The sequence below is a fragment of the Sphingomonas azotifigens NBRC 15497 genome (genome assembly GCF_002091475.1).
Classification (GTDB): Bacteria; Pseudomonadota; Alphaproteobacteria; order Sphingomonadales; family Sphingomonadaceae; genus Sphingomonas; species Sphingomonas azotifigens.
This window is the reverse complement of sequence record NZ_BCTR01000039.1, coordinates 1-91318: the sequence shown is the minus strand read 5'-3', so window position 1 is coordinate 91318 and position 91318 is coordinate 1. Positions and strand designations below refer to the sequence as shown.

72 protein-coding genes and 1 pseudogene are annotated in these 91318 nt (G+C 66.5%); 22 read left to right on the top strand and 51 right to left on the bottom strand.

Annotation, left to right across the window (positions count from 1 at the left end; translation table 11 throughout):
* Positions 1 to 304 precede the first annotated feature (304 nt).
* On the top strand, positions 305 to 655 hold the full coding sequence (locus SAZ01S_RS14470) for a VOC family protein (RefSeq protein ID WP_084582977.1): 351 nt from the start codon (positions 305 to 307) through the stop codon (positions 653 to 655).
* Positions 656 to 832: 177 nt separating this feature from the next.
* Here SAZ01S_RS14470 and SAZ01S_RS14465 read toward each other — a convergent pair whose 3' ends face one another.
* From SAZ01S_RS14465 to SAZ01S_RS14455, 3 genes are all read right to left on the bottom strand, one after another.
* Positions 833 to 2014 carry a GGDEF domain-containing protein gene (locus SAZ01S_RS14465; protein WP_139810088.1) on the bottom strand — a complete coding sequence of 394 codons (1182 nt, stop codon included), beginning with the start codon at positions 2012 to 2014 and terminating at the stop codon, positions 833 to 835.
* A gap of 354 nt (positions 2015 to 2368) precedes the next feature.
* Positions 2369 to 2578: a helix-turn-helix transcriptional regulator gene (locus SAZ01S_RS14460; RefSeq protein ID WP_084582975.1), complete on the bottom strand. Its 210-nt coding sequence runs from the start codon at positions 2576 to 2578 to the stop codon at positions 2369 to 2371.
* Positions 2579 to 3074: 496 nt separating this feature from the next.
* On the bottom strand, positions 3075 to 5171 hold the full coding sequence (locus SAZ01S_RS14455) for a TonB-dependent siderophore receptor (protein ID WP_084582974.1): 2097 nt from the start codon (positions 5169 to 5171) through the stop codon (positions 3075 to 3077).
* Between the two features lie 609 nt (positions 5172 to 5780).
* Between SAZ01S_RS14455 and SAZ01S_RS14450 the strand changes: the two genes are divergently transcribed.
* The 4 genes from SAZ01S_RS14450 (at position 5781) to SAZ01S_RS14435 (ending at position 8476) form a co-directional block, all read left to right on the top strand.
* Positions 5781 to 6668, top strand: coding sequence for an ArdC family protein (locus tag SAZ01S_RS14450; protein ID WP_084582973.1), 888 nt, complete (start codon positions 5781 to 5783; stop codon positions 6666 to 6668).
* Positions 6665 to 6910, top strand: a complete 246-nt coding sequence (locus tag SAZ01S_RS14445) for a hypothetical protein (protein WP_084582972.1) — start codon at positions 6665 to 6667, stop codon at positions 6908 to 6910. The genes SAZ01S_RS14450 and SAZ01S_RS14445 overlap by 4 nt, the downstream gene beginning before the upstream one ends.
* A gap of 77 nt (positions 6911 to 6987) precedes the next feature.
* Complete coding sequence (locus SAZ01S_RS14440; protein WP_084582971.1) at positions 6988 to 7917, top strand: HEPN domain-containing protein; 930 nt, start codon at positions 6988 to 6990, stop codon at positions 7915 to 7917.
* Between the two features lie 4 nt (positions 7918 to 7921).
* Positions 7922 to 8476, top strand: a complete 555-nt coding sequence (locus SAZ01S_RS14435) for an AAA family ATPase (protein WP_084582970.1) — start codon at positions 7922 to 7924, stop codon at positions 8474 to 8476.
* A gap of 13 nt (positions 8477 to 8489) precedes the next feature.
* Here SAZ01S_RS14435 and SAZ01S_RS14430 read toward each other — a convergent pair whose 3' ends face one another.
* Both SAZ01S_RS14430 and SAZ01S_RS24720 read right to left on the bottom strand, forming a co-directional pair.
* Positions 8490 to 8774, bottom strand: coding sequence for a conjugal transfer protein TraD (locus SAZ01S_RS14430; RefSeq protein ID WP_084582969.1), 285 nt, complete (start codon positions 8772 to 8774; stop codon positions 8490 to 8492).
* Positions 8771 to 9226, bottom strand: coding sequence for a conjugal transfer protein TraD (locus SAZ01S_RS24720; RefSeq protein WP_439951229.1), 456 nt, complete (start codon positions 9224 to 9226; stop codon positions 8771 to 8773). Before SAZ01S_RS24720 ends, SAZ01S_RS14430 begins: the two co-directional genes overlap by 4 nt.
* Between SAZ01S_RS24720 and traA the strand changes: the two genes are divergently transcribed.
* Entirely contained in the window at positions 9225 to 12059 is a 2835-nt protein-coding gene (gene traA, locus SAZ01S_RS14420) for a Ti-type conjugative transfer relaxase TraA (RefSeq protein ID WP_084582968.1), read from the top strand. The two genes, SAZ01S_RS24720 and traA, sit on opposite strands and share 2 nt — an antisense overlap.
* Positions 12060 to 12069: 10 nt before the next feature.
* Positions 12070 to 12648, top strand: a complete 579-nt coding sequence (locus SAZ01S_RS14415; RefSeq protein ID WP_084582967.1) for a DUF6118 family protein — start codon at positions 12070 to 12072, stop codon at positions 12646 to 12648.
* Between the two features lie 220 nt (positions 12649 to 12868).
* Here the strand turns inward: SAZ01S_RS14415 and SAZ01S_RS14410 are convergent, their stop codons facing one another.
* The 9 genes from SAZ01S_RS14410 to SAZ01S_RS14370 form a co-directional block, all read right to left on the bottom strand.
* A complete protein-coding gene (locus SAZ01S_RS14410) occupies positions 12869 to 14188 on the bottom strand; it encodes a glycoside hydrolase family 1 protein (RefSeq protein WP_084582966.1) in 1320 nt (439 codons plus the stop codon).
* Between the two features lie 17 nt (positions 14189 to 14205).
* A complete protein-coding gene (locus SAZ01S_RS14405) occupies positions 14206 to 15108 on the bottom strand; it encodes an alpha/beta hydrolase (RefSeq protein WP_084582965.1) in 903 nt (300 codons plus the stop codon).
* Between the two features lie 52 nt (positions 15109 to 15160).
* Positions 15161 to 17536 carry a TonB-dependent receptor gene (locus SAZ01S_RS14400; RefSeq protein ID WP_245824889.1) on the bottom strand — a complete coding sequence of 792 codons (2376 nt, stop codon included), beginning with the start codon at positions 17534 to 17536 and terminating at the stop codon, positions 15161 to 15163.
* Between the two features lie 137 nt (positions 17537 to 17673).
* Positions 17674 to 18453 (bottom strand): cyclase family protein, encoded by a 780-nt coding sequence (locus SAZ01S_RS14395; RefSeq protein WP_084582964.1) that lies wholly within the window; start codon positions 18451 to 18453, stop codon positions 17674 to 17676.
* 17 nt (positions 18454 to 18470) lie between these two features.
* On the bottom strand, positions 18471 to 19628 hold the full coding sequence (locus SAZ01S_RS14390) for an alpha/beta hydrolase family protein (RefSeq protein WP_084582963.1): 1158 nt from the start codon (positions 19626 to 19628) through the stop codon (positions 18471 to 18473).
* Positions 19629 to 19631: 3 nt separating this feature from the next.
* On the bottom strand, positions 19632 to 20534 hold the full coding sequence (locus SAZ01S_RS14385; protein WP_084582962.1) for a VOC family protein: 903 nt from the start codon (positions 20532 to 20534) through the stop codon (positions 19632 to 19634).
* A gap of 10 nt (positions 20535 to 20544) precedes the next feature.
* Entirely contained in the window at positions 20545 to 21660 is a 1116-nt protein-coding gene (locus tag SAZ01S_RS14380; RefSeq protein ID WP_084582961.1) for an FAD-dependent oxidoreductase, read from the bottom strand.
* Entirely contained in the window at positions 21647 to 22060 is a 414-nt protein-coding gene (locus SAZ01S_RS14375; RefSeq protein ID WP_245824887.1) for a C-glycoside deglycosidase beta subunit domain-containing protein, read from the bottom strand. Before SAZ01S_RS14375 ends, SAZ01S_RS14380 begins: the two co-directional genes overlap by 14 nt.
* A complete protein-coding gene (locus SAZ01S_RS14370) occupies positions 22060 to 23076 on the bottom strand; it encodes a sugar phosphate isomerase/epimerase family protein (RefSeq protein WP_084582960.1) in 1017 nt (338 codons plus the stop codon). Before SAZ01S_RS14370 ends, SAZ01S_RS14375 begins: the two co-directional genes overlap by 1 nt.
* 45 nt (positions 23077 to 23121) lie before the next feature.
* On the opposite strand from SAZ01S_RS14370, the gene SAZ01S_RS23715 reads away from it, so the two are divergent.
* The 5 genes from SAZ01S_RS23715 to SAZ01S_RS14350 all read left to right on the top strand — a co-directional run bounded on the left by SAZ01S_RS23715 (position 23122) and on the right by SAZ01S_RS14350 (position 28517).
* Entirely contained in the window at positions 23122 to 23421 is a 300-nt protein-coding gene (locus tag SAZ01S_RS23715; protein WP_139810087.1) for a hypothetical protein, read from the top strand.
* Positions 23422 to 23557: 136 nt separating this feature from the next.
* Complete coding sequence (locus SAZ01S_RS14365) at positions 23558 to 24697, top strand: Gfo/Idh/MocA family protein (protein WP_245824885.1); 1140 nt, start codon at positions 23558 to 23560, stop codon at positions 24695 to 24697.
* On the top strand, positions 24694 to 25884 hold the full coding sequence (locus tag SAZ01S_RS14360) for an MFS transporter (protein ID WP_084582959.1): 1191 nt from the start codon (positions 24694 to 24696) through the stop codon (positions 25882 to 25884). Before SAZ01S_RS14365 ends, SAZ01S_RS14360 begins: the two co-directional genes overlap by 4 nt.
* Positions 25885 to 25897: 13 nt before the next feature.
* Entirely contained in the window at positions 25898 to 27532 is a 1635-nt protein-coding gene (locus SAZ01S_RS14355; protein ID WP_084582958.1) for a GMC family oxidoreductase, read from the top strand.
* 79 nt (positions 27533 to 27611) lie between these two features.
* Entirely contained in the window at positions 27612 to 28517 is a 906-nt protein-coding gene (locus SAZ01S_RS14350; protein WP_084582957.1) for a LysR family transcriptional regulator, read from the top strand.
* Positions 28518 to 28526: 9 nt separating this feature from the next.
* Here the strand turns inward: SAZ01S_RS14350 and SAZ01S_RS24655 are convergent, their stop codons facing one another.
* The 5 genes and pseudogenes from SAZ01S_RS24655 to SAZ01S_RS14330 form a co-directional block, all read right to left on the bottom strand.
* Complete coding sequence (locus tag SAZ01S_RS24655; RefSeq protein ID WP_369688878.1) at positions 28527 to 29165, bottom strand: glycosylhydrolase-like jelly roll fold domain-containing protein; 639 nt, start codon at positions 29163 to 29165, stop codon at positions 28527 to 28529.
* Positions 29148 to 31546 (bottom strand): annotated as a pseudogene (locus SAZ01S_RS14345) (glycosyl hydrolase); the annotation flags it as partial. The pseudogene SAZ01S_RS14345 and the gene SAZ01S_RS24655, both read right to left, overlap by 18 nt.
* A 290-nt stretch (positions 31547 to 31836) precedes the next feature.
* Positions 31837 to 32238 carry a C-glycoside deglycosidase beta subunit domain-containing protein gene (locus tag SAZ01S_RS14340; RefSeq protein ID WP_084582956.1) on the bottom strand — a complete coding sequence of 134 codons (402 nt, stop codon included), beginning with the start codon at positions 32236 to 32238 and terminating at the stop codon, positions 31837 to 31839.
* Positions 32231 to 33148: a sugar phosphate isomerase/epimerase family protein gene (locus tag SAZ01S_RS14335; protein WP_084582955.1), complete on the bottom strand. Its 918-nt coding sequence runs from the start codon at positions 33146 to 33148 to the stop codon at positions 32231 to 32233. The genes SAZ01S_RS14340 and SAZ01S_RS14335 overlap by 8 nt, the downstream gene beginning before the upstream one ends.
* The gene (locus SAZ01S_RS14330) at positions 33145 to 34371 is read right to left on the bottom strand and encodes an FAD-dependent oxidoreductase (RefSeq protein WP_084582954.1); all 1227 of its coding nucleotides are present in this window, start codon (positions 34369 to 34371) and stop codon (positions 33145 to 33147) included. The genes SAZ01S_RS14335 and SAZ01S_RS14330 overlap by 4 nt, the downstream gene beginning before the upstream one ends.
* Positions 34372 to 34511: 140 nt before the next feature.
* On the opposite strand from SAZ01S_RS14330, the gene SAZ01S_RS14325 reads away from it, so the two are divergent.
* Entirely contained in the window at positions 34512 to 35150 is a 639-nt protein-coding gene (locus SAZ01S_RS14325; protein ID WP_084582953.1) for a TetR/AcrR family transcriptional regulator, read from the top strand.
* Positions 35151 to 35224: 74 nt separating this feature from the next.
* On the opposite strand, the gene SAZ01S_RS14320 is transcribed toward SAZ01S_RS14325, so the two are convergent.
* The 3 genes from SAZ01S_RS14320 to SAZ01S_RS24070 all read right to left on the bottom strand — a co-directional run bounded on the left by SAZ01S_RS14320 (position 35225) and on the right by SAZ01S_RS24070 (position 37343).
* Positions 35225 to 35548, bottom strand: coding sequence for a hypothetical protein (locus SAZ01S_RS14320; protein ID WP_139810086.1), 324 nt, complete (start codon positions 35546 to 35548; stop codon positions 35225 to 35227).
* Positions 35549 to 35815: 267 nt separating this feature from the next.
* On the bottom strand, positions 35816 to 36988 hold the full coding sequence (locus SAZ01S_RS14315) for a tyrosine-type recombinase/integrase (RefSeq protein ID WP_084582979.1): 1173 nt from the start codon (positions 36986 to 36988) through the stop codon (positions 35816 to 35818).
* 163 nt (positions 36989 to 37151) lie between these two features.
* The gene (locus SAZ01S_RS24070; protein WP_167693170.1) at positions 37152 to 37343 is read right to left on the bottom strand and encodes a hypothetical protein; all 192 of its coding nucleotides are present in this window, start codon (positions 37341 to 37343) and stop codon (positions 37152 to 37154) included.
* A 484-nt stretch (positions 37344 to 37827) separates the two neighbouring features.
* Here SAZ01S_RS24070 and SAZ01S_RS14305 point away from each other — a divergent pair, with 484 nt between their 5' ends.
* Positions 37828 to 40527 (top strand): M16 family metallopeptidase, encoded by a 2700-nt coding sequence (locus tag SAZ01S_RS14305; RefSeq protein ID WP_167693169.1) that lies wholly within the window; start codon positions 37828 to 37830, stop codon positions 40525 to 40527.
* 87 nt (positions 40528 to 40614) lie between these two features.
* On the opposite strand, the gene SAZ01S_RS14300 is transcribed toward SAZ01S_RS14305, so the two are convergent.
* The 10 genes from SAZ01S_RS14300 to SAZ01S_RS14255 form a co-directional block, all read right to left on the bottom strand.
* Complete coding sequence (locus tag SAZ01S_RS14300; protein ID WP_084582950.1) at positions 40615 to 41688, bottom strand: PLP-dependent cysteine synthase family protein; 1074 nt, start codon at positions 41686 to 41688, stop codon at positions 40615 to 40617.
* Positions 41685 to 42518, bottom strand: coding sequence for a tryptophan 2,3-dioxygenase (gene kynA, locus SAZ01S_RS14295; protein ID WP_084582949.1), 834 nt, complete (start codon positions 42516 to 42518; stop codon positions 41685 to 41687). Before kynA ends, SAZ01S_RS14300 begins: the two co-directional genes overlap by 4 nt.
* Positions 42515 to 44542: a M3 family metallopeptidase gene (locus SAZ01S_RS14290; RefSeq protein ID WP_084582948.1), complete on the bottom strand. Its 2028-nt coding sequence runs from the start codon at positions 44540 to 44542 to the stop codon at positions 42515 to 42517. The genes kynA and SAZ01S_RS14290 overlap by 4 nt, the downstream gene beginning before the upstream one ends.
* Positions 44539 to 45129: a hypothetical protein gene (locus tag SAZ01S_RS14285; RefSeq protein WP_084582947.1), complete on the bottom strand. Its 591-nt coding sequence runs from the start codon at positions 45127 to 45129 to the stop codon at positions 44539 to 44541. Before SAZ01S_RS14285 ends, SAZ01S_RS14290 begins: the two co-directional genes overlap by 4 nt.
* The gene (locus tag SAZ01S_RS14280) at positions 45126 to 45473 is read right to left on the bottom strand and encodes a thioredoxin family protein (protein ID WP_167693168.1); all 348 of its coding nucleotides are present in this window, start codon (positions 45471 to 45473) and stop codon (positions 45126 to 45128) included. The genes SAZ01S_RS14285 and SAZ01S_RS14280 overlap by 4 nt, the downstream gene beginning before the upstream one ends.
* 32 nt (positions 45474 to 45505) lie before the next feature.
* Positions 45506 to 46954: a metallopeptidase TldD-related protein gene (locus tag SAZ01S_RS14275; RefSeq protein WP_084582945.1), complete on the bottom strand. Its 1449-nt coding sequence runs from the start codon at positions 46952 to 46954 to the stop codon at positions 45506 to 45508.
* A complete protein-coding gene (locus SAZ01S_RS14270; RefSeq protein ID WP_084582944.1) occupies positions 46951 to 48303 on the bottom strand; it encodes a TldD/PmbA family protein in 1353 nt (450 codons plus the stop codon). The genes SAZ01S_RS14275 and SAZ01S_RS14270 overlap by 4 nt, the downstream gene beginning before the upstream one ends.
* Positions 48300 to 50087: an ABC transporter ATP-binding protein/permease gene (locus tag SAZ01S_RS14265; RefSeq protein WP_084582943.1), complete on the bottom strand. Its 1788-nt coding sequence runs from the start codon at positions 50085 to 50087 to the stop codon at positions 48300 to 48302. Before SAZ01S_RS14265 ends, SAZ01S_RS14270 begins: the two co-directional genes overlap by 4 nt.
* A 16-nt stretch (positions 50088 to 50103) precedes the next feature.
* On the bottom strand, positions 50104 to 52386 hold the full coding sequence (locus SAZ01S_RS14260) for a TonB-dependent siderophore receptor (RefSeq protein ID WP_167693167.1): 2283 nt from the start codon (positions 52384 to 52386) through the stop codon (positions 50104 to 50106).
* A 312-nt stretch (positions 52387 to 52698) separates the two neighbouring features.
* Entirely contained in the window at positions 52699 to 53676 is a 978-nt protein-coding gene (locus SAZ01S_RS14255) for a LysR family transcriptional regulator (protein WP_084582941.1), read from the bottom strand.
* Here SAZ01S_RS14255 and SAZ01S_RS23710 point away from each other — a divergent pair.
* The gene (locus SAZ01S_RS23710; protein WP_139810085.1) at positions 53676 to 54026 is read left to right on the top strand and encodes a hypothetical protein; all 351 of its coding nucleotides are present in this window, start codon (positions 53676 to 53678) and stop codon (positions 54024 to 54026) included. The genes SAZ01S_RS14255 and SAZ01S_RS23710 overlap by 1 nt on opposite strands.
* Positions 54027 to 54290: 264 nt before the next feature.
* Here SAZ01S_RS23710 and SAZ01S_RS14250 read toward each other — a convergent pair whose 3' ends face one another.
* Entirely contained in the window at positions 54291 to 56774 is a 2484-nt protein-coding gene (locus tag SAZ01S_RS14250; protein WP_245824882.1) for a TonB-dependent receptor, read from the bottom strand.
* Positions 56775 to 57140: 366 nt separating this feature from the next.
* Here SAZ01S_RS14250 and SAZ01S_RS14245 point away from each other — a divergent pair, with 366 nt between their 5' ends.
* Positions 57141 to 57506 carry a PepSY domain-containing protein gene (locus tag SAZ01S_RS14245; RefSeq protein ID WP_084582939.1) on the top strand — a complete coding sequence of 122 codons (366 nt, stop codon included), beginning with the start codon at positions 57141 to 57143 and terminating at the stop codon, positions 57504 to 57506.
* Here SAZ01S_RS14245 and SAZ01S_RS14240 read toward each other — a convergent pair.
* From SAZ01S_RS14240 to SAZ01S_RS14225, 4 genes are all read right to left on the bottom strand, one after another.
* Entirely contained in the window at positions 57469 to 58860 is a 1392-nt protein-coding gene (locus tag SAZ01S_RS14240) for a sensor histidine kinase (RefSeq protein WP_084582938.1), read from the bottom strand. The genes SAZ01S_RS14245 and SAZ01S_RS14240 overlap by 38 nt on opposite strands.
* Positions 58851 to 59531, bottom strand: coding sequence for a response regulator transcription factor (locus SAZ01S_RS14235; protein ID WP_139810084.1), 681 nt, complete (start codon positions 59529 to 59531; stop codon positions 58851 to 58853). Before SAZ01S_RS14235 ends, SAZ01S_RS14240 begins: the two co-directional genes overlap by 10 nt.
* A 79-nt stretch (positions 59532 to 59610) precedes the next feature.
* Positions 59611 to 62007, bottom strand: a complete 2397-nt coding sequence (locus tag SAZ01S_RS14230) for an ABC transporter permease (protein WP_084582936.1) — start codon at positions 62005 to 62007, stop codon at positions 59611 to 59613.
* 30 nt (positions 62008 to 62037) lie between these two features.
* A complete protein-coding gene (locus SAZ01S_RS14225; protein ID WP_084582935.1) occupies positions 62038 to 62271 on the bottom strand; it encodes a hypothetical protein in 234 nt (77 codons plus the stop codon).
* Positions 62272 to 62373: 102 nt separating this feature from the next.
* Here SAZ01S_RS14225 and SAZ01S_RS14220 point away from each other — a divergent pair, with 102 nt between their 5' ends.
* Both SAZ01S_RS14220 and SAZ01S_RS14215 read left to right on the top strand, forming a co-directional pair.
* Complete coding sequence (locus SAZ01S_RS14220) at positions 62374 to 63591, top strand: sigma-54-dependent transcriptional regulator (RefSeq protein WP_281252162.1); 1218 nt, start codon at positions 62374 to 62376, stop codon at positions 63589 to 63591.
* Complete coding sequence (locus SAZ01S_RS14215; protein WP_084582933.1) at positions 63581 to 64720, top strand: sensor histidine kinase; 1140 nt, start codon at positions 63581 to 63583, stop codon at positions 64718 to 64720. The genes SAZ01S_RS14220 and SAZ01S_RS14215 overlap by 11 nt, the downstream gene beginning before the upstream one ends.
* A 144-nt stretch (positions 64721 to 64864) precedes the next feature.
* Here the strand turns inward: SAZ01S_RS14215 and SAZ01S_RS14210 are convergent, their stop codons facing one another.
* From SAZ01S_RS14210 to SAZ01S_RS14170, 9 genes are all read right to left on the bottom strand, one after another.
* The gene (locus tag SAZ01S_RS14210) at positions 64865 to 66346 is read right to left on the bottom strand and encodes a tryptophan halogenase family protein (RefSeq protein ID WP_084582932.1); all 1482 of its coding nucleotides are present in this window, start codon (positions 66344 to 66346) and stop codon (positions 64865 to 64867) included.
* 38 nt (positions 66347 to 66384) lie between these two features.
* Entirely contained in the window at positions 66385 to 68433 is a 2049-nt protein-coding gene (locus SAZ01S_RS14205) for a glucosidase family protein (protein ID WP_084582931.1), read from the bottom strand.
* The gene (locus SAZ01S_RS14200; protein ID WP_084582930.1) at positions 68430 to 71291 is read right to left on the bottom strand and encodes a TonB-dependent receptor; all 2862 of its coding nucleotides are present in this window, start codon (positions 71289 to 71291) and stop codon (positions 68430 to 68432) included. Before SAZ01S_RS14200 ends, SAZ01S_RS14205 begins: the two co-directional genes overlap by 4 nt.
* A gap of 93 nt (positions 71292 to 71384) precedes the next feature.
* Entirely contained in the window at positions 71385 to 72320 is a 936-nt protein-coding gene (locus SAZ01S_RS14195) for a FecR family protein (RefSeq protein ID WP_084582929.1), read from the bottom strand.
* Positions 72317 to 72910 (bottom strand): RNA polymerase sigma factor, encoded by a 594-nt coding sequence (locus tag SAZ01S_RS14190; protein ID WP_245824878.1) that lies wholly within the window; start codon positions 72908 to 72910, stop codon positions 72317 to 72319. The genes SAZ01S_RS14195 and SAZ01S_RS14190 overlap by 4 nt, the downstream gene beginning before the upstream one ends.
* A 121-nt stretch (positions 72911 to 73031) precedes the next feature.
* Entirely contained in the window at positions 73032 to 74603 is a 1572-nt protein-coding gene (gene treF, locus SAZ01S_RS14185) for an alpha,alpha-trehalase TreF (protein ID WP_084582927.1), read from the bottom strand.
* A gap of 73 nt (positions 74604 to 74676) precedes the next feature.
* Positions 74677 to 77358 carry a TonB-dependent receptor gene (locus SAZ01S_RS14180; protein WP_084582926.1) on the bottom strand — a complete coding sequence of 894 codons (2682 nt, stop codon included), beginning with the start codon at positions 77356 to 77358 and terminating at the stop codon, positions 74677 to 74679.
* A 104-nt stretch (positions 77359 to 77462) separates the two neighbouring features.
* Positions 77463 to 78455 carry a FecR family protein gene (locus tag SAZ01S_RS14175; RefSeq protein ID WP_084582925.1) on the bottom strand — a complete coding sequence of 331 codons (993 nt, stop codon included), beginning with the start codon at positions 78453 to 78455 and terminating at the stop codon, positions 77463 to 77465.
* Positions 78445 to 78963: an RNA polymerase sigma factor gene (locus SAZ01S_RS14170; RefSeq protein ID WP_245824876.1), complete on the bottom strand. Its 519-nt coding sequence runs from the start codon at positions 78961 to 78963 to the stop codon at positions 78445 to 78447. The genes SAZ01S_RS14175 and SAZ01S_RS14170 overlap by 11 nt, the downstream gene beginning before the upstream one ends.
* Before the next feature lie 747 nt (positions 78964 to 79710).
* On the opposite strand from SAZ01S_RS14170, the gene SAZ01S_RS14165 reads away from it, so the two are divergent.
* The 3 genes from SAZ01S_RS14165 to SAZ01S_RS14155 are packed head-to-tail and all read left to right on the top strand — an operon-like array spanning position 79711 to position 83139.
* A complete protein-coding gene (locus SAZ01S_RS14165) occupies positions 79711 to 80724 on the top strand; it encodes an NAD-dependent epimerase/dehydratase family protein (RefSeq protein WP_084582924.1) in 1014 nt (337 codons plus the stop codon).
* A 4-nt stretch (positions 80725 to 80728) separates the two neighbouring features.
* A complete protein-coding gene (locus tag SAZ01S_RS14160; protein WP_084582923.1) occupies positions 80729 to 81841 on the top strand; it encodes a glycosyltransferase family 4 protein in 1113 nt (370 codons plus the stop codon).
* A gap of 44 nt (positions 81842 to 81885) precedes the next feature.
* Complete coding sequence (locus tag SAZ01S_RS14155) at positions 81886 to 83139, top strand: glycosyltransferase family 4 protein (RefSeq protein WP_084582922.1); 1254 nt, start codon at positions 81886 to 81888, stop codon at positions 83137 to 83139.
* Between the two features lie 153 nt (positions 83140 to 83292).
* Here the strand turns inward: SAZ01S_RS14155 and SAZ01S_RS14150 are convergent, their stop codons facing one another.
* The 3 genes from SAZ01S_RS14150 to SAZ01S_RS14140 all read right to left on the bottom strand — a co-directional run bounded on the left by SAZ01S_RS14150 (position 83293) and on the right by SAZ01S_RS14140 (position 88913).
* Positions 83293 to 85491 carry a GumC family protein gene (locus SAZ01S_RS14150; RefSeq protein WP_167693165.1) on the bottom strand — a complete coding sequence of 733 codons (2199 nt, stop codon included), beginning with the start codon at positions 85489 to 85491 and terminating at the stop codon, positions 83293 to 83295.
* A gap of 94 nt (positions 85492 to 85585) precedes the next feature.
* Positions 85586 to 86293 carry a polysaccharide biosynthesis/export family protein gene (locus tag SAZ01S_RS14145; protein ID WP_167693164.1) on the bottom strand — a complete coding sequence of 236 codons (708 nt, stop codon included), beginning with the start codon at positions 86291 to 86293 and terminating at the stop codon, positions 85586 to 85588.
* A gap of 55 nt (positions 86294 to 86348) precedes the next feature.
* Positions 86349 to 88913 (bottom strand): O-antigen ligase family protein, encoded by a 2565-nt coding sequence (locus SAZ01S_RS14140; RefSeq protein WP_084582919.1) that lies wholly within the window; start codon positions 88911 to 88913, stop codon positions 86349 to 86351.
* 116 nt (positions 88914 to 89029) lie between these two features.
* On the opposite strand from SAZ01S_RS14140, the gene SAZ01S_RS14135 reads away from it, so the two are divergent.
* Positions 89030 to 90103 carry a M48 family metalloprotease gene (locus SAZ01S_RS14135; protein ID WP_218018088.1) on the top strand — a complete coding sequence of 358 codons (1074 nt, stop codon included), beginning with the start codon at positions 89030 to 89032 and terminating at the stop codon, positions 90101 to 90103.
* A gap of 178 nt (positions 90104 to 90281) precedes the next feature.
* Here SAZ01S_RS14135 and SAZ01S_RS14130 read toward each other — a convergent pair whose 3' ends face one another.
* Complete coding sequence (locus tag SAZ01S_RS14130; RefSeq protein ID WP_218018087.1) at positions 90282 to 90584, bottom strand: hypothetical protein; 303 nt, start codon at positions 90582 to 90584, stop codon at positions 90282 to 90284.
* 163 nt (positions 90585 to 90747) lie between these two features.
* Positions 90748 to 91318 (bottom strand): UDP binding domain-containing protein (locus SAZ01S_RS14125; RefSeq protein ID WP_139810083.1); only part of this gene is annotated, 571 nt, incomplete at its 5' end.

Sequence of the window (91318 nt, the reverse complement as noted above, 5' to 3'; positions counted from 1 at the left end):
GGATTTTCCCATGCCGGCATGGCTGATGATGTCGACCACGCGAATCGCACCGTACCGCTTTCCGAGCGCCAAGGCGTGGAATGCATCCGTGATCGCTGTCTCGGTGCTGGATAGCCGACGGGTGCTCTAGGAGTGATGTTCCGACATGCCCCGATGTACCATTCGCGCATCGACGTATAAACATCGGCGCGCCGGACTATCGAGGGCGAAAGTCCGCATCGGCTCTCCAGCGGCAATTTAACACTCGCCAACGGCTGTCCCGGCCCTCACATCAAACTGAAGATCAATCACGGAGCGTAAAGGCATGGATCATCGTGCGGTTGCAATCATACCTAGCAGCAATCTTGATGCGAGCGAGGCGTTTTACCGACGTCTGATGTTCTCAGTCGTCAGCGACTATGGTCATTACCGCATTCTTGAAGATGGCCGAGGCTGGCATCTCCATCTGACTCATGCAATTGGTTGGCCTAAGAATATCGAGGACAACCCTTTTGGGCTGTACCTGTATGTCGATGACGTGGATGCAATGGCGGATGCCGTGCGGGAGCTAATTATTGAAGAAGGTGCCCCGCACGCGAAGCCATGGGGTACGTATGAGTTCGCCGTCAGCGATCCGAGCGGCCTTCTCGTTCGCATCGGCCGGGTCATAGAATAGCGTGCGATACGCTCGAGATCAGCTTTCAAGAGCAAGCTCAGGGCCTTTGAACGGTGGCAAATGGAATCGATTGGATCAGCCCGATCGGCAGCTTCAGTCACGACCGGACGTTCGCTGGCGCGGCGCTGAACGACCGGGTCTGGTCCCTTCCTGCTACTCGCAGAGGCGCCGGCTTGGCTAGCAGCTTGAAGCATCGTAGGCCATCGACGCCTCGGCCTCAGCAAGTACGGCACGGTCGCGCCCGCTTTCTTTTGCTTCGTAGAGAGCACGATCTGCGTAGCGTTGCGCTCTCCCCAAGTCGTCCACAGATCCTATCGGGGCCATACCAAAGCTAGCTGTCAACCGAAGATTTGGTACCGCATCAACCGTAACCTGTTTCAGAGCAGATCTAAGCTGCTCAACAACAAGCATTGAAAATTCGATCGTGGCCCCGATGAGGAGAATGGCGAATTCCTCGCCGCCCGTTCTCCCGAACAGGTCGAGTGGCCGTAGTTGGCTCTCGATTGCACGTGCGAATGCGATCAACACTTGGTCTCCCGCCTCGTGGCCATATTGATCATTGATTCTTTTAAATCGATCGATATCCGTCAGGATGAACATGGCTACGATCTCTCGACGTCCGACCGTAGGAATCAACTGTTCGGACATCTGATCGAAGCCGCGGCGGTTGAGAATGCCGGTGAGCGGGTCGGTAGTTGCCAGCCGGCGGAGGTTTGCGGCCAGATCATTCGCTATCAGCGTCAACGCCGCGATACCGATCCCGGTGAAAACCGGCGGCAATGCCAGCAGCAGCAGCCAGCGATCCAGATCGCCCAGTGCCGTAGCCGTTTGGAACTGACGGGCAAGCGCCATAACCCCAACAATCAGACTTATCGCCGCCAGCAAGGCTAGCAAAAGTCTCATCATCTGCTCGTCGACACGAGCTTGACGGTTCGGCATCGCAACGTGTCGCAGCGCCATGACGAGCACAACCGCTCGAAAGAGTTGAGAGAGTGCCGCCCACAGTCCGTCAGCATGCTTTAGCGCCGCGCAAAGGATGATGCTGTCGACCAACACCACGGCGACCATCCAGCCTCGCGTTGGGGGCGGCTGGCCGGCACGTTCGGTCAGCCCCTTCCAAAGCAGCACCGGAACGATCATCGCCAAAGCACTTACTGCGGCGATACTGAATGCTCCGCCAAAGCCCGTGAGCCCGTGCAAAATGTTAAGAGTCCAGGCCGCACTTGAGAGTGCGAAAGCCAGGCTCCAGGATGTCGCGAGGGGCGCCGGCTCCATCGAACGCGCCGACAAGGCAATAGCAATCGAAAGCACCATCGCCAGCAGCGCAAGCGTCGTCAAAACTGCAACACCTTCGTTCACCGTCTGGCCTGCTATTCGTCCGCGTCAACTGGCCGCGGCCTTGAATTGCTTTTTGAATTAATTCAAGTTCCTGCATGCGTTAGCAAGGAATTCGGCCGGTAGCTCTGGTCGAGGGTGAGAGCATGTGGACGAGTTGCGTTTCATCGTGCCCCTGTCACACCAATGTTCCCCAAAGCGCGACGGCGCCGTCTGTCGCGAGTTGCCGGGTAGGGAAGCGTGCGGGCTGCAGAATCGACCGAGTTCAGGAGGCGTTTCTGCTGGGCGGCTTTGCCCCCGCAAGTGGTAGGTTTCAGAAGGAGCTGCCGTTTATGGCCCCGCTGGTGAGCGAACGGGTCTGGTCGCAAGCAGTCGCGATCAGCGTACATCGTCCACATGATAGAAAATAGGATTGTGCATCCACTCGTTGATAGCGGATTCCCGCCAGCCGGCGCAGCGGGTAGCGATGCGCACCTGCTTGGGGAAGGTCCCTTTCTGGATCTTACGATAGAGCGTCGCACGCGAAAGGCTGGTGCGGCGGAGTACCTCCTTGAGGCGAAGGAAGCGGTCGGGTTGCGGCTGGTTCATGGGTCAGTCTCCTGTGTTTTGTGCGGTCCTTTTGTGCTTGTAGGAGACAGAGTTGGGGCGGCAATCACAGTCGTCAACAGCATGAGATTTGGCGATTTTACGCCAGCTTGTCCGTAGACGTTCCCGTTTGTCCGCTACCGTTCCAAATATGCGCGAAAATAATTTGTGTGGGCGGACGACATGGCGTCTCAGGCTGTTCCAGCCTGACCGCACTCGACTTCCGCGTGCCGCTCCAGCCAAGTCGCCTTGGGGCGTCTCGGCGGCTCCGCCGTGACGATCGCATGCCGCTGGCGCGCCCGCTTTGCGACCCGGTCGGCAGGTGCCGATGCTTCTGGCCGCCGCGCCTCGCCACGGGTGCGCCCATGCGGTGGCACGCGCTTCCCGTGCACCATGCCGACGGCCGCAATATCGAACGGGACCGACCTCCGGCATCTTGGGGGCTTCCACTGCCAAAGGTTGCCAGCGAACCGTCGGCAACCCAGGCGGCGCGTCGCCATCACAGGTCCAGCGACAAACTCATCCGCACCGTTCGCGGCAGCCCCTGCGCGAGCAGGCTCGATCCGGTCGACGCCCAGTAGCGCCGGTCCGTGAGGTTATCGCCATAGGCGCGGAGCGTAGCGCGCTTGCCCAGCAGGTCGAAGCGATAGGCAAGCCCCAGACCATAGGTCTCATAACCCGGCGCATAGCCTTGGTTCAGCGCATTCACCGCGCGCCGCCCGACCCAGAACATGCCCGCCGACAGGCTCAGCCCCGGTACCGCGCGCAGGCGGTATTCGGCAAAAACCGAACCGGAGAAGCGTGCGGCATTCTCGATCCGCTTGCCGACGACACTGGCCGCGCCCGTCTGCTGGCGAGCGGAGAGCGTCATCGCGCTCGCCGTGATCGACAAGTCCTTGCCCAGTTCGCCGCTCGCGCTGAACTCCGCGCCCTCATAAACCGCCTCGCCGTCCTGCACGAAGACGTTGGCGCTGTTCAGATATGCTGAGGGCCGCGTGATGTGGAAGTAGGTGCCGGTGAGTAGCAGCCCGGCAAACGGCTCGATCTTCACCCCCGCCTCCTTCTGACGGCTGACGGCAGCGGGCAGGATCTCGCCGGCATTGTTGGCGATCTGCTGCGCGATCGGCCCCGGCTCCAGCCCTTCGATGTAATTGGCATAGACGCTGACCCAGCGGACCGGCTTGACCATCACGCCATAGGACAGGGTGTCGGGCTTCACCTCATAGGAGCTCGTGCGGCTAACATCCGTGTAGCGGGTCTTGCGCCAGCCGATGGTTGCCTGCAGCCAGTCGCCCAGCGATGCGCGGTCGAAGACATAGAAGCCCAGATCCTCGGTGCGCGTGGGATTGGGAATGATCCGGGGTGGCGAAGCCTGATAGGGGATCACGACCGGGTTGTAGAGGTTCTGGACGACGTTCTGGCGGACAGCGGTCGGCACATTGCCGTCGCGGGTCTGAAAGGCCATACCGACCAGCACACTATGCTCGATCGGCCCGGTGGCGATGGTGCCGGACAGATCGCCGCGATAGACGATGTTGGTGTAATCATTACCCGTCGTCTGCGCGACCGTGACCGTGCCGTTGCCAGTCACCGGATCATAGCGGCCGAACGAGGAATAGGCCCGATCGCGCGTGAGATATGACCGCCCTACCGCACCGGCGAGGCGCCAGCCGGGCGCAAAGTCGTAGTTCACGCGGGCGAGTAGGTTGGTCTCCCGCCCCCTCGCCTGCATCCAGTCCGCACCGAGGTTTTGGCGCGGCGACAGAAGCGGCGGCAGCGTGATCGTGCCGTTGACGGCGGTCAGGCTGAATTCCGTCGGCTCGGTGATCGTTTTGTAGATATATTCGGCGTCGAGCAGAATCTGGACACTATCCGCCGGTTTCCAGTCGAACGCCCCGGTGACGAAGCTTCGCGTCCCGTCCGTCCGGCGGACGCCCGTCTCCAGGATGCTGGTGCCCGCATTGATGCGCACGCCCGCCGTCCCGAAGTGGCGGCTGACATCGGCATGAACACCGACCGAGCCGTTGATGTCGCCTTGCAGCTCCACACGGGTCAGCGGCGTCAGCTCCGGTCGCTCGGTGACCAGATTGACGATGCCCGAAGGCGTGGCGAAGCCGTAATAGAGCCCGGCTGCTCCCTTCAGCACCTCAATGCGGTTCTTGCTCTCGATCGGCTGCTCGATGAGGTTGACGACCGGCAGCACACCGTTCCAGCGCACATTGGTAAAGTTGTTGAGCGTGATCCCGCGCACCGCGAGATTGCTGTAGATGCTGGTGTTGATCTGCGCCTGGCTAACCCCGGCGGTATTGCGGACGGCATCGTTGATCGAGCGCGCCTGTTGCGCGTCGAGCAGCGACCGCGTCATGATCGCGACGGTCAGCGGCGTATCGATCAGCCGGGCGTCGCGGAACGTTCCAGCTTGCACATAATCCGCGCCGAAGCTGTTGCGACGATCGGCGGTGACGACGATCTCGTCGCTCGCGGCCTCGACCACATCCTGCGCCTTGGCCGATGTCGCGAACACCGATCCGGCAGAGACGAGCGACATCGACAGCAAAAGCACCCGCGCCGAGCGGGCCTGCGACACAGCAACCATGAGCGATTCCCCTTTTATGGGAGCGCCGATGTCATTTATGCGAGTGATATGCAATAGCGTTCACAGCATGTCCGCACGTCGGGGCGTGCCATTTGGCTCGTGCTCGGAAAGGCGATCGTCCCTTTTTGTGCGCCTGAGGGGTAGCGATGCTCCCAACCGTTCGAGACGGTCCAAAAAGCCGCGCCAACCAATCACTGCGCGTGAGGGGCATGGCGTCTCAGGCTGTTCCAGCCTGACCGCGCTCTACTTTCGCGTGGCCGCTCCAGCCGAGTCGCCTTGGGGCGTCTCGTCGGCTCCGCCGTGACGATCGCATGACGTAAGGCCGGTCCGCGTCGCGGCCCGGTCGGCATTGGGACCATGCCTCTGGCGGTCGCCGCGCCGGTGGCGCGGCGGCGTGGTGCCTTCAGCGTCATGGTGGCGGGGGGCGTCACGGCCCTGTAGCCCCGCCTCGGCGCGGCGCAACCCGGCAGCCTTGCTGCCGGGTCATCCACGTTCGTTCCTGCCCTTCGGGTGCGCCCCGCCTGTGTCCGGCTGGGCTGTTGGTCCGCTCCTGCCGCCCCCCGCCACCCCGGCGCCGGTCGATGGCGGTTTTAGGAAGGAGCAGAGGAGATGCAGAGCAACGAGCGTCAGAGCCTCTATGGCGAGGTGACCGCCCGAATCATCGCGGAGCTGGAGCAAGGCCGGTTGCCGTGGGTGCAACCCTGGAATGCGGCGCGGTGCCCCTGTACGATGCCGAGGAACGCCGTATCGGCCCGAGCCTATTCGGGGATTAATGTGCTGATCCTGTGGGCGGCGGCTATCGAAGGCGGGTACGGCGCCCAGCGCTGGCTGACCTATCGGCAGGCCGAGGCGGCAGGCGGGCACGTTCGGCGCGGCGAAAAGGGTACGGTGGTCTGCTATGCGGATCGCTTCACCCCCAAGGACGAAGCCGAGAAGGCGCAGGGCGAAGACCGCGAGGCGCGGACGATTGCGTTTCTGAAGCGGTTCACCGTCTTCAATGTCGACCAGTGCGACGGACTGCCCGAGGCGATGACCAGCAATCCGGTTCTGCCCGATCCCGTGCTGGCGATTGCCGAGGCGGATCGGGTGATTGCAGCCAGCGGCGCGGATTTCCGGATCGGCGGCAGCCAGGCCTATTATTCGCCGTTGCAGGATGTCGTGCAGGTGCCGCCACAGGCCGCCTTTCATGATCCGGTGAACTGGTACCGGACGGCGCTGCACGAGCTCGGCCATTTCACTGGCCATCGCAGCCGGTTGGACCGCGACCAGTCCGGCGCCTTCGGATCGGCGTCGTACGCAAAAGAGGAGCTCGTCGCGGAAATGGCGGCGGCGTTCACCTGCGCATCGCTGGGCATCGTGCCCACCGTTCGCCACAGCGATTATATTGGCTCCTGGCTCGCCGTACTGCGCGGCGACGAGAAGGCCATCTTCCGGGCTGCCAGTGCGGCGAGCAAGGCGGCGGACTTCCTCCTTTCCGCTGGGGAGGCGCGGTCATGACCGAGCGGCTTCCACCCCATGTCTTTCGGCGCCGGGGCTTTCGTGCCCTGCGTCGGATGACCGAACGGCAGCGCGCGATCTTCTGGGCGATGCGGTTCGAGGAGATCGACTATCCGACGCTCGGGCGACGCCATGGCATCAGCGCCGAGGAGGTGGAGGCGGAATTTGCTGCCGCCCTCACCCTCTTCATGCGGTTCATCGACACACCGGAACCGTGGTGGCGGCGCTTCTGGCCTTGGTGATCGCCGGCCTTCGAACCAACCGCTTGCCGCCGGGTGGCTTGCCATCGGGCGGCAAGCCCGACAGGGTAGCGTCCGCCATGCGCAGCAATCTCGATCATCTTCCGCCTGCCAAGCAGCGCGAACTGGAGCGCGTGGTGCAGATCGTCTTCGAGGAGTTCGACGACGCTTTCGCGCTCGCCAGCCACGAATGGAAGAAGAAGGGTCGCATCCTCAAGGTTATCCTGTATGGCAGCTATGCGCGCGGCAACTGGATCGACGAGCCGCATACCGCCAAGGGCTACAAGTCCGACTATGACCTGCTGATCATCGTCAACGACAAGCGCCTGACCGACCGCGTCAAATATTGGGCGAATGTCGATGACCGGCTGATGCGCGAATTTGGCATCACCGGCAGCATCAAGACCCCGGTCAATTTCATCGTTCACAGCCTGCAGGAGGTGAACGACGGCCTCGCCCATGGCCGCTATTTCTTCATGGACGTCGCCCGCGATGGCATCGCGCTCTACCAGAGCGACGACAGCGAATTGCACCAGCCCAAGCCGAAGTCGCCGCATGCGGCGCTCACCATGGCCAAGGAATATTTCGAGGAGTGGTATCCGAGCGGCGGCGAGTTTTTCGACAATTTTCGTTTCAACCTCGCGCAGCAGCGATTTAACAACGCGGCGTTCCAGCTGCATCAAGCAACAGAACGATTGTATCATACGGCCTTGCTCGTTGTGACGTTCTACACGCCGCACGTTCACAATCTCGCGTTCCTGCGCACGCAGGCGGAGAGGCTTGATCGCCGTCTGGCCTACGTCTGGCCCAACGACAATCGCAAGCAGCGCGGCATGTTCGAGAAGCTGAAGGAAGCCTATGTGAAGGCGCGCTATTCAAAGCACTACCGGATCAACGAGGATGAGCTGGTCTGGCTCGGCGAGCGCGTCGAGGAACTGGGCCGCGTCGTGCATGAGATTTGTTCGGAGCGCATTACCCAGTTGGAGGCGACGGCACGGCAGGCCGGATAAGCCGATGGATACCGATCCCGCCGCGCGGTTCGTCGTCATTTCCGGATGCTCGGGCGGCGGCAAATCAACGCTGATCGATGAATTGGCAAAGCGCGGATACGCTGTCGTGGAAGAGCCCGGACGCCGCATCATCGCCGACGAAATCGCGCGCGGCGGCGCGGCGCTTCCGTGGGTTGACCTCGCCGCATTCGCCCAGCACGCCATCGAGGTGACCCTTCAGGATCGCGAGGACGCCGCGCGACATTCCGGCTGGGTGTTCTTCGACCGTAGTCTGGTCGATGCCGCCGTGGCGCTGGACCATGCAAGCGGCGAACGACATGCGGAGGCGCTGTGTCACGCGCACCGCTATCACCACCGCGTATTTCTGACCCCGCCCTGGCCGGAGATATTCGATAATGACGCCGATCGTCGCCACGACATCGGCGCGGCGATCGAGGAATATGACCGCCTGCGCGACGCCTATCCGCGCCTCGGCTATGAGGTCATGCCTCTGCCGAAAATACCCGTCTCGGCTCGCGCCGATTTCGTCCTCGATTTTCTGGGCGCACGCGCCAGCTGAACAGCGCCGTCGTCTATTCGCGATCCTGCGCTTCGGCCTGCGCAAACGCTCGTCGACCGCGCCGTCGCCAGAGCGTCAGCATCTGCTCGCGATCCCCATCGCGCAACCGGGCTGCCGCCTCCGTCAACAGGCCCAAGATCACAGCGCGATCATCCTGTGTCAGCTCGACCAGGCCAGACTTCGCGACGAGCCCGCCCAGCTCGATCAGCTGCCGCGTGCGTTCGCGCCGTTTCACCTGCCAGTCACGGCGATCATGCCGCGCCTGCTTCGCCTGGAGCCGGTTCCGCGCCTCGCTCACCCGCCGCAGTGCTGCCCGGCTCGCGACCAGTACGGCGGCCAGCGCCGTGCCGTTCGCGCTGAAAGAAGGCGGTGCCCCGTTTGCGGCCACGCCTCCCGCGTCGCTGCATCGGTGCCTGCTGCATCGAGCAATGCGCCGACCAGTTCCTCTACACTGAGCGCATCTGCGCCGGTCGCCATCACCAGTTCGCCTAGCTGGTTCTGTTTGCGCATTTTCAGTTGGCGCGCTTTGTCGGCGAGCGCTTTCAGGTCCGCATCAAAGTCTCGGGGATTTCGCATCGTCCGGTCCTCACCTTGTATCGGTCGGACAGACCAGATATCCTTGCCGACAATCCGCGCCAATAGCCTGAAACTTGGTGAGATTTCGCGGTCCCGAGAGCGATGAAATCGTTCGAGGGCGCGCTTATACGTCGTGCCGACGTGTGCTTTTAGGCGTATCTGGTGCGTCGCCATGGCGATCTACCACTTCTCGGCCAAAGTCATTTCCCGCGCGGCTGGGTCAACCGCGGTGGCGGCTGCCGCCTATCGCTCGGCGTCGCGACTGCACGATCAGCGGCTCGGCCGGGACCATGACTTTTCCAACAAGGCCGGCGTCGTGCACAGCGAAGTGCTGCTGCCTGAAAACGCGCCCGAGACATGGCGCGACCGCGAGCGGCTGTGGAATGACGTGGAGGCCGCCGAGCTGCGCAAGGACGCGCAGCTTGCCCGCGAAATCGAATTCGCGATCCCGCGCGAGATGCAGCAGGCCGACGGCATCGAACTGGCGCGGTCATTCGTCCAGCGCGAATTCGTCGATCGCGGCATGGTTGCCGATCTCAATGTCCATTGGGATATGGGCACCGATGGGCTGGCAAAGCCCCATGCGCATGTGATGCTCGGGCTTCGTTCGGTCGACGAAGACGGGTTCGGCGCGAAGATGCGCGACTGGAACCGCACCGAGCTACTGACCCACTGGCGTGAGGCCTGGGCAGACCACGTCAACCAGCGCCTCGCCGAACTCGATATCGACGCGCGTGTCGATCACCGCAGCCTGGAAGCGCAGGGCATCGATCTGGAGCCGCAGCACAAGGTGGGCCCCGCGGCGTCGCGCATGGTGACGCAGGGGCGTGACAGCGAACGGCTCGAAGAACACCACGCCATCGCGCGCGCCAATGGCGAGAAGATCCTCGCCAACCCCAGCCTCGCGCTCGACGCGATCACCCACAGCCAGGCAACCTTCACCACCCGCGATCTGGCGATGTTCGTGCACCGACACAGCGAGGGAAAGGACCAGTTCGACCAGGTAATGGCGGCAGTGCGCGCCTCGCCCGAACTGGTGAAGCTGGGGAAGGATGAGCGCGGCGACGATCGCTTCACGTCGCGCGCGATGCTGAAGACCGAACAGCGGCTCGAACATTCCACTGCGACGCTCGACGCGCGCCGCCATCACGCGGTTGCCGAGCGGCATCTGGAACGGGCTGTCGGCCTCGCCGAACAGCGCAGCCTTCGGCTTTCGCCCGAACAGCGTGGCGCGCTGGAGCACGTGACCGCCGCGCGCGACATCAGCAGCGTCATCGGCTATGCCGGCACGGGCAAGAGTGCGATGCTCGGCGTCGCGCGTGAGGCGTGGGAAGCGGAGGGCTATACCGTCCACGGCGCGGCGCTGTCCGGCATCGCCGCGGAGAATCTGGAAAGTGGCTCAGGCATCGCGTCGCGCACGATCGCCAGTCTGGAGCATCAATGGGGCCAGGATCGCGAGCTGCTGACCGACAAATCCATCCTCGTCATCGACGAGGCCGGGATGATCGGCACACGGCAGATGGAGCGCGTCATCCGCGAGGCGGAGAAGCGCGGTGCCAAGGTCGTGCTCGTAGGTGACCCGCAGCAGCTCCAGGCGATCGAAGCGGGCGCGGCCTTCCGCTCGATCGCCGAGCGACATGGCGCTGTGGAAATCACCACCATCCGCCGTCAGTCCGAAGACTGGCAGCGCGACGCGACGCGGCAGCTCGCCACCAGCCGCACCGGCGAAGCACTGGCCGCCTATACGGAGGCTGGCCATGTCCATGCCGCCGAGACGCGCGAAGCCGCGCGCGAGGCGCTGATCGACCGCTGGGACAAGGATCGGCAGGCCGCCCCGCAGGCGAGCCGCATCATCCTCTCCCACACCAATGACGAAGTGCGCGAACTGAACACGGCGGCGCGCGACCGGATGCGGGCGGCGCAGATGCTGGGCGACGACGTTGCCCTCGTCGTCGAAAGGGGAAGCCGCTCGTTTGCGGCAGGCGACCGCGTCATGTTCCTCAAGAATGAGCGCAGCCTGGAGGTGAAGAACGGCACCCTCGGCACGATCGAGCACGTCAGCGGTATCGCGATGCGCGTGCGCATCGATGACGGGCGAAGCGTCGCGTTCGACCTCAAGAACTACGCCCATGTCGATCACGGCTATGCCGCCACCATCCACAAGGCGCAGGGGATGACCGTCGACCGCGTCCATGTGCTGGCAACGCCGGGGCTGGACCGGCATGCTGCCTATATCGCGCTGTCGCGCCATCGGAAACGCGTCGATCTGCATTATGGCCAGGATGATTTCGCCGACGCCGGGCGGCTGGCCCGCACGCTGGCACGCGAGCGCGGCAAGGACATGGCCTCGGATTACACCCGCGCGCTCGACGTGCAGCCGACGCTATCGCCAGCGCCGACGCCGCCCCGTCGCGGCATGTTCGACGGGCTGAAGCTCAGCAGCGCGCCGATCCACATGCCGACCCAGCCCAGCCCGCTCGAACAGGCGGTGCAGCGATTTGGCCGCGCGGCGCAGGACATTGTTGGTATGAAGCAGCAGGGCTTCGAGCCCCTGCCCCACCAGCGCGAGGCCTTTGGTAACGCCCGTAAGGAGATCGATGCACTTCGCCCCGTCGGCGGCGAAGACATGCGCGTCTCGATGAACAAGGACCCCACCCTTATCAGTGAAGCCGCGAATGGTCGCACCAGCCGCGCCATCCAGGCGATGGTCGCCGAGGGCGAAATCCGCATCGATGCCGCCAACCGCGCCGACCGCTTCGTCGCCGATTGGCAGAACAAGGCGCGGCAGCTGAAAACCCTGGAGCGGAGCGGCGATTACGATGCCGCGCGGTCCACCAGGGATGCCATGACCACGATGGCTAAAGCGCTCCTCCGCGATCCCCAGCTCGAGTCGCTGCTGCGCAATCGCGCGCTGGAGCTAGGTTTGAAGTCTCAGGGAGGCACGTCGATGTCTCACGACCTCCAGGAATGGCTCGGCCGCTCGCGCGGCCTCAATATTGGGATGTAGGCTCGCGCCCATGACCGACATTCCCCGCCAATATGGCATCGCCGACGATCCCACCCAGGCCTTCGAAAGCCTGCGGCAGGAGATATCCCTCCTCCATACGGCCATTCAGGGCCTGACCGCCGCGCGCGAGAAAATGCCCGATTATAGTCCGACGCTCGCCGCCATCAGCCGGCAGCTTGCCGCGATCACCGAGGGGATCACCAGCATCGAACAGGCGCCGGCCGTGAAACTGACCCCATCCTTGATGGTCCAGCAGCTGGCGAAGGCGGCGGCAGATGCGAGGGCGGATGACAAGCGGCAGATGGATGAAGCGCGTGCCGACCTGCATAAAATAATCGGAAGGATCGATGGGATCGTCGTTCGGGCGCGATCGACGGATCACCAACGCAGGCGCGAGCTATGGATGATGCTCGGCGCATTCCTCTCCGGGATTCTGCTTTGGTCGATCCTGCCGGGATTTGTCGCCCGATCCCTTCCGCAGAGCTGGCACGTGCCGCAATGGATGGCGGCGCGGACGTTGGGAACCGAACAGATCACTCCCGACGACCAGGTCATCGATAATATCCAAACACCTGAGAAAGAAAACTGAGTCTGGGACGATTCCGACGTTTCGGCTGAAGCGCGCAGTCTCGCCTTTCGGCGAAAGCACTTGTTAGCGAAAGAGATGCGATAAACATGCGGAAGCGGGCGAGTTGTCGACCCCTCTGACAATTTCGTCTTGCACCGGCCCCTGGGGCCGGCCCGATAGAAGATCGCGGCAGCTGTTCATGCGTGGCTCCGGACAAGATACGTGCTGGAGTGTCGGCCGCTCAAACCGCATTTCGCTGGGCAATCTTACCCAACACGAACGCGCTCGGTTTTGGCGTCCGCCGGAAGCTGGTGCGATCGACCGCCACCAGCCCGAAACGAGCCCGCTCGTCCCCGCCCCATTCATAATTGTCGAGCAGCGACCAGTGGATATAGCCGAGCACCGGCACGCCCTCCGCGATGGCCGCCCGCAGATGCCCGAGCGCGGCGGGAATCAGGCTGGCGCGCTGGCGATCGTCGGTGGTCGACACGCCATGTTCGCTCACCAGGATGGGCACCTTGGTCTCGGTATGGACATAGCGCACGGCGTTGGCGAGCGAGGCGGGATAGATCTCGCTGCCGGCCACGTTCGTTGGCACACCCTTCGGCGTCGGCAGCCTGCCCTTGGCGTCCCACACGGAGCGTTCGTAGTTCTGGACGCCGACATAATCGTCCTCGCGCGCACTGCGCAGCCAGGCGCCATAGACGCGCTCGCGGTGCGCGTCGCGCATGCTGTCCGGCCCCGCCGCCTGGTCGTCGACAAGCGCGAGTGTCACCCCCACCGGCAGGCTCGGGCGAAGCGCCTTGATCGCCTGCCGTGCCAACCGGTGCGCGGCCAGCATGTTTCGCGTGGTCGCCTCCACGTCCTCGGGCAACACCGTGTTGCCCACCGCGAATTTGGCGGACCCGCTCGCGTTGGCACAGGCGGCAAGGCTGGCGCGCAGCGCGCCGAAGAAGGGCGGCGGTAGCACCGTCTGGAGCAGCGGGCCGCCATTCGGCTCATTGAACGTGGTGCAATAGCGGATGCCGTCGCCGAGATGGCGGATCGCCCGCTCGCAATAGCGGGCGAACAGCGCGGGCGCACCGTCGTCGGTCCAGCCCCCGCGCGCGGCGAACCAGCGCGGCGTGGTGAAGTGGCAAAGCGTCACCACCGGCACGAGACCACGCGCATGGCAGCCTTCGATCATCGCCTTGTAATGATCGAGCATCGCGAGCGAGAATTCACCGGGAACGGGCTCGATGCGCGGCCATTCGATCGAGAAGCGATAGGTGTTCAGGCCCAGCCGCCGCACCAGGTCCAGGTCCTCCCGCCACAGTTCGAAGCTGTTGCACGCGTCGCCCGAAGGCGTTGCGGGCAGGCGCGGCGCGGTGGTTTCGAGCAGCCACTGGTCGGCGTTGACATTATTGCCCTCCACCTGATGACCGGCTGTCGCCGCGCCCCAGAGGAACCCTTTGGGGAAGCGCCTGCCCGATGCTTCCGCGGCCGCCGCTGCGAGCGGCTGTGCCGCAGCGATGCTTGCGGCGGAGGCAGCCAGCAATTCCCGGCGGTTCAAGCGCGACATTACACCTTCTCCCCGTATCACTTCGCTGGCTTCGTCAGGCCCATGACGTCCAGCCACAGGAGGAACTGGTCCAGCCAGTGCGCCGTCGTGGTGCCGGGCTTGCCCGCACCGAAGCCGTGTCCGCCGTCGCCGAACAGATGGAATTCCACCGGGCGCTTGGCCGCGCGATAGGCATCCACCAATGGCAACCCCTTTTCGCGATTGAGCAGGAAGTCGTCCGCGGCGACGGCGACGAACATCGGTGGCGCGTCGGCGGGTACCTGCATCGGCCCCATATTCGGGTAGATCGGCGCGACGAAATCGGGGCGTTCGGCGCCGCCCTTCTCCACCAGGGTGCGGGCGAGGAAGCCACCGGCCGAGAAGCCCATAAAACCAACGCGGTGCGGATCAATACTATAGGTGCCGGCGTGCTGGCGTACGTAGCGCAGTGCCGCCATGCCGTCCGCAAGCGCGTCGGGCGGCGTGTCCCCGGGCGGCGCGAAGGCCGCCGGCTGTCCTTGGATCATCTTGGTCAGTTCAGCCAGAAACACCTTCTGGTCGGCAGGCGTGGGCAGCGTGCGATACTTGAGCACGAAGGCTGTTATGCCGTGGCTGGCGAGGCGCTTGGCGATGTTCCAGCCTTCCTTGTCCATCTCAAGCCCGAGAAAGGCGCCGCCGGGTGCCACGATCACCGCCGCACCATTGGTCTTGCCGCTCGCGCGGAAAACGCTGAGCGTCGGGTGCGTCACGTTGCGGACCGCCAGCACACCGGCGCTGCGATGCCACACCTCCCGATCGGGCTGATCCGGCACTGGAAGCGCTATCGCATTGGGCTGCGTGGGAGCGGCTTCGGCGACGGGAGAAATTTCCGATTGCGCATGGGCCGCCGGCACGAGCGTGACGGTTGCAAGCAGTGTCGTCAGTAGCGTGGAAAGACGCATCGCGATCCTCTTGGTATGGAGAGGGAGCGGCACCGCCGCCCCCACCTTTGGCTCAGAAGTCGAAGCCGAGCCGCAGCCCGATCGTACGCACCGAGTCATAGCTGAAGCGCTGGTTCAACGTCAGCACCGGCGGCCCCTGCACCGGGTTGGCGTCGCCGCCGTCTGAACCGATCGAGATCGGCCGGACCTCGTTCGTGCAGTTCTTGCAGAACAGGCCGGCGGACCAGTGCTTGCTCTTCAGGCCGAGGCGCAGGTCGAACGTATCCCAGGTCGGGATGAAGAACGGCGTGCCCAGTGCCGAGGATTGCGGCGAGCGATGGTAATAGCCGATGCCGAACTGCGCATCGAGCTTCTCGGTTAGCGGTTGGCTATAGTCAGCGCCGAGCGTGGCGGTAAACTTCGCCGAGAGCGGGAGCTGATAGCCCGCGGCGTTGAACGTGCCGACATAGCCCGAGGCGTCCGAACGCAGATCCGCGCGGCAGCCGTTGCTGGTCTGCCCGGTATAGCATTGCGCGCCGGGAAAGTTGTCGAACTTGGCATCGACATAGGATGCCGAGCCTGACAGGGTCAGCCGTGTGGTCGGCCGCGCCTGAAAGGAGAAGTCGACGCCCTCCGTGGTCGCGGTCGCCGCGTTGCTGAGCACGAAGGTGCGCAGGGACGTGATCCACGACTGGACCTGCAGGTCGGTGAACCGCGTGTGGAACGCCGAGACCGAATAGGTGATCTTGCCGTCGGCGAGGCGTCCCTTGATGCCGATCTCGCCGCCGCGCGAGATTTCCGGCCGCACCGCCAGCTTGGCGCCCGGCGCCGGCGAGGTGTTGGAGAAGCCCGGCCCCTTATAGCCTTGGCCATAGAAACCGTAGAGCATCGTCGACGGTGTCACCTGCCAATCGGCACCTAACTTGAAGCTGAAGTTCGTAGCGTCCGTCGACTCGACGGACCGATTGTTCGGCACGCCCAGCGTTACGAAATACTTGCCCACATTCTCGAGCAGGTCGATCGTGCCCTTGTCGTAGGTGACACGGCCGCCGGCGTTGAGCTTCAGCGTGTCGGTGACATGGTAGCTGAGCTGCCCGAAGCCGGCATAGCTGTTCTGCTTCAGGTTGTACTTGTAGTCCTGGCCCAGGAAGCTGGCGTTGCTCACCGGGCAGGCAGCGGGGGGCGCGCCGAGCTGGGTGGCGCCGACGCAGAAGGGGAAGGTGGGCAGAAGGAAGCCGGGGAAACCGTTATTGCCGCCGCGGGCGCCGACCACCGAACCTACCGATCGATAATAATATAGACCAAATTGCCCGGAGACCTTGTTGCCTTCGGGCAGCGCCAGCCGCAGCTCCTGCGACAGCTGGTTGTAGACCTGCCGGCTATAGTTCGTATTGAAGAAGTTTACCGGCGTGTTGTCTGAATCGAACTGGTAGGAGGTGACAGCATTCTTCCAGGCGGTGATGCTGGAGATCTCCATCCCGTTCGACAGCGAATAATTGATGTTGGCCTGCAGCCCGCCGGTATCCGCATCGCGATAATTAGGCGCATCGCTGTTGTAGCGAAGGTTGTCGGCGCCGGACGGATAGCCCAGCCCGGTATAGGCACTGCCCGCGCCGATCTGCCGGAAGGTGATGTCATACCGGCCCGAGATGCCGCGCTGACGATTATACTCGCCGATCACATAGATGGAGAGCGCATCGGTGGGCTCGTACAGATATTTACCCCGCAAGCCCAAGTTGCGCAGGCCGAAATCGTTACGCACGGCGCTGTTGACCGTCGGATAAGTGACCGAATCCTGGCCACTGTAGATGGCGTTGAGGCGCAGCGCGCTGTTGGTGCCGATCGGCAGGTTGACGGTCGAGCGGACCTGAATGCCCTGCCCGTTCTTCACCGGGCGGTCGCGCTGCACCGCTTCGACGTCGCCGGAGACGCTGGTCTGCCCCAGCACCGGCCGGTTGGTGGTGATGTTGACGAGGCCCGCCGAGGCGTTCTTGCCGAACAGCAGCCCCTGCGGCCCGTTCAGCACCTCGACGCGTGAGACGTCGTAAAAGGCGTTGGCAGCGAACTCCTTGTTGCCGATCACCACATCGTCGAGCACCTGCGACACGCTCGCCTCGACCGTGGTCGCGAAGGTACCGGTACCGACGCCGCGCACCGCAAAGGTGTTGTCCTGCGCCACCTGCAGGCTGGGGGCGAGCTTGGTGACGGCGGTCAGGTCATTGGCGCCCCGCTGGAGCAGTTCGTCCGCACCGACCACGGTAACGCTGAGCGGCACCTTGAGCACGTTCTCGCTGCGGCGCTGCGCCGTGACAATGATTTCGCCGACGCTGCTGTCGTCGTGCGCGGCCGGCGTCTCGGCCTGCGGCGCGGCGGTTTGGGCCAGCGCGGCGATTGGAGTCATGCCGGCCAGCATGCTCGTCGCCAGTAGGATCTTGTGTACTTTCATCATCTCTCCTCCCCACCATTGGTGGCTGGTTGATTCACCGGCCGGACGATCGTTCTGATGCGACTCGCTACGGCCCTCGTTGCCGAAGATTGGCATCCGAATGGGACACCCGGGGCTCGGCACCCCGTGTTCGATCGACGTCAGTCCTCGAGGATCGCGACGGCGCGGGTCCAGCCGGCCGAGGCGCCCTTGATCTTGTGGGGGAAGCAGCTGACGGTGAACCCGTGCGGCGGCAGCGCCTCGAGGTTGTGCAGCTTCTCCAGGTGGCAATAGCCGATGTCGCGGCCGGCCTTGTGGCCTTCCCAGATCAGCGAGGTGTCGCCGGTCTCCTTCACCTTCTCCGCGGTGTAGACGAAGGGTGCGTCCCAGCTCCACGCATCGGTGCCGGTCACCCGCACGCCGCGCTCGGTGAGGTACATCGTCGCTTCATAGCCCATGCCGCAGCCGATATTGACGAAGTTAGGGTTGCCCACGGCGCCGCCGGCGGCGGTGTTGACCAGCACGATGTCGAGCGGCTGCAGGTCATGCCCGATCCGCGCCAGTTCGGCCTCGACGTCCGCGGCGGTGACGACATAGCCGTCGGAAAAATGCCGGAAATCGAGCTTCACGCCGCGCTGGAAGCACCATTCGAGGGGCACTTCGTCGATGGTGATCGCGCGCTTGCCCCCGTCCATGGTGGGGTGGAAGTGCCAGGGCGCGTCGAGATGCGTGCCGTTATGCGTCGTCAGCGTCACCCATTCGGCCGCCGCGAAGCCCGCCCCGTCGGGCGTCTGCTCGGCGGTGACGCCGGGAAAGAAATGGCCGAGCTCGGCCACCGTCTCGCCATGCGTCTGATAGGTGATCTTGGGCCGCATGAACGGCGGATCGGTGATCACCTCGTTCTCGAGGGTGATGGACAGGTCGATGAAGCGGCGGGCCATGGCGGTTCTCCGGGGGATCAGGCGGTGTGGCCGCCAAGGGTTTCGGCGAACCAGTCGGCGATATAGTCGCGGCCGTACGCCATGTTGTCCGCGCCGACATGCTCGACCCCGCCCTCGCGCGCGGTGAATATCTTGAGTTCGCGCCTGGGGCTGTTGACCAGCTGGTCGTAGCAGTCGTGCGCATATTGGACGCTGATCTGGCGATCCTGCGCGCCATGGGTGACGAGGAACGGCACCTTCACCCCGCCCATATGGCCGTTGAGGTTCATCGCCTCGGCGCGGGCGAAGAAATCGTCCATGTCCTTGGCACCGAACGCCCACATCACATGCGCCCAGTAATGCGGCACCGGATTCTCGCCTTCGCGCTTCAGCCGCTTCTGCTGCACCTCGGCCCAATTGTGGTTGGCGCCCCAGCACGCACCCGAGGCGAAGCGCGGTTCATAGGCCACCGCGCGCGGCGCGAAATGGCCGCCGAGCGAGATGCCGGTCATGCCGATCCGCTTGGGGTCGACGTCGCTCTGCTGCTCCAGCCAATCGACGGCCTTGGAGGCCCAGTTCTCCGAATGCGGATCGACCGGCAGCTCCTGCAGCCGCAGCGCCTCGCCCGATCCCGGCTGGTCGACGCACAGCGTCGAGACGCCGCGCCGCGCCAGCGCCTCGGGCAGCCGTGACCAGTAGAGCAGTTCCTTGCAGCTATCGAGGCCGTTGCAATAGACCACGACCGGCTTCGGCCCCTCCCCCGGCGCGCGGGTATAGAGCGCCGGCATGGTGCCCTCGCCCAACGGGATTTCCACGCGCGCGCGATCGATCTTGCCCAGCACGGTCGCCTTGTCGAAGGCACCGCGTGCCTTGGCGTAGGTTTCCTTGCGGCCTGGATGGCCATGGCCCTGCATCCGCTCGGCGGTGAACAGGTAGAGCGCCGCGCGCTCCAGCTTGGTCGAGGCGGAGAAGGCGCGGCCGCGCGCCTCGTCCTCGGCGGCCAGGCCGATTAGCTTGTCGCCCATCGCCGCCCATTGCGCCATGAACTGCGGCGTGCCGGCATCGGCACCGCTCGCCGCCGCATCCTTGATCGGCTGGCACATGTCGACGATCTCGCCGATCTGCCCGCCGCTCTCCATCGCGATCGCGACCGAGAGGTTCCAGATGTAATTGGGGAAGACTTCGAACAGCGCCACGGCTCAGGCCTCCACGGCCGTGAACAGGCCGGGGTTCGGCGCAGGATGCGGCAGCGTCTGCGGGCCGCCGGTGCCGATGCCCCACTGGTCCATCACCAGCGGCGCGGGCGTGTAGACCTGGTGCTGGTGCGCCTCGAAATCGACCTCTTCCAGTTCCGAGGTGTATTCCGCGACGAAGCCGTTCGGCGTGACGAAATAGCTGAACGTGTTGTTGCCCGCGGTATGCCGGCCGGGACCCCAGCCGATGCCGGTGCCGTGCTGCTTCAGCCGGTGCGCGCCGCGCATCATGTCGTCGACGCTCGGCATGTCATAGGCGACATGGTTGAGGCACGCCGGCCCGGGCAGCAGCGCGATGCGGTGGTGCGCCGAATTGCAGCGCAGGAAGCACATGAAGTCGCCAAGCCAGTCGGATACCTTGAAGCCGAGCACCTCGGTGAAGAACTGGACCGCCGCCTGGTGGTTGGGCGAATGCAGCACGATGTGACTGATCTTGAGCGGCACGCCTTCCCAGCGCGCCAGAGCGCGCTTCGGGCTGCGCGCGACGTCGCTCGACACTTCGAACAACAGGCCGTCGGGCGAGAAGAAGCGGAAGCCATAGCCGCCGCCCGGGCTGGTCAGCGCGGCGGGAGCACCGACGATGCGGCAGCCGGCTTCGCCCACCTTGGCGTGGAGCGCATCGACATCGGCGCGGCTGTCCGCGGCAAGCGCGATCACGTCGACGCGGTTCTCGTCGGCGGCGCGCAGGCGGACGACATGATGCTCGTCATGCCCCTGGGTCTTGAACCAAGCCATGCCGTCGTCGCTCGGCACCGGCTCCAGGCCCCATTGTTCGGTGTAGAAGGCGCGCTCGGCCTCCAGATCCTGCACGCCATAGCCGACATAGCGGATTTCGGTGACACGGCTCATTTCGGCTCCCTCAGATCGGCTGGGCGGTGACGGCGAACATCTCGGCCGTCGCCTTGTGGTTATCGATGGCCGGGCCCTTGCCGAGCTGGCCCATGCAGATCGCCAGGCTGGCGTTGACGATATAGGCGCAGCGTTCGTAGCGGCGGGCGCGATAGGCGGCGAAGGCTGCCTCCACGCTGTCGGCCCTGGCCAGCTCGTCGGCGAGGACGAGGCTGTCCTCGATCGCCATGCCGGCGCCCTGCCCCAGATGCGGCGTGGTGGCGTGCACCGCATCGCCCAGCAGGCCGATGCGGCCCTTGTGCCAGGGGCCGGTGACCAGCATGCCTTCGAGCGGCCGATAGACCACGCCGCCATCGTCGGTGATCTGCTCGGCGAGCGCGCGGATCGCCGGCGCGCACTCGGCCAGCTTGGCGCGCATGGTCGCGGCGAGGCCCTCGCGCGGATAGCGGGGGTTGCCCGGCTCCGGCGTGGTGACGAACATGTACATCAGGTCTTCGCTGATCGGCACCAGCCCCAGGCCGGTGCGGCCGTTATAGACCTGCAGCGCATCCATGCCGGCAGGACGCGGGAAATTGTACCGCCAGACCGCCTGGCCGGTGAACTCGGGCGCCTCGGCATCGGGCAGGATGGCTGCGCGGGTCTGCGAATAGACGCCGTCGGCGCCGATCACCATGTCGTAGATGCCGCTGGTGCCGTCCGAGAAGGCCACCGCGACCCGCTCGCCATCGTCGACCATGGTCTCGACGGTGATGCCAAGGCGGACCTCCGCGCCATCGGCGAGCACGCGGTCCCCCAGCACCTTGTGCAGCGCGGGCCGGCCGATGCCGACATTGGCAGGATAGCCCTCGGCCAGCTTGGGCGCGGGCACGCGGGCGACCTTGGTGCCGTCCGGGGCGAAGATCTCCACCGCGTCGAAACCGACGCCGGCCACGATATATTCGTCGAGGATGCCGAGCTGGGCGACCGCACGCACGACATTGGCCTGCTGGATGATGCCCACGCCATAGACCGACCAGCTCGGGTCGCGCTCGATCACCGTCAGCCGGTGCCCCTGCGGCGCCAGCGCGATCGCCGCGGTAAGCCCGCCGATCCCGCCGCCGACGATCAGGATGTCAAGCGGCGACATCGGCCGCCTCGGTCAGCTTCACGCGCTTGGTATCGCTGTTGACGGCGGGGAAGGGCAGATAGGAGATGCGCAGCTGCTCGGTGAGCGACAGCTCGTGCTCGCCGGCCGGGAAACCGCCGGGATGCGCCACCAGGATCGTCGCCTTGGCGCCGAACGCCCAGCGCCGATCATAGGCGGTTTCCATTTCGTCGAGGGTGAGCGGTCCCCGCCCCTCGTCGAACCGCACCGCCTCGCGTGGCAGCAGAGTGCCGTCGATCGCGACGTCGAGCTTCTCGACCATCGAAAGGGTCAGGCCGCGATAATAGCCGAGCTTGGCTTCGAAGGCGAAGCCGGTCGGCGCCTCGGCCGGGCCGGTGTTCCGCACGCTGCCGGCTTCGATCAGATACTTGTCGAACATCATCAGGCGGGTTCCTTCTCGGCGCCGAGCGCGGCTTCGGCCTGGGCGATCAGCCGATCGAACATCACGTGCTGGCGACGGACCTGCTCGCGGCTGTCCACCTCCATCGCGTCCTGGATCCAGCGATTGCCTTCATATTCGCTGGAAAGCGTGCCCTCCCAGCCGCACTTCACCAGCTCCGGAATGACCTCGTCATAGGCGATCGCCGGATCGGTGCAGTCCTCGTTCATCTCGTAGAACTTGGCCTGGATGTGCCGGAAATAGGGGGCGTAGTCTTTCAGCCGCTTGGGATTGGCATAAGGCGAGTGGCGCAGCGTTTCGGCCATCGCGATCTCGGCCTTGTTGCCGCCCCGCTTCACCGCGACTTCGTAGATCGTGTATTCGGCCATCACCTTTTCCTCGTGCTGGTCGACGATGAACTGGGCGACCTCGGGCCGCGCGCCCTGACGCTCGAAGCGCGCGCGATGGACCGGCGAAAAGTGCTTCATGAAGATGCCCATGTCGGGCAGGATGCCGAGGTGACGGGTGTTCAGCCGATCCGCGACCTCGATCGTGCGCAGGATCCAGGCATGCTCCAGATGCCAGGGCGCGTGGACCTCCACGCCCATGTGCACGTCCAGCTCCTCGGCATACGGCACGCAGCGCGCGAGGATATCGGGACGCACGAACACCAGCACGCGCATGTTCCTGATGCCGAGCCGGTTGCACAGCACCAGATCGCGGCGGATGCTGGCGACCTGTTCGTCGTCCGACAGCAGTTCGCCCTTGCGCAGCTTGGTATCGAGAAACATGTCGTAGCAGGTGAAATGCGCGCCGTGGCGGGCAAGCATCTCCTGCCAGCGGGCGATCTCCGCATCGTCGATGTTTGGGAAGGCCGGCATGTTCTGCTCGGGCAGGATCTCGATGCCCCTGGCGCCGAGCGACACCGCATGGGCGATCGCGTCCTCAACCGTCATCTGGCCGAGGAACATCTCTTCCTGGTAGCTGTAGAGGCTGACGCCCCGCTGGATTTTGGACACGATGGCTCCGTGGGTTACAGGCGGCAAAGGGCGGCGCCCTGCGCCATGGCGAAGGCCCAGGCACGCGGATCGACCGGGCCGGGAGTCGGGGCAGTCGTCGGAAGAGCCGCCGCGCCGAGCGGCGGCGTCCGGGTGCGCATGGTCGCGTGCAGCATTTCGAAGCTCCTCTCACTGCCGAGCGGCTTTGGTGCCGTGCCGAAACCAGGCCCGCCGCTTCTTGCCCAATATGTAGGCCGCAATGTCGAAATCCCGGAAATCGATTGTTTTGATAGCAATCAATCCAAAGCAGTGATTGGAAACGAATTACATATCCGTTCTTTGGATTACCTTCGATCCATACAATAAATTTCAAAAATCGTCGGATCGGCGTCAGAAGAGCAGGGAGCCCGACAAGAAGGCTCGGCTGAAGAGGAGAGGCCATGCGCCGGAGCCCGTTGCGGGTCCCCATGTGGGGGCCCTGCCCGTCCGAAGGGGTCGCCTGATGCGCCGGCTGCGCATGGGGCTGATCGGGGGCGGACCCGGCGCGTTCATCGGCCCGGTGCATCGCATCGCCGCGACGCTCGACAACGAGATCGAACTGGTTGCCGGCGCGTTCAGCCGCGCACCGGAAAAGTCGCGCCAGGCGGGCAAGGCATATGGCGTCGCCGCGGACCGCAGCTATCCGAGCTGGATGGCGCTGATCGAACAGGAGCGCGCCCGCCCCGACGGCATCGATTTCCTGACCATCGCGACACCGAACGACACCCATCTGCCGATCGCGCGCGCCGCGCTGGCGGCGGGGATCGCGGTGATGAGCGACAAGCCGCCCACCGCCACGCTCGCCCAGTCGCTGGAACTGGCCGAGGCCGTGCGCGATGCCGCGCGACCCTATGCGCTGAGCTACACCTATAGCGGCTATCCGCTGGTGCGGCACGCCCGCGCGCTGATCGCGGCGGGCGGCATCGGCACGGTGCGCAAGGTGGTGGTGGAATATCTCCAGGGCTGGCTGGCCGCGCCGATCGAGCGGGCCGGCAACAAGCAGGCCGAATGGCGCACCGATGCCGGCAAGTCCGGCGTCGGCGGCGCGATCGGCGACATCGGCGTCCATGCCTTCCACCTCGCCGAATTCGTGAGCGGCCTGCCCGTGGAGGCGATCAACGCCGATCTCGCCGCGGTCGTCCCCGGCCGCGCGCTCGACGACGATTGCAGCGTGCTGCTCCGCTTTGCGGGCGGGGCGCGCGGCGTGTTGCTCGCCTCGCAGATCGCGATCGGCGAGGCCAACGGGCTGACGCTGCGCGTCTATGGCGACAAGGCGGCGATCGCCTGGCGGCAGGAGACGCCGAACCAGCTGCTGGTCCACCACCTTTCCGGCCGCACGGAGATGCTGACCACGGGCGGCGCCGGGATGCTGCCGGCCGCGACCGCCATCACCCGGCTGCCGGCCGGCCATCCCGAGGGCTATCTCGAGGCCTTCGCCAATCTCTACCGCGACTTCGGCCGCCGCCTGCGCGGCCGGCCGGCGCCCGATCTCCCCGGCATCGAGGACGGTATCCGATCGATGCGCTTCATCGAACAGGCCGTGGCGGCAAGCCGCGACGAGCGCGGCTGGGTGCCGCTCGAACCAGCGAGGACCTTCGCATGACCAGCATCGCCTCCCCTGCCACCATTGCCGCGCCGATCCGCGGCGAAGCCGGCAAGGGCATCACGCTCATCGCCGCCCAGATCCTGCCGGTGATGGCAGTCGTCTCGCTCTTCCCCGCCATTCCGCGGCTGTTCGCCCAGTTCGGCGGACATCCGCAGGCGGGGCTGCTGGTGCCGATGATCGTGACGATGCCGTCGCTGTGCGTCGCGCTGTTCGCGCCGTTCGCCGGCGCGCTCGCGGACCGCTTCGGGCGGCGCCCGAGCTTCCTGGTGGCGCTGGCCGTCTATGCGGTGGCCGGCCTCGCGCCGCTGGTGCTGAGCGATCTGTATCTGGTGGTGGGAAGCCGCGGCGTGCTGGGCCTCGCCGAAGCGGTGATCGTCACCAATTCCAGCGCGCTGATCGGCGACTATTTCGGATCGCAGCGCCATCGCTGGGTATCCTGGGTGGGCGTGTCGATCTCGGTCGCGGGAACGCTGCTGGTTGCCGCCGGCGGCGCGCTGGCGGATCTGAGCTGGCGCGGGCCCTTCGCGATCTACGCGCTGGCGATCCCCACCCTGCTGCTGGCGCTGCGCTATATCGACGAGCCGGCGCGGCGCGAAGCCGCCAGGACCGCCCCGCTGGGCTTCCCCTGGGGCGCGGCGCTGGTGATCGGCGCGGTCACCATGGCGACCTCGATCCTCTATTATGTAGAGCCGCTGCACGTCGCGCGCGTGCTGATGGCCAAGGGCGTCGGCTCCTCCACCGCGGTGGGGCTGATCCAGGCCTGCACCTCGCTCGCCTATATCGCCGGGGCCTTCCTCTATCGGCGGATCCATGCCCGGCCGGTGGGCGTGCTGCTCGGCCTGGCAGGTGTCTTCACCGCGATCGGCCTCGCCATGATCGGGCTGGCCGACCACTATCCGCTGGCCTTTGCCGGCGCGGCGATCCAGCAGTTCGGCGCCGGCCTGGTAATCCCCGCGCTGATGGCCTGGGGCCAGGCGATGCTGCCGCTCGAGCAGCGCGGCCGCGGCATGGGCATCTGGGCGACCGCCTTCTTCGCCGGCCTGTTCGTCTGCCCGCCGCTGGTCGGCCTCGGCCAGGGCGCGGTCGGCAGCCTAGACCATGCGCTGCTGCTGTTCGCCGCGATCACGCTCGTGCTCTCCCTCCTCTCGGCGCTGTTCTTCCGCACCAGCGCCGCCCGCCACTGAAGAGACCCGACCCATGACCGACACGACCGAAAGCTTCGACTATATCGTGGTGGGCGCAGGCTCGGCGGGCTGTGTGCTCGCCGAGCGCCTGAGCGCCGACGGCAGCGCGCGCGTGCTGCTGATCGAGGCCGGCGGCAACAACGAGACCGAACTGGTCAACATGCCGCGCGCCTTCATGAAGATGTTCGGCAACCCGACCTATTTCTGGCACTTCCCGATCACCGCGCAGGAAGGCCGCCCCGCCGGCGAGACCTGGTCCTATGGCCGCGGCCTGGGCGGCTCGAGCTCCACCAACGGCACCTGGTATCTGCGCGGCGAGCCGGCCGATTATGACGGCTGGGCGGCGATGGGCTTCCATGCTTGGCGCTGGAGCGAGATCCGGCGATGCTTCCAGGAAATGGAGAGCTATCGCGGACCGGACGCCGACACGAGCCGCGGGCGCGACGGCCCCTTGCAGATCACGCGCCTGCCGTTCCGCTCGCCGGCGATCGGCGCGGCGATCAAGGCGGGCATGCAGATCGGCCTGCGCGCGGTGGAGGACATCAACGCGCCGGAAGGGCCGCGCATCGGCTATACCCAGGCGACCGTGTCGCGCCGCGGGCGCCGCGCCTCCAGCTACCAGGCGTTCCTGAAGCCCGCGATGCGCCGCCCGAACCTGACCGTGCTGCTCGACACACTGGTCGAGCGGGTGACGATCGAACGCGGCCGCGCCACCGGCGTGCAGGTCCGCACCGCCCAGGGCAGCCGCGCCATCGCCGCGACCCGCGAAGTGATCCTGTCGGCCGGCGCGCTGCAGAGCCCCAAGCTGCTCCAGCTTTCCGGCATCGGCCCGGTCGAGGTGCTGGAACGCGCCGGCGTGCCGGTCGTCCGGCCGCTGGCGCAGGTCGGCCGCAACCTCGCCGACCATCTGATGTTCACCATGTCGTGGCGGCTGCACAAGGATCCCGGCGCCAATCGGGAGTTCTCGGGCTGGCGGCTGACCCGCCATGTGCTGCGCTATTATCTCACCCGCACCGGCATGATGGCCTATACCTCGCCCGAGGTGACGGCGCTGCTTTCGATCGACTCGCCGCGCGAATGGCCCGACGCGCAGTTCGGTGTCGGCCCCTATTCGCTGCGCACCACCGAGGAGATCAAGGCCGATCCCGGCCGCGGCGCGCTGGAAGACCAGCCCGGCATCAGCGTCAACGGCATCGCGCTCCGCCCGAAGAGTAGGGGTACCGTCGCGATCCGATCCGCAGACGTCGCCGATCCGATCGACGTCCACGCGAACTGGTGGGGCGATCCCGCCGACAAGGCTTTCCTCGTCAAGATGGTCCGCCTCGCCCGCCGCTATATGCGCCAGCCCGCCCTGAAGGACTTTGTCGGCGAGGAACGGGTGCCCGGCGAGCGCTTCCAGAGCGACGAAGACATCGCCAGGCAGATGGAGTGGCTGGCCAGCCCCGGCCTGCACTCCACCGGCACCTGCCGGATGGGCACGCCCGACACGGGCGTGGTCGATGGCCGCCTGCGGGTACACGGCATCCAGGGGCTGCGCGTCGCCGATTGTTCGGTGATGCCGGTACAGCCGGCCGGCAACACCAACGGCCCGGCGATGGTGATCGGCTGGCGCGCCGCCGAACTGATCCTGGAGGACAATACCCGCTGATCCGGTGATTGCGGCGCCCGTTATCCATCGATAGCATCGATAGAAAATAGGGCCGACAGGCCCACCGGAGAGGAATGCCATGCGGTTCAAGGGCCTGGATCTCAACCTGCTGGGTGCGCTCGACGTGCTGCTCGAAACGCGCAGCGTCTCGGCCGCCGCCCGGCAGATGAACCTCAGCCAGCCGGCGATGAGCGCTGCGCTCACCCGGCTGCGCGACTTCTTCGGCGACGAACTGCTCGTGGCGCAGGGAAAGCGCATGTACCCCACCGCCTATGCGGAGGCGCTGGTGCCACAGGTGCGCGAGTGCCTGGACGCGGTGGAATCGATGCTGGTCACCTCCGGCCGCTTCGATCCCGCGACCAGCCAGCGGCGCTTCCGGCTGATCCTCTCCGACTATGTGATGACGGCGGTGCTGGCGCCCGCGCTCCAGACGCTGGCGGCGACCGCCCCGGGGATCCGGCTGGAAATCACCCTGCCCAGCCCGGAGACCGGCATCGAACTGCGCGAGGGCCGCGCGGACCTGTTCGTCGCGCCCGAACAGTTCATCTTCACCGATCACCCCAGCGAATTGCTGTGCGAAGAGCGCTATGTCGTCGTCGGCTGGGCGGAGAACCCGCTGTTCGACGACGTCCTGACGCTGGAGGATTTCACCAGTGCCGGGCATGTGGTGGTACGGTTCGGCGGCCCGCGCGACCTGTCCTTCGCCGATCGCCAGGTGCGCCAGCTGGGCATCGAGCGGCGGGTAGAGGTGGAGGCGCCGTCCTTCACCACCCTGCCCTGGCTGCTGGTCGGATCGCAGCGGCTGGCGCTGGTGCAGGAACGGCTGGCGCAGCGCGTCGTCGCCGCGCTGCCGCTGCGCACCGCGCCCATTCCCTTCCCGTTCCAGCCGATGCGCGAGATGATCCAGTATCACAGCAGCCGCAAGAACGACGAAGGCCTGCGCTGGATGATCGAACGCCTGCGCGAGCCCGCCGTGCTGATGTGACGCCCGCGCTCAGCGCGCGGCGAGGATCCGCACCGGCCCGATCAGCCCGGACTCGCGCAGCGGCGCATCGGGGCGGTACGCGTCGTCCGGCCCGCCCTTGGCCGCGTCGATCAGGTGGTTCACCCAGAGATTGGCGACCTCCACCTCGATCCGGTTCGGCCCTGGGCGCAGGCGGCCGGTCACGTCGACCCGGAAGGGCAGCTTCCAGGCGATGCCCGCCTCCTCGCCGTTGATCCGCACCCGCGCCACTTCGCGCACGTCGCCCAGATCGAGCATCAGGTGCCCCTTGGCCACGAGTGCCGCAGGCACGTCCAGCGTACGGCGATAGACGGCGGTGCCGGAGAAATGGCGGAGCGCCGCCACTTCGGCCTTGGCCCAGGACCCCGTCGCCAGCGGCACGGTGCCGATGCCCGGGAACGTCACCTCCCAACTGCCGTCGATCGTCAGCGCCGGTTCCCAGCTCAGCTCCGGCACCGATGCCGCCTGCGCGCTTGCCGCGCGGCGGAAGACGACGAATGCCGATCCGCTTCCTTCCAGCGCAAGCGGCACGAACGTGCGGCCGTCCTGAACCCGATAGCTCGCAGGCCGGATCTCGCCCGTGTCCGCGAACCAAAGCTCGGGCACCAGCCCCGTGACGCGAAACGCCATCTCGCCCTGGATCGGCGTCGCGCCATGGTTCGCGACGAACCAGAGATGGCCGGCGCCGAGCCGGCGATGGAGCACGCCCAGCGCACTATCGGCGACGCCCGGCATCTCCCAGTCGCGGCCCACGCCCCGCGCCTTCAGTGCCGCAGCGCGATCGGTCCAGACGTGATGCGGCCCCTGCCCGCTCCACAGCCGATCGACGAGCGCGGCGACGCGGCGGGGATCGTCGGCGAGGCTCGGCGAGCCCTTGGGCCGCGCGCCCACCACCGTCGCCCCCTGGTCCACCAGCGCGGCGATCCGCGCCAGCACCGCAAGCGTCATCCCGTTCGCGCTGTCGCCGCCCAGTTCGAGCAGCGCATAGCGCGCGCCGCCCGGCGTCCGCAGCGTACCGTCGGGCGCCACCGCCAGCGCATCCAGCAGCACGTCGCGGCTGACAAAGTCGAAACCGTGACCGGCGGGAAGCGGCACCGGCGTTTCGCCGTAGAGCCCGGTGATCGGCGCCTCCTCCCCCGCGAAATAGGCGATGTCCGCCACCGGCCTGCCCTGCTGGAGCAGATAGGAGGCGCGGGCGACATGCCCGGCTTGTCCTCGGTCGGTTGGTGCGGCGAGGTGTGGATCATGATCCGGTTGACGCCCAGCGCGAAGGCCCAATCGGCCGTCGCCTTGAGGTCGCGGGGCGCGAACCCCCAGGGGTTGCCGAAGGCGGTAAAGGTCTCCGCCGCGACCAGCGGCTTCCCCGCGACATGCGCGACCGAGGCGGCGCCCTGCAGATCGGCGACGAAGGTCTGGCGCGGCGCCCCGCCCGGCGGCACGGTCCAGATCGCCCCCATCGGCACGTCCGCCGCCGCGCGCATCGCCAGGTCGTCACCCAACTGCGGCCGATGATCCTCCAGCGCTTCGGCATAATAGGTCATGCCCCGCGCCCGCGCGGCCTCTGCCAGCACGCCATAATGGTTGCGGGCGAGCAGTTCGGCGATGGTCTGGCGGAAGTCCCAGAGGAAGCGATCGGTCTTCTCGGCGCTCTCGACGATGCGGCCGGCCAGCGCGGGCAGCCACGGCACCGGATCATAGCCGCGCGCCTGGCGGAAGGCGTCAAGCATCGCCGGCGTCCAGTTCTGCGATCCCGCCTCGATGCTGTCGCTGAGCAGCGCCGCGAGCGCCGCCGGGCCGCCCGCCGCATCGCGATATTTGCCGAGATAGGTATCGACATAGCCGCGCACCGCCTGGGCATCGAGCTTGTCGACTTCCAGCCCGGTCGCGTCTGCCGGCGCGGGGCCGTTCTGCTGACCCGTGAGCGTGGTGCCGAAGCGCAGGATCGTCCAGCGGCCCGCCGGCGGCCGCCAGTCGAGCGTCCCGTCCGGCCGCAACCGGCGAGTGAGATCGACGACCTCGCCCGGCGCGATCGGCGCCTTGGCCGCGGCGGCCGTGGTGGGGATCGCCGCATAGCGGTCCGCCGCCGCGAAGCCGGCCTTTTCGACGGCATGATCGACACGACCATGCACGAACAGGGCGAATTCGGAGAGTGCGACGCCCTGCGCGCGCGGCGGCGACGGCATCGGCACGACGCCGGGCGCCGTCGGCGGCAGACCGCCGCCCTCCGGTACGGTGAGCCGCACCCGGAAATACCGTCCGCGCGCCGGGGCAAAGGCAGCCACGCGCACCTGTGCGGCGCCCGCCGGCAGATCGGCGATATGCCGATAGATGCGGCCGTCGTCGCTCGCCTCCAGCGTCGCGTGCGCGGGCGGCGGCGCGCCGAAGCCGCGACGCCCGGGCAGCCCCAGCGTCACCGCCCGGGCCGTGACGACACGCCCGAAATCCTGCACGATCCAAGCCTCGCCTGACCCCGGCGCAAACGGCAGTGCCACCGGCGCGCCGAACGCCCCGTCGGTCATCGCCCGCGGATCGACGGGCACGCCGCCGCTGGCCTGAATCGCCACGGGCTGGAGCCGATCATCGGCTTCGGGCACCGCCAGCACCCGCACGTCACGGTAAAAGGGGGCGAGCGGCGTCGGGCTCGCAAGGTCCTGATACGGCCCGGCGATCCTCGGCGGCGGCGCCAGCCGGCCGTCGAACGGGCGATCCGCAGATACCCGCGTCTCGCTCCACACCAGCTTCTTCATCGCCGCGTCGGGCGTGACGAACGGCGCCCCGCTGCTGCTCCAGCCCGGCGACGAGGCGATGCCGAAGCGCAGCCCCAGCCGGGCGGCGGCATCGGCGCTGCGCCGCAGTGCCGATGCCCATCCCGCGCCGCCCCAGGCCAGGCGATCGGACACGACCTGCGGCGTGGCGAGGTTGCCTTCGAACAGCTGTACCCCGCCGATACCCGCCCGCGCCATCCATTCGAGATCGCGCTCGGCGCCATCGGCAGTGACGTTACCGTTCATCCAGTGCCACCAGACGAACGGCCGCGCCTCCGCGGGTGGCGTGCGAAAGCCGGCCTCCAGCGGATCGGCCTGCTGCTGGGCAAGCGTGAGACCGGGCGCCAGCAGCACGCAGGCCGCAGTGCACGCCAGCGCTGCCTTCGCACGAGATTTCAACTTCACGGTGGCGACATCCCCTCTGCGGCCCGTTGCAGCCTGCCACGGCATGTCTGCCACGCGCGGCATCTTCAGGGAAATCGATGCCGTCGATCGCGACCGATCCATCTAGTGGATCGATCGCGATCCCGACGCGCCTACAGGACGATGGTCGCCTCGCGCGCATCGCGCATCGGCACCGGCTGGAACTGCGGCGGGAAATAGGGGTGCCGCATCCAGACGATGGTCTCCACCTGGTGGACCCCCGGCACCAGCCCGCCCGGCCGATCGACCAGCACATCGATCGTCTCGCCCACCGGCCAGCGCGTTTCGGTCGCGTCGTCCAGGTCGGCGCGCCCGAAGGTCCGCCCCTGGAAGAGGATACGATTGTCGGCAGCGGGAAAGCGCTCCCCGTCCACCACCACGTCCACGCCCTCGATCAGCGACAGGCGCATGCCGCGATAATTGGGCTGGCGCAGCCGCAGGCGAAAGCCGGTGCGTGCGCCTTCCGGCCCCAGGTTCGAGAAGCCGCTGCTCTGGATCGTACTGCGTTCAAGCATGGGCCTGCTCCCCGCTGCTGGTCTGGGCATCATAGGCGCGTTCGAGGTTGCGGATCAGCGCGTGCTGGCGCCGCACCTGCTCGATGGCGAGCCACGGATCGCGCACGCCTTCATATTCGCTGGACAGCCAGCCGGTATAGTCGAGCTTCTTCAGCATCGGCACGATCCGCTCCCACGGGATGTGATGGTCGTGCAGCTGTGCGTCGATATGGTGGAACTTGGCCTGGATGAACACGACATGGTCGATCACCTCGGCAAGCTGCTCCACCGGCACCTTGATGCCGTTGAGGAAGCCCATCGCATTCTCGCGCATCTCCGGGGTCTCGCCGGGCCAATAGGGCAGCGGCCGATCCTGGAAGATGCCGGTATCGATCAGCAGCCCGAAGTGGCGCGTGCCGGTGCGCTGGATGAAGTCGACATAGCCCTCCACCACCGGATGGCGGATCGGCGTCGGCGCGTGGATTTCGGGGCAGATCACCACATCAAGCTTCGCGGCCAGATCGAGCACGCGCTCGACCGCGGCCTCCCAGATCGGGTGCGGGGTCAGTTCGTCGTCGATCACCCCGAATTTGGGCCGCACGAAGCGGAAGCCCAGCCGGTGGGCGAGCTGGAGGTCGCGCGCCAGCCCGGCGCTCGCCTCCTCTGCCGTCAGCACGCGCCGCTTCTGCACGCAGCTATCGACCCAGCAGCCATAGTTGGTCGGTTGCAGGCCGAAGCGATCGACCAGCGCGAACCAGCGATCGAACCATGCCGCCGGCGGCTCGGGATAGCCGGCGAGATGGGTTTCGCCGAGGATCTCGATGCCCGCGGCCCCCGCCTCGGCGACATGATAGAAGGCGTCGTCGAGCGTCATCGCGGTGCCGAAGTCGTCGGTATAGCTGTAGAGCGATATGCCATAGCGGAACGTCATGCCGCATCCTCCTTGCGCCGGTGGGCGGGTACATAGGGTTCGGCATTCTCGATCTCGGCGAGCTGCGCGACGATGTGCGCGGGCATGTCGTCGCCCACCATCTTCTGGAGGAACGGGGTGTGATCGAACACCAGGTCGCGGATCGGCCGCAACGGCGCGGGCAGGTGATGGAACATGCGGCCGGTGTGATAGGCGCCCTGCGTCACCTGCGCGGTGTGCGGCTTGCGGCGATCCTCGTAGCGCTGGAGCGCGCCCTGCACCGCCGCGGTATCGGCGATCTCCACCGCCGCCAGTTCGCGGGCGAGGAAATAGCCGTCCTCGATCGACATGCCGGCGCCATAGGCGGCATAGGGCGAGGTGGGATGCGCGGCATCGCCGACCAGCGTCACCCGCCCCTTCGACCATTGCGGCAGCGGCGGCCGATCGCGGATCTCCCAGCGCTGTAGGTGCGCCGGTGGGGTGGCGGCGATCAGTTCCTGTACCCTCGCCGGGAAACCCGCCGCACGCGTTCGGCAGAAACCGATCAGATCGGCAGGGGGCGGTGCGTCCGGGTCGCAGGCCTCCAGCACCCACCATTCATAGCCCGATTTTCCTTCGTGGCGGATCGGCGTGTAGCTCACCTGGGTCGTGCGGTTGTGCGAGATCACCCCGATCCCGTCCGGCGCTTCGTCGAGGAACAGATAGCCGCCCACCAGGTGCAGCCGCTGGTGCCGGATCGGCTGATCGCCCCAGAGCTGCGCGCGCACCATCGATCGCAGCCCGTCGGCACCGATCACCACATCGGCTTCGGCATTGGTGCCATCGGCGAAGCCGAGCCGCACCGTACGGCCCGTGTCCTCGATCGTCCGCAGTTCGTGCCCCAAGCGAAGCACGCCGGGCGGGAGCGCCGCGAGCATCCGCTGGTACAGCCCCCAGCGCAGCAGGCCGATGAAGCCGCCGCCATATTCGCGCACCACCGCCTCGGGCAGGTTGACGACCGCGCGGTTCTTGCCGCGCGCGTTGCGGAAGAACACCTGGCACGGCGCGCCGAGATCCTCGGTATCCACCCCGATCAGCTTCAGCACCTTCTGGGGCGGCGGCCAGAGGTTCAGGATGTTCCCCGCCGCCTTCACCTCGCCGGCGCGCTCGTACAGCGTGACGTCGAACCCCACGCGGATCGCCGCTAGCGCCGCCGCCATGCCGCCCGGCCCTGCGCCGATGATCGCAATACGACCTGATGCCATCGTCCAGCTCCTAATCCCGTTCGTCGCACCATAGGTTCGGCGCGATCTGATTCGTGATTAGATTATCAACTAATCAATGATTAGATTGTTGGCAAGCGGCCCGTTGGTGCGTAAGGCGAAGCTGGAGGTACCCGAGAACCATGGCTGCGGAGCCCGCCGAGCGGCGCCCCTATCATCGCGAGGATCTACGCCGCGACCTGCTGCTGGCGGCCCATGCGCATGTGCGCGCGCACGGCCATCACGGCCTGTCGGTCCGCACGCTGGCACAGGCGGTGGGCGTCTCGCCGGGCGCGCCCTATCATCATTTCCGGGACCGTCGCGAACTGCTGCTGGCGATCGCGCTGGAAGGCTATGCCAGGCTCGGCGAAGCGGCGGTGCGGGCGACATCGGATACCGCCAGCCCGGCCGAAAATCTCCTCGAACTCTGCCTGTCGTTCATCGCCTTCGCGCAGGCGAACCCGCGCCTTCTCGAGCTGATGTACGAAAGCGAGCTGACCAGCCCGGCCCCCGATCCGGCACTGCTGCACCACCAGCAGGCTGGCCGCCATGCGCTGCAGGCGCAACTGGAAGCGGCGCGGCCGACGCTTTCGGAACAGGAACGAACGCTGCGGCTGCTTTCGCTGTGGTCGACGGTCTACGGGTTCGCATCGCTGCGCAACAAGCATCTGATCGACCCGTTCGAGCCGTCAGGGAGCAGCCCCGACCAGATCGCACGAAGCACGTTACGCCTCGCCGTAGAGGCGGCGTTACGTCAACCAACGGATGCACTTGCGCCTTGAACTGCCGCTTAACGCGCAAAGATGTCGCTGCTCGCAGCATTCAAACGAATTTAACACCAACAAAATATCCCCATTCACGAAAACGGACAAATAGAGAATTTCCTAAAATATTGTTGCAGACGCCTTTTCAAATTCACGGCAAACTTTCTTTGATCATAACCACCCCCATTGTTCACCTGATCATTCCGCTCTTCGACTTTGGACAGAATTTCATTGAGATTGTAACATAACATCCGATAGACGCCGACCGCTCGGTCTCCTGCCTCGTCGTCACCTTCCAGATCCGGGACAAGAGCTTGCAACGCCTCCTCGAACCGGGCGATCTCGGCTTCGAGCGCCGCAGTGTCCTCGATCTGCTTCTCCTCGCCGTCGACGGTCGTGATGATGAGCGCAGGCATGTCACTTCTCCCCGCGATAGGCGAGATTGGCGCCATGGCGTTCCAGCCAATCGGCAGCTGTGCCGTGATCCACGTCAGGCGCTGCCGCCGACAGAGCGATTAACGCTGCCGATTGCCGCTTTCGGCCCAAGCGGTCATTCTAGGCTGCTTATGGGAACGACCGGCGTTGGTCGACTGTGCGGCTTCCAAGTGTCTGGGCAAGCGATCGGCAGCGCTGGCGACGTCAGCATCATTGGGACGCGAGTATGGCGCAGGGGCGCAGGTGGTTCACCATAGTTTGATCCCGTTGGCTACGAAGTCTGCCCACTGGCTCATAAGCAAACGTCGTTTGTCGAAGAAATCAGTGCGCCGGTATGCTGCTTCGACAGCGTTCGGAATTTTGTGCGCGAGCGCCTTGTCTGCGACCTCTTTAGGAAAATCGGTCTGATCGGCAGTCCAATCGGTAAAGCTCGATCGAAATCCATGCACCGTGACGCCGTTGATACCCATATCGCGCATCGCCTTCACCATGGTGGCGTCGCTGATCGCGTTATTCTTGGCTCCTGTGAAGACCAAGGCATTGGCGCTGATAGGTCCTTCCAGCGAGAGGTGCGTATCGCGGAGGCGCCGTATCAGCGCGAGGGCGGGTGGCGACAAAGGTACGACATGTGGCTCCTTCATCTTCATGCGTGCGGCGGGGATCGACCAGATGCACTTGTCGAGATCGAACTCACCCCATCTCGCGAAGCGGGTTTCATTTGACCGTGCTGCCGTCAATATCGTCAGCTTGAGCGCGTCTCGACCGACACTATTTTCGAGCGCCGCCAATTTTCGCATGAAAGCTGGAACGTCCGCGTATGACATCGCCGCAAGGTGGGTCACCTGCCGCGCTTGACGTGGCAGGCCGCGCGTCACCGAGCGCAGCGATATTTCTTCCGGCACGAGCCCCTTGATATGCGCGTAGTCGAGCGTCGTCCCGATCCGTTGCAGGATACGCCGCGCGGTGTCGGGAATGGTAAGCCAGATCGGCTCCAGAACGCGCAGCACAGCCGCACTGTCGATGGCATCGACCGGTGTTTTTCCGATCACCGGGAAGACATGATTTTCAAGGCTCGACATCCATGAAGGATGTTTCCCGTTCTTCCATCCACCCTTCATCGCGTCGTAGCAATCGCGAGCGACCTTTTCAAAGTTCGGGGCCGCCTTTCGCCGCAGCCCCAGTTCGTTGACCGGATCAAGGCCGTTGCGGATCATCCGGCGATATTCAGCAACAGCAAGTCTGGCATCCGCCAGCGACACTTGGCTGGCGGACCCGAGGCCGAAATCGCGGCGTTGCCCCCGGTGCTGGATTCGCAGCAGCCACGATCGCGTTCCCGTGTCACGGACGATCAGATAGAGACCATGCATATCGGCGTGGCGACCAGGACCGGCATGACGGACTTTGAGTGCGGTGAGCGGCATCGTGACCTCCTTCACAGCCCCACGTTTTGTCCCACACTTTGCGCCGGATTTGGCGAACATCAGTGGAACAACCTGATCCTGACGTTCGCGTACCGATCGAACGATATCAATAGGTTGAGACTTTCTGGGCTGTCTTCCTACTCCGGTAGGATGCCCGTAGGGGTCACCAAAATGCCTTCCCAGGGCATTCCAGAACATTCCATAACTGGCTGTTTTCTGCGGTTTGTGGTGATATAAGTCTCCCAATCAAGCTGGCAAAATGCCACTGCATACCAGCAAGCTGATGGTATTTTTGATGGCATGCGCCCGTCGCTTCGATGGGATATCCCATCGTGGCGCTGTCGGTGGCTGCCATCAAAACCGCAGAGATTCGCGGCAAGGCGTACAAGCTAAGCGATAGAGACGGGCGCTACCTGCTCGTGACGCCATCCGCGGGCGCACTGTCGGAATGGTGGGAAAGCAAAAGACTCTCGCGTTCGGGGTTCGGCCCGATACCGGCCTCACAGAAGCACGCACCGAATGGGATGCCGCGCGAAAGGCACTAGCCCCCGGGAGATCCCGCCGAGCGGATCAAACTCGATCGGCACGCGGCGACCGTCGCTGCCTCCAACAGCGCGCCGTCGCGCTGCGCGCGAAACGCCCTTTGGCGGACGTGCGACCGAGACACAGCCGAACGGGCCACCAGCATCGCAAGCGGCGGCACCCGAGCGGACAGTTGATACTAACCATCTGATATCGTGATGATCCCATAAGATCTATCGATCGGCCCGCCTCTAGCGCGGCGTGGATCGCAGCGTCACCATATCGCCATGGCACCTGCATCCCACGCCCTCATTCTGATGACCGCCTTCAGCGCCTGCCTGGCGGGCGTACCGGCCACGGCGGGCGCTTCGCCCGTCAATGCCACGCAGCCGCAAGCGACACCGCGCGTCACGGCGTTCACCTTGTCCAACGGGCTGAAGGTCGTCGTTCAACCCGATCGGCGCGTGCCGATCGTCACCGTCGCGTTGGTCTACGATGTCGGCTCCAAGGACGAAAAACCGGGACAGTTCGGCTATGCCCATCTCTTCGAGCATCTTATGCTCCAGGGCAGCCTGCACTGGAACCAGGATGCCACCCGCTCCTACCACGACATGGGCGCTCCCGGCGCCAATGCGACGACCACCGAGGACCGGACGATCTTCTACGCGACGGTGCCCAGCGCCGCGCTCGAGCGGGCGCTGTTCCTCGAGGCCGATCGGATGGGCTTCCTGGCCGAGGCGCTGACGCCCGAACGCGTCGCGCGCGAGGTGGACGTGGTGCTCAACGAAAAGCGGCAGCGCGGCGGTGCAGCCAATGGCGAGGATGGGGCGACGATCGCTGCCGACCTCTATCCACCCGATCATCCCTATCACCACAGCGTCATCGGCACCGAGCAGGATCTGCGCGCGGTCACGGTGGATCAGGCGCGGCAATGGTTCCGCGACTTTTACGGCCCTGCCAACGCTACCTTGATCCTCACCGGCGACCTCAGCATCGAAGCGGCACGCGACCTCGCACAGCGCTATTTCGGCGGCCTCGCACCGCGCGCGCCGATCGGCCGGCTGCTGACCGACGATGCGCCGCTGCCCGGACCGATCCGGCGGCAGACCTTCGCCGCCGTGCCCACCGCCCGCCTCTACGCCACCTTCCGCGCGCCACCCGCAGGCACCCCCGCCATCGCTGACCTGGACCTGATCGCCCAGATCATGGCGAACGGACCGGCATCGCGCTTGAAGAAGCGGCTGGTAGACGAACTCGGTATCGTCGGCTCGGTGATGGTGACGTTCGACGAGAAGCTGTTGTCGAGCGAAATGGGTTTCGTCCTCGACGGTATCCGCCCGGATCAGACCGCGCGCGTCGAAGCGGAGATGCACCAGGCGCTGGCGACCTTCATCGCGGAAGGGCCGACGCCCGCCGAACTCGACCGCGCACGCGAGGTCCGCATCCGCCATATGCTGCAATTGCAGGAGAGCACCTTCGGCGAGGCCTTTTCGCTGATGCGCAGCGCATCGCGGGGCGGCGATCCGGACTATGCGGCAACCTATCTGCGCCAGCTGCGCAGTGCGACGCCGGAACGGGTGCGCGCCACGGCGGCGGCTGTGTATGGCAAGCCGGGACACCTGCTGATCGCCAGCCCGCTGCCGCCGTTCAAGCCGGCAACGGGCGGCTATGATCTCGCCAAGGGGCCGCCCGCAATGGCAGCGGCCCAGCCGATCGCCTTCCCGGCCATCGCCGAGGCGCGCCTTGCCACGGGGCTCAGGGTGGTGCTCGTGCCGCGCGCCGGATCGGGCACCGCCAACCTGCTGCTGCGCATCGATGCCGGATCTGCGAGCGCCGCCTGGCCGATGGCCGAGACCGCGGTGGCGCTGATGGCCGAGGACAAGGCACTGCCGGCCCGGGCCGAAGCGCTGGGCGGCCAGCTGCGCCACCGCGTGGCCGCCGATTATACCGATCTCACGCTCTCCGTGGACACCTCCGCGCTGGCGAAGGGTATCGATCTGCTCGGCGATGTTCTGGCGCACGCCGATCCGGACCCGGCGGCGCTCGCGACCCAGCGGCAGCGCCGCCTCGCCGCGCTGCAAAGTGAGGAAATGCGGCCATGGACCGGTGCGCAGCGCCTGCTCCGCAACGGCGTCTATGGTGCGCACCATCCCTATGGCGCGTCCGCCGCCCCCGGGGAGGACGTGCGTGCCGTTGAGTCGCTGGATGTGGCGGCAATCCGCGCCTGGGATCGCGGGCATGTCCGTCCCGATCGCGCCACGCTGTACGTCGCAGCCGATACCGACATGGCAATGCTGCGTCCCCTGCTCGAAGCGGCGCTGGGCCGGTGGAAAGCGGACGGACCGGCCGCACCGATGGTGGCGATCCCCCCGGCCCCGGCACGGTCCGCACCGACGCTAATCGTGCTCGACAAGCCCGGCGCGTCGCAGACCTTCATCGCAGCGGCACGGCTGCTGCCGCCCAGCACGCCCGCGGGGGACATCGCCTCCGACGCCGCGAACGAAGTCTATGGCGGCAACAACACGTCGCGGATCAGCGCCAATCTGCGGCAGGGCAAGGGCTGGACCTATGGCATCGGTTCGGGAACGCAGGATGCGCGGGGGGAGCGGCTGTGGCAGATCGCGGGCAGCGTTGCGCCCGATCACAGCGGCGCAGCGATCGCCGAACTGATCGCCGAACTCCGCGCGCTCGGCAAAGACCGCCCCCCTACCCAGGCGGAGCTTGATCGGATCGCGGCGGCGAGCGTCAACCAGACCGCAGCGCGGCTGGAGGACGGCGCCGACCTGCTGCAGGCGATGGCGGACGCGCAGAGCTATGGCCGTCCCTATGACTCGGTCGTTCGTGATCCTGCGCGATATCGGGCATTGACGCTCGACCAAGTGCGCGACGCTGCGCACACGCTTGCCGACCCCTCTGCCCTGCACTGGGTGGTGGTGGGCGACTGGCAGAAAATCCGCGGCCAGTTCACGGGATTGGACATCGGAGCGCCCACCGTCATTCCCGCCTCCGGAGAATGAACGGCCCCAAGCCGCTCGCTGTACGGTGCCGCGATCCGGGGAGACATGTGCTCGTCGCCAAAAGCACCGTTCCGCCCGCCGGGACGGTCAAGCGTGTAGAAACGCCCTGACCGCCGTTTCGGCCGGCTGCCAGCACAAGCCCCGTTCCATCAGCCAGTCGTCGCGATAATAGGTGCAGCCATAGCGCTCGCCGCCGTCGCAAAGCAGCGTCACGACACTGCCCTCAGCGCCAGCCGCCGCCATCTCGTGGACGATCTGCATGCAGGCCAATAAATTGGTGCCGGTCGACCCGCCCACGCTGCGCCCCAGCCTGGCAGACAGGGCGCGCATCGCGCCGATGCTGTCGCCATCGGCCACGGCGATCGCGCGATCGATGACGCTCGCGATGAAGCTGGGCTCCACACGTGGGCGACCAATGCCTTCGATGCAGCTGGCACAGCCTTCCGGCAGCGTGGAGAGTGCGCGATCGGCGAAGTGCCGGTGAAAAATCGAATGGCTGGGGTCAGCGACGCACAACCGCGTCGCATGCCGCTGGTAGCGCACGAAGCGGCCTATGGTTGCCGAGGTGCCGCCTGTTCCTGCCCCGCACACGATCCAGCTGGGGATCGGGAATCGCTCCTCGGCCATCTGGCTGAAGATGCTCTCGGCGATGTTGTTGTTGCCCCGCCAGTCGGTCGCGCGTTCGGCATAGGTGAACTGGTCGAGATAATGGCCGCCGGTTTCCGCAGCGAGCCGCTGGGCGACGTCGTAGACGGTGCGCGGGTCGTCGACCGCGTGGATCTCGCCGCCGTTGAAGCGGATCGCATCGAGCTTGGGCGCCGCAGTCGACGCGGGCACCACGGCAATGAACCGCAGGCCCAGCATGCGCGCGAAATAGGCTTCGCTCACCGCGGTCGAGCCGGAGGATGCCTCGATCACACAGGTGTCCGGCCCGATCCATTCGTTGCACAGCGCATAGAGGAACAGCGAGCGCGCGAGGCGATGCTTCAGGCTCCCGGTCGGGTGCGAGCTTTCGTCCTTTAGATAGAGGTCGATTCCCGGAAAGCGGGGCAGCGGCACGTGGATTAGATGGGTGTCGGCGGATCGGTTGAAATCGGCTTCGATCTTCCGCACGGCTTCGTCGAGCCAGGCGCGGCCCGCGCTTCCGGGTGCGTGTTTCATAGGATCGTGCGTACCTCCCATAGTTCGGGGAACAGCACAACACCGAGCATGCGCTGCAGATAAGCGACGCCGGAGGTGCCGCCGGTGCCGCGCTTGAAGCCGATCACCCGTTCCACCGTGGTGAGATGGTTGAAGCGCCACCGGCGAAAATAGTCTTCGAAATCCACCAGCTTTTCGGCGAGCTCGTAGAGATCCCAGTTCGCTTCGGGATTGGCATACACGCAGGCCCAGGCGGCGACCACCGCCTCGCTGGTGCTGCGCGGATCGCTGAGCTCGGCGCGCTCCGGCCCCACCGCGAAGCCACGGCGGCCGAGCAGCCGCAGCGCCTCGTCATAGAGGCTGGGTGCGGCCAGAATGGCACGCAGGCCGTTTTCCAGATCCGGACGATGACCGTGCGGCTTCAGCATTGCCGGGTTGCGATTGCCGACGATGAATTCGATCGCGCGATACTGGTAGGACTGGAAGCCCGAGGATTGCCCCAGCGATGGGCGGAATTCCGTATATTCGCTGGGGGTCATCGTCCGCAGCACGTCCCAGGCACCGTTGAGCTGTTCGAAGATCCGCGTCACCCGTGCCAGATGCTTGAACGCCATGTGCGGCCGGTCCTCGGCAATTGCCTTGGTCGCCGCCTGCAACTCGTGCAGCGCGAGTTTGAGCCACAGCTCGCTCGTCTGGTGCTGAACAATGAACAGCAGCTCGTCATGCGCCTCGGAGAGCGGGTGCTGGGCGCCCAGAATGCCGTCCAGGGCCAGATAGTCGCCATAGGACATACGATCGCGAAACGTCGTTTCCGCGCCGTCCGTCGTCGGATCAAAGCCTGGCTGAGTCATGCAAGCCCTCGGCGGATCAGCAGCGCATCGATCTGGGGGTCACGACCGCGGAACTCCCGGAAGCTCTCAGCGGCCGAGCGGCTCGCGCCATGCGCCAACACCTGAGCCCGCAGCAGATCGCCGGTCGCGCGATCCACGCCGCCAGCCGCGAGAAAGCGCTGGAAGCCATCCGCTGCAAGTACTTCTGCCCACAAATAGCTGTAATAGCCCGCGGCATAGCCGCCGGCGAATATATGCGTGAACGCATGCGGGAAACGGTGCCATTCGGGTGGCCGAACCACTGCCACCTCGTCCCGCACGATCTCCAGCACCTCCATCGGATCGCCGCCAAGCGTGCCGAGATGCAGCAGCAGGTCAAACAGCGCGAATTCGATCTGCCGGACGAGCGCCATGCCGGACTGGAAGCGGCGGGCGGCGAGGAGCTTCTCGAACAGCGCCTGCGGCAGCGGCGCGAAGGTGAGATAATGGCCGGACATGCTGGTCAGCACCGCGCGGTCCCATCCGAAATCTTCCATCAGCTGGCTGGGCAGTTCCACCGCATCCCATTCGAAACCGTTGATGCCGCCGATGATCGGCCGATCGACCTGCGTGAAAAGGTGGTGGAGGCAGTGCCCGGTTTCGTGGAGCAGGGTGAGCACATCGGCGTGCGATAGCAGACCTGGAAGGTCTTCGCCGCGCGGTGCAAAGTTGCATACCATATAGGCCACCGGGAGCGCCGCGCTCTGGCCGTCGCGCAGCCTCGGTCGCGCCTGCGACATCCAGGCGCCGCCGCGCTTGCCGGGCCGGGCGTGGAGATCGAGGTAGAGCCCGGCGAAGACGGTGCCGTCCTCGTCTACCAGATCGTAATAGGCGGCGTCCGAATGCCAAAGCGCGACGTCGTCGCGCAATACCAGGCGGATGCCGAACAAGCGGTTGAGCAGCCCCTTCCAGCCATCGAGCACGCAATCGATCGGGAAATGCGCGCGCACCGCCTGTTCGTCGAGCGCATAGCGCGCGGCGCGCAGATGCTCCGCCGCATAATCGATGTCCCAGGGCTGCAGATCGGCGATACCGAGTTCGTCCTCGGCGAAGGCGCGCAAGGTGGCGAGCTCGCGCTGCGCGATCGGGTGCGCACGATCGGCGAGGTCGCGGAGGAATTCCAGGACGGTGCCCGCATCCGGGGCCATCTTGGTCGCAAGCGAGGCGGCAACCGGATCGGCGAAGCCGAGCAGCTGCGCACTTTCGTGCCGCAGCGCGAGCATGCGGGCGATGCGCTCGCTATTGTCGAAACGCCCGGCATCCGGCCCCTGATCGGATGCGCGCGTGCCGAACGCCCGGTAGACGCGCGCGCGCAGCGCGCGATCGTCCGCGAAGGTGAGGATGGCGCGGACGCTCGGCTGATGCAGTGTCACCAGCCAGCCGTTCAGGCCCTTGGCCTGTGCCGCCGCGGCGAACATCGCCAGATCGGCCTCGGGCAGGCCCGCCAGCAGCTGCGGATCGTCGACATGTTCGGCCCAGTGATCGGTCGCGTCGAGCACCGCGCTGCCGAAGTCGGTGGCGAGCTGCGAAAGCGCCAGTTCCACCTCGGCGAAGCGCTGCCGCTCGGCCGCTGCGAGCCCGACGCCGCCCAGAGTGAAGTCGCGGATGGCCCGCTCCACGGCGGCGCGGTCGGCGCGGGGCAGGACGGCAAAGTCCGGCATGGCAGCAAACGCCACGAGCAGATCATAAAGGTGCCGGTTCTGGTGCAGGCGATGGCTCGCCTCCACCAGTCGCCGGTTGCCCTCGGCATAGATGGGCCGCAGCGCCGGACTGTCGGCGACGCTGCGCAGATGCGACACCGCCGACCAGAGCGCGTGGATCGTCGCCTCCGATCGCTCGAGCGGCATCCACAATTCCTCGAAGGTCGCGGGGCGCGTGCGCACCAGCAGCGCGACCACCATGTCCTGATCGGCGATCACGCGATCCAGCGTGGGCAGGATCACCTCGGGCGTCAGCGCATCGAACGGGGGCAATTCGGTGGGGCGGGTCAGCGCGGCAAGCGTCATCGCCGGGCTCCTTCGATCCAGGCCGCAACTTCGGCCGGAAATTGGCTGAACGCCTGGTTGGAGGCGTCGAGCTGCGCCACGAAGCGCTTCGCGAGCGCCGGGTGGCGCACCTCGAACATGGCGGGGATTTCATGGCGCTCGGGTACGCGCGTGCCCTCCCCTTGCGCGATGCTATTCAGCGTCGCGGTCGCTTCGGCATGCGCCTCGGCCGTCCAGCCCGTGGCCAGTGACGCGCGATAGGCGCGGAGATGGCAGATCGCGCGCATCAACTCGATCAGCGCAGCCGTGGAAGCCGCGACCGGCCAGGCGGCGGCCTCCGCCACCTGGCCCAACGCCTTTACGTGCGGGTCACCATTATCTCCCAGCGCCACCGCCGCGCGCCGCAGCCGCCGCCAGGCTGCGGGATCGCCCAAGCCGGTGCGGTGCGCGTCCAGCAGCGACTCGAGGGCCGCCTTCGCCGGTTCGGGCCACGGCCTGGTCGCGTCCAGCATCCAGCAGAGCAGCGCCGCATCGCACGCCTCGTCCAGCGTGGTCGACGGGTCCATCTTCACCGCAGCCAGCAGCGCGGCCATCGCTGGCGTGGTCATGCGGAAGCGCTGCCGCTTTCCAGGGCCGCATCCAGCATCAGCGCCAGTCGCGTGCGGGTAAGCGCACCGACATGCCGATCGATTTCGGCCCCGCGGCGCAGGACCAGCGTGGGAACCGCGCGCACGTCGAACGCCTTGACGATCTCCGGCGAGCGTTCGATGTCGATCTTGGCGACGGCAACCTCCCCGGCATAGGAACGGGCAATATCCTCGATCACCGGCGCCATCGCAGTGCAGGGTCCGCACCAGGTGGCGCTGAACACCAGCATCTGCAGCCGCTCGCCGGCAGCCGCATCGAGCGGCGCGAGATGGTCGTCTTCGATCACGATCGGGGAAGCAGTCACGATGGTGTCTTTCTTTTTGGGGGAGAAGAAAATCATGCGGTAGCGCCACCGACCAGCATCTGGTCGATCCGGATGGTGGGCTGGCCCACCCCGACATCGAGATTCTGGCCCTGCTTGCTGCAGCTCGCGACACCCTCGTCGAGCGCCAGATCGTTGCCGATCCTGGAGATGTGCCGCAGCGCCTCGTGGCCGACGCCGATCAGCGTGGCGCCCTCGACGGGGGCGGTGATGCGGCCATTCTCGATCCGCCACGCCTGGGTGGTCGTGAAGTTGAACCGGCCGGTGACGATATCGACCTGCCCGCCGCCGAATGCCGTGGCGTAGAGCCCGTCCTTGACCGAGGCGACGATGTCGGCGGGGTCGTCCTGGCCGGCCAGCAGGAAGGTATTGGTCATCCGCGGCATCGGCAGATGCGCATAGGATTGGCGGCGGCCATTGCCGGTCGGGCGGGCGTTCATCAGCCCCGCGTTCAGCCGATCCTGCATCAGGCCGGTGAGGAAGCCGTCCGCGATCAGCGTGGTGCGTGCGCCCGGCACGCCCTCGTCGTCGACGCCGAGCGAGCCGATCCGCCCCGGCACGCTGCCGTCATCGACCACCGTCACGCCGGGGGCGGCGATCCGCTCACCCATCTTGCCGTCGAAGGCCGAGAGCTGCTTGCGGTGATGATCGGCTTCGAGGCCATGGCCCACCGCTTCGTGGAACAACACGCCGGGATAGCCGGGGCCCAGCACCACGGACATGGTGCCGGTCGGCGCCGGACGCGCATCGAGGTTGGTCACCGCCATCGTCACCGCCCTCGCGATGGCAGTGTCGAGCGGATCGCCGAGCAATTCCGCCGCACCATGCCGGCCGCCGAGCCCGGCCTGGCCGCGCGCGCGCCTGCCGCCCGTTTCGGCGACCAGGTCGAGGAAGAGCTGCACCGTCGGGCGCAGGTCGGTCGCGAACCTGCCGTCGAGATCGGCCACCAGGATGGCCTGGTCGACGACGCGGACAAAGGCGCTGACCCGCGTGACCCGCGGATCGGCCGCCCGCGCCGCCGCGTCGATCGTGCCCAGCAGCGCAAACCAGGTCGCGGCATCGCCCGCCGTATCCAGATCGATGGGCGGGTAGAGGACATGGCCGGCAACCCGCGTCGTCAGCGGTATCCGCGCCGCGCCGCCGGCGCCCCCGTCGAGTGCACGCACCGCCTCGGCCAGCGTCGCCAGCGCCTCCGGCCGCATGTCGGCCGAATGCGCGAACGCCACCTGACCGCCGCGCGCCACCCGCGCGCCGACGCCCTGGTCGATCTGGAACGAGCCGCCGGCGACGCGGCCGTTCTCCAGCCGGAAGGTGCGCGAGCGCTTGGATTCGAAGAAGAGATCGGCAAGGTCGATCCCCCCCATCGCCAGCGCGCCCAGCGTGCGCGAGAGATCGGTGGGATCCAGCTCGGAAGGGGTGAAGATTCGATCCGTCACCGGATCGAACTTGGAACCGCGTATCATGCCGCGCCTCCGATCTGCATGCCGTCGATCAGGAGCGAGCCGGTCCGGATCGCGCCGTGGCGCTCCACATCCTGGCCCATTGCGAGGATCGCCCTGAACATGTCCCGCAGATTGCCGCCCACGGTAACGTCTGCTACGGCATGCACCGGCACGCCGCCTTCCACCCACAGGCCGGAAACCGCCTGCGTCCAGTTGCCGGTCACCGGATCGGTGGCGCCGCCCATCAACCGGCGGATTACCAGGCCCTGGCCCATCTGGCGGCACAGCGTCGCGACATCGCCGCTCGGCGCGCTGCTGGTGAGCCGCAGGTTCCACGGTCCATCGGCATTGCCCGTCGATGCCATGCCAAGGCGTCGCGCGGAGCGTGTTCCCAGAAAATAGCCGAGCGCCATGCCATCATGCAGAACTGCACGCCGCTGCCCGGCCACGCCCTCGCTGTCGAAGGCGCCGCTGGCCAGCCCGAACGGCTCTTGCGGATCCTCTTCGAGCGCGAGGTGATCGGCGGCGACGGTGCTGCCGAGCGCGCGGGGCAGGAAGGTCCGCCCCTGGTCCTGCGCGCTGCCGGATAGCGCGCCGACCAGTTCGCGGAGCAGCACCGCGGCGATGCGCGGCTCGAGCAGCACCGGGCCGCGATGGCTCGCCACCGCCCGTGCCCCGAGCTGTTGCGCCGCGCGCTCGGCAGCGCCGGCCGCGAGCGCCTCCACCGGCAGCAGATGATCGAAGCGCCGATCATGGCTGTCGGCAAAATCGTTGGCCGCGCCGCTTGCGTCCCGCGCCAGCGCGACTGCCGCAGCGCTCTGGTTGGAGAAGTCCTGCGCGCGGCAGAAGCCTGCGCTCGTCGCCATCGCGACCACGCTCTCGCTGCTGGACACGCTCATCGACACGGTTTCGATCGCAACGCCGGCCGGAACGGCGGCACCGCGGATCGCGGCGTCCCCCGCAAGTGCCAGTTCGCGCAATTGGGCGGGATCGCGCCTGGCCGGCGCGAACAGTCTTGGCAGCGGGGCGTCGACGGCCATCTCGGCCAGCGGCGGCGGCAGTGCGTCGGGATCCTCGGGCATCAGCGCGGCGAGCGCCAGCGCCTCCTCGGCCGCACGGCGCACCGCGGCCGGATCCAGCGCCGCCGTCGTTGCCACGCCCATGCGCGCGCCGCGATACAGCCGCAGCGTCAGCGTTTGGCGGGCGTCGCGCAGCGCGGTCTCGGTCGCTCCCGCGCGGGCCGTCACCTTTACCGCGGCGGCGGCCCGGGCGGCGACGACCGCATGGTCGGCGCCCAGCCGCCGGGCGGTGTCGACCGCGGCGGCCGCAACCGCGCGCATCTGCACCGCATCGGTGGTCAACAGGCTCATTGTCCGTCGCTTCCGATCGGGCCGGTCACGGCACGGCCCTGGTCGATGATCAGCGCATGATCATGGTAGCGATGGAGCCGCGCGTCGTGGACCACGCTGACCAGCGTCACGCCCGGCAGGTGCTTGTCGATCTGCTGGTGGAAATGCGCGGTATTGGCGGGATCGAGCGCGCTGGTCGCCTCGTCGAGGATCAGCAGCGACGGGCGCTGCAGCAGGATGCGCGCAAGCGCGACCCGCTGCTGCTCGCCGGGGGACAACTCCTCCTGCCACATGCGCTCGGCGTGGAGATCGTCGGAGAGATGGGCGAGGTGCACGCCATCAAGCAGCGCCAGGATTGCGCCGTCCGCGTGGCTGTCCGCCGCGTCGGGGAAGCAGATCGCCGCCTTCAGCGTGCCCACCGGCAGGTACAGGCGCTGGGGCACGAACATGGCCGTGGTGCGATCGGCGAGTGCGACCTGCCCCTCGCCATCGGGCCACAGCCCGGCCAGCGCGCGCAGCAGCGTGCTCTTGCCCGCGCCCGAGGGGCCGCGGATCACCCAGCGCTCGCCGGCGCGCACCTGCCAGTCACCGACATCCACCAGCGGCTCGCCGTGCGGACGGCGGATCAGCAGGTTCGAGGCGGCGAGCGCGGTCTCGGCAGGCGCCCCTGCACCCGTGACGATGCCGACGGGGCGCTGATCGTCGATCGCCTGATCGAGCGCGCGGATACGATTGACGTACGAGACCTGGGTGGCGATGCGCGGATAGAGCTGCACGAAGAAGCCGAGCGACGGGATCAGGTTCGCGAAGGCGTCGCGCCCGCCCATCACCTGGCCGAAGGTGATCGCCCCGGCGAAATAGCGCGGCACCAGGATGAACAGCGGGATGATCGACGCCAGCCGCTCGTACAGGCCGTTGGCAGCGTTGAGCCCGACCTGCGCCAGGATGACCGATCGCCAGCTCCGCCGGATGTCGCGGATATGGGTGCGCAGCGATGCGCGTTCGATCGGCACCGCATCCGCCAGCCCGATCTGTGCCGCGTTGCGCCGGACATGCACCAGGTTCGAGCGGAAATCGGCTTCGCGATGCTGCCACCACATCATCGCGCGGACATAGGGCTTGCCGAGCAGCACGATCGCGACGCTGCAGATCAGCACATAGGCGAGCGCGTACCAGATGGTGCTGCCGGGGATCGACACCGAATGGCCGAAGGCAGCGAGGACGAGCGGCGGCGCGGTTTCGAGCAGGATGTGGACGATCGCCCAGATCGAAACGGCCGAATGAATGGCTTCAAGGAACACCGGCATCGATCCCAGTTCGGGATCGGTGATGAACCGCAGATCGTCGGCGATGCGCTGGTCGGGATTGTCGATCATCCGCAGCCGCTCGATCTCCGCATAGCGGTTCCGGTCGAGCCAGCGATCGACATATTTTTCGGTGAGGTAGACGCGCCAGTGCAGGCACAGAAACCGCTTCACCATCGGCGAGACGACGACGAAAACCATCTGCAGCGCGAGGATGCCGACGAAGGTGAGGATGAACCCGCCGAAGGCGGACACCTGATGCTGCTCGACGCTGTTGAAGAAGCGCTGCTGCCAGCGGTTCATCAGCACGAACACATAGACGCCGGTGAACTGGAAGGCGATCAGCACGAGCAGCAGCGCCCAGGCGGACTTCCAGTGCCGCGACGTCCAGTAGCTGGTGTAGAACCGCCATGCGTGCCGCCACCCGCCAGGGGCCGTTCGGATCGAGGCGCCCCCCGTCTTGCGACGGGGGCTACCGGGGGAAGCGGGCTGGGGCTGCATCGTCAACGAACCTTCTTCAGCGGAAGCGATAGCCGAGGGTCAGCCGCCAGGTGCGGGGCTCGCCGAGCGGGACGTAGTTGGTGCCCGAAGTGACGCCATAGTTCACGCGATCGAGAACGTTGCGCACGCCGAAATTGACGTCCAGCTTGCCGATCGTGAGGAAGGTGTTGAGATCGACCTGGTTGGTCGGCCCGATCCACACCTTGCCGAGCTTGTCGACCGCGGCGCTCGAGCGGCCATAGACGCCTGCGCCCACGCCTGCCGTCATCCCGTTGCCGACACGGTGGCGATAGGAGGTGTAGACGCTGTACTGATCGCGCGGCGCCAGCGTGACCGTGTTGAAGCTCGGCTGGGGGACGAGATAGCTATAGTCGGTGCGGGTGTAGCTGCTGCTCACCAGCCAGCCCTTCAGCAGTTCGCCCGAAACGCTCAGGTCGATGCCCTCGCCCACTTGCCCGGGCAGCGCGATCGAGAAGCCGCGATGCACCGGATCCGGCGCGCGCACATTGCTCTGGCGGAGCTTGAAGTAGGAGGCATTGACCAGCACGCGCTTGTGGAACAGGTCGAGCTTGATGCCGCCTTCCGCGTTGCGCGTCCGGATGTCCGGCAGCAGATTGACTCGGGTGTAATCGAACGAAAGGCTCGGCTGGAAACCATAGGCGAGCAGGCCATAGGCCGACAGGTTCCGGGTGATCTCCAGCACCGCCCCGAAGCTGGGCGTGGTCGCCCCGTTCGAATGGATGCTGGTGTCCGCCCGCCCGGCGATCGCCGTCACCGCATCGGCTTCGGTCCTGCGCACGCTCGCCATCAGCGACAGCTTCCAGAACTTCGCCAGATACTGGGCATAGTAGCTGGTCTGGTCCCCGGTCGCGCGATTGGCGTAGACATAGGTGGTGGGGAGCGGCGGCAGCGTCGGGGTCTTGGTGAGGATGTTGTATGGGAGAAGGGTGCCCGCCGGCGGCTGCTCGGCCGTGATGTCGTACTTGTAGTACATCGCACCCACGACCAGCTTGTGCTGGATCGGCCCGGTCGCCACCTTGAACCGGAGATAGCCGTCGACCGAATCGTTCCTGCTGACCTGGCTCACGCCGCTGGTCAGCACCATCGCGGTCCCGGCGGTGGGATCGGTCACGCCGAGCGGCGAATACTGGTTCAGGAACAGCGTCGTCTTCTGGTGCTGGTAATGCGCCGCGGCGGTCAGCCAGGTCGCGATTTCCTGCTTGGCCTGCAGATCATAGGTGGTACCCTTGATCTGGATGGTCTGGTTGCGATCGCCGATCACCGGCTTGGTGGGATCGAGCGGATAGGGCTGGAGCGTCTTGGGATTGAAGATCGTGTAGGGCGTCATGCCCATGATCTGGTTGCCCAGCGTGATGCTCGCGATGATGTCGGTATGGGCGTTCTTGAAGCGCAGCGAGGGCGCGAACAGATAATCGCCATTGCCGCGATAGCCGCCGAAATTGTGATCGGCATCGGCGGCGGTGGCGACGATGCGGGCGCTCAGATGCTTGTCGGCGGTGATCGCGTTGTTGGCGTCGACGGTGATCCGCCCCGAGGTGAACGAGCCGCCCTCGATCGAGACATAGAGCCGTTCCTCGGCGCTCGGCTTTTTGGTGACGATGTTCACCGTGCCGCCCAGGCTGTCGCCGCCCAGCAGGATCGCGTCGGGGCCCTTCAGCACTTCGAGCCGCTCGACATTGGCCAGCGGCTGGGTGCTCCCGGCGGCGAAGGTGCTGCTCGACGGCGTCGGCAGGCCGTTGACCGCGCCGCCGGTGGAGAAGCCGCGCACGCTGTACGAGGTGCCGCCCTGCACGGTGGCGGTGTTGACGGTGACGCCGCCGGCATTGCGCAGCGCGTCCGGCAGGCTCTGCGCCTGCTGTTCGGCGAGCAGCTTGGCGGAGATCACCTGGGTGTTGCGCGGCTGGTCGCGCAGCGATTCGCCGGTGCGGCTGGAGCTGGTCTCGCCGCGGACGAGCACATTCTCTTCCGCCTCGTTGCGCCGGGCGATCACGGTCACTTCGTTGACGACGAGGATCCTGCCGCCATGCTCGACGCGCACCGCAACGGCCACCCCGCGGGTCGCCTGGCGGACCGCACTGATCGCGTCGCGTGCGTCTTCCACCGGGCTGGAGGTGAGGCCCTTCACCGCATCGGGATCGACGTCCATCGTCGCGCCGGTCTGCTGGCGAATTCGATCCAGCGCCTCCGCAAGCGGCATGGCGGGCAGCGTGATCGTCTGCCGTTGCGCCGCGGCAGGCGCCGGCGCGGCAAGCCCGGCGATCGAAAGCGTTGCGATCATGGCAGCGCCTGACAGGAAAACTCCGCGACTCCGATGCATTTTCATCCCTCCCGTTGCGCGTGACGCACAACCCCGCGCTGCGCCCGACGACGGTCGCAGTTGCGCGGTGGGTTGCCCGCGGCACGCTGATGCAGTGACTCGCCCCCCGGCACGGCTGGGCGACCGATCATCGACATGCCCCCTGGCATGCCGAAGGTTCTTCTGCGGGATCGGCGGCCATCGTCTTTTTTCGGGGGTTGCCCGTTGCGCTGGCTCGGCTCGACCGTGGGTGGAGACTGCGCGCTACGCGGGACGTCATCAAATTGTAAAATCTTATGTTGCCATCCGGTTTCTGGATGCCACCGGTTGCGCAATCTTCGCCCAGGCCAGCTTCAACTCCTCGACCAGCCACTGGATCATCGGCTCGCGTGCCCGATAGGGTTGCCACTGGACGACGGCTTGGGACGAAATGTCGAGAAAGGGCAGTTCCACCAGCTGCATCGGCAGGTTGGCGGCGTTATGCTGTGCGAACCAGTCGCTGGTGGTCACGACCAGTTCGGAACCCAACGCCAGCAATGGCAGCATCGAATAGAGGCTGCTGCGGACCGCGACGGTGCGCCGGGCAAGGACATGCCCCGGACCATAGTCCCCGAACATCGATTTTTCGACCTCCTCGGCGACGGCGGCATGCGCGGCGGCAAGATATTGTTCTTCGTTGATCACCTGCCCGGCAAAGCGGTGGCGGCCGCACACCAACCCGGTCAGCCGGTGGCGGAACAGCGGTTGGGCGCACAGCCCCTCGTCGACCATCGGCTCGGGGACGATCGCCACGTCGACCCCGGCATCGAACAGGCGCCGCGTCGAATCATGAACGAACGGCAGCATCCGGATCTGGATGCCGGGCGCGCGGGCGCGGATGTCCGGAATAGCCCGTCCAAGGAACATCAGTTCGATTGCCTCGGGCGCGGCGATGGTGATAATATGGGTCGCGGTCGCTGGGTCGAAGTCCAGCGTGAGGTTGAACGTGTCGTCCAGTTCGCGCAGCAGCCGGCCGGTACGGGCCCGCAGCGCCTCGCCCAGCGCCGTCAGCCGCCGCCCCTCGCCATAGACTACCAATTCGTCCCCGAAATGCTCGCGCAACTGGCGCAGCTTGGCGCTCACCGCCGGCTGGCTCAGTGCGATCAAATGGGCGGCGGCCGTCAGCGTGGGGGATTGGAGGATAGCGTCGAGCGCATATAGCAGGTTGATGTTCAGACGCCGTAGCCTGGTGCCGGTTTCGGTCGGAACCGAGACCTGGTCGGGACGATTCAATGCGTTCTCCCCTTTCGCCGACAGCAGGCACGCTGGGCGACCTGTCGAGAGATATGGTGCCGCGGCAGCGCCGCCCCTGCAATCCCGTTGCGCTACGGGGTGTCGGCGCGGCCACCTGTGCGCCTGGGTGCGTCGCGGTGCCGCCGTGGACCCGCGACATCGCCTTCGACCGACGGATCGTCGACAAGCGGTTCAACCGCAATGGGCTCGGCGCGGCTTCGACCGGCCGAATTCGCTCCATCGGCCGGGATTATACCAACCTGCACGGAGAAGAACCTCTCTTCGTTCTCCACATCGTCACTCCGGCGAAAGCCGGGGTTCGTTGCGGTATCGCTATCGGCGTTTGCTGAGACCGAGAGGCGAATGGATCCCGGCTTTCGCCGGGAGGACGGGGAGAGGCTCGAGGAGTCGGCTTCAACGCAGCCTGGTATTAGCCCCGGCGGATGGCACGCCGGATCGCGCGTTCTAGCCGGCAGTATTTCCGGGACACGGCCACCTCGCGCAGACTCTGCATCAAAGCAAGGGAGCCGTTGGGGGCAGGTCAGGGGCGACGATAAGCAAGATGGCCGCCAGTTGCCCTGGCGGCCCCCTCTCCTTCCGCCTTTTGGCGACGCTCAGAACTTCACGCGCATATCGACCAGGAACGAGCGCGGCGGCAGGAAGCTGAACTGATCGCCCTGGCCATAGCCGGTCTGGTATTTGGTGCCGTTCACCGTGGTGGTCGGCGCGCCCGAGCCGCTCGTCGCGATCGAGGTGATCGCGCGGCTGTTGAACACGTTCGAGACCGTCACGCCCAGCCGCAGATGCTGGCCGATGTCCTGGCTCACCGATGCCTCGCCATAGCTGTAGGGCCGGATGCGATAGAGCCGCTCGCCCGACGCCGTCGCCAGCACCGTCGTCACGCCGTTGCTGGTGGAGGAGAGTTCCGCCGCATATTGCGGGCCGGTGAACTTCTGGCTGAACGACAGGCGCAGGCCGCCGCTGCGATAGACGACGCCCGCCGCCGCCGTGGAGAAGGGTGCCTTGGCGATTTGCGCGCCGGTATCGTTGCTGTGCGCATAGTTGTACGAACCATTGGCGAACAGCGTCAGCCCCTGCAGCGGCATCACGCTGGCACCACCCTCGACGCCCTTGTACTGCACCTTGCCCAGGTTCAGCAGGATGCTGGTATCGCAACCGGCGCTGGTGCAGCTGCCGATCTTGTTGCTGACGTCGATGATATAGGCATCGGCATCGAGCGACACCTTGGCGCCGTGCCACACGGTGCCGACCTGATAGTTGGTGGTGGTCTGCGGCTTGAGCGCGTCGAGCGCCGAGCCGAGCGAGCCCGAGGCCGAATAGAAGCTCGACAGATCGGGGACATACATGCCCTGCGCATATTGGCCGTAGAACGACCAGGTCTGCGTCACCCGCCAGTTGGCGGTGAGGAACGGCAGCGTCTTGGTCCAGGTCGCGCTGGTGTCGAGCGGGGTGCGCGTCTTCTGGTTGAGCGCGGCGGCGACACCGCGCTCGAAATGGACGTACTTCACGCCCGGCGTGATCGAGACGCCGTCGACCGGCCGGATCTCCAGTTCGCCGAACAGCTGATACTGGTTCCAGGTCGAATGCTGGACGAAGTTGATGTTGGCCTGGCTGATCGGCGGCAGCGCATTGGCGGCGGCGGTGCCGCTGCCGTTGTTGAACTTCTCGTTGTAGCTCGGCAGGCCGGTGGTGCGGTCGAGATCGAAATTGTGGCGATCGGTGACGGCATATTCGTACCAGCCGCCGACACGCAGCTTGCCCAGCCCGAAGTCGTAATCGACCTGGCCGATATAGCCGAACACGCGATATTTGTTGAGCTTGTTATAGCCCAGAATGTCGGTCGCCGGGCCGTTCACCGCCTTGTAGGGCGAGGCCGGCGTGCCCGCGCCGCTGAAGCCGGTCACCACATTGCCGGTGTTCCCCGACATCGTGTTGTTGGTGTAGCCATACATATAGGCGCGGTTGTCCATCGACAGGCCCTTGCCCAGCTGGCTCTGCAGGCGCAGATAGCTGAAATCGGTGGTCTTGTCGGTGCGATTGTAGCGCCAATAGTCCTGCTTGGTGGGGTCGTTCCCCATGCCGTAATTCTTGCCGTACTGGGCGATCTGCGAATTGGCGGCGCAATTGTCGCCGGTCAGCTGGGTGAGCGGCTGGCCGTCGGTGCCGAGCGCCGCATTGGGGAAGCCCGCCACGCCCATCGTCGCGCTGCCGCAGCTCGCGCCCTTCAGCACGTCCGACTGATAATAGAAGTTGCGGTTCCACGTGCTCATCGCGGTGAGCGTGTTGGCGTTGCCGATCGGCACCACCGCCTTGGCGAACAGGTTCTTCGACCCCACCGACGACCAGGTCAGCGCGCCGTCCGATTCCAGATATTGCCCGGCCACCACGAAGCGCGCGCCACCCAGCTTGTCGATCCGGCCGCTCTGCACTTCGGCGCGACCCATGAAGCTGTTCCAGTTGCCGAGGATCGCCTCGGCCTGGCCGCCCGCGGTGTCGCTCACTGCGCGCGAATAGAGGTTGACGTTGCCGCCGAAGGTCGCCTGGCCGAGCTGGCTGGCATTGCCCGGGCCCCGATCGACCACCACCGTCTCGATCGTGTTCGAGGGGAAGAAGGCGGTGGAGTGGTGCGTCGGGTTGTTGGTGTCGGCGAAGGGGATGGAATCATAGGTGACGTTGTATTCGCCGTCCTGAAAGCCGCGGATCGTCACCTTGGTCTCGGAGAAGCCGAAGCCGTTGCCCGCGCCCGACAGCGATACGCCGGGCGTCAGCAGCACCAGCGTGTTGAAGTCCGCCGTCGCGATCGCGTGGTCGATATAGTCCCGTCCGACCGCCGATTGCGGCTGCGTCGTGGCAAGCGAGACGGTGAGCGGCGCGGCTTCCGCGGTATGCGAACCGGTAACGATGATGTCCGACGAGGTGAGCGACTGCCTGTCGTTCGCCTGCCCGGCCTGATTGGCGCTGCTGGTCTGGCCGGCGGGCGTTGCGGGCGGGTTGGTATCGGAACCAGCATGGGCAAGGGCCGGCAGGAGAATCGCGCCTGCAGCAAGCAGGGCGGCGCGCGACGAAAGCAGTTTCATGGTCTTCCTCATCATCGGCTGAAGGGCATGGGCTGGGCGCGGTCCTTCCGCCGCGGCGAGGCTTGCACGATACGCGCACGACGGCGCTCGGCGATCCGCACGTGCGGCCGCCGCCAGCGATGTGGCAGGCATCGATGCTTCCCCTTTTCCCCAGTTCCCGGTCGGTCGGGTCGGCCGCCGGGTGCGCGGTCGGGCTAGGTCTGGCCCATGACGTCTCTGTTACGATCGGGCGTGGATCGGGCGTGAAAGCGGCAACATTGCAAACTTAGAATGTTGTCATCATCCCGCTGTCATCGTCGCCATGGCACAAGCGGCGCGGCAGGAGGGACTGCCCCCTTGCTACCCCTATCGTAGGAAAGATCGTTGATGCGCCGCTGGCACAAGTTTCTCGCTCCATGGTTTGCGCTGATCCTGTTCGTCCTGGCGCTGACCGGCGTCGCCACCCAGATGACCTCGCTGCTGGATACGCGGCCGGCCGCGTCGGCGGCAAAGGAAGGCAAGGAGGCCAAGGCTCCGATCGACGCCAAGCCCGCGCAGAAGCCGCAGAGCGCGATGCGGAGCTGGAACCGCTGGGTGAAGCATCTCCATTCGGGCGAATCGCTGGGCCCCGTCGGCATCGCGCTCAACCTCGCGGGTGGTCTGGCTATATTGTTCTTCGCCGCGTCAGGCTTCTGGATGTATCTGTCGATGGCGCTCAGGCTGCGGCGGGGCCGGCGGGCACGACTGCGCTGAGCGGATCGTTCGCCGGGATTTGCACCCGCACCTCCAGGCCCGGCGCCGCATCGCCCAGATCGAGCCTGCCCCGGTGGAAGCGCACGATCGCCTGCGCGATGGCCAGCCCCAGTCCGCTCCCCCGCACATCGCCCGCCGCCGCGCCCCGCTCGAACGGACGCAAAAGGCGGTGGTGATCGCCCGGCCCCAGACCGGGGCCGTCGTCACGAATCGTGATCAGCGCACCCGCCTCGTCGCGCTCCAGCGACAGCCGGGCGCTGGTACCAGCGGGCGTGTGTGTCGCGACATTTTCCAGCAGGTTTACCAGCAACTGGTTGAGCAGATCGGCGTCGCCGGTGATGGTGACGTCGTCGAGCCGTCCGACCTCCAACCGACCGCCATGATCGGCCAGTACCGGCTCCATCGTGTCGGCGACATCCTCGAGCAGCGGACGCAACGACAGCGGCGCCATCACGCGCGGCAGGCGACCGGTCTCGATTTCCGCCAAGCGCAAGAGCGCATCGAAAATGGCGATGATCGCCGCGCATTCGCGTTCGGCCCGCTCGAGCGGCACAGGACGCCCGCTGTCGCCTTGCGCGAGCAAGGTGCGCAACCGGGTGAGCGGCGTCCGCAACTCATGCGCGAGGTTGCTGGAGAAGAGCTGCTGCGCACTCACCAACTCTTCCATCCGGTCGAGCATGCGGTTGAGGCTGTGCGCCTGCACCGCGAACATGCCGTCCAGCCGATCGGTGGGGATCCGCCGGCTGAGATCGCCTGCGGCGATGGCATCGGCAGCGCTCTGCGTCTCCAGCAGGCGGTTGGCGGTAAGCCGGGCGAACAGCAGCGTCGCCGTCACGCCCATGATCACCGCAACCAGCGAGATCAGCAGGACCACGCTCGGCAACAGCGCGTGCAGATTTTCCGCCGCCTCGCTGTGCTGGACGATGACCAGCAGGCTCCCATCCGGGGTGCGCGTCGCGAGCGCACGCCCGGTTTGGGACGCGCGGCCTCCGCCGTAGAAGCGGACGTCCGACAAGCCCGGGGCTGGCGGCGCGAGATCAAGCCGCCCCGCCAACCTCCGCCCCTGCCTATCAAAGAGGAGATAGGTGCGCTCGCTCAGTACCTTGCGACGCTGCCAGTCGCCGATCCGCTCGACTAGTTCGACGTCCGTCACGAGGTGGCCGTCCAGCGGTGCGAGATACTTGGCCGTGTGATGGCGCAGCGAGGCATCAATCCGGCTCGACACCCAGGCGTCCGCAGCGCTGAACGCGATCATGCCCACCGCCGCCATGGCCAGCGCGAAGGCGATACCGACCTGGATTGCCAGCCGCCCCACCCCGCCCCGGGGCGCCGCAAGCCGCGGCGTCAGACGCATCGATCGGACCTGAGGATGTAGCCGGCGCCCCGCTGCGTCTCGATCGGATCACAGCCCAGATCAAGCAGGGTAGCGCGCAGCCGGCTGATGTTGCTCTCCACGATATTGGTGGTCGGCGAGAAGCTATAGGCCCAGACGCGTTCAAGCAGCATCGAGCGCGTTACCAGCCGATCGGCATTGCACATCAGGTGCGCGAGCAGCGAATATTGCTTGCGGTTTAGCACCAGCGCGGCGTCGCGGAAGCTGGCGCGGTGGCTGGCAGGATCAAGCTGGAGCCGCCCGACCTCGATCAGTGCGCCTTCGGGCCGCGGCTGGTTGCGGCGGGCGATCGCCGCCAGCCGCGCAGCCAGCTCGTCGATGTCGAACGGTTTGGTGAGATAATCGTCCGCGCCGACGTCCAGGCCCTCGATGCGATCATTGACCGATCCCAGCGCACTCAGAACGAGAACGGGGACGGTACTGCCCTTGCTCCTCAGCCGGTCGAGGATCGCAAGGCCGTCGGCATCCGGGAGTAACCGGTCGAGCACGATCGCGTCATGTGCTGACGGTTCGAACGCGGCCAGTGCCTCGATACCGCTTCGCGCGAGCGTGGCATCATGGCCATGCTGGTGCAGACCGGTCAGGATGTGATCCGCGATGACCGGATCGTCTTCGACGATAAGAATGTGCAAGGGCAGCGCTCCGAAAGCGCGGAGTTGCGCCCCGGATATTACGGTTCTGTGGCAGACCGCGGTTTGGCCCTGCCCACCATCAATCATGCCGCAACGCCCAGGCCGGAGCAGCGCGGCTGGCGCGCAGGGACTGGCCGAGCACGGTGAGGACCGCAATGCCGCCAGCGACCAGGGACGCACCCAGGAAGTACAGCGGCGACAGCGCGATACGATCGTCGAACCCGGCAAGCCAACTGCGCATCGCGACGAAGGCGAGCGGCCAGGCGAGAAGGTTGGCGATCAGCACCGGGCGCAGGAACTGGCCGACGAGCAGCCGGACAATGTCGGCCGAAGACGCGCCCAGTGTCTTGCGGATCCCGATCTCCTTCACGCGCCGCGCGGTGTTGAACGAAGCGAGCCCCCACAATCCGCCGCAGCCGATGAGCACGGCGAGTCCTGCGCCGATCGCGAACAGCCGGGTCGCGCGATCGTCCGCTTCGAAATAGGCCTCCATGTTCTGCGAGGCGGTCTTGGCATCGAAAGGCACATTAGGCGCCACCCGCCGCCACGCGCCCTCCACGGCACGGAGCGTCGCTTCCGTATCGCCCTCGTAGCGCAGGGTGATTGGCCAGCGCTGCGTCTGCCGAGGCGTGTAATAATAGAGCGTCGCGTTGATCGGATCGCGTGACGAAAAGAAACGCGCATTCTCGACGACGCCCACGATCGTTCGCGGTGACTCCGCTCCGCCCACCGTCTTGCCGATCGCGTCGGCGGGGTTCGAAAAGCCCAGCGTCTCCGCGCCGCGCCGATTGACGACCACGTTGACCGCCTCTTTCCAGGCTTTGTCGGTGAAATCGTCGAGCTGATGCGCATTGTCGAAGCTGCGGCCCGCGAGCAGCCGGATTCCCATCGTGTCGAAGAAGCCGGGGCCGACGAAATACCATTGCAGCGAAGGACCATCGCCCGCCTGTCCGGGTATCTTGAACGGCGCGCCGTTGCTGTTGTTCATGCCGGGGGTCGATTCCGATCCGACGACCGCCTTGACGCCTGGCAGACGCCGCAATCCGTCGACGAACGCGGTGCGCTGGCTCGCGTCCACCGATCCGTCGGCGGTGGAAAGGACGATGATCAAGCCATCGCGCCGGAAACCGGGATCGGCCTCGCGCACATGTCGCGTCTGCGCCACCAGCACGGTCGTCCCGATCATGAACGCGATGGCAAGCGCGAACTGGGCGACGACCAGCCCTTCGCGCAGCCGGGCGCCGGACCGGCCGCCGCCGGGCGCCCGCGCAGCCGCCAGCGCCGCCGCGGCGGGAAAGCGCGACAGCAACACCGCAGGATAGAAGCCGGCGCCGATGCCGACCACCAGTACGACCAGCAGCAGCGCCGGTACCACTTCTGCATAGGGAAGCGTCAGCGACAGGCCACCCGCCGCATTGACGAACGGCAGGCCAAGCTCCGTGAGCATCAGCCCCACGAACGCCGCGATCGCGACCATGAGAATCGCTTCTCCCAAGAACTGGACGATCAGCGTCCGCCGATTGGCGCCGAGCACCTTGCGCAGCGCGACCTCGCGCGCGCGCAAGCCCGCCCGTGCCGTCGCCAGGTTGACGTAATTGACGATGGCGATCAGCAGCGTGAGCAGCCCGACCAGCCCCAGCGTGACGACCGTCTGCCTGGCTGCGGGGTCTTGCAGGTGCCGGTCGGCGATCGGAACCATCTCCAGCCGGAACTTTGAGAGCATGTCGCCGAGATCCTTCGCCGCGCGGCGCTTCACGAAGGCCGGGAACTGGCCGGCATAGGCTTTCGCCGCATCCGGGCTGGGAAAGTGCAGGAAGGTCATCAAGCGCTCGCTGCCCCAGTGATGCCAATAGCGATCTTTGGGCGCGGCCGGGATACGGGCGAGCATCGCGAGTGGCAGATCGCTCGTCTTCGGCGGGTCGCGGAAGATGCCGGCCACGCGATAGCTACGGGTCTCGCCATCGACGGTCAGCGTCAGGGATTGGCCGATCGCACGCCCGTCCGGAAAGTACTTCCGCGCAGTCGTCTCGTTCAGCAGCACGTTGTTCGGTTCCTTCAGGGCCGCAGCGCCATCGCCTGCGACCATCGGCAACCGGAACAGATCGAAGAAATTGCCGTCCACATGCGCAAAATTCTCCGGCGTCCCGATGCCGTCGCGCAACACCGTGGCACCGACACCGCGCAGGCGGGTGGCCTCGGTCGTCGGGAAATCCTCGCGAAGCTGGTCAATCAGCCCGCCCATGGTCGCGTCGCTATAGCCATTGGCGGTGCTGCCCGGCCGATCCCAATGTTCCTGAACCAGATACAGGCTGCGATAATCCGGCAGCCAGGTTTCGAAGCGCGTCTCGAACCGGACGTAGAGCCCCAGGATCAGGAACACGGCGATGCCGAGTGCCAGACCGCCGATATTAAGGGCTGCATAGAGCTTGTGGCGGGTGAGCGAGCGATACAGCGAAATCAAAGCGAAGCTGTACATCGGGCAGTCCTTCGGTAAGGGCGCAGCGTATCAGATCGCGCGCATCGCGCTTGCGACGATGCGACCGTCGAGCATGTCGGTGCGGCGTTTCGCCATGTCGGCATGACTGGGCGGATGGGTGACTATGGCGATCGTCGTCCCCGCCGCGTTTCGTCCAGTCAGGATCGCCATCACCTGCTCGCCCTTTGCGGACGCGGCGCTTGCGCCCTTTGTGGGTTCGGTCATCATGTCCGCATTGTCGTCGAAGCCACCGGAAAACGCCAAGCTACTATGTTGAAAGGAAATTCCGCCAGAGAGCCAAGCGGAGACCGTCCGGGCGCGGACGGACCGTCCACGAATGGACGGTCCGAAGCAGCGTCAACCGGGCTGGCAATCCTGCTGATCGACGACAATCCGCACGTTGCCGAATCGCTCAGCGTGGCGATCCGCCTCGCCGGTCATCGGCTCGACCATGCCGGCAGCCCCGAAGAGGCACTCTCACGGCTCGCACGGAAGCGCTTTGACGTCGTCCTGCTCGATCTCAACTATGGCCCCGGCCGCACCGACGGGGCCGAAGGGCTCACACTGCTCGGGCGAATCGTCGCGGACGATCCCGCCGCACGCATCGTCGTCATCACCGCGCATAGCGGCGTCCGCGTGGCGGTGGCCGCCATGCGCGCGGGCGCGTGCGATTTCGTAATGAAACCATGGCGCAACGCCGAACTGGTCGCGGCACTCGAAGCAGCCGCCCGTCCCGAGCAGGCGCACAATGCCTCCGAGACAACCCCGCCGACTGCCGAATCATCGGCCCCGGTCCGTCTGATAGGTGACAGCCCCGCGATCGAGCAGGTACGCGCCCTGGTCCGGCGAGTCGGACCCAGCAAGGCTGGCGTCGTCATCACGGGCGCGCCCGGATCAGGGCGCAGTCTTACCGCTGCGGTGCTCCATGCCGCTTCCGACCATGCCGATACGCCGATGCTCTCCATCGACCTGCGCGATCCGGAAGCATGGTCGCGGCTCGAGGGAGCAAAGGGCAGCGTTCTGCTTCGCCACCCCGACCGCCTGGGAGAAGTCGAGCAGAGGCGGCTGCACGAGCGACTACCCGTCTCGGCACGCGCGATCGCGATCGCCGACGATCCGCGGAGGATCGGAGCGGCGCTCGCCCGACGCATCGCGACGGTCGAAATCGCGGTACCGCGGCTCGCGGACCGAGGCGATGACGCGCTTCTCCTCGCCCGGCATTTCCTGTGGGTCACCGCCGAACGGCATAACCGCGCCGTACCGCGCCTATCCGCAGCCGCCGAGGCAATGGTGCTCCGCACATCCTGGCCAGACGAGGTGCGTGGGCTAGCGGCTGCGATCGAACGCGCGCTGCTGCTGCACGAGGACGCGGTGCTCGAAGCCGAATGGCTTTCGCCGGCGCGGGCCGCGCTTCCGCCCCTGCCCGCCGACGAGGGTGCGCCCAGCTTCGACCTCGACGAGAACGAGCGGCTGGTCATCGAAGCGGCGCTCCGGCAGCATCGCTACAACGTAACGCACGCTGCTGGCGCGCTCGGCCTCAGCCGCGGTGCGCTGTACCGCCGGATGACGCGCTATGGGCTCTGAGTGGCGCAACCCAGCCGCAGCATTCGGTTCCGGCATGGTGCTTGCTTTGGGCGGAGCCTGTTTCGTACTGGCATGGCAGGCACATTTATGGGCGTCGTTCGTCGGAGCAGGCATCGTTCTCTGCTGGGTGATCGGCTTGGGATGCTGGACCGCCGCCCGACGTCCGCTGGCGACAGCGCCACGACGGCGGCAAGAAGACGCCCTGCCGCTCCGCCTGCTGCTCGATCAGGTTCCGGTGCCGCTGGTTCGCGCCGAGGGCACGCGCGCGCAGGCGCTCAATCGTGCCGCGCGGACGCTGTTCGTGACGAATGACCGCATTCCCCCGGTCGTGGCGCTACACCTCGCATCGGCTTCAACCCACCTTCGCCATGACGGTCGCAGCTTTCGCCTTGACGCGGTAGAGGGCGCGAATGGGCATCGTCTGGTCGCCCTGATAGACGCGGAGGCCGAACAACGCGCTGCCGAGGAACGCGCCAGCGACGAGATGATCGATATCCTCGGACACGAACTGCTAAATGGACTGTCGCCGATCGTGTCGCTGGCCGATAGCGCCATCACCGCAGCCTCGGCGGGAGATGCGGCCTTACCAGCGATCCTGGCCACGCTCGCTCGCAGAGTGGAAGGGCTCGAGGCGTTTACGCGGGCCTATCGCGACCTCGCCCGCCTGCCCGCCCCCGTGCGCGAACCGGTGGTGCTGGAGGAATTGGCCGACGATCTCACCCGCCTTTTCGCGGCCCGCTTCGCGCCGAACGTAACGCTGACGGTCGAAGGCGACGATGGCGCTGTCGCCAGGATAGACCGGGACCAGATGACGCAGGCGATCTGGGCATTGTTGCAGAACGGAGCCGAGGCCGCGCTCGCCGCCTCGGCGCCATGTGCGGTCGGGCTAAGGTTCGAACTGTCCTCGTCGGGTGCCCTGACAATATCTGTCACCGACAGCGGCGATGGGATGCCCCTGGATGAGCGCGCCGCAATTTTTCGGCCGTTCCACACGACAAAGCCGGGCGGTTCGGGCATCGGCCTCAGCCTCGCTCGCCGGATCGCGCGAGCCCATGGCGGTGATGTGACGCTGCGGCCAGACTTGACGACAACCTTTCGGCTCGAAGTGGGAAATACTGCGAGCGTCTGAGATCGCTTGCGAAAATGGTCGGGACCGATGCAGAGGCGCGCAAAGGCGCGCCCGCCGTCAATCTCCTACCAAAATTATCGCTCGCTGCCCGCTGGCTCGGGTTGTGCTCTGGTCGCCAAAACTCGCTTGATCACACCGGATACGCTAAGCCCGAGATATCGCCGGCAAACTTGCTGCCGCTCGCGCTATGGCCGCTTTCAACGCAGTCAATTGGCCTAGATTTTCCTGAACACCCGTCCCCTCGATCAAGGGGTTGTGATCGCCGGGGCGCTCGCCTTGGCCATCAAGCACCGCGAACCAGCTCGCATCGCGGAACAGCTCGTCGCTCGACAGGACGATTCGGCCCGAGTTTCGGAAATGCGCGAGACGTTCGCTGAGCGTGTCCGGGATCGCCATCGCCTGCCGCTCGCGCCACAGCGGCTCCTCGCGCCCCGCCGTCGCATGATAGTGGAAGATCAGGAAATCGCGTATGTCGAGCATCTCCTGCCCGAAGATCCGGTTGAACTGCCGCGCCAGCAGCGGCGAGCAATCGGCCGCCGGGAAGAGCGACAACAGCTTGGCGATGCCGCTCTGGATCAAGTGGATACTGGTCGATTCCAGCGGCTCGAGGAACCCGCTCGACAGGCCGATCGCCACCACATTGGCCCGCCATGGCTCGCGCCGCATCCCCGGCGTGAAGCGGATCAGCCGCGGATCGGCGAGCGGCGGCCCCTCCATCCCGGCCAGCAGCGACGCACGTGCTGCCGCCTCGTCCTGAAAGCGGCTGGCGAAGACATAGCCGTTGCCGACGCGGTGCTGGAGCGGGATGCGCCAGCGCCATCCCGCCTCGGCCGCCGTCGCACGGGTGAACGGCGTAACGGTCGTCTCCGCTGCGCTCGGCACGGCCCAGGCGCGGTCGCAGGGCAGCCAGTGCGACCAGTCGTCATAGCCGACGCCCAGCGTTTCGCCGATCAGCAGGCCGCGTAGTCCCGAGCAATCGAGGAAGAGATCGCCTTCGACGATGCGCCCGTCGTCCAGCGTCAGCGCGCGGACGAAGCCGCTGTCGTCGTCCTGCCGGACCGAGCCGACCATGCCCTCGACCCGGATGACGCCCGCACGCTCGGCCAGCCCGCGCAGATAGCGCGCATAGAGACCCGCGTCGAAATGATAGGCATAGCCCATGGTCGACAAGAGCGAGCGGCGATCGGGAACCGGCCGGGCAAACCGGCCCGCGCGCGCTGCCTGCGCGGTCAGCGAATAGGCTTCGGTGGGCGCGGTATCGCCGTCGGCACGTCCCCGGATCAGGCGGTGGAGGAACATCGTGCCGTCGCCCGGCGGGCCGAACGTGCCGAAGGGGTGGAAGTACCGGCTTCCCTCGCCGTTCCAGCCGACGAACTCGATGCCGAGCTTCACCGTCGCCTTGGTTTCAGCCAGGAACTGGCGCTCGTCCAGGCCGACGATCTGGTTGAACCAGTGGATGGTGGGGATGGTGGCCTCGCCCACGCCGATCGTACCGATCGCATCGGATTCGACCAGCGTGATGGCAACGCGTTGCCCGGCCAGCGCGCGCGACAGGGCCGCGGCACTCATCCAGCCCGCCGTTCCGCCGCCCAGGATCACGATCCGGCGAATGCGATTGTCCATCATCGGCTCCGTCTAACCGCTCCCGTCCCTAGCCGCGAGCCTCATCGACCGGCACAGGCGATCGCCGCTCCCGGCGGCCGACGGAGCGCGAGATAGACGGTGCTCCAAAGCTGTGCGGCGTTGGACTCGTCGACATCCGCCCCTGCCGCGCCGAAGGGCACGACCTGATACCGGCCATCGGCGTATCGCCACGACCAGAGCTCTGAGCTCTGCACGCTGCGCGTTTTCTCGATCCCGTCCCACAGGCAGGATTGCGCACGGGCGATCCGGTGGCGGACGTCGGCGGGGAGGTCGCTGCGTTCGAGCTGCCGTGCCAGCCCGGCGGCGACGAGCGCCTGCTGCCAGCTCCAGATCACCGTGCCGTGATAGGCATTGGGCGAGAATTTCCGCTGTATCCCTGCGTCGGCAAAAGCGGGGTTGGCAACCAGCATGCCCGCCCCCGTGCGCAATCCCGCCGGGAACGCGTCGATGAGGCTCGCCGTCATGATCTGCAGTGCCTCGGCGGAAGGCTTCTCGAACAGCAGCGCAAAGCCGGGGTCGCTGTTCTGCACCGGAATCGGCTGGCCTTTCCCATCCAGCGCAATGGCCGGGAAGCGGACCGGCATCGTGCCGATCGCCGCCAGCGCGGGTGCATCCGGCACGCCCAGTGCACGCGCATAGTCGCGGACCGCGCGCTTGGCCGCATCAGCTGGCACCGCCACGTCGAACAAGGGCGGCGCCTTGGCGCGCCAGATGTCGGCGAGCGCACGTGCTCGCGCGAAGGCAGCCGTGTCGCCGGCGGAGAGATAGGGACGGAGCAGCCCGCTCGCCTGCAGCGCCGCGGCGGAATCGAGCGCTGCGGGCACGAGCACGGCGTTGACGTCATAGGGCAGTCGCCCGCCCGCCAGCCCGTCATTGCTGTCGCGCCATTCGCCCGCATCCATGCCGGGCTTGAGCGCGATCAGATGCGCGGCAACCGGGTCGCGGGCGAAAGGCGCTGCCTGCTGCAACACGAAGCGCAGGTTGCGAACCATCCGCGCACCCATGGTCTCGCCGCCGAGGCGCTGCGCCAGAAAGGCCTGCGCCCGCGCCCGCCCGCGCGGATCGTCGAGCAGCCACGCCCGCGCGACCGGCGCCAGCATATAGTCGCTGTCGACCATGTTGTAGTTGTAGACCGGCGCATCGGACAGCGTGCCGTCGGTCCGCTGATGGTCGAGGATGGCGAACTCGCCGATATCCTCCTCATGCGCTACCTCGCCCTGGGGCGACAGGCGTGCCAGCACCGATGCCAGCCCGGTTTCCACCGCCGCCGGCTGCAGCGCGGGCATCAGCAGCCGGACCGACATCAGCGTGTCGCGCCCGAAATAGGTGTCGAACCGCCAAGATCCTGCCAGATACTTCTCGGCATAGCTGAGGAAGGTAAGCGCATTGCGCGCCCCCGGATCGGCTTGCGCCCGGGCGTTGAGCAGGTCCGCACCGCCGCGCGGCGAGAGCGGGGTCTCGCCCGTCACCGCCGTTACGGCGAGGCGGATCCGGCCGTCCCGACCGCCGAGGATGGCACCGCCTGCAATGCGGCCGCCGACAACCGACAGTGCAAGGTCATAGCCCGCCGCGCCATCGAGCCGGTCGCGCGACCAGCGGATCCCGTCACCGGTCATGCGCGGCGCGGTCAATACCGCAGCCGGCACCTTGCCCAGCGCCTGGTAATCGCGGAGGACGCGAATGCTCGACAGCACCGCCTGGTGCGGGACCAGGCGGTCCGCGTCGATCGTCGCGACGAAGCGGACGCCGTGGAGCGGCCGCCCCTTGGCGTCGCGCAGCGTGATCGGGCGCGGCGCACCCTCCAGGTGCCATTCGGCGTCCTTGGCGAGCGGCTCGAACCACAGCGCCGTGCCGCTATTGCCCGCCGGGAAGGCGACGAGCAGGCGGGGCTGCCGTCCCGATCGCAGCACGACATGCGCCGCGACGGGACCGGCGCGCGTGAAGCTGTTGAGATTCAGCCCCTCGCGCACCACGTACTGCTCGACCTGCGTCGTTCCCGTACCTGCACCGGCCAACAGCAGCGCCGCCGCCAGTGCCAGGGTCGCCCGCAGCCCCGCCTTCCGCCTCACAGCTTCAGCGTCGCACTGATCAGCGCGTTGCGCCCGACGATCGCACGGCCATAGAAATAGCCGTCTACGATCGACTGGGTCTGCCCCTGTCGCGGGTTGCCTTCGGTAAAGCCCTTCACATCGGTCAGGTTGTCGACGCTGACCGACAGGTTCAGGCGCGGTGTGACGTCCAGGCTCGCACCGATCGAGAACACCCCGTAATCGGGCAGCGCGATGCCGTTGCCGCTGTCGGCGAAGATCTTGCCGACATATTTGTACCGGCCGTAGATCTCGCCCAGGCCACCCGGCAGGATGAAGGACGGCGTCACAGTCAGCAGCTTCTTGGGCGTGCGCTCGGGCGTGTTGCCGTCATATTGCGGCTGCGCAACGCCGTCGAAGCGCAGATTGCCGAGTTTCGGCTCCTGATACACGCCCTGCACGTTCAGGCTGAAGAAGCGCACCGGCCGCACCGTGGCATCGAGCTGGACGCCGTTGGTGGTGTTGTCCGCCAGCGCGTTGCTCGCCTGTGCCGGGTTGGCCGGGTTGACGAACTGATAGGACTGGTCGCGGAATTCGGTGCGGAAGCCGATGATCGAGGCGTTGAAGGCGGCCGCCTTGAACCGCACGCCGCCTTCATACAGCGTCAGCTCGGTCGGCTTGTGGGTCCCGCCGGTGTCGCCGCCATTGGTCTGGAACCCGCGCGCGCCGCGGACATAGAGCGCGACATGATCGGTAAGCTCGTAATTGACGCCCCCCGTAAACGCCCAGTCGGAATAGTTGGCGCTCTGGCGGGTATAGGTGCCGTTGAACGTGCTGCCGACATTGTCGTAGAGACCGACCGTACCCGTCGGCACCGGCGCGTTGGCCACCGCCGTGTTGCCGATGTCAACCCGCACATGCTGGTGCTCGTAGCGTGCGCCGAAGTCGACGTGCAGACGATCTCCGATGGTCAGTTCGTCGTTGAAATAGGCGGAGAGCGAGGTGACCTCGTCGTTGAACAGGCCCTGGCCCCAATTTCCGTAATTGACCATGCCGTTGTTGGTGAGCGACCCGAGCACCCCACCCGCCGCATTCAAGGCGACCATGTCGTAGACGTTAGAATCGTTGCGCACGTCGTTGAGGACCGTCGCCACCGCCGACTGGTCGTTCCGGCGGCGCACATTGTAGACCATGCCGCCGACGGTCAGCGAATTGTCGAGATTGCTGCCGCTCGCGTCCCACTTCACCCCGAAATCGCTGCCGAAATCCTTGGTCGCGAGCGTCTGGTGGTTGAGGACGGTCTGCTGGAGCAGGCCATTGCCGTTGAGGCCGCTCAGCGCAGCGATGTTCGATGCCGCGATCACCTGCCCCGTGCGGATGTTGCGCAGGCCATATTGGGCGACCCCGGGGAAGCGCTGCGCCGCGACCTGGAAATAGGTCTGCGGCGAGCCCTGGAGCGGGGTCAGCCCGGCGAGCGGCGACACCGCCGGCGTCAGATAGTTGAGCGCCGGGGTCAGCCCCGCCGTGCCTGATCCGCTGCCCGGGAAGATGCCGTTGAAGTCATAGGAGCCGTCCAGATAGCGCGCGCGACCGAACAGGCGCACGCTGGGGCTCACCGGCATTTCCAGGTCGACCCGGTAGGTGGTCGACTTGACATGCACACCATCGGCCGAACTGAACCGGCGCAGGCTGTTGCCGGTGGCGGGCGCGTCGGGGACCATGAACTCGGTGAAGCCCCGCCCGCCGACGTCGTCGCGCTTCAGGTCGAGGCCCGGCACGCTGCTGATCGTGCCGTTGGCAGCCACGCGGAACGGCATGTCGGCATAATAGGGAAAATGCTTGTCGCCCTTCTTGAGGGTGAAGCGGACGAGGCCGCCATTGGAGAACTTCTTCTCCAGCATCCCCTTCACGTCATAGGCGTTGAAGGTGAAGGGGGTGCGCCGCACGCCCTTTTGCGAGGTGACATAGCCGCCGACGTTGAACGCCCAGCCATCGGCGATCGGCGCCGAGAAATAGCCGTCGGCGCGCAGATCCCCATAGGTCGCGCCGGTGAAGCGGACCATCGCGGTCGCCCGATCGTGATCGGGCTTCATCGAAATGAAGTTGATCGTCGCCCCGGCGCCATTGGGCGCGAGCACGCCAGAGGTGCCGCCCTCGACGGCTTCCAGGCGACTGATGGTGATGTCGTTCTGAAAGTAGAAGTCCGCACCGCCGCCGCCATAGAGGATCGGCATGCCGTCCTCTTCCAGCGTGATGAAGGTCTGGCCGCCGCCGCGCAGGCCGCGCACCGAATAGTTGTTGGAGATCGGCCCCGCCGTGCCCTCCACGAACACGCCGGGCACCAGTTCCAGCGTATCCGCCGTGGAGCGCGGCGCCTTGCGCTGCAGGTCGGCGGCGCTGGCCAGCGTGACGTTGGACGAGGAGTTGAACAGCGTGCGCCTGTCGGAGGTATTGCCCGTAACGATGATTTCGTTCTGGGAGCTGTCCTCGGCCTGCGCCGTTTCGGTTGCCGGCCCGGTCGCCTGGGCGCTGGCGCCCGTAGGGGCCGTTTCCCGGGGCGCGCTCTGTCCGGCAGCGCGCGGGACAGCCGGTCCGGCCGCCGCGATCACCGCGGTGCGGCCGTCGAACGAAACCAGCCGCAAATGGCTGCGGGCGATCAGCCGGCGCAGGCCTTCCTCGATGCTGAACTGGCCCTTCACCTCCGACACGGTCTGGCCGCTCGTCGCGTCGGTGGGCGCGATGATCTGGATATTGGCCTGCTGGGCGAACCGCACCAGACCAGCGGCGGCGGGCTGGCGCGGCACGTTGAAGTCGCGAAGGGCCTGGGCGGCGACGGAGGGTGTCGCGAGCATGGCGGCGATCGCGACCATGGACACGCTGAAAATCTGGCTGTTGCGCAAGGCACCTCTCCCTGGAATGTCGAACGCGCTTCATGCGGCGCTGATCCAAGGATGAACGTCCCCGCAACTTCCGTCGGCAGCATCGAAATTTTTTCAGGGCAGAATGCGGGTGACCTCCCCCTCGCCCGGCCGATCGACCCGTTCCACGCGCCCGCCGACCATCGCGGCGCTGGAGGCGGCGAAGCCGTCCACGTCATCGACGCGGAACCAGCCGACCACGCGCCTGCCGGCGAGCTGCGGCGCAACCTCGAGCCGGTTGACATTGTAGCGGTTGAACTCGGCCGCCGCCTCGCCCAGCGTCATGTTGTCGAGCACGATTCGTCGCTCGCGCCAGGCCAGTTGCTGGTCGGACGCCTGGGGGCGCATCGCCCGGGTCGCGATCGCCTTGCCGGGCTTCAGCACCGCCCACTCGCCCGCCTCGACGCGGCGCGGCGCCTCGTCGCTGTCGACCGACCAGATCTTGACCACGCCCGTAGTGACGACGACCCGCGCAGCCTCCCCCTCCCGCCGGACGTCGAAGGCGGTACCGACCGCCTGCACCCGATAGGGGCCGCTGGCGACGACGAAGGGGCGCGCCTTGTTGTGCGCGACCTGGAACCAGGCCTCGCCCTTGGTCATCTCGACATGGCGCTCGGCGCGCGTGAACGCCACGCGCAATCTGGTACCGCTATTGACGACCGCGACCGATCCATCGGCCAGCTGCATGCTGCGGATCTCGCCTACCCGCGTGTCGATCAGTTCGCCGCGGTCGCGCCATAGGCCGACGCCCAGCGCGGCAACCAATGTCGCCGCGACCGCGCCGGCGCCGACCGGCCACCAGCGCCGGCGGCGCGGCGGAGTCGACGGTTCCACTTCCCGATCCGGCAGCGCACGGCCCTCATCGAGCAGGCGCATCGCCGCCTTGGTCCGCAGCAGCGCCCCGCGATGCCGACGATCCGCCGCCAGCCAGGCAGCCAGCTCGGTCTCTTCCGCGTCGCTGAGGCCACGATCGATCGCGGCGACCCAGCGGCAGGCGGTCTCGTCGATCATCGCCGCCCTCCGGTTTCGCGCCGCGCGCCCTGCCCGGCTGACCGTGCCGCCCGGCGACGGATCGGCAGCTCGGCCTTTTCCTCCTCGGTCAGCTGGTCGAGGATGCGCAGCAGGCCCCGCGCGACGTCGTTCTCGACGGCGGTCTCGGGGATGCGCAGCCGCAGCGCGATGTCGCGTTGTGCGACGCCTTCGATCTTGCGGAGCCGGAACACCTGACGCGCGCGATCGGGGAGCGCGTCGATCAACCGCTCGATCCGGGCGATCAGGTGGCGACCGGCGACGATCTCTTCGGGCGACTGGCCAGGATCGGGCGCATTGTCCAGCTCGGCAAGGCCGCTCGCGGCGCCAATGCTGACCACGCGCTCGCGCCGGATCTGCTCCAGCACGACGTTGCGCGCGGCGCGGAAGAAATAACGTCGCGGATCGTCGATATGCTCGAACTGGTCGAGTCCACTGATCCGGCAATAGGTCTCCTGCACCACGTCGTCCACGTCCACCGCCGGAAATGCCGCACGCAGCCAGACGCGCAACTGCCGCTCATGCGGCAGGATGTGCCGACCGACCCATGCGACAAGCTGATCCGAACTCACAGGCTCCCCTAACACCTCCTAGATGCAGCACCGCCGTACTTCCGTCGAGCCGACCGCACTATTTTCGACGATCTTCCACATCCGGCTGCCGAGAACGATTGGCGCAGATGGCGCCGGGCGTTCAGCGTCCTGTCGCCAGATCCGGATAGCGCTCGAGCAATGCGCTGGTCACTCCGTTGGTCCAGCCGAAACCGTCCTGCAGCGGATACTCGCCGCCGCCACCCGGCACCTGCTCCTCGACATCATATTTCTCGAGCATCTTGCCCGTTGCGCGATAGGCGCGGTCGACGGTTGTCAGCCAGCGGCCGGCAATGTCCTTGGCGATGTCGCGGGCGCCGTAGCCGGCAAGCCCGTCGATCGCGACCCATTGCAGCGGCGCCCAGCCATTGGGGGTATCCCATTGCTGGCCCGTCCGGTTGCCGGTGGTGCGCAGGCCCCCCGGGGCGACCAGCTTGGCGCGAACGGTGGCGGCGACGGCGCTTGCCTGCTCGGTGCTCGCCGCACCGACGAACAGCGGGAACAGCGTCGCGGCCGAGAGCACCGAGGTCGCCTGCTGCAGGCGCCAGTCATAATCGGCGTAGCGCTGCTCGGCGCCGATCCACAGATAGGTGTCGATTGCCTTGCGGCGCTGGGCGGCCCGGCGGGTGAAGTCGGCCGCGCAGTCCACATCCGCCAGCGTCGCGCAGCGCTGGGCGATGCCACGTTCCATCGCCCAGAGCAGGCTGTTGAGGTCGACCGGCACGATGTCGGTCGTGTGCACGGTCGCGAGCGTCTTGCCGTCGGCGAGCCAGCGCGAGCTATAGTCCCAGCCGCTTTCCGCCCCCGCCCGCAGGTCGCGATACACGGCCGTCAGTGGGCGCCCCGCCGCGGCCTTGGCGGTGTTCACGTCCTCGCGATAGCTCTCGTCGCGGGGTGTCTCGCGCGCGTCCCAATAGCGGTTGAGCAGGCTGCCATCGGCCATCCGCACGACATGCTCGCAGGCCGGCTGCGCCGCCGTGAGGCAGCCCGCCCCGCGCATCCAATAGCCATATTCGCTGCGCAGCGCCGCCAGCCGGGTGCGCAACACCGCCGGATCGCGCGCATCCGACAGGTCGAGCATCAGCGCGAAGAAGGGCGGCTGCGCACGGCTGAGATAATAGCTGCGGGTGCCGTTGGGGATATGGCCGTAGCGCTGGACGAGGCTCACGAAGTCGTCGAGCATATGCTCGACCATCGCCTGCTGGCCGTCGACCTTGAGGCCGAGCATGGTGAAATAGCTGTCCCAGTAATAGATTTCGCGGAAGCGCCCGCCCGGCACGACATAGGGCGCCGGCAGGGACAGTGCCGAGCTGCCCGGCTCGGGCGTCAGCGCCGGCCGCGACAGCACCGGCCACAGCGCCTGGACATGCGCACGCAGGCGGAGCTTCTCCTGCGGCGCCGGTGCGCCGTTGCCCGCTGCCGACAGGATGAAATGTTCCTCGACGAACGCCTTCAGCGCCTCGCGCGTCTTCGGCCTGGCCTTGCGATAGGCCGCGAGGATCGCCGCCGGATCCTCCTTGGGCACCGCGTCGACGAAGGTCTTCCCGTCGGGAAACACCTGCGCCATCTGCACCGCATCGAACAGCGGGCCGAACAGCTGGGCCGGGCTTTGTGGCTCGGGATCGGTCGCGGCGACGCACAGCAGGGCGGCGAGCGGGAGCAGGCGGCGGATCATCGGGAGTTCCTCATCGGGCGCATAACGCACGAGGCCGGCCGAGCGCTGCGCCCGGCCGGCCCCTCGGGGGTGTTCAGAAGTGGTAGGACGCGCTGAACAGCGCCGACCTGCCGAGGATCGGCCGCGCGAGGATCACCCCGCTACCCTGCGATCCGATGGTGCGCGGATTGCCCTCGGTCAGCCCGATCGTGTTGGTGATGTTGTCGACCGAGGCCTGCAGCGTGATCCGCTTGGTGACGTCGACGGTCAGCCCCGCGTCCCATTTGTAATAGTTGGGCAGTAGCTGGGCGTTCTGCACGTCGGAGAAGCGGTCGCCGATATAGGTGACCGAGGTGAACAGCGTCGCCTTGCTCTCGGACCCGAACGCCACCGAATAGGCCGGCGAGACGCGCCACTGCCATTTGGGCTGGCGCTGCACCCGGTTGCCGGTGAGGTTGGTGCGGCCATTGTCGGTGAAGAAGTCGCGATACTTGCTGTCGAGGTACGTGCCCGAAAAGCCGATGGTGAAGTTGCGCACCGGCCGCAGCTCGCCTTCCAGCTCGACGCCGGTCGCGCGCGCCCCGCCGATCGAGGCGATCGGCGCGCCGCTGGTGATCACCGTGGTGGCCAGGCCGTTGAAGTCGTTGTGGAACACGGTGAGATAGGCGCTCGCCAGATCGGTCGAGACCTTCAGCCCGCCCTCATAGGTATCGACGCGCGGCGCCACGGTGATGCCGTCGCGCAGATTGTCGAAGAAGGGGAAGCTGTTGCCGCGGCTGTAGCGCAGGAACAGGCCGATCGCGCGAGTGAAGTCGTAATTGGCACCCGCCGTCCACGACCATTTCTCGCCGCGATAGCGGATCGTCGAAAAGGTGCCGTTCAGCACCGCGTCGTTATTGTCGTAGAGGGTGTTCGGATTGCCATCGAGCCCGCCGGCCGGCGCGGTGCCGTTATTCTCCAGCGTGCCGTCGACCGAATGGTGCTGGTAGCGCAGGCCCGCATCGAGGCGGAGCTGGTCGTTTACCTGCAGCTCGTCGACCGCATAGACCGCCGCATCCTTGCCGTCATAATCGGCGTTGACGTTGAAGGTGGAGCCGCTGCTGAAGCCGTTGCGGGTAACGATGCGGCCATCGGCCAGCGTCAGGTTGAGGCGTCGTGCATTGGGCTCGGCGGTGAGGAGTTGGCTGTTGCCGAGGTTCCACAGGTCGCGCGAGGAATAGGCGGCATAATAGACGCCTGCCGTGAACGTGTTGCCGCCCTTCTTCCATTCGAGCGCGAGATCGTTGGAGAAATTCTCGATGCGCTTCTGCACCCGCCACAGCCCGGCCTCGACCACCTGGGTGGTGCCGGGCACCGCCTGGCCGCCATTGACGAAGCTGAGGCTGCCGATCGTGCCGCCCTTGCTCGCCGCATAGGCCGAGGCGCTCTGCGGCGGGGTGCCGCCGGGGACGAGGCCGGTGGTGTTGGCATCGCCCTTCAGCCAGCTCAGGCGATCGCGCAGCTTGAAGCCGTCGCCCAGCCGATATTCGAAATTGCCGCCGAGATTGACCACGTCCGCCCCGCGCCCGTCGGCCAGGTCCACGCGGGTGCCGTCGTTGAGCACGCCCAGCCGGGTCTCGCCGCCCGCCAGCGTGCCGCTGCCGGCATCGAAATTGCCGTACTGGCTGATCTTCTTGCCGTTCTGCACCACCGGGATCGGCAGCAGCCACTGGCCGCGATCGTTGAGATAGCGGCCGAACACCAGCACCGAGCCATTGTCGAAATCATGCCGAACGTTTGCGGTGATCTGCCCGCCCTTCTCGGCGGTGAAATGCGGATCGCGCACCCCGTTGCCCGCCGAATAATAGCCGCCGACCATATAGGTCGTGCCCGCGCCGATCGGCCCGGAGAGATAGCCGTCGGCGCGCACATCGCCATAGCTGGCCACGCCGAGCTTGAGCAGATTGTCCGGCGTCGACCCGCCCTCGCGCTGGACGAAGTTGATCGTCAGGCCCGGCTGGCCCGAGGAAAACAGCGCGCCGGTGCCGCCGCGCACGGCTTCCACCCGCTTGAGGGTCGAGTCGATGCGGATCAGCTGCGAGTTTTCGAGAAAGGAAAGCGTCGGCGGCGAGAAGATCGGCACGCCTTCGGACTGGATCGTCACATATTCGGCGTCGCCGCCCGAAGGATAGCCGCGCACGAAGATATTGGCGCCGTTCTTGCCGCCCGAACTCTCCACGCTGATGCCCGGCACGACGCGCAGCACTTCTGCGGTGCTCGCGGGTGCCAGCCGCGCGATCGCGGCATCGTTGATCGTGGTGACCGCGAAGGACGCATCCTGGCGCCGCGTGCCCGCGCCGGCGGTGCCGGTCACGACGATTTCGACATCGTTGGCGGCAGGCTCATCCTGCGGACCCGCCGCAGCGACCTGCGCTTGCCTGGCCCGCGCGGCGGGTGCTGCCGCCGCCCCCTCGGTGCCGCCGCCTTCGACGACGAAGGTGCCGCTGGCGGTGGTGCGGTAGCGCAGGCCGCTGCCGGCGAGCAGCATCGCCAGCGCGCGATCGACGCCGTAGCGGCCGCGCAGCTCGGGCGCGCGCTTGCCGCGGACGAGGTCGGGCGCGAACAGGATCTGGCGGCCGCTCTGGCGGGCGAATTCGGTAAGCGCGGCGCCGAGATCGCGGCTGCCGATCGCGAGGTTGACGGTGGGTTCGGGCGCGGCAAGCGCGGGCGTGAGGGCGCAGGCGGCAACGCCGGCGAGCGCCAGGCTGCGGACGAGCGTGGAAAAGGTGCGGGGCATCAGGATCCTCCCAAAACGGTTCACGAGGCGCCGTCTGGTGCAGCGCTTCTACCCGCCATGACGCAGCCGATCCGAAAACCCGAACCTGCCCCAGCGAAAAAGTCTCAGCGGCGGCTGGAAAGCTCGATCGTGCCATCGCTGCGCGTCACCGCCTGCACCGGGAAGCTGGTCTCCAACGCCTCGGCGAAGGTCGCGCTCTCGCCGGTGCGGAAGGCGCCGCTGATTCGCAGCGCGCCCGCACGGGCATCCTTCACCAGCAGCGCGTGCGGGGCATAGCGGTTGAGCTCGGCCACGGCCTCGGCAAGCGGGGTGTCGGCGAACACCACCAACCCCTCCCGCCACGCCTCGATCTGGCGGGCATCGCCGCCATGGCGCAGCGTCATGCGGTCGCCGCGCGCGACCAGCAGGTCGTTCGGGACCATCGCCACCGCGCCGACGGTCACCTTGCCCTCGACCAGCAGCACGGTGGTGCGATCGGCATCCAGCCGCACGTCGAAGGCAGTGCCGTGGGCCACAACATCATGCGCGCCGGCAGTGACGCGGAAAGGCCGTGGCTGCCCCTTGGCAACCTCGAACCAGGCCTGGCCGCGTTCCAGGATCAAATGGCGCTCGGACGGGGTGTAGGCGACGCGCACCGCGGTAGCGGTGTTGAGCGTCAGCCGCGAGCCGTCATCCAGCATCATCGACAGCCGCTGGCCAACGCCGGTGCTGAACAGCCTGCTCTCGCTGCTCGCAAGAGCCGACGCGGGCGTGCGATGCTCGGCGGCATACCAGCCGGCGAGCGGCAGCGCGACCAATGCCAGCGCGGCGAGCGCAGCGCCTGTCCGCTGCTTGCGCACCGCCGATCGCGCGCGATGCACCGCGACGCGCGTCGCCGTCGCCTGCCGCAGTGCCAGCAGTTCGGGATGCGTGGCGAGCGCACGCGCGCAGGCATGCACAGCGTCGACCTGCGCGAAAGCCTCGGCATGCGCCGGGTCCGCCGCCCGCCAGCGCTCGAACGCCTCGGGCGGCGCGGCGTCGGGGTTGTGCGCCAGCCGCTCGTGCCACCGCGCCGCCTCGGTTGCGATCGCCGCCGTGGCGGTAGAGTCAGTCGTCACGCCACGCCTCCAGTGCCGCGGTCACATGCGCCATCGCACGCGCCACATGTTTCTCCGTCGCCCGGGTCGAGATGCCGACCAGCCGGGCGATATCACCGATCTTCAACCCCTCCAGCACCCGCAGCACGAAGATGTCGCGGGTCCGCTCGGGCAGTTCGAGCAAGGCATCGCGCAGCCGAAGCACCGCCTGCCTACCCTCCAAGACGCGCTGGGCGGTAAAATCCGAACCCGGGTGCACCTCGTCGTCCCAGCTTTCATGGACGGCGCCACCCCGCGCCGCCTCACGACGGGCGCGATCCTTCAGGGCATTGGCAGCGGTGACGAACAGGAAGCGATCGGGCTGGTCGATCACGCTCGGATCGGGCATCCGGCTGAGCTTGAGGAAGACGTCCTGCACCAGGTCGGGCACGTCGTCGCGGGCGGCGACGCGGCGCTCGAAAAAGCGCGCCAACGGCCGCGCATAGCGGCGCGCGAGCTGATCCAGCAACGCGCCGCGTTCGCCCTGCACTCCCCTCTTCCTGTCCGGCCGCATCGTTATCGTGCTCCCTGGCACGTGCTTGTGCGCGCACGCGACCGGCGAGGCAAGGGTGGCGATCCAGGCCGGCAACCCTGCAGTGCCTCGCTCGTCACGCAAATCCAGCCATCCGGCCTCGGCTCTCCCGAGTCCGCATCCCGAGCTTCAATCACGCAAAAACCGACGCATCAATCCTGACAAGCCGTTTGAAAATCACCGTGCAAACCTGCGAGCATCCACACACCCGCCGAGTTTTCCGGAGGCTCCAACTCCGGAGAAGGTGCAGCCAGTGCGAGTCACATTGCGCACGCCCCACAAATATCTTTACCGACCCGAGAGAAAATCTCAAGTTAGAACAAGTCAAACCTTCCGGTTACCGGCTGAAACTAAGCCGTGTTAACTGAGGTTTATTCTCGTCTAACTTAAAATGCGCTTGCCACCCGGGCCAAGTATGGGCACGGCAGCACGCATATATCATCGAACGAAGGCCTGTTCGGGAACGTCTGGTCAGTCGACTTCTGGATATCGCAATATGCTGCTCATCTGCTTCATCTACGGATCGGGGCGAGACTCCGACGCGCGGTGCCCAAGAAGATCGCGGGATGGGCGGGCAATGAAGAAGCTTCCCGGTGGACGAGAGGGGAAGGCATCCACCCGCGCGCCGCTGCCAGCGCGCCTCCCATGCCGAGCGGCGGCCTGAACGCCCGCAGGCAGGATGAGACAACCAAACAAGGAGAAAGCATGCGTACCGCGTTGGTTACTGGATCCGCCGGCTTCATCGGCTCCTTCGTGTGCGCCCGCTTGCTGGCGGAAGGATATCGCGTCGTCGGCCTGGATGCGATGACGGACTATTATGACGTCGCCCTCAAGGAGCGGAGGCTGGAGAATCTCTCCCGGTCCAACCATTTCCGCTCGATCAAGGGCTATGTCGAGACGCCGGGCCTGCTGGCTGCGCTGTTCGAGGAAGAAGCGCCCGAGGTGGTGATCCATCTCGCCGCCCAGGCCGGGGTACGCTATTCCATCGAAAATCCCCGGTCCTATCTCGACAGCAATATCGTCGGCACCTTCGAGTTGCTGGAAGCGGCGCGTGCCCATCCGCCGCAACACCTGCTGCTTGCCTCCACGTCGTCGGCCTTCGGCGCCAATACCGAGATGCCGTATCGCGAAACGGACAAGGCGGATCATCAGATGTCATTCTACGCGGCGACCAAGAAGGCGACCGAGAACATGGCGCACAGCTATGCGCACCTGTTCGACCTGCCGATCACGATGTTCCGCTTCTTCACCGTCTACGGCCCTTGGGGTCGGCCGGACATGGCGCTGTTCAAGTTCACCAAGGCCATTCTCGAAGGCCGCCCGATCGACGTGTACAACCATGGCGACATGAAACGGGACTTCACCTATGTGGAGGATCTCGTAGAGGCCATCTACCTGCTCATCGCCGTGCCTCCGGTCCGCCCGGCAACGGCGGACGCCATACCAGCCGGCGACAGCCTTTCTCCGGTCGCGCCCTGGCGGATCGTCAATATCGGCAATTCGGATGCAGTGCAGCTGACCGAGTTCATCGCTGCGATCGAGGAAGCCACCGGCAAGCCGGCGCAGCGGAACCTGCTGCCGATGCAGGCAGGTGACGTGCCCGCGACCTGGGCGGACGCCGAATTGCTCCGTACGCTCACCGGCTACAAGCCTCAGACCGGGGTCCGCGAAGGCGTCGCGAAGTTCGTCGAATGGTACCGCGCACATTACGGGGTTTAGGGCAATGGCGCACAATGTTGCCTTTCTGGCGCCCGTCCCGACGTTCAAGGGCGGCGCCGAACGCTGCCTGTTCGACGTGATGCGCAATCCGGACGTGACCCCGCTGCTGATCGTCCCGGCGGCGGGTCCGCTCTCCGAACAGGCGGCGCGCGAGGGCATCCCGTTCCAGGTGCTCGATTTCGGCGAGGTGGCGGCGCTTCGTCGGCCGATCCGGCCCGCCGGAGTCGGGGCGGCGGCGAGTGACTGGCTGCGCGCCGCCCACGGGCTCAACGCCCTTGTGCGGGAGACTGGAGTCGATCTGGTGCACAGCAATGGCATGAAGGCGCATTGCATCGCCGCGCTGGCGCGCCGGATCGGCGGGGCGCCGACCGTCGTACATTTGCATGATATCGCCCTACGTCGCACCGAGCGGATGGTCTGGAAAGGCCTCGCCCGCGCCGCGGATCGGATGATCGTGGTGAGCCGCGCCTGCTGGCCGGACCAGCACCTGCCGGACAAGGTCTCGGTCGTGTTCAACGCGGTCGAGCCGGGAATCACGCAGCTGCCGCCCCGCACCCCGGATGGCCGGCTGGTGGTGGGAATCTGCGGCCGCATCCACCCCTTCAAGGGCCACCATGTCGCGCTCGAATGGCTGCATGCGGCGCGCGCGGCGGGCCTGGACGTCGTATTCCGCATTCGCGGCGAGGCGGCGGCGGAAGACCGAAACTATCAGGAAGGGCTGCAACGAACCGTGATGCGGCTCGGCCTGGAAGATGCCGTGGCGTTCGAGGGCAGGTTCGACAGCTTGCCGGCGATCTATGGAGGCCTGGATGCCGTGCTCGTCCCCTCCGACACCCCCGATCCCCTGCCCCGTTCGGTGATGGAGGCAATGGGCCTGGGGCTGCCGGTAGTCGGTTTTCCGGCAGGCGGCATCGTCGAGATGATCGATCCCGGGCAGACGGGGTGGCTGGCCGCGGACGCGCAAGCCTTTTGCGCCGCCGCCCGCGCGATCGCGGCGCTGGGGCCGCAACTGCCGGCGTTCCGCCAGCGACTGGCGGATACCGTCTCCGATCGGTTCGGCATGCAGCGCATGCACCGCCAGATCAGCGGCATCTATGCAGGGATGCTCGGCCGCTAGCGCCCGCGCCGCCGCCCCCGAACAATGGAACAAGGTACAAGCCGATGGCTCCCAAACGCATTCTCTTCATCATCCGCTCGTACGTGCCCGACCAGGTCGGCGGAGGCGCAAAATCGGTCCAGGCGCTCGCCGAGGGCCTGGCGGCGCGCGGCCATGACGTGCACGTGCTGCGCCTTTGCCCGCCGGGCGAAGAGGCTACCACGCTCGCCGCGGCTGCGGGCGCGGGCATCACGGGCGCGGGCAAGCCCATGCTGCACGTCCTGCCGATCCGGAATATCTACGGCCCCTATGACAATGGACACCATACGCGCGCCGCGAAGGCCGTTTGGCACCTGATCGATCTGTACAATCCCTGGGCGGCGCGCGATCTGCGGCGCCTTCTCGCGATGCTGCGCCCCGATGTCGTGAATACCAGCATCATCGACGGCTTCTCCACCACCATCCTGCGCGAAGCGAAGCGGAGCGGCGCCCGCCTGATCCACACGATGCGCGATTATTACCTTATCTGCAGTCGATCCGGCATGTATCGGGCGGGCAAGAACTGCGAAACGCTATGCGCCAGCTGCAAGGTCGTCCGGAGCATCAACCGACGCCAGGTGCAGCATGTCGACCTCTTCCTCTCCAACAGCAGCTTCGTTGCCGAGACGCACCGCAACCATGGCGTGTTCGGCAGGGAAAAGCCGTGCGCCGTGCAGTGGAACGTCAACGACCAGCCGCTCGCGCCGACCCACCGGACGCTGGACGAAGCTGCGCCGATCCGCTTCGGCTATATCGGCCGGCTGGCGCCGACCAAGGGCGTCGAAACGCTGATCGAAGCGGCGCGCGCGCTGCCACAGGACGGGCGGGCGTGGTCGCTCGCCATCGCCGGGGACGGGGCGCCCGACTATGTCGCGCAGCTGCGCGCGCTGGCGAACGGCCATCCGTGCATCCACTTCGTCGGCTGGCAAGCTGCGCCGAAATTCTACGGCATGGTCGATCTGGTGATCTGTCCCTCCGTGTACAACGAACCGCTGCCCCGCGTGATCTACGAGGCGTACGGCGTCGCAGTGCCGGTCGTGGCCTCACGGGTCGGCGGCAACCCGGAAGTGGTCACGCCCGGGGTCTGCGGCGAGCTCTATGACGGGGACAGCGCCAGCGATCTTGCCGAAAAGATCGGCCTCTTCCGCCAAATCTCGTCGGAAGGCTATGCGCGCTACAGCGCGGGCGCCTTGGCGATGGGCGCTACCTTCGCCCCCGACAAGGTGGTCGACAGCTACGAAAGCCACCTGCAGTCGCTGTTTCACGACGACCTGTCCTGATCGTCGACGGGGCGGCCGCTGGCCGAGACAAAGGCCGGCCGTCCTCCGAAGACCAGTGCGGGCTGTTGAAAAACCGCAAAGGGCGCATGCGATCTCCATCGCATGCGCCCTTCTGCATGGTCTGCTCAAATACGGGCGAGGTCCGGGCGGCACTCAACCATAGTCGTACATATAATAATCGCCCTCGCCCTTCCACAGCCCCGGATCGTGCTTGGTCACGAGACCGCCGATCAGGTGCAACGCAGCCCCGCGCACGCGCCGCGCCGCCTGCTTGGCCTGGCCGTAATGCGCACCGCCCGCTGCGACGACGAAGAGCGTCGCCTCCACCTGGCTGGCGAGCTCGATGGCGTCGGCCAGGGCGAGCACGGGCGGCCCGTCGACGATGATGACGTCGAATGCGTCCTGAAGCGTGTGCAACAGATCGGCAACCGGAGCCCCGCCGAGGAGCTGCGCGGCATTGGGCGGCGGCGGCCCGCTTGGGATGAACGACAGGTTTTCGAAGCCGGTGGGCAATATCGCCGCCTGGGGCGCGGTGCGCCGGGCCAGCAGGCTCGAAAGGCCGCCGCCTGCATCCTTCTCCACGCCGAGCAGCCCATGCAGCGACGGCTTGCGCAGGTCGCCATCGATAAGCAGCGTCTGGCGACCGATATCCGCGAACGCCTTGGCGATGAACAGCGCGCTGGTCGTCTTGCCCTCGCCCTTTCGGCTGCTCGTCAGCAGCAGCGACCGGGGTACACCATTCGGCGACGACAGCTCGATGGCCGTCCGAACCGACTGATAGGCCTCCGTGACGGCGGAGCGCTGGCTCGTATTATGGACATCGAGCAGCGTTTCCGGTGCCTTCGGGACCACGCCCAGAAGCGCGAGATGCAGCTTGGGCTCGAGATCCTGCGGATCGCGGATCGAGTCGTCGAGCTGCTCACGCGCGAAGACGAACAAGGCCGACACCGCCAGGCCGCCGATCAGCCCCAGCACGAGGATGATCCCCACGCGCGGCGATACGGGATCCTTCGGGACTTCGGCCGTATCCACCGCGATGACGTTGTTCGCGGCAGCGCCCGCCTCGGCGCTGACTTCCTTGTAGCGCTGCAGAAGCCCGTCATAGAGCTGGCGGCTGGTGTCGACCTCGCGCTTCAGGATGTTGTAGCGGACGCTGCGATCCTGCTCCGAAAGGGTATTTTCCTTCAGTTGCGCCACCTGCTGGGCAAGCGCCTGCGCCTGGCGCGATGCGATGCGCTGCTGTTCGAACAGCGACTGCTTGATGTTGACGGCGAGCGCATTGAGCTGCCGGTCGATCGAATTCAGCTGGGCAGTCGCCTGGGCCACTGCCGGATGATCCGGCTGCAGGCGCTGGCGGAGCTGCCCCAGGTTCGCCAGCAGTTCGGCGCGCCGCTCGTCCAGCGCCTGTATCGCCGGATTGGACAGCACCTCTGGCAACGACATCAGCGGAACGCCGCCGGCCTGCCGCCATCGCTCCTCGGTCTGAATGCGCCGCGCTTCGGCGGCGATATAGGCTTCGTTGAGGTTTACGAGATTGGCAGTCGTCAGCGATCTCGGCCCGGCTTCCTGCTGCCCCTGCGCGTCGGCACCACCGCTCGCGTCGATCAGCTTCGCCGCACGGGAATATTCGATAAGCTCGCGCTCCGATCCTTCCAGGCGCTGCTTGGCCTGGGCGAGCTGGGTGCTGAGGAACTCCCGCGAATAGGCAGTCGTCGAGAATTTGCGCTCGATATTGGTCTGGATGTAATTTTCGGAATAGCTGTTCGCCACACGCATCGCGATCGCTGAATCGCGGCTGGTGAACACGATCTCGACGATGCGCGAGTTCGGCATCAGGCTGATGCGGAGATTTTTCTGCAGCAAATCGGTGACCATCCGCTGCCGCCGCTCGGCCGTGGCCCCCTGCGGGAACCGGTCCCCCATGGCGACCAGAAATCGGTCGTCGGCGGCCAGACGCAGGTTTGCCGCCACCCGTGCCGCAAGGGCCCGGCTTTCGAGCAGGTTTACCTGGGTCTGGAGAAAGCGGTCGAACTCGGCCCCGCCCATGACGGGCTCGGTTTCCTCGGTCCCCAGCACCTTGGTGGATTGCTGACTGACCTCCACACTGGCGCGCGCGCGAAACAAGGGCGGCGTGATCATGATGATCCCCACCCCGGCGATCAGGCCGAGGCCGATAATCGCCAGAACATACCAGCGGCTTCGATAGACGGCGCTACCGAGCGCCCGAACGTCGATGCCGCCGCCCCCCTGATCCTCCGCGTCGAGGAAGGCGTGCTCGTCCAGCTGCTCGGCGAAATTGCCGCCCCCCGAAGACGCGATCGCGGCCCCCTGCGTGCGATGCACCGTGTTCATAAAATTCGTCCAATCCATAGGGCTGCCGGCGCCGCGCGGAAGATTTCGATCCCCGCGGGCCGTGGCGAGCTTTCATTACGCAAGCGGATTTAGGTCAGCGTGAGTATAAGCGAAACGCGTTGAACAACGGCGCCGCCTGCAGAACATCGCGCCACAACCCCTTCACGTTCGAATACCCTACGATGACAATGTCATTGCCCAATATTCTCGGATCCGGATCTTCCCCTCGCCTGATCCTGCCGAGATCGAATACGGCAGCCATTCGCTTCGAATCGATCGTGCGAAAGACAACGACTTCCTTCATTGCCGCCGTTCTATTTTCGCCTTTCGCAAGGGCGATCACGTTGAGCAATGTCGTCGGTCCTTTGATGTCGTAGACTCCAGGCTCCTCGACCTGGCCCTGCACGGTCACACGCTGCGACACCGAGGTCGCAACGACGACCGTAACTTCCGGGCGGACATAGTATTTCAGCAGCCGCGACTGCAGGTCGCGCGCCAGTTGTTCGGTCGTCAGCCCCGCGGCCTGCACCGTACGGATCAGCGGCATGGAGATGTTGCCGGACACATCGACCGGAACCCCCTTGATCGAGAGGTCGGGCTCCTGGAACACGCCGATGTCCAGCGTGTCGAGCGGGCCGATCACATAGTCCTTGGTCAACTCGGCGGGCGCGGGCTGCATGGTCGCATAGGCGGCCTCTCCACGCGGCACCGATCCCACGACATTGGGTCCCGCGCAGCCGGCAGCAGAAAAAGCAGCCAACATCGCCACCGAACGCCCCAAGTGCGTTCCAAAATGCTCCATTGCCCCACTCCCTCGCAACATTACGCAAACACTTCGAAAATACATGTGATACCGCTTACTTGTCAGGCAGGCGCGAAATGGCCACATCGTCTATCCATGACGATTGCAGATCACGTGCCGCTTGGACGATCAGGCGAAGTTCCTGAGCGCTGCAATCCGCGTCGATCGCGAAACGGACTTCTCCTTGAAGCCAGCCCCGCGGTGCTGCCGCCCATGTCGCCGGCAAAGGTGGCGCGCGCACCGGAAAGGCCGGGCCACAGGCGATTGCCCATGCGGGGCGCATGGCCACTGGCCCGCTGTCCCGCAGCAGGAAGCGCAGGGCATAGCCCCCTGGTGCAAGCACCAAGCGCTGCCGCGCGGCCACGCCCGTGGCGATGCTCCTCGTTTCGATCAGGAGCGCCTTGCCCTGCCAGGCATTTTCCGGCGTCTCGATGGCAACCCGGGTGCCCAACAGCCCCGCTGCTTGCCAGGTGAACGGGCCTATCCCTCGAAGCTCGCTACCCGATCGCTCGAACCCGCCGTCGACCAGCAGGCCACTGCCTCCCGCCGCACGCCAGACGGTGTCCACCTCCGGATAGCGGCCAGCACGCCAGAGGCCATCCAGCAGGGCCGCGGCCTCGGCGGCATCCACCGGCGCGCCGAGCGCGGCAAGCTGGCGGAAAAGGCTTGCGACCTCCTCGCCGCCGACGGTTGCTTCGGTGCCGAGGCTGGCAAGAAACGCCTGCCGCCAGACGGGGCGCAGCGCGAGTTCCTTCGCGACGGCGGCTCGGGAGGCTTGGTCGGCGAGCAGGTGCCGCAATTCCCCGAACAGCAAGGCCGTTTGCTGGTCCTGGCGCAAAAGCCCATCGGCGCGCTGCACGGCGACCAGCGGATCGTTCAGTTCGATCGAGCGCCGGATCAGCCATAGCTGGGTTGGCACATCGCGCCAGCCAAGCTGCCCGGCCAGCAGCATCAATTGCCCGGCGACATCCGTGCGATGCGCCGCCGCTTCCGCCAGTCCGAGCGCCCGCACCGCCGCCGCGTTCATCGGATCCCGGCCGAGCGCGATCCGCGCCGCGTCCGCGCTGCCGCTCCAGTCGGAGACCAATCCTCGCTGGGTGGCCAGGCGCGACCAGGCCTCGGCATTGCCGGATCGCCACTGCACCGCCTGCGCGGGCGCATCCCGGAGCAATAGCCAGGAAGCCGCGCCGATGCTCACCGCCTGCCAGCCAAGTACCAGGCCCGCGCCGAGGCCCAGCCCACGGCGAACCCACAACGTCGCCGGTCGCACCCGGCGGGACCGCCGGCGCCTCCCGCGCGGCAACAACATGCCGATACAGGCAGCGAAGGGCACGGAAATCGCCGACATGCGCAGCGGATAGTCATCCGCGGAATGCAGCAGGACGATCGCGACGATCGCGGCAGCGGCGATCGTCAGCGATCGGGATTGCCACCGCGTCGCCTCGCTACGCGCCAGCGCCCGGACCAGGGCCGTGACGATAAGGCACAAGCCCGCAGCCATCAGCACCAGCGCCGGAAGCCCGCCCTCCAGTGCCAGTTCGAGATAATCGTTATGGGCGTGATTGACGATCGGCACGACCACTTCGTCGAGGGGCTCGATCGCGGGATAAATGGCCGTGAAGGTGCCGAACCCGCTTCCCCAGGGGAAGAACTGGCCGATTGCATAGAGCGTGTTTGCCCAGAAGATCTGGCGGCTGTCCTGGTCAACCACCGTGAAGCGCGCCAGGGTCGTTTGCGCCAGCGAGGTCTGGGCCACGGCAAATGCGATCGCTGCGAGCACGACCGCGCCGAAGAGCACCCACCGCCAGTTCCACGCGCGCGGAAAGCGCAGATAGGCGAACAGCAGCAGTGCGATCGGCAGGGTCAGCAGGCCGGTGCGCGATGTGGTCCCCAGCACCGCAAGGGCGAGCAGCGTCACTACGCCCAGTGCCGCCGGCCACTGGGCGCCCGGGCGTCCCCGGCCATCGAACAGCCGCGGCACCGAAGCGGCGACCATGCCGATCAGCAGGAAGGTAGCACTGTGATTGTGGTTGACGAACAGGCCCAGCGCATCGCCGCGATGGGCCGAGTCAAACGGAGCGAACAGGCCCGCACCGCCATAGGCAAGCTGCAGCGCTCCCAGCACGGCACTCAGCAGCGCCATCGCCACCAGCGCGCGCAGCACCCCAACCCTGCCGCGCTCGTCGAGGAAGAGCACCGAGACAAAGGCTGCCGCGGGCGGCAGGAGCGCCAGCACGTCCTGCATCGTCGATTCCGGCCGCAAACTCAGTGGATTCGGGCTTCCCGCGAGCCCGGCCTGCGTCCGAATGGCAGCGGCCAGGTCCCTTCCGGGCAATTCGCTCCAGATCGACCATGGCAGGGGAATCAACTGGACGGCCGGTAGCAACAAGACCGCCAGCAACACCAGCAACGCCGCCCAAGTGATCGGTGCGATCTTCACCTCGGCCAGCTTCGGCACGAGCCAGCAGAGTGTCCCGATGGCGATGATTTCGATCAGCGTGGAGAGGATCGGATACGAAACACCTGCGCCACCAAAAGCCATAGACAGCAAGATCCCCCCGGTAATCACACCAGAGCTCAACTTGGTAATGCTTTCGTTCAGTGTGGAACTAGAGCGCATTACTACCTTCTATTGCGAGTGCCGATATTTCACCGCACCGATGAACCACGTGTATTGACCTGCACCAAATATTAAGTGCCGATCGCCTATCCCACCCGCCTTGGTTGGCGATGGTGATGATGATGCAGCGTACCCGCACGCGTTCGATGGCGGTGTTGCGAATGGCCCCGATGCTGGCCCTGGCGCTCGCCTTGACGGCGTTGCAGGCCCAGGCTGCTCCGGAGAGCCCCGGCATGTCGCCGCTCGCAGACCAGGATCTGCGGCTGGCGCGCATCGGCTATCGCATCGCGGTGCAGAATGCCGATCGCTGCCCGTTCCCGGACCGCCTCACCGGCCTGTTGCTGCATGATCGCGCCGCATATGACGAGCGGGACCGCACCCTGATTGCCGCACGCTTTGGCCTGGGGAACGGATTTGGTGTGCGCGACGTGATCGAAGGCAGCGCCGCCGACCGGGCCGGCATCCGGCGCGGGGACGAGATCGTCGCGCTGAACGGCAGCGAAATGGCCAGCTTCGCGGTCGGCCTGATCGGGCGCACCGCATCCTATGATCGCATCGACGCCTTCGAGACCCTGCTGAGCCGCACCCTGCAACAGGGGCCGGCAACGCTCGAACTCCGTCGCGATGGTGTGCCGCGCACGCTCCAGTTCCCGGCCGACCTGGGCTGCGGCGGACGCTGGGTCGTCATACCCGCGAACGCCTTCAACGCGTGGTCGGACGGGCACTATGTCGCCGTGACCAGTCGCCTGATGACGGATATCGCCGATGATGCAGAGCTCGCCTTCGTCGTCGCGCACGAGATGAGCCACAATATCCTCCGCCATCAGGAACAGTTGCACGGACGATCCGCCTTGCTTGCACAGCTCGGGCTCGGATCCGCGCGGGTTAAGGACACCGAAATCGAGGCCGACACGCTTGCCGTGGGCTTGCTGGCGCGCGCCGGATACGATCTCGGCGCACCCGAACGCTTCCTGGTGCAGGCGGCGCGCAAACGCCCATTTGATGTTCCAATTACGCATCCAGGCCTCAAGCGCCGCATCGGCATCGTCACCGCAGAAATCGCGCGACTGCAGCTCCATCCGTCCACAGCGACCGTCGCGCCTTCGAACGCAGCATTCGGCAGCGAGCACGCTCGCACGGTGGAACCGCCCGCGGTGACGACGCCCATTGCCCTCGAAACCATCGATTGAACCAAGCACGGCACGTCGAACGCCCCGTGCTCCCACGTCACAGACGCCACCTATGGGTTGGCAACGAACCTTATCTGTCGATGCATACCGCCCAGCGCCGGCGGCACACCGCCGCGACGTGCGCCGGGGACATATCCTCGCGCCGATCCGCGCTATCGGCTGGCGCGACGCACCCTGATCATTGCGGGCTGGCGGTCGTCGTCGCGACGGCAGCCCCCACGCCTGCGCCGGCAGCGATCAGCGCAAGCGGAAGCCCGAAGAACGAGTTCGCGCGCCGCACCCGCGGGCGTGCAGGCGGGGGCACGCCCTGCCCATCCTGCGCAGCCTGTGACTGGCTGGCACTAGCCGCCGCCGGCGCGGCCTGCGCTGGCGTGGACTGGCCAGGCAACACCATGCCGGGACGAAGGGGAGCAGCAACAGCAGCCGTCGCGATGAACGTCACCGCCAAGGCACCCAGCGATAATTTGGCAAGCATGACCAACCCCTCACTCAATCGCGGAAACTTACAACCTCGGGGATAAACATTCCCGAGCGCGGGTCAAGTATATTTATACTGGTATTCCACGACTTTAACTATATACCGCACCTAGGGCGCCCGGTTAGACTACAATAAACCTTTAAATTCGGCGACATGACTCGTTATTTTACTGAAGCTTTATCAGGTCCTTCGATTCCGTGATCGGCTTGCCGACGCCGGTGTACTGCAGGCCTGCGCGCTCGAGCTCGGCTGGCGGATAGATGTTGCGCAGGTCGACGAGGATCGGGGCATTGAGGCTGTTCTTGATGCGGACGAGGTCGAGCGCGCGGAACGCGTCCCACTCGGTCACGATCACCAGCGCGTCGGCGCCCTCGGCGGCGGCATAGGGATTGGCGACGAACTCGACATCGGTGAGCAGCTTGCTCGCCTGCTCGACGCCTTCGGGGTCATAGGCCTTCACGGTGGCGCCGGCATCCTGCAGCGCGGCGATGATCGAGAGGCTGGGCGCGTCGCGCATGTCGTCGGTGTTCGGCTTGAAGGTCAGGCCGAGGATGCCGACGGTCTTGCCGCGCACGTCGCCGCCCATCGCCTTGATCACCTTGCGGCCCATCGCGCGCTTGCGGGCATCGTTCACCTGCACCGTGGCTTCGACGATGCGCAGCGGCGTCTCGTTGTCGGCGGCGGTCTTCATCAGCGCCAGCGTGTCCTTGGGGAAGCAGGAGCCGCCATAGCCGGGA

Bases quoted from the DNA above. Each gene is read 5' to 3' on its own strand.
- SAZ01S_RS14365 (WP_245824885.1), top strand. From the start codon at position 23,558: ATGCGCCGGCTGCGCATGGGGCTGATCGGGGGCGGACCCGGCGCGTTC.
- treF (WP_084582927.1), bottom strand. From the start codon at position 74,603: ATGATCCGCCGCCTGCTCCCGCTCGCCGCCCTGCTGTGCGTCGCCGCG.
- SAZ01S_RS14360 (WP_084582959.1), top strand. From the start codon at position 24,694: ATGACCAGCATCGCCTCCCCTGCCACCATTGCCGCGCCGATCCGCGGC.
- SAZ01S_RS14325 (WP_084582953.1), top strand. From the start codon at position 34,512: ATGGCTGCGGAGCCCGCCGAGCGGCGCCCCTATCATCGCGAGGATCTA.
- SAZ01S_RS14275 (WP_084582945.1), bottom strand. From the start codon at position 46,954: ATGATACGCGGTTCCAAGTTCGATCCGGTGACGGATCGAATCTTCACC.
- SAZ01S_RS14450 (WP_084582973.1), top strand. From the start codon at position 5,781: ATGCAGAGCAACGAGCGTCAGAGCCTCTATGGCGAGGTGACCGCCCGA.
- SAZ01S_RS14160 (WP_084582923.1), top strand. From the start codon at position 80,729: ATGGCGCACAATGTTGCCTTTCTGGCGCCCGTCCCGACGTTCAAGGGC.
- SAZ01S_RS14215 (WP_084582933.1), top strand. From the start codon at position 63,581: ATGGGCTCTGAGTGGCGCAACCCAGCCGCAGCATTCGGTTCCGGCATG.
- SAZ01S_RS14315 (WP_084582979.1), bottom strand. From the start codon at position 36,988: ATGCCGCTCACCGCACTCAAAGTCCGTCATGCCGGTCCTGGTCGCCAC.
- SAZ01S_RS14340 (WP_084582956.1), bottom strand. From the start codon at position 32,238: ATGCTTGAACGCAGTACGATCCAGAGCAGCGGCTTCTCGAACCTGGGG.
- SAZ01S_RS14330 (WP_084582954.1), bottom strand. From the start codon at position 34,371: ATGGCATCAGGTCGTATTGCGATCATCGGCGCAGGGCCGGGCGGCATG.
- SAZ01S_RS24655 (WP_369688878.1), bottom strand. From the start codon at position 29,165: ATGGCGTTTCGCGTCACGGGGCTGGTGCCCGAGCTTTGGTTCGCGGAC.
- SAZ01S_RS14460 (WP_084582975.1), bottom strand. From the start codon at position 2,578: ATGAACCAGCCGCAACCCGACCGCTTCCTTCGCCTCAAGGAGGTACTC.
- SAZ01S_RS14395 (WP_084582964.1), bottom strand. From the start codon at position 18,453: ATGGCCCGCCGCTTCATCGACCTGTCCATCACCCTCGAGAACGAGGTG.
- SAZ01S_RS14260 (WP_167693167.1), bottom strand. From the start codon at position 52,386: ATGATCGCAACGCTTTCGATCGCCGGGCTTGCCGCGCCGGCGCCTGCC.
- SAZ01S_RS14440 (WP_084582971.1), top strand. From the start codon at position 6,988: ATGCGCAGCAATCTCGATCATCTTCCGCCTGCCAAGCAGCGCGAACTG.
- SAZ01S_RS14195 (WP_084582929.1), bottom strand. From the start codon at position 72,320: ATGATCGACGAGACCGCCTGCCGCTGGGTCGCCGCGATCGATCGTGGC.
- SAZ01S_RS14300 (WP_084582950.1), bottom strand. From the start codon at position 41,688: ATGAAACACGCACCCGGAAGCGCGGGCCGCGCCTGGCTCGACGAAGCC.
- SAZ01S_RS14135 (WP_218018088.1), top strand. From the start codon at position 89,030: ATGATGATGCAGCGTACCCGCACGCGTTCGATGGCGGTGTTGCGAATG.
- SAZ01S_RS14400 (WP_245824889.1), bottom strand. From the start codon at position 17,536: ATGATGAAAGTACACAAGATCCTACTGGCGACGAGCATGCTGGCCGGC.
- SAZ01S_RS14320 (WP_139810086.1), bottom strand. From the start codon at position 35,548: ATGCCTGCGCTCATCATCACGACCGTCGACGGCGAGGAGAAGCAGATC.
- SAZ01S_RS14145 (WP_167693164.1), bottom strand. From the start codon at position 86,293: ATGGAGCATTTTGGAACGCACTTGGGGCGTTCGGTGGCGATGTTGGCT.
- SAZ01S_RS14165 (WP_084582924.1), top strand. From the start codon at position 79,711: ATGCGTACCGCGTTGGTTACTGGATCCGCCGGCTTCATCGGCTCCTTC.
- kynA (WP_084582949.1), bottom strand. From the start codon at position 42,518: ATGACTCAGCCAGGCTTTGATCCGACGACGGACGGCGCGGAAACGACG.
- SAZ01S_RS14265 (WP_084582943.1), bottom strand. From the start codon at position 50,087: ATGCAGCCCCAGCCCGCTTCCCCCGGTAGCCCCCGTCGCAAGACGGGG.
- SAZ01S_RS14250 (WP_245824882.1), bottom strand. From the start codon at position 56,774: ATGAAACTGCTTTCGTCGCGCGCCGCCCTGCTTGCTGCAGGCGCGATT.
- SAZ01S_RS14305 (WP_167693169.1), top strand. From the start codon at position 37,828: ATGACCGCCTTCAGCGCCTGCCTGGCGGGCGTACCGGCCACGGCGGGC.
- SAZ01S_RS14335 (WP_084582955.1), bottom strand. From the start codon at position 33,148: ATGACGTTCCGCTATGGCATATCGCTCTACAGCTATACCGACGACTTC.
- SAZ01S_RS14180 (WP_084582926.1), bottom strand. From the start codon at position 77,358: ATGCCCCGCACCTTTTCCACGCTCGTCCGCAGCCTGGCGCTCGCCGGC.
- SAZ01S_RS24070 (WP_167693170.1), bottom strand. From the start codon at position 37,343: ATGGCAGCCACCGACAGCGCCACGATGGGATATCCCATCGAAGCGACG.
- SAZ01S_RS14230 (WP_084582936.1), bottom strand. From the start codon at position 62,007: ATGTACAGCTTCGCTTTGATTTCGCTGTATCGCTCGCTCACCCGCCAC.
- SAZ01S_RS14350 (WP_084582957.1), top strand. From the start codon at position 27,612: ATGCGGTTCAAGGGCCTGGATCTCAACCTGCTGGGTGCGCTCGACGTG.
- SAZ01S_RS14270 (WP_084582944.1), bottom strand. From the start codon at position 48,303: ATGAGCCTGTTGACCACCGATGCGGTGCAGATGCGCGCGGTTGCGGCC.
- SAZ01S_RS14415 (WP_084582967.1), top strand. From the start codon at position 12,070: ATGACCGACATTCCCCGCCAATATGGCATCGCCGACGATCCCACCCAG.
- SAZ01S_RS14410 (WP_084582966.1), bottom strand. From the start codon at position 14,188: ATGTCGCGCTTGAACCGCCGGGAATTGCTGGCTGCCTCCGCCGCAAGC.
- SAZ01S_RS14385 (WP_084582962.1), bottom strand. From the start codon at position 20,534: ATGAGCCGTGTCACCGAAATCCGCTATGTCGGCTATGGCGTGCAGGAT.
- SAZ01S_RS14470 (WP_084582977.1), top strand. From the start codon at position 305: ATGGATCATCGTGCGGTTGCAATCATACCTAGCAGCAATCTTGATGCG.
- SAZ01S_RS14210 (WP_084582932.1), bottom strand. From the start codon at position 66,346: ATGATGGACAATCGCATTCGCCGGATCGTGATCCTGGGCGGCGGAACG.
- SAZ01S_RS14240 (WP_084582938.1), bottom strand. From the start codon at position 58,860: ATGCGTCTGACGCCGCGGCTTGCGGCGCCCCGGGGCGGGGTGGGGCGG.
- traA (WP_084582968.1), top strand. From the start codon at position 9,225: ATGGCGATCTACCACTTCTCGGCCAAAGTCATTTCCCGCGCGGCTGGG.
- SAZ01S_RS14155 (WP_084582922.1), top strand. From the start codon at position 81,886: ATGGCTCCCAAACGCATTCTCTTCATCATCCGCTCGTACGTGCCCGAC.
- SAZ01S_RS14435 (WP_084582970.1), top strand. From the start codon at position 7,922: ATGGATACCGATCCCGCCGCGCGGTTCGTCGTCATTTCCGGATGCTCG.
- SAZ01S_RS14375 (WP_245824887.1), bottom strand. From the start codon at position 22,060: ATGATGTTCGACAAGTATCTGATCGAAGCCGGCAGCGTGCGGAACACC.
- SAZ01S_RS14285 (WP_084582947.1), bottom strand. From the start codon at position 45,129: ATGACCACGCCAGCGATGGCCGCGCTGCTGGCTGCGGTGAAGATGGAC.
- SAZ01S_RS14140 (WP_084582919.1), bottom strand. From the start codon at position 88,913: ATGCGCTCTAGTTCCACACTGAACGAAAGCATTACCAAGTTGAGCTCT.
- SAZ01S_RS14150 (WP_167693165.1), bottom strand. From the start codon at position 85,491: ATGAACACGGTGCATCGCACGCAGGGGGCCGCGATCGCGTCTTCGGGG.
- SAZ01S_RS24720 (WP_439951229.1), bottom strand. From the start codon at position 9,226: ATGGCGACGCACCAGATACGCCTAAAAGCACACGTCGGCACGACGTAT.
- SAZ01S_RS14405 (WP_084582965.1), bottom strand. From the start codon at position 15,108: ATGCGTCTTTCCACGCTACTGACGACACTGCTTGCAACCGTCACGCTC.
- SAZ01S_RS14290 (WP_084582948.1), bottom strand. From the start codon at position 44,542: ATGACGCTTGCCGCGCTGACCCGCCCCACCGAATTGCCCCCGTTCGAT.
- SAZ01S_RS23715 (WP_139810087.1), top strand. From the start codon at position 23,122: ATGGCGAAGGCCCAGGCACGCGGATCGACCGGGCCGGGAGTCGGGGCA.
- SAZ01S_RS14380 (WP_084582961.1), bottom strand. From the start codon at position 21,660: ATGTCGCCGCTTGACATCCTGATCGTCGGCGGCGGGATCGGCGGGCTT.
- SAZ01S_RS14445 (WP_084582972.1), top strand. From the start codon at position 6,665: ATGACCGAGCGGCTTCCACCCCATGTCTTTCGGCGCCGGGGCTTTCGT.
- SAZ01S_RS14355 (WP_084582958.1), top strand. From the start codon at position 25,898: ATGACCGACACGACCGAAAGCTTCGACTATATCGTGGTGGGCGCAGGC.
- SAZ01S_RS14245 (WP_084582939.1), top strand. From the start codon at position 57,141: ATGCGCCGCTGGCACAAGTTTCTCGCTCCATGGTTTGCGCTGATCCTG.
- SAZ01S_RS23710 (WP_139810085.1), top strand. From the start codon at position 53,676: ATGCGTTCTCCCCTTTCGCCGACAGCAGGCACGCTGGGCGACCTGTCG.
- SAZ01S_RS14455 (WP_084582974.1), bottom strand. From the start codon at position 5,171: ATGGTTGCTGTGTCGCAGGCCCGCTCGGCGCGGGTGCTTTTGCTGTCG.